86 protein-coding genes, 2 tRNA genes, 2 pseudogenes and 1 riboswitch are annotated in these 85,579 nt (G+C 71.9%); of the genes and pseudogenes, 51 read left to right on the plus strand and 39 right to left on the minus strand.

The window, feature by feature from the left end; genetic code table 11:
• The 3 genes from AAT21_RS08140 to AAT21_RS08150 all read left to right on the plus strand — a co-directional run.
• Positions 1-799 (plus strand): AIM24 family protein (locus tag AAT21_RS08140; RefSeq protein ID WP_046776057.1); only part of this gene is annotated, 799 nt, incomplete at its 5' end.
• Positions 800-819: 20 nt separating this feature from the next.
• Complete coding sequence (locus AAT21_RS08145) at positions 820-1,500, plus strand: AIM24 family protein (RefSeq protein ID WP_046776058.1); 681 nt, start codon at positions 820-822, stop codon at positions 1,498-1,500.
• A 17-nt stretch (positions 1,501-1,517) separates the two neighbouring features.
• Positions 1,518-2,273, plus strand: coding sequence for an AIM24 family protein (locus tag AAT21_RS08150; RefSeq protein ID WP_046776059.1), 756 nt, complete (start codon positions 1,518-1,520; stop codon positions 2,271-2,273).
• A gap of 94 nt (positions 2,274-2,367) precedes the next feature.
• On the opposite strand, the gene AAT21_RS08155 is transcribed toward AAT21_RS08150, so the two are convergent.
• Both AAT21_RS08155 and AAT21_RS08160 read right to left on the minus strand, forming a co-directional pair.
• Complete coding sequence (locus AAT21_RS08155; RefSeq protein WP_046776060.1) at positions 2,368-2,904, minus strand: NUDIX hydrolase; 537 nt, start codon at positions 2,902-2,904, stop codon at positions 2,368-2,370.
• Positions 2,901-4,328, minus strand: coding sequence for a zinc-dependent metalloprotease (locus AAT21_RS08160; RefSeq protein WP_046776061.1), 1,428 nt, complete (start codon positions 4,326-4,328; stop codon positions 2,901-2,903). Before AAT21_RS08160 ends, AAT21_RS08155 begins: the two co-directional genes overlap by 4 nt.
• 193 nt (positions 4,329-4,521) lie before the next feature.
• Between AAT21_RS08160 and AAT21_RS08165 the strand changes: the two genes are divergently transcribed.
• The 4 genes from AAT21_RS08165 to AAT21_RS08180 all read left to right on the plus strand — a co-directional run bounded on the left by AAT21_RS08165 (position 4,522) and on the right by AAT21_RS08180 (position 8,001).
• Positions 4,522-5,700, plus strand: a complete 1,179-nt coding sequence (locus tag AAT21_RS08165; RefSeq protein WP_079025510.1) for an SDR family oxidoreductase — start codon at positions 4,522-4,524, stop codon at positions 5,698-5,700.
• A gap of 101 nt (positions 5,701-5,801) precedes the next feature.
• Positions 5,802-6,263, plus strand: a complete 462-nt coding sequence (locus AAT21_RS08170) for a molybdenum cofactor biosynthesis protein MoaE (RefSeq protein ID WP_046776063.1) — start codon at positions 5,802-5,804, stop codon at positions 6,261-6,263.
• Between the two features lie 264 nt (positions 6,264-6,527).
• Positions 6,528-6,743 (plus strand): hypothetical protein, encoded by a 216-nt coding sequence (locus AAT21_RS08175; RefSeq protein ID WP_046776064.1) that lies wholly within the window; start codon positions 6,528-6,530, stop codon positions 6,741-6,743.
• Between the two features lie 166 nt (positions 6,744-6,909).
• On the plus strand, positions 6,910-8,001 hold the full coding sequence (locus AAT21_RS08180; RefSeq protein WP_046776065.1) for a YlbL family protein: 1,092 nt from the start codon (positions 6,910-6,912) through the stop codon (positions 7,999-8,001).
• A 34-nt stretch (positions 8,002-8,035) separates the two neighbouring features.
• Here the strand turns inward: AAT21_RS08180 and AAT21_RS08185 are convergent, their stop codons facing one another.
• Positions 8,036-8,605: a PPA1309 family protein gene (locus tag AAT21_RS08185; protein ID WP_200904354.1), complete on the minus strand. Its 570-nt coding sequence runs from the start codon at positions 8,603-8,605 to the stop codon at positions 8,036-8,038.
• Between the two features lie 131 nt (positions 8,606-8,736).
• Between AAT21_RS08185 and AAT21_RS08190 the strand changes: the two genes are divergently transcribed.
• From AAT21_RS08190 to AAT21_RS08210, 4 genes are all read left to right on the plus strand, one after another.
• Positions 8,737-11,628: a UPF0182 family membrane protein gene (locus AAT21_RS08190; RefSeq protein ID WP_046776067.1), complete on the plus strand. Its 2,892-nt coding sequence runs from the start codon at positions 8,737-8,739 to the stop codon at positions 11,626-11,628.
• A gap of 52 nt (positions 11,629-11,680) precedes the next feature.
• Positions 11,681-11,754: transfer RNA gene (locus AAT21_RS08195), tRNA-Met, on the plus strand.
• 261 nt (positions 11,755-12,015) lie between these two features.
• Positions 12,016-13,872, plus strand: coding sequence for a tetratricopeptide repeat protein (locus AAT21_RS08200; RefSeq protein WP_063838073.1), 1,857 nt, complete (start codon positions 12,016-12,018; stop codon positions 13,870-13,872).
• A gap of 191 nt (positions 13,873-14,063) precedes the next feature.
• Positions 14,064-14,137 (plus strand) — tRNA-Met (locus tag AAT21_RS08210).
• A gap of 120 nt (positions 14,138-14,257) precedes the next feature.
• On the opposite strand, the gene AAT21_RS08215 is transcribed toward AAT21_RS08210, so the two are convergent.
• Positions 14,258-14,674 carry a Fur family transcriptional regulator gene (locus AAT21_RS08215; RefSeq protein ID WP_030658790.1) on the minus strand — a complete coding sequence of 139 codons (417 nt, stop codon included), beginning with the start codon at positions 14,672-14,674 and terminating at the stop codon, positions 14,258-14,260.
• Positions 14,675-14,804: 130 nt separating this feature from the next.
• Between AAT21_RS08215 and AAT21_RS08220 the strand changes: the two genes are divergently transcribed.
• A complete protein-coding gene (locus AAT21_RS08220; RefSeq protein WP_046776069.1) occupies positions 14,805-16,274 on the plus strand; it encodes a catalase in 1,470 nt (489 codons plus the stop codon).
• Between the two features lie 69 nt (positions 16,275-16,343).
• On the opposite strand, the gene AAT21_RS08225 is transcribed toward AAT21_RS08220, so the two are convergent.
• Both AAT21_RS08225 and hisN read right to left on the minus strand, forming a co-directional pair.
• Positions 16,344-16,736 (minus strand): CBS domain-containing protein, encoded by a 393-nt coding sequence (locus AAT21_RS08225; RefSeq protein ID WP_046776070.1) that lies wholly within the window; start codon positions 16,734-16,736, stop codon positions 16,344-16,346.
• A gap of 171 nt (positions 16,737-16,907) precedes the next feature.
• Positions 16,908-17,711, minus strand: a complete 804-nt coding sequence (gene hisN, locus AAT21_RS08230) for a histidinol-phosphatase (RefSeq protein WP_046776071.1) — start codon at positions 17,709-17,711, stop codon at positions 16,908-16,910.
• A 142-nt stretch (positions 17,712-17,853) separates the two neighbouring features.
• Between hisN and AAT21_RS08235 the strand changes: the two genes are divergently transcribed.
• Positions 17,854-18,408, plus strand: a complete 555-nt coding sequence (locus tag AAT21_RS08235) for a TetR/AcrR family transcriptional regulator (protein ID WP_046776072.1) — start codon at positions 17,854-17,856, stop codon at positions 18,406-18,408.
• On the opposite strand, the gene AAT21_RS08240 is transcribed toward AAT21_RS08235, so the two are convergent.
• The 4 genes from AAT21_RS08240 to AAT21_RS08255 form a co-directional block, all read right to left on the minus strand.
• The gene (locus AAT21_RS08240; protein ID WP_030771509.1) at positions 18,362-18,685 is read right to left on the minus strand and encodes a DMT family transporter; all 324 of its coding nucleotides are present in this window, start codon (positions 18,683-18,685) and stop codon (positions 18,362-18,364) included. The genes AAT21_RS08235 and AAT21_RS08240 overlap by 47 nt on opposite strands.
• Positions 18,686-18,786: 101 nt before the next feature.
• The gene (rsgA, locus tag AAT21_RS08245; RefSeq protein WP_046776073.1) at positions 18,787-19,797 is read right to left on the minus strand and encodes a ribosome small subunit-dependent GTPase A; all 1,011 of its coding nucleotides are present in this window, start codon (positions 19,795-19,797) and stop codon (positions 18,787-18,789) included.
• Positions 19,798-19,805: 8 nt separating this feature from the next.
• On the minus strand, positions 19,806-21,164 hold the full coding sequence (gene aroA / locus AAT21_RS08250) for a 3-phosphoshikimate 1-carboxyvinyltransferase (protein ID WP_046776074.1): 1,359 nt from the start codon (positions 21,162-21,164) through the stop codon (positions 19,806-19,808).
• A 64-nt stretch (positions 21,165-21,228) separates the two neighbouring features.
• A complete protein-coding gene (locus AAT21_RS08255; RefSeq protein ID WP_046776075.1) occupies positions 21,229-21,942 on the minus strand; it encodes a M50 family metallopeptidase in 714 nt (237 codons plus the stop codon).
• A 53-nt stretch (positions 21,943-21,995) separates the two neighbouring features.
• Here AAT21_RS08255 and AAT21_RS08260 point away from each other — a divergent pair, with 53 nt between their 5' ends.
• The 8 genes from AAT21_RS08260 to def all read left to right on the plus strand — a co-directional run bounded on the left by AAT21_RS08260 (position 21,996) and on the right by def (position 29,708).
• Entirely contained in the window at positions 21,996-22,814 is an 819-nt protein-coding gene (locus AAT21_RS08260) for an SOS response-associated peptidase (protein ID WP_046776076.1), read from the plus strand.
• Positions 22,815-22,875: 61 nt separating this feature from the next.
• On the plus strand, positions 22,876-23,526 hold the full coding sequence (locus AAT21_RS08265) for an alpha/beta hydrolase family protein (protein WP_046776077.1): 651 nt from the start codon (positions 22,876-22,878) through the stop codon (positions 23,524-23,526).
• Positions 23,527-23,820: 294 nt separating this feature from the next.
• A complete protein-coding gene (locus AAT21_RS08270; RefSeq protein ID WP_046777160.1) occupies positions 23,821-24,465 on the plus strand; it encodes a sigma-70 family RNA polymerase sigma factor in 645 nt (214 codons plus the stop codon).
• Complete coding sequence (rsrA, locus tag AAT21_RS08275) at positions 24,462-24,767, plus strand: mycothiol system anti-sigma-R factor (protein WP_030963497.1); 306 nt, start codon at positions 24,462-24,464, stop codon at positions 24,765-24,767. The genes AAT21_RS08270 and rsrA overlap by 4 nt, the downstream gene beginning before the upstream one ends.
• A 198-nt stretch (positions 24,768-24,965) precedes the next feature.
• Complete coding sequence (locus AAT21_RS08280) at positions 24,966-26,597, plus strand: HD-GYP domain-containing protein (protein WP_079025513.1); 1,632 nt, start codon at positions 24,966-24,968, stop codon at positions 26,595-26,597.
• Entirely contained in the window at positions 26,594-27,853 is a 1,260-nt protein-coding gene (locus AAT21_RS08285; RefSeq protein WP_046776078.1) for an HD-GYP domain-containing protein, read from the plus strand. The genes AAT21_RS08280 and AAT21_RS08285 overlap by 4 nt, the downstream gene beginning before the upstream one ends.
• A 119-nt stretch (positions 27,854-27,972) precedes the next feature.
• Positions 27,973-28,980 carry a tetratricopeptide repeat protein gene (locus tag AAT21_RS08290; protein ID WP_046776079.1) on the plus strand — a complete coding sequence of 336 codons (1,008 nt, stop codon included), beginning with the start codon at positions 27,973-27,975 and terminating at the stop codon, positions 28,978-28,980.
• 83 nt (positions 28,981-29,063) lie between these two features.
• Positions 29,064-29,708, plus strand: a complete 645-nt coding sequence (gene def / locus AAT21_RS08295; protein WP_046776080.1) for a peptide deformylase — start codon at positions 29,064-29,066, stop codon at positions 29,706-29,708.
• 8 nt (positions 29,709-29,716) lie between these two features.
• Here the strand turns inward: def and AAT21_RS08300 are convergent, their stop codons facing one another.
• The gene (locus AAT21_RS08300; RefSeq protein WP_046776081.1) at positions 29,717-30,682 is read right to left on the minus strand and encodes a helix-turn-helix domain-containing protein; all 966 of its coding nucleotides are present in this window, start codon (positions 30,680-30,682) and stop codon (positions 29,717-29,719) included.
• 81 nt (positions 30,683-30,763) lie between these two features.
• Here AAT21_RS08300 and AAT21_RS08305 point away from each other — a divergent pair, with 81 nt between their 5' ends.
• Positions 30,764-30,991 carry a hypothetical protein gene (locus AAT21_RS08305; RefSeq protein WP_052757694.1) on the plus strand — a complete coding sequence of 76 codons (228 nt, stop codon included), beginning with the start codon at positions 30,764-30,766 and terminating at the stop codon, positions 30,989-30,991.
• 106 nt (positions 30,992-31,097) lie between these two features.
• Here AAT21_RS08305 and AAT21_RS08310 read toward each other — a convergent pair whose 3' ends face one another.
• From AAT21_RS08310 to AAT21_RS08320, 3 genes are all read right to left on the minus strand, one after another.
• Positions 31,098-32,114 carry a ribonucleotide-diphosphate reductase subunit beta gene (locus tag AAT21_RS08310; protein ID WP_046776083.1) on the minus strand — a complete coding sequence of 339 codons (1,017 nt, stop codon included), beginning with the start codon at positions 32,112-32,114 and terminating at the stop codon, positions 31,098-31,100.
• Positions 32,114-34,501, minus strand: a complete 2,388-nt coding sequence (locus AAT21_RS08315) for a ribonucleoside-diphosphate reductase subunit alpha (protein WP_046776084.1) — start codon at positions 34,499-34,501, stop codon at positions 32,114-32,116. Before AAT21_RS08315 ends, AAT21_RS08310 begins: the two co-directional genes overlap by 1 nt.
• A gap of 137 nt (positions 34,502-34,638) precedes the next feature.
• Positions 34,639-34,760, minus strand: a riboswitch (cobalamin riboswitch).
• Positions 34,761-34,811: 51 nt separating this feature from the next.
• On the minus strand, positions 34,812-35,309 hold the full coding sequence (locus AAT21_RS08320) for a GNAT family N-acetyltransferase (protein ID WP_046776085.1): 498 nt from the start codon (positions 35,307-35,309) through the stop codon (positions 34,812-34,814).
• A gap of 78 nt (positions 35,310-35,387) precedes the next feature.
• Here AAT21_RS08320 and AAT21_RS08325 point away from each other — a divergent pair, with 78 nt between their 5' ends.
• Positions 35,388-35,972, plus strand: a complete 585-nt coding sequence (locus AAT21_RS08325; protein WP_046776086.1) for a Uma2 family endonuclease — start codon at positions 35,388-35,390, stop codon at positions 35,970-35,972.
• A 53-nt stretch (positions 35,973-36,025) separates the two neighbouring features.
• Here AAT21_RS08325 and AAT21_RS08330 read toward each other — a convergent pair whose 3' ends face one another.
• The 3 genes from AAT21_RS08330 to AAT21_RS08340 all read right to left on the minus strand — a co-directional run bounded on the left by AAT21_RS08330 (position 36,026) and on the right by AAT21_RS08340 (position 39,349).
• Positions 36,026-36,223, minus strand: a complete 198-nt coding sequence (locus tag AAT21_RS08330; protein WP_030016682.1) for a CstA-like transporter-associated (seleno)protein — start codon at positions 36,221-36,223, stop codon at positions 36,026-36,028.
• Positions 36,220-38,445: a carbon starvation CstA family protein gene (locus AAT21_RS08335; protein WP_200904355.1), complete on the minus strand. Its 2,226-nt coding sequence runs from the start codon at positions 38,443-38,445 to the stop codon at positions 36,220-36,222. The genes AAT21_RS08330 and AAT21_RS08335 overlap by 4 nt, the downstream gene beginning before the upstream one ends.
• A gap of 139 nt (positions 38,446-38,584) precedes the next feature.
• Positions 38,585-39,349: a GntR family transcriptional regulator gene (locus AAT21_RS08340; RefSeq protein WP_046776087.1), complete on the minus strand. Its 765-nt coding sequence runs from the start codon at positions 39,347-39,349 to the stop codon at positions 38,585-38,587.
• 289 nt (positions 39,350-39,638) lie between these two features.
• On the opposite strand from AAT21_RS08340, the gene AAT21_RS08345 reads away from it, so the two are divergent.
• The 4 genes from AAT21_RS08345 to AAT21_RS08360 all read left to right on the plus strand — a co-directional run bounded on the left by AAT21_RS08345 (position 39,639) and on the right by AAT21_RS08360 (position 44,466).
• Positions 39,639-40,919 (plus strand): extracellular solute-binding protein, encoded by a 1,281-nt coding sequence (locus AAT21_RS08345; protein ID WP_046776088.1) that lies wholly within the window; start codon positions 39,639-39,641, stop codon positions 40,917-40,919.
• A 127-nt stretch (positions 40,920-41,046) separates the two neighbouring features.
• Positions 41,047-42,066, plus strand: a complete 1,020-nt coding sequence (locus AAT21_RS08350) for a carbohydrate ABC transporter permease (protein WP_046776089.1) — start codon at positions 41,047-41,049, stop codon at positions 42,064-42,066.
• Complete coding sequence (locus tag AAT21_RS08355) at positions 42,063-42,953, plus strand: carbohydrate ABC transporter permease (protein ID WP_079025514.1); 891 nt, start codon at positions 42,063-42,065, stop codon at positions 42,951-42,953. The genes AAT21_RS08350 and AAT21_RS08355 overlap by 4 nt, the downstream gene beginning before the upstream one ends.
• A 7-nt stretch (positions 42,954-42,960) precedes the next feature.
• On the plus strand, positions 42,961-44,466 hold the full coding sequence (locus AAT21_RS08360; protein ID WP_046776090.1) for a glycoside hydrolase family 3 protein: 1,506 nt from the start codon (positions 42,961-42,963) through the stop codon (positions 44,464-44,466).
• 117 nt (positions 44,467-44,583) lie between these two features.
• Here AAT21_RS08360 and nagB read toward each other — a convergent pair whose 3' ends face one another.
• Positions 44,584-45,369 (minus strand): glucosamine-6-phosphate deaminase, encoded by a 786-nt coding sequence (gene nagB, locus AAT21_RS08365; protein ID WP_046776091.1) that lies wholly within the window; start codon positions 45,367-45,369, stop codon positions 44,584-44,586.
• A gap of 204 nt (positions 45,370-45,573) precedes the next feature.
• A complete protein-coding gene (locus AAT21_RS08370) occupies positions 45,574-46,335 on the minus strand; it encodes an SDR family oxidoreductase (protein WP_046776092.1) in 762 nt (253 codons plus the stop codon).
• An 84-nt stretch (positions 46,336-46,419) separates the two neighbouring features.
• Here AAT21_RS08370 and AAT21_RS08375 point away from each other — a divergent pair, with 84 nt between their 5' ends.
• Together AAT21_RS08375 and AAT21_RS08380 are read left to right on the plus strand one after the other, a co-directional pair.
• Positions 46,420-47,010: a TetR/AcrR family transcriptional regulator gene (locus AAT21_RS08375; protein WP_046776093.1), complete on the plus strand. Its 591-nt coding sequence runs from the start codon at positions 46,420-46,422 to the stop codon at positions 47,008-47,010.
• A gap of 355 nt (positions 47,011-47,365) precedes the next feature.
• Positions 47,366-48,835, plus strand: a complete 1,470-nt coding sequence (locus AAT21_RS08380; RefSeq protein ID WP_046776094.1) for a sensor histidine kinase — start codon at positions 47,366-47,368, stop codon at positions 48,833-48,835.
• A gap of 171 nt (positions 48,836-49,006) precedes the next feature.
• On the opposite strand, the gene AAT21_RS08385 is transcribed toward AAT21_RS08380, so the two are convergent.
• Both AAT21_RS08385 and AAT21_RS08390 read right to left on the minus strand, forming a co-directional pair.
• Complete coding sequence (locus AAT21_RS08385; protein WP_003953983.1) at positions 49,007-49,264, minus strand: WhiB family transcriptional regulator; 258 nt, start codon at positions 49,262-49,264, stop codon at positions 49,007-49,009.
• Positions 49,265-49,588: 324 nt separating this feature from the next.
• The gene (locus AAT21_RS08390; RefSeq protein ID WP_046777164.1) at positions 49,589-50,554 is read right to left on the minus strand and encodes a diacylglycerol/lipid kinase family protein; all 966 of its coding nucleotides are present in this window, start codon (positions 50,552-50,554) and stop codon (positions 49,589-49,591) included.
• 84 nt (positions 50,555-50,638) lie between these two features.
• Here AAT21_RS08390 and AAT21_RS08395 point away from each other — a divergent pair, with 84 nt between their 5' ends.
• The gene (locus AAT21_RS08395; protein ID WP_046776095.1) at positions 50,639-51,085 is read left to right on the plus strand and encodes a hypothetical protein; all 447 of its coding nucleotides are present in this window, start codon (positions 50,639-50,641) and stop codon (positions 51,083-51,085) included.
• A 26-nt stretch (positions 51,086-51,111) separates the two neighbouring features.
• On the opposite strand, the gene AAT21_RS08400 is transcribed toward AAT21_RS08395, so the two are convergent.
• The 3 genes from AAT21_RS08400 to AAT21_RS08410 all read right to left on the minus strand — a co-directional run bounded on the left by AAT21_RS08400 (position 51,112) and on the right by AAT21_RS08410 (position 53,013).
• Positions 51,112-52,122, minus strand: coding sequence for an RNA polymerase sigma factor SigF (locus AAT21_RS08400; protein ID WP_079025678.1), 1,011 nt, complete (start codon positions 52,120-52,122; stop codon positions 51,112-51,114).
• Between the two features lie 11 nt (positions 52,123-52,133).
• Positions 52,134-52,547, minus strand: a complete 414-nt coding sequence (locus tag AAT21_RS08405; RefSeq protein ID WP_030963468.1) for an ATP-binding protein — start codon at positions 52,545-52,547, stop codon at positions 52,134-52,136.
• A gap of 205 nt (positions 52,548-52,752) precedes the next feature.
• Positions 52,753-53,013: a UBP-type zinc finger domain-containing protein gene (locus tag AAT21_RS08410; RefSeq protein ID WP_030963467.1), complete on the minus strand. Its 261-nt coding sequence runs from the start codon at positions 53,011-53,013 to the stop codon at positions 52,753-52,755.
• Positions 53,014-53,068: 55 nt separating this feature from the next.
• Between AAT21_RS08410 and AAT21_RS08415 the strand changes: the two genes are divergently transcribed.
• The gene (locus AAT21_RS08415) at positions 53,069-54,649 is read left to right on the plus strand and encodes a Na+/H+ antiporter (protein WP_046776097.1); all 1,581 of its coding nucleotides are present in this window, start codon (positions 53,069-53,071) and stop codon (positions 54,647-54,649) included.
• A gap of 70 nt (positions 54,650-54,719) precedes the next feature.
• Here the strand turns inward: AAT21_RS08415 and AAT21_RS08420 are convergent, their stop codons facing one another.
• The 3 genes from AAT21_RS08420 to AAT21_RS08430 all read right to left on the minus strand — a co-directional run bounded on the left by AAT21_RS08420 (position 54,720) and on the right by AAT21_RS08430 (position 56,227).
• The gene (locus tag AAT21_RS08420) at positions 54,720-55,646 is read right to left on the minus strand and encodes a 1-aminocyclopropane-1-carboxylate deaminase/D-cysteine desulfhydrase (RefSeq protein WP_235438721.1); all 927 of its coding nucleotides are present in this window, start codon (positions 55,644-55,646) and stop codon (positions 54,720-54,722) included.
• A 156-nt stretch (positions 55,647-55,802) separates the two neighbouring features.
• Complete coding sequence (locus AAT21_RS08425) at positions 55,803-56,030, minus strand: DUF7848 domain-containing protein (RefSeq protein ID WP_046776099.1); 228 nt, start codon at positions 56,028-56,030, stop codon at positions 55,803-55,805.
• Entirely contained in the window at positions 56,027-56,227 is a 201-nt protein-coding gene (locus tag AAT21_RS08430; protein WP_046776100.1) for a hypothetical protein, read from the minus strand. The genes AAT21_RS08425 and AAT21_RS08430 overlap by 4 nt, the downstream gene beginning before the upstream one ends.
• A 112-nt stretch (positions 56,228-56,339) precedes the next feature.
• On the opposite strand from AAT21_RS08430, the gene AAT21_RS08435 reads away from it, so the two are divergent.
• On the plus strand, positions 56,340-57,080 hold the full coding sequence (locus tag AAT21_RS08435; RefSeq protein WP_046776101.1) for a helix-turn-helix domain-containing protein: 741 nt from the start codon (positions 56,340-56,342) through the stop codon (positions 57,078-57,080).
• Positions 57,081-57,084: 4 nt separating this feature from the next.
• Positions 57,085-57,555, plus strand: coding sequence for an NUDIX domain-containing protein (locus AAT21_RS08440; protein WP_046776102.1), 471 nt, complete (start codon positions 57,085-57,087; stop codon positions 57,553-57,555).
• Here AAT21_RS08440 and AAT21_RS38310 read toward each other — a convergent pair.
• The 4 genes and pseudogenes from AAT21_RS38310 to AAT21_RS08455 all read right to left on the minus strand — a co-directional run.
• Positions 57,554-57,652, minus strand: a pseudogene (locus tag AAT21_RS38310) (IS5/IS1182 family transposase); the annotation flags it as partial. The gene AAT21_RS08440 and the pseudogene AAT21_RS38310 overlap by 2 nt on opposite strands.
• Positions 57,653-57,707: 55 nt before the next feature.
• A complete protein-coding gene (locus AAT21_RS08445; RefSeq protein WP_046776103.1) occupies positions 57,708-58,298 on the minus strand; it encodes an N-acetylmuramoyl-L-alanine amidase in 591 nt (196 codons plus the stop codon).
• Between the two features lie 128 nt (positions 58,299-58,426).
• Entirely contained in the window at positions 58,427-59,623 is a 1,197-nt protein-coding gene (locus AAT21_RS08450; protein WP_046776104.1) for a globin domain-containing protein, read from the minus strand.
• A 161-nt stretch (positions 59,624-59,784) separates the two neighbouring features.
• Positions 59,785-60,240, minus strand: a complete 456-nt coding sequence (locus tag AAT21_RS08455) for an RrF2 family transcriptional regulator (protein ID WP_046776105.1) — start codon at positions 60,238-60,240, stop codon at positions 59,785-59,787.
• Between the two features lie 235 nt (positions 60,241-60,475).
• On the opposite strand from AAT21_RS08455, the gene AAT21_RS08460 reads away from it, so the two are divergent.
• The 5 genes from AAT21_RS08460 (at position 60,476) to AAT21_RS08480 (ending at position 64,607) form a co-directional block, all read left to right on the plus strand.
• The gene (locus tag AAT21_RS08460; protein WP_046776106.1) at positions 60,476-61,897 is read left to right on the plus strand and encodes a family 2B encapsulin nanocompartment shell protein; all 1,422 of its coding nucleotides are present in this window, start codon (positions 60,476-60,478) and stop codon (positions 61,895-61,897) included.
• Positions 61,888-62,946, plus strand: coding sequence for a family 2 encapsulin nanocompartment cargo protein polyprenyl transferase (locus AAT21_RS08465; protein WP_079025679.1), 1,059 nt, complete (start codon positions 61,888-61,890; stop codon positions 62,944-62,946). Before AAT21_RS08460 ends, AAT21_RS08465 begins: the two co-directional genes overlap by 10 nt.
• A gap of 147 nt (positions 62,947-63,093) precedes the next feature.
• Positions 63,094-63,687, plus strand: coding sequence for a GNAT family N-acetyltransferase (locus AAT21_RS08470; RefSeq protein WP_046776107.1), 594 nt, complete (start codon positions 63,094-63,096; stop codon positions 63,685-63,687).
• Between the two features lie 97 nt (positions 63,688-63,784).
• The gene (locus tag AAT21_RS08475; RefSeq protein ID WP_046776108.1) at positions 63,785-64,369 is read left to right on the plus strand and encodes a dihydrofolate reductase family protein; all 585 of its coding nucleotides are present in this window, start codon (positions 63,785-63,787) and stop codon (positions 64,367-64,369) included.
• Positions 64,370-64,406: 37 nt separating this feature from the next.
• A complete protein-coding gene (locus AAT21_RS08480; RefSeq protein ID WP_046776109.1) occupies positions 64,407-64,607 on the plus strand; it encodes a hypothetical protein in 201 nt (66 codons plus the stop codon).
• A 1-nt stretch (position 64,608) separates the two neighbouring features.
• Here AAT21_RS08480 and snpA read toward each other — a convergent pair whose 3' ends face one another.
• Complete coding sequence (gene snpA, locus AAT21_RS08485; protein ID WP_046776110.1) at positions 64,609-65,277, minus strand: snapalysin; 669 nt, start codon at positions 65,275-65,277, stop codon at positions 64,609-64,611.
• Between the two features lie 211 nt (positions 65,278-65,488).
• On the opposite strand from snpA, the gene AAT21_RS08490 reads away from it, so the two are divergent.
• Both AAT21_RS08490 and AAT21_RS38705 read left to right on the plus strand, forming a co-directional pair.
• The coding region (locus AAT21_RS08490; RefSeq protein WP_235438722.1) for a LysR family transcriptional regulator at positions 65,489-66,149 on the plus strand (661 nt) is incomplete at its 3' end.
• 1 nt (position 66,150) lies between these two features.
• Positions 66,151-66,440: pseudogene (locus AAT21_RS38705) on the plus strand (LysR family transcriptional regulator); the annotation flags it as partial.
• A 7-nt stretch (positions 66,441-66,447) separates the two neighbouring features.
• Here AAT21_RS38705 and AAT21_RS08495 read toward each other — a convergent pair.
• Positions 66,448-67,254, minus strand: coding sequence for a hypothetical protein (locus tag AAT21_RS08495; RefSeq protein ID WP_200904391.1), 807 nt, complete (start codon positions 67,252-67,254; stop codon positions 66,448-66,450).
• Positions 67,255-67,409: 155 nt separating this feature from the next.
• On the opposite strand from AAT21_RS08495, the gene AAT21_RS08500 reads away from it, so the two are divergent.
• Together AAT21_RS08500 and AAT21_RS08505 are read left to right on the plus strand one after the other, a co-directional pair.
• Positions 67,410-68,351, plus strand: coding sequence for a DUF4097 family beta strand repeat-containing protein (locus tag AAT21_RS08500; protein ID WP_046776112.1), 942 nt, complete (start codon positions 67,410-67,412; stop codon positions 68,349-68,351).
• A gap of 1 nt (position 68,352) precedes the next feature.
• A complete protein-coding gene (locus AAT21_RS08505) occupies positions 68,353-69,234 on the plus strand; it encodes a PadR family transcriptional regulator (protein WP_046776113.1) in 882 nt (293 codons plus the stop codon).
• Positions 69,235-69,625: 391 nt separating this feature from the next.
• Here AAT21_RS08505 and AAT21_RS35245 read toward each other — a convergent pair whose 3' ends face one another.
• The 3 genes from AAT21_RS35245 to AAT21_RS08525 form a co-directional block, all read right to left on the minus strand.
• On the minus strand, positions 69,626-69,781 hold the full coding sequence (locus AAT21_RS35245) for a Clp protease N-terminal domain-containing protein (RefSeq protein ID WP_079025515.1): 156 nt from the start codon (positions 69,779-69,781) through the stop codon (positions 69,626-69,628).
• A complete protein-coding gene (locus tag AAT21_RS08515; protein ID WP_046776114.1) occupies positions 69,778-70,740 on the minus strand; it encodes a zinc-binding dehydrogenase in 963 nt (320 codons plus the stop codon). Before AAT21_RS08515 ends, AAT21_RS35245 begins: the two co-directional genes overlap by 4 nt.
• Positions 70,741-70,983: 243 nt before the next feature.
• On the minus strand, positions 70,984-72,186 hold the full coding sequence (locus tag AAT21_RS08525; protein ID WP_046776116.1) for an NAD(P)-dependent malic enzyme: 1,203 nt from the start codon (positions 72,184-72,186) through the stop codon (positions 70,984-70,986).
• A gap of 526 nt (positions 72,187-72,712) precedes the next feature.
• Here AAT21_RS08525 and AAT21_RS08530 point away from each other — a divergent pair.
• From AAT21_RS08530 to AAT21_RS08540, 3 genes are read left to right on the plus strand one after another with little or no spacing between them, the layout of a single operon-like run.
• Positions 72,713-73,675: an ABC transporter substrate-binding protein gene (locus AAT21_RS08530; protein ID WP_046776117.1), complete on the plus strand. Its 963-nt coding sequence runs from the start codon at positions 72,713-72,715 to the stop codon at positions 73,673-73,675.
• A 39-nt stretch (positions 73,676-73,714) separates the two neighbouring features.
• Positions 73,715-74,656 (plus strand): amino acid ABC transporter permease, encoded by a 942-nt coding sequence (locus tag AAT21_RS08535; protein WP_046776118.1) that lies wholly within the window; start codon positions 73,715-73,717, stop codon positions 74,654-74,656.
• Positions 74,656-75,417 (plus strand): amino acid ABC transporter ATP-binding protein, encoded by a 762-nt coding sequence (locus AAT21_RS08540; protein WP_030036769.1) that lies wholly within the window; start codon positions 74,656-74,658, stop codon positions 75,415-75,417. Before AAT21_RS08535 ends, AAT21_RS08540 begins: the two co-directional genes overlap by 1 nt.
• Positions 75,418-75,522: 105 nt before the next feature.
• On the opposite strand, the gene AAT21_RS08545 is transcribed toward AAT21_RS08540, so the two are convergent.
• Positions 75,523-76,314, minus strand: coding sequence for a class I SAM-dependent methyltransferase (locus tag AAT21_RS08545; RefSeq protein WP_046776119.1), 792 nt, complete (start codon positions 76,312-76,314; stop codon positions 75,523-75,525).
• Positions 76,315-76,394: 80 nt separating this feature from the next.
• Here AAT21_RS08545 and AAT21_RS08550 point away from each other — a divergent pair, with 80 nt between their 5' ends.
• Positions 76,395-77,024 carry a CGNR zinc finger domain-containing protein gene (locus AAT21_RS08550; RefSeq protein ID WP_046776120.1) on the plus strand — a complete coding sequence of 210 codons (630 nt, stop codon included), beginning with the start codon at positions 76,395-76,397 and terminating at the stop codon, positions 77,022-77,024.
• Here AAT21_RS08550 and sodX read toward each other — a convergent pair.
• Entirely contained in the window at positions 76,928-77,350 is a 423-nt protein-coding gene (gene sodX / locus AAT21_RS08555) for a nickel-type superoxide dismutase maturation protease (RefSeq protein ID WP_046776121.1), read from the minus strand. The genes AAT21_RS08550 and sodX overlap by 97 nt on opposite strands.
• Positions 77,351-77,521: 171 nt before the next feature.
• Here sodX and sodN point away from each other — a divergent pair, with 171 nt between their 5' ends.
• Positions 77,522-77,917 (plus strand): superoxide dismutase, Ni, encoded by a 396-nt coding sequence (sodN, locus tag AAT21_RS08560; RefSeq protein WP_030036761.1) that lies wholly within the window; start codon positions 77,522-77,524, stop codon positions 77,915-77,917.
• Between the two features lie 123 nt (positions 77,918-78,040).
• On the opposite strand, the gene AAT21_RS08565 is transcribed toward sodN, so the two are convergent.
• Complete coding sequence (locus tag AAT21_RS08565) at positions 78,041-78,226, minus strand: DUF6104 family protein (protein ID WP_010061466.1); 186 nt, start codon at positions 78,224-78,226, stop codon at positions 78,041-78,043.
• Between the two features lie 176 nt (positions 78,227-78,402).
• On the opposite strand from AAT21_RS08565, the gene AAT21_RS08570 reads away from it, so the two are divergent.
• The 4 genes from AAT21_RS08570 to fxsA all read left to right on the plus strand — a co-directional run bounded on the left by AAT21_RS08570 (position 78,403) and on the right by fxsA (position 85,357).
• Positions 78,403-80,571 carry a VMAP-C domain-containing protein gene (locus AAT21_RS08570; protein ID WP_046776122.1) on the plus strand — a complete coding sequence of 723 codons (2,169 nt, stop codon included), beginning with the start codon at positions 78,403-78,405 and terminating at the stop codon, positions 80,569-80,571.
• 41 nt (positions 80,572-80,612) lie between these two features.
• Complete coding sequence (locus AAT21_RS08575; protein WP_046776123.1) at positions 80,613-81,659, plus strand: AAA family ATPase; 1,047 nt, start codon at positions 80,613-80,615, stop codon at positions 81,657-81,659.
• 6 nt (positions 81,660-81,665) lie between these two features.
• Complete coding sequence (locus AAT21_RS08580; protein ID WP_052757695.1) at positions 81,666-85,064, plus strand: SAV_2336 N-terminal domain-related protein; 3,399 nt, start codon at positions 81,666-81,668, stop codon at positions 85,062-85,064.
• Between the two features lie 95 nt (positions 85,065-85,159).
• A complete protein-coding gene (gene fxsA, locus AAT21_RS08585) occupies positions 85,160-85,357 on the plus strand; it encodes an FxSxx-COOH cyclophane-containing RiPP peptide (protein ID WP_046776124.1) in 198 nt (65 codons plus the stop codon).
• Positions 85,358-85,579: the final 222 nt, after the last annotated feature.

Below are 85,579 nucleotides of genomic sequence, written 5' to 3' on the forward strand. Positions count from 1 at the left end.
CCCGGGCCAGGTCCCGCCGCCCGCCCCGGCCCCCGCCCCCTACGGCCAGCAGCCGGGCTACGGCCAGGTCCCGGGCCAGGTCCCGGGACAGGTCCCGGGACAGCAGCCCGGCTATGCCCCGCAGGCCGCCGCCCCTGCGGCCGGCCTCGCCGCGGCGCTCCAGCCGTACAAGGAGGCCCCGACCGGCTCCCGCTGGACCCCGCAGAACCAGCAGCTCATGCGCGTCGACCTGGCGATGGGCGGCCAGGCCGTCCTCGCCCGCCAGGGCAGCATGGTCCTGTACCAGGGCAAGGTCGACTTCAGCTACAAGGGCGCCGGTTTCGCCGGCCGCATCGTCGGCAACGCCACCGGCCAGGAGATGCAGCTGATGCGCTGCACCGGCCGCGGCCAGGTCTTCCTCGCCGAGAACGGTGCGCACCTGCACGCCATCGAGCTCCAGGGCGACGCCATCTGCGTCTCCGCGGAGAACGTCCTCGCCTTCGACGAGTCCCTCCAGCACGAGGTCCGCCGGATCGAGGGCCACGGCATTCCCGGCGGCGCCCTGTTCACCATGCAGTTCCAGGGCAGCGGCACGGTGATCGTCAAGACCCACGGCGTCCCGGTCGTGCTGCCCGTCACCCCGACCACCTTCGCGGACAGCAACGCCATCGTGGCGTGGTCGGCCGCCTCGCAGGTGATCATCTCCAGCCAGGTCCGGCTGCGGCGCAACGCCTACCCCGGCCACAGCGGGGAGACCGTGAACCTCCAGTTCCGCGGTGCTCCCGGCAACTTCATCGTCGTCCAGCCGTACGAGGTCTGAGGGAGCCCGACATGAACGCAATGAACCAGCAGCTCGCGGGCTTCGCCCCGACCCCCGTCACGGCCCGCATGGAGAACCACGGGCGGTCCATGCTCAAGGTCGCCATGCAGAGCGGCCAGGACCTCTTCGCCCGCACCGGCTCGATGGTCGCCTACGAGGGCTTCGTGCAGTACGAGCCCAACCCGCCGGCCGTCCGCCAGATGGCCTCGCAGTGGGCCACGGGCGAGGGCGCACCCCTGATGAAGTGCACCGGCGACGGCCTCCTCTACCTCGCCGACTACGGCGCCGACGTCGTCGTCATCAACCTCAACAACGACTCGCTCTCCGTCAACGGCACCAACCTGCTCGCCTTCGACGCGCACCTCCAGTGGGGCGTCGAGCGCGTCAAGGGCCTGGCGAAGTTCGCCGGCCAGGGCCTCTTCAACGTCGAGGTCTCGGGAACCGGCTGGGTCGCACTGACCTCGCGCGGCACCCCGATCGTGGTCGACTGCGGCCGCGGCGAGGACGAGACGTACGTCGACCCCGACGCGCTCGTCGCCTGGTCGCCGAACCTGAAGGTCAAGGGCAAGCGCAGCTTCAAGGCCTCGTCGATGCTCGGCCGCGGCAGTGGAGAGGCCTACCAGATGGCCTTCTCAGGCCAGGGCATCGTCGTCGTACAGCCCAGCGAGGACAGCACCGACCGGCTCCGGGTCCGGGGCTGAGGGGGAGCGGACACATCATGCAGAGCGCACTTTTCGCCCACGCCGAGGCGCAGTCCCAGGACCGCTACACCGTCCAGAACCCGCAGCTGCTGCGGGTCTCGCTGACGGGCTCCGACGACGTACTCGCCCGCAAGGGCGCGATGGTCGCCTACCAGGGGCTCATCGACTTCGACGGCGAGTACCAGAGCAGCAGCCAGCGCAGCGCCCGCCGCCGCACCGGCGAGGGCCTGGACCTCATGCGCTGCTCCGGACAGGGCACCGTCTACCTCGCCAACCTGGCCCAGTACGTCCACGTCGTGGACGTGGACCAGGAGGGCCTCACCGTCGACAGCAGCTACGTCCTGGCCCTGGACTCCACCCTGCACACCGAGGTCATCGCGGTGGACAGCCAGTACGGGATCTCCGGGTCCGGCAAGTACCAGCTCAACATCTCCGGCCGCGGCAAGGTCGCCCTGATGACCTCGGGGCAGCCGCTGATGATGCACGTCACGCCCGACAAGTACGTCAACGTCGACGCGGACGCCATCGTCGCCTGGTCCACCTCGCTGCGGGTGCAGATGCAGGCCCAGACGCACTCCAGCGGCGTCTGGCGGCGGCGTGGCAACACCGGCGAGGGCTGGGAGCTGAGCTTCCTCGGCACCGGCATCGCGCTGGTGCAGCCCAGCGAGGCGCTGCCGCCGCAGAACGCCCAGGTCGGACAGGGTGTCGCCGCGCAGTTCGGCATGGGCCAGCACGGCTCTCACGCCCAGAACCAGAACAACGCCTGGAACTGATCCGGGACGGCGAAGGGGCGGCCCCGTACGGGACCGCCCCTTCGTCATGCCCGGCTCGGCCGGCGGACCCGGCCCGCCGGCTCAGCCCGCCGGCTCAGCCCGTGGCGTCGAGCCGCGCCAGGGTCGCCTCCAGCAGCAGTACGACCGAGGTGTCGGCCACCGAGGCCACCTCCTCGTACGGGAACCAGCGCACGTCCAGGGACTCCTCGCTGACCTCCGCCACCGCGCCGGCCGGGGCCAGCGCCGCGTACTGCACGTCCAGGTGCCAGTTGCAGGGCGCCGGGATGGGATGCCGGTCCAGGCGCACCGGGCCGCCGGGCACCAGGGTCAGACCGTGCTCGATGCCGGACTCCTCGCGGGCCTCGCGCAGGGCCACCTCCGCCATCGTCGTGTCACCGGGCTCGCAGTGGCCGCCCATCTGCAGCCACATGCCCAGCTTCTTGTGCAGGGTCAGCAGCACCCGCTTCCCCACCGGGTCGATCACGAGCGCGCTGCCCGTGACGTGCCCCGCAGTGCAGGGCTTGTAGACCCCGTCCGGGTGGGAGGCCAGGTGCTCCAGGTAGAGGTCGCGCAGCTCGGCCTGGTCCTCGTAGTCCTTCAGGACCAGGACCGCGTCGTCGTGGAGGTTCACTTCTTCTCTTCGCCCTCGCCGTCGCCCTGCTGCTCACGCTTCTCGGCGGCCTCGCCGAGCATCTTGTCGATCTCGGAGAAGTCCAGCTGCTCGCGGTGCACGAAGCCGTCCGGGTCGTCCAGGTCGGACGCCGTCGGCAGCATGTCCGGGTGCTCCCACAGCCCGTCGCGGCCGTCCACGCCGCGCGCGTCGGTCAGCGACGCCCACAGGCGGGAGGCGTCGCGCAGCCGGCGCGGACGCAGCTCCAGACCGATCAGCGTCGCGAAGGTCTGCTCCGCCGGGCCGCCCGAGGCGCGCCGCCGGCGCATGGTCTCGCGCATCGCGTCCGCAGAAGTCAGCCGCGGCTTGGCGGCCTCGTGCACCACCGCGTCGACCCAGCCCTCGACCAGCGCGAGCGCCGTCTCCAGACGGGCCAGGGCGGCCTTCTGCTCGGGGGTGTCCTGCGGCTGGAACATGCCGCCCTGCAGGGCCTCCTGCAGCTGCTCCGGGTTGGACGGGTCCAGCTGCCCGACCACGTCCTCCAACTTCGAGGTGTCCACCTTGATGCCGCGGGCGTAGCCCTCGACGGCCCCGAACAGGTGCGAACGCAGCCACGGCACGTGCGCGAACAGGCGGGCGTGCGCCGCCTCACGCAGCGCCAGGTACAGCCGTACCTCGTCCGACGGCACGCCCAGGTCCTTGCCGAAGCCCTCGATGTTCAGCGGGAGCAGCGCGGCCTTGCCCGCCGGACCCAGGGGCAGCCCGATGTCGGATGATCCGACGACCTCGCCGGCCAGGACGCCGACGGCCTGCCCGATCTGCTGGCCGAACATGGCCCCGCCCATGGAGCGCATCATCCCGAGCAGCGGGCCCGCCATGGCCTGCATCTCCTCCGGCAGCACGCCGCCCATGGCCGCGCCGACGCGCTCGGCGACCGGGTCCACGAGCTCCTTCCACACCGGGAGGGTGGCCTCGACCCACTCGGCGCGGCTCCACGCCACGGCCGTGGTGGCACCCGACGGCAGCGAGGTCACGCCGTCCAGCCAGTGGTCGGCCAGGCGCACGGCCTCCTCGACGGCCGACTTCTCGGCGATGCCGACGCTCGTGTCCTTCACGCCGTCCGCCGTGCCCTGCGCGACGGTCTGGCGGGCGATGTCCTTGGCCATGTCCCAGTTCACGGGACCGCCCTCGTAGCTGAGCATCTGGCCGAGCTGCTGGAAAGCCGCGCCGAGGTCGTTCGGGTTCATCGAACCGAACATCGCGGCGAACGGATTGTCCGCGCCGCCGGGGCCGCCCGGGCCGCCGAGGCCGCCGGGCAGGCCCATACCGGGGAACCCGAACGGATTCGGGCCGCCCTGGCCGCCCTGGTTGCCCTTCTTCTTGCCTTCGTCGCCGTTGTCCGGCTCCTCTGGCGGAAGGCCGAATCCGAATGGGGTGTCGCTCACGGGTTTCCTCGGCTCGTAGGGCCGCCGGCGGGTACCGACGGGCAATGGTCCGACAACACCACCCAGCGTAGACACCGCGGCCCGCATCCGGGCTCGGTGCTCCGCCGACTCCTGGGCTGCGGCAGGATGGACATCACCTGGTGGGTACGCGTCACGGCGCGTCCCTACTGAAGACAACCGCTGGAGACGCCCGGTGAGTTCCCCAGATCCGCACGTTTCGGATAAGCGCAGCCGCGCGACGCAGGACGACGACCGCCCCGAGCAGGGTGACGGCGCCCCCGGCGTTCGCCAGCCGCGAAACCCGGACGGGCCCCGTCGGCCCAGCCCCGTGATCGCCGTGACCGGCGCCGCCTCGGGCGTCGGCGCGGCCCTCGTGAGCCGCCTCGCCGCCTCCGACGAGGTCAAGCAGGTCGTCGCCATCGACGAGCGGCGCGGGGACTGCGCGGCCGCACAGTGGCACGTGCTCGACGTACGCGACCCCGCGATCGCCGAGAAGCTGCGCGGCGCCGACGTCGTGGTCCACCTCGCCCTGGATCTCGACCTGGAGACGGACCCGGCGGCCCGTACGGCGTACAACGTGCGCGGGACCCAGACCGTCCTCACGGCGGCCGCCGCAGCCGGCGTGCACCGGGTCGTGCTCTGCACGTCCGCGATGGTCTACGGGGCCCTGCCCGACAACGACATCCCGCTGTCGGAGGACTCCGAGCTGCGCGCCACCGCCGAGGCGACCGGCGTCGGGGACCTGCTGGAGATCGAGCGCCTCGGCCGCCGGGCACCCCGCGCCCACCCCGGGCTCAACGTCACCGTGGTCCGCCCCGCGGTCCTGGTCGGCGGCACCGACACCGCCCTGACCCGCTACTTCGAGTCCCCGCGCCTGCTCGTGGTCGCGGGATCCCGCCCCACCTGGCAGTTCTGCCACGTGGAGGATCTGGTCAGCGCCCTGGAGTACGCGGCCCTGGAGAAGGTCGAGGGCGAGCTGGCCGTGGGCTGCGAGGGGTGGCTGGAGCAGGAGGAGGTCGAGGAGCTGAGCGGCATCCGCCGCATGGAGCTGCCCTCGGCGGTGGCGCTGGGCGCCGCCGCCCGACTGCACCGGATCGGCCTGACCCCGTCCCCGGCCGGCGACCTCGCGTACACGATGCACCCGTGGGTGGTCAGCGTCAGCGGCCTGCACGCGGCGGGCTGGCGGCCCCGCTGGACCAACGAGGAGGTCCTCGCCGAGCTGCTCCAGGAGGTCGCGGGCCGCCACACGGTCGCGGGCCGCCGGCTGGGCCGCAGGGACGCCGCCACGGCCGCCGGTGCGGCGGGCGCGACGGTGGCCCTGCTGGGCGCGGCCGCGGCGGTCCGGCTGGCCCGCAAGCGCCGCGGGATTTGATCCCGCGGCGCCTGATCCTGTAGGAGGCTCCCAAGGCGGGGGCCGCGGGCCGGGCGAATCAGCTATTTCGCCGGGTCGGCGGCTAGGGCACGATGGACGGTATGGCACCGCACTTCGACCACCCCGGCGAGCAGGCCGCCCAGGACCCGATCCGGCTGCTCGAGATCCGTGACACGCCGCTCTCGATCGACGAGGTCTTCCGGGCCGTCGGCGACGACGCCACGGGCGGTACGACGCTCTTCGTCGGCACGGTGCGCAACCACGACGGCGGGGCGGACGTCGAGTCGCTCGGCTACTCCTGCCACCCGACGGCGGAGGCCGAGATGCGCCGGGTCGCCGAGCGCGTCGTGGCGAAGTACCCGGTCCGCGCGCTGGCCGCCGTGCACCGCGTGGGCGACCTCGCCGTCGGTGACCTCGCCGTGGTCGTAGCGGTCTCCTGCCCGCACCGCGGGGAGGCCTTCGAGGCGTGCCGGATGCTGATCGACGACCTCAAGCACGAGGTCCCCATCTGGAAGCACCAGACCTTCGCCGACGGCTCGGAGGAGTGGGTCGGCGCCTGCTGACGCGCGCCTGCGAGGCGCCCCGGCGCCGAACAGCGCAAGGGGGACCATCGGGGAGGGGGCCTTCGCCGACGGCTCGGAGGAGTGGGCCGGCGCCTGCTGACGGCTGTGGTCCGACGGGCCGACCCCGGTGGCGGGGCGGTGCCGGCCGGCGGGTAGCCTCACACCCGTTCGGCCGCGCAACACGCCCTCGATTTGCGTAACCCCCCCATGGGCACGAGCGTTGAAGCCACCAACGAAACGTACTTCGGGGTAGGGAGGCACGCCATGGCATCTCTGGCGTGGTTGCTGATTCCGCTGTTCGCCGCGATCGGCGCGGCGATATGGGGCAGCTGGGCGGCACGTGACCGCACGCAGGGCGACATATCCGAGCTCGCGGGATACGCGCGGTTCCGTGAAGCCATGGGCAACGGCCAGGGTCATGGCAGTGCCGATCAGGTCAGGGCGAAGGCCGAGGCCACTTCCGCCTCCGACACCGTCTGAGGCGTCCGACGCCGCCCGACCCGGCGCGAGGCGTCCCGCCCCGCTCCTTCCCCACCGCGCTCCGCACCGCGCACCCCGTGAGAATCCGCTGAGAGTTTCGCGCACGGACCCCGTACGGAGCGGCCCCGAGGGCCGCGCGCCGGGGCCGTCCCGTACTGTCGGATCCATGCCACGCCGCACCGCGACGATGCTCGCCTCCACCCTGGTGCTGTTCGCGCTGCTCTGCGCGGGGGTGTTCATCAAGGTCCCGTACTCCGAGATGAGCCCCGGACCGACCGTGAACACGCTCGGGGACTCGCACGGCGAGCCCGTTCTCAACATCTCGGGGCGCAAGACGTACCCGACCAGCGGTCACCTGAACATGACGACGGTCCGCGTCACGGGCGCCGACTACGACATGAACCTGGTGGAGGCCGTCTACGGCTGGCTGGCCGGCGACAACATCGTCGTACCGCACGAGAACCTCTACCCGAACGGCAAGACCGACGCGGAGTCCACCCAGGAGAACGCCGAGGAGTTCAGCCAGTCGCAGCAGAGCGCCAAGGTCGCGGCCCTCAAGCAGCTCGGCATCCCGGTCACCGCCCGGGTGATCGTCGCCTCCGTGGTCAAGGACAGCCCCTCCGAGGGCCGGCTGCACGCCGGTGACGTGGTCAAGGCCGTCGACGGCGCCCCCGTCACCGCCCCCGAGGACGTGGCGAAGCTCGTCACCAAGCACAAGCCCGGTGAACCGGTCGAGTTCACCATCATTCCCGCCGCCGACGTCGCCGCGGCCGCCAAGGCGGGCCGCGAGCCCTCCGGCACCTCCAAGGTCACGATCACCGCGGGCAAGGCGGAAGGCGACGGCCGCGCCATCGTCGGCATCCGGGCCGGCAGCGACCACACCTTCCCGTTCACGATCGACATCAAGCTCGCCGACGTCGGCGGTCCGAGCGCCGGGCTGATGTTCGCCCTCGGCATCGTCGACAAGCTGACCCCCGAGGACCTGACCGGCGGGAAGTTCATCGCCGGCACCGGCACCATCGACGACGCCGGCAAGGTCGGTCCTATCGGAGGCATCCAGATGAAGACCATCGGGGCCCGCCAGGCCGGCGCGGAGTACTTCCTGACGCCCGCCGACAACTGCGCCTCCGCCGCCTCCAACGTGCCGGACGGGCTGACGCTGGTGAAGGTCTCCACCATCGAGGACGCCACGAAGTCGCTGGAGAAGATCCGCAAGGGGGACACGGCCGGGCTGCCGCTGTGCAGCGCCAAGCCCTGACCGGTCCGCCTCCCCGGGCCGCCGCCCGGTCGGCCTAGACGAAGGTCGCGGCCAGGGCCTCGGCGAGACCTGGGACCAGGCCCCCGCCGGTGAGGACCTCCGTCGAGGAGTCCTTCTCGCGCAGCCGTACGGCGGACTCGCGCGAGCCGTCGCGCAGCACCGCCACGGTGATGCGGACCTCCTGCCGCTCCGGGTGCCCCGCCACCCACTTCGCCAGCTGCTTGTCGGACAGCCCCTCCGGTACGGAAGCCTCCGCGGACGGCGGCAGCATCAGGCGCTCGACGGTCAGCGCGCACCCGACGACGGCGTCGGGCCAGGCGATGGTGCCCAGGAACTTGTCGAGCGGGGTGCCGGACGGGACCGTGTCCTGCTCGATCGGGGTGAGGGAGCTCTGGCCGGCGTCGTCCGTGTCGAGGCCGAGCTGGGAGGCCAGGCGCGGCTCCTGCTTCTTGAGCCGGGCGGTGTCGACCAGCGCGAACAGCCGCGCGGGCTTGTCCCAGCCGAGGCCGGCCGCGTACTCGTCGATCTCGAGACAGGCGCGGGTCAGCGGGCTGGCCGCCATGGGAGTGCCGGGGGAAGGCGAAACGTTGGACATGGGCAACATCCTGCCTCCTTTCCGTCCCATACCGGGAACTGACCGGAGCCTCAGTAAGTTGCATGAATGGGCTCTACGATCGGGGGTCCGTTCATTACCAGTACTCAGCGACTTTCGAGGTGCGCACCTTGGCTTTCCAGATGCCGGACCGCGGCGGAGGCCCTTCCGGGCCACGGATGAGAGTCGGACGCCCCTCCCGGCGTGCTCGCACTCTCCTCATGACCTTGGGCGTGCTCGCGGTCCTGGGAATGCTTTTCATCATGTTCGCGGGCTTCTGGACGGACTGGCTCTGGTTCCGCTCCGTGAAGTACTCCACCGTCTTCACCACCACGCTGTGGACCAAGATCGGCCTCTTCGCCGTCTTCGGTCTGCTGATGACGGGTGCGGTCGGGCTGAACATCTGGCTGGCGCACCGGCTGCGGCCGCCGCTCAGCGCGATGTCGATGGAGCAGCAGAGCCTCGACCGCTACCGGATGAGCATCGCCCCGTACAAGAAGTGGCTGCTCCTGGGCATCTCGGTGCTCGTCGGACTGATCGCCGGAGCCTCGGCGGCCGGTCAGTGGAAGACCTGGCTCATGCACGTGAACGGGGTGCCCTTCGGCACGAAGGACCCCCAGTTCCACATGGACGTGTCCTTCTATACCTTCGACCTGCCCTGGTACCGCTTCCTGCTCGGCTTCGGCTTCGCCGCCGTCGTCCTGTCGGTGATCGCCGCGACCGTCGTGCACTACCTGTACGGCGGACTGCGCGTGACCAGCCCGGGCGCGCGGGCCACCGCTGCCGCGACCGGGCACCTCTCGGTGCTGCTCGGCCTCTTCGTCACGCTCAAGGCGGTCGCCTACTGGCTCGACCGGTACGGGCTCGCCGTGAAGTCCAGTGACTTCAAGGCCTCCGACAACTGGACGGGCCTGCGGTACGTCGACGCGAACGCCTACCTGCCGGCCAAGACGATCCTCGTGGCCATCGCCGCGATCTGCGCCGTGCTGTTCTTCGCGACGCTGTGGCGCCGCACCTGGCAGCTGCCGGTGATCGGCTTCGGCCTGATGGTGCTCTCGGCGATCCTGATCGGCGGGCTCTACCCGGCGATCGTGCAGAAGTTCCAGGTCCAGCCGAACGAGCAGGCCAAGGAATCCCCGTACGTCCAGAAGAACATCAAGGCCACGCGCGACGCCTACGGGATCGCCGGGGCCGAGGTCAAGGACTACCCGGGCGTGCCGCAGACCGAGGACCGCACCAAGCTGCGGTCCGCCGCCGACACCACGGCCAGCCTGCGCCTCCTCGACCCGAACATCGTCTCGCCGGCCTTCCAGCAGCTGCAGCAGGTCAAGGGCTACTACGCCTTCCCGTCCACGCTGGCCGTCGACCGGTACAGCGGTCAGGACACGGTGATCGGGCTGCGCGAGCTGAACATCGGCGGCATCCCGAAGAACAACTGGATCAACGACCACTTCAAGTACACGCACGGCTACGGCGTGGTCGCCGCGAAGGGCACCACGGTCGGAAACCAGGGCGCTCCCGACTTCACCCAGTCCGACCTCCCCTCCAAGGGGATGTTCGGCACGGACTTCGAGCAGCGCATCTACTACGGCGAGCAGACGAAGCAGTACTCGATCGTCGGCGGTCCGCAGAAGGAGCTCGACTACTCCGACGACAAGGGTGAGAAGGAGACCAGCTACCAGGGCGACTCCGGCGTCAACCTCGCCAACCCGGTCAACCGGGCCGCCTACGCGCTGACCTTCAGCGAGCCGCAGATCCTCTACTCGGGTGCCATCGGCGAGGGCTCGCGGATCCTCTACAACCGCACGCCCAAGCAGCGCGTCGAGGCCGTCGCGCCGTGGCTGACGATCGACGGGGCCCCGTACCCGGCGGTCGTCGACGGCCGGATCAAGTGGATCGTCGACGCCTACACGACGACCAACGGCTACCCGTACGCCTCGCGCACCACGCTGGGCCAGAGCACCGCGGACTCCCTCACCAACAGCCAGCGCGCGGTGGTGGCCCAGGAGAACCAGGTCAACTACATCCGCAACTCGGTGAAGGCCACCGTCGACGCGTACGACGGCTCGGTCGACCTGTACCAGTGGGACACCCAGGACCCGGTCCTGAAGACCTGGATGAAGGCCTTCCCGGGCACGGTCAAGCCCAAGGGCGAGATCACCAAGCCGCTCATGGACCACCTCCGCTACCCGCAGGACCTCTTCAAGGTCCAGCGCGAGCTGCTGACCCGGTACCACGTCACGGACCCGCAGACCTTCCTCAGCGGCAGTGAGGCCTGGGCCGTCCCGGACGACCCGACGACCAAGGCCGGCACGGCGGTTCCGCCGTACTACCTGTCGATGAAGATGCCGGACCAGAAGGAGAAGGACCAGGTCTTCTCGCTCACGTCGACCTTCACGCCGAACGAGCGGCCCAACCTGAGCGCCTTCATGGCGGTCAACGCCGATCCGGGCACCACGGACTACGGCAAGATCCGCATCCTGAAGATGCCGACCAGCAAGCCGCCGGAGGGCCCCGGCCAGGTGCAGAGCAAGTTCCAGTCGGAGCCGAAGATCGCCGAATCCATCCGCCTGCTGCGCGGTGGCGACTCGGAGATCGAGTACGGCAACCTGCTCGCGGTGCCGCTCGACGGCGGGATGCTCTACGTCGAGCCGGTCTACGTCCGCAGCTCCGGCCTCAAGTACCCGCTGCTGCGCAAGGTACTGGTGACCTACGGAGGCCAGACGGCCTTCGAGGACACCCTGGAGAAGGCGCTGAACGTGGTCTTCGGAGCCGAGGCCCCGACCACGCCGGTGCCGCCGGCCCAGCCGCCGGGTGAGGGCACCGTCACGCCCCCGACCAACGTGGACCCGACGGTCAAGGCGGCCCTCGCCGACGCCCAGAAGGCGATCGAGGAGGCCGAGAAGGCCAGGCAGTCCGGTGACTGGACGGCCTTCGGCAAGGCCCAGGACGACATCAAGGCCGCGCTGAAGCGGGCGATCGAGGCGGAGGCGAAGGCAACGCCCCCGCCCTCGGCCCCTCCCTCGGGCGGCTGATGATCAAAGGGTGAGGGCTCCGTCCCGCGTCGTGATACTGTTGTTTCACCGACGCGGGGTGGAGCAGCTCGGTAGCTCGCTGGGCTCATAACCCAGAGGTCGCAGGTTCAAATCCTGTCCCCGCTACTNGGAGCAGCTCGGTAGCTCGCTGGGCTCATAACCCAGAGGTCGCAGGTTCAAATCCTGTCCCCGCTACTGAAGACGAAGGCCCGGATCCATGGGATCCGGGCCTTCGTCATGTCCGGACGGGACACGCGGTAGCTGGGGCGGGTGAGTTGGGGCAGGAGCGTGTTTGACTTACCTCACTGTGGGCATGTCGACAAAACGCTGTAGTGACCTCACTGACTGCGACATACCAGGTGTACGCGGGTAGCAGGTGATGCGACGATGGGATTTATGGGGGACAGGTCAACTCTGCTGGAGACAGGGCGGTTTGTGAGGGCGCAGGCCGAAGCGGGCGAAGAGGCCAACGAGTCGGTACCGGTGGCCGACACGCAGTCCGCGCTGACCGATGCAGATTTCGCGCAGGAGATGTTCACCGAGACCGACGCGGCGAGCGACGCCGAGCTGGAAGCCCGGCACCGGGTGGCCGCCGACAAGGGCGACCCCGGTGCCATGAGCGTGCTCGGTGCGCTGCTGCTGCGCCGCGGGGACCTGGACGGCGCCGAGCCGTACCTGCGCGGGGCCACCGGCGAGGGGGACCGCGCCGCCGCCAACAACCTGGGCGTGCTGCTGCTCCAGCGTGGCTATCCCGACGAGGCCGCCGGCTGGTGGCGGGTCGCCGCCGTGGCCGGATCCGCGCCCGCCGCGCACGCCCTGGGCCGTCACTTCCGCGAGCGCGGCGACGAGCCGGCCGCCGAGTACTGGCTGCGCCAGGCGGCCGAATCCGGCCATGCGCTGGGCGCGTACGGGCTGGCCGACCTGCTGGAGCACCGCGGGGACAAGGGTGTGGAGCGGTGGTTCCGCGCCGCCGCCGAACAGGGCCACCGCGAGGCCGCCTACCGGCTGGCGAGGCACCTGCGCAAGGGTGACCCCGCCGAGGCCGAGCAGTGGTACCGGCAGGCCGCCGCGCGCGGGCACCGGCGCGCGGCGCTGCACCTCGGCGCCCTGCTGGAGGCGCGCGGGGAACTCAAGGAGGCCGGGCGCTGGTACCTGACCTCGGCCAAGCAGGGCGAGGCGCGGGCCGCGTGCGCGCTCGGCTTCCTGCTGCGCGACGCCGGCGACGAGGACAGCGCGGCGGCCTGGTGGCACCGGGCCGCGCAGGACGGCGACGGCAACGCAGCGAACGCCCTGGGCGCGCTGCACGCGGCGCGCGGCGAGACCCAGACCGCGGAGCGCTGGTACCGCACCGCCATGGACGCGGGCGATCAAAACGGGGCGTACAACCTTGCTCTGCTGTGCGCGGCACAGGACCGGACCGCGCAGGCCGAGCAGTGGTACCGGCGCGCCGCCTACGCCGGACACCGTGAGGCGGCCAACGCGCTGGCCATCATGCTGCTCCAGGTCGGCGACGCGGCAGGCGCCGAGCCGTGGTTCTCGAAGGCCGCGGAGGCGGGCAGTGTCGACGCCGCGTTCAACCTCGGGATCCTCTTCGCCAGCCGGGACGAGGACCGCACGGCACTGAAGTGGTACGAGCGGGCCGCGTCGGCCGGCCACACCGACGCGGCGCTCCAGGTCGGGATCGCCCTGGTGCGCGACGGCGAGGAGCGGGCCGCCGAGCGGCACCTGCGGTGCGCGGCGGGCGGCGGCAGCGCGGAGGCGGCGTTCCGCCTGGCCGCGCTGCTGGAGTCGCTGGCCCCGCCGCCGGAGCCGCCGGCGCTGGGCGAGCCGGTCGGCGGTGCCCCGCGCACCGAGAGCGAGGAGTGGTACGAGCGGGCCGCCGAGCTGGGGCACCGCCGGGCCCAGGTGCGCGTCGGCATGCTGGCCGCGGCCCGCGGCGACATGGAGGCGGCCGCCCGCTGGTACCGGGAGGCGGCCGAGGCCGGGTCCCGCAACGGCGCGTTCAACCTGGGGCTGCTGCTGGCCCGCGAGGGGAGCGAGCCGGAGGCCGCCCTGTGGTGGACCCGCGCGGCGGTGGCCGGCCACGGCCGGGCCGCCCTGCGCCTCGGCCTGCTGGCGGCCCGCCACGGGGACCTCGCGGAGGGCCAGAAGTGGTGCGCGCGCGCCATGGAGCTGGGACCGGCGGAGGTCTCCGAGCGTGCGGCCCGGCTGCGCGAGGCGCTGGCGGAGGAACTCTCGGCGTGAACCGGGTGGAGGGCCGGGCGGGAGTCCCACCCGGACGCCCGCCCGGACCGCCGTCCGGCCCCGGGTTAACCGATTTGCATCTGCCGGGGGCCTTCACGTAACGTTGGGTTCACCGACGCGGGGTGGAGCAGCTCGGTAGCTCGCTGGGCTCATAACCCAGAGGTCGCAGGTTCAAATCCTGTCCCCNCCGACGCGGGGTGGAGCAGCTCGGTAGCTCGCTGGGCTCATAACCCAGAGGTCGCAGGTTCAAATCCTGTCCCCGCTACTGAAGGCTCAGGGCCCGGATCCCATGGATCCGGGCCCTGAGTCGTTTCCACGGGCGAAGTGCCGGGGGAAGCGTAAAGGCCCGGACCCCACAGGGGCCGGGCCTTTCGGTCGTCCGGGATCAGGCGCCCGCGCAGTTCGGGCAGACGCCGCGGTAGGTGACCTCGACCGCCGACACGACGAAGCCGAAGCGCTCGGAGTCGGGCAGGTCGGCCAGCGGGTTGCCGGCCGGGTGGACGTCGCGGATTGCGCCGCACCGGGCGCACACCAGGTGCTGGTGGGGCCGGTGGGCGTTCGGGTCGTACCGCTTGGCGCGCCGGTCCGTGGCGACTTCCAGGACCTCGCCGAGGGAGACGAGCTCGCCCAGCGTGTTGTAGACGGTCGCGCGCGAGATCTCGGGCAGCTTTGCCACGGCGCGCGCGTGCACCTCGTCGGCCGTCAGGTGCACGTGGTCACCGTCGAGCACCTCGGCCACGACGCGCCGCTGTGCCGTCATGCGCCAGCCGCGTCCGCGAAGTCGTTCCAGCAGGTCACTCATGGACACCAGCCTAACAGCGAGGGGATTCGGTGTAACTCCCGAACCGGTGCGGACTTGGATGCTTGCTTGACTTGGACAAAGTCCATTGTAGGATCGAGTACGGCCAACGCCAAGGACAGGACACGCAGCAATGACGCAGGAGGCGCACGTGACGCAGGGACCGCTCACCACGGAGGCCGGGGCGCCGGTGGCCGACAACCAGAACAGCGAGACGGCCGGTGTCGGCGGTCCCGTTCTGGTCCAGGACCAGCTCCTGCTGGAGAAGCTCGCCCACTTCAACCGCGAGCGCATCCCGGAGCGCGTGGTGCACGCCCGTGGCGCCGGCGCGTACGGCACCTTCACGCTGACCCGCGACGTCTCGCAGTGGACGCGCGCCACGTTCCTCTCCGAGGTCGGCAAGCAGACCGAGACCTTCCTGCGGTTCTCCACCGTCGCGGGCAACCTGGGCAGCGCCGACGCGGTGCGCGACCCCCGCGGCTGGGCGCTGAAGTTCTACACCGAGGAGGGCAACTACGACCTCGTCGGCAACAACACCCCGGTGTTCTTCATCAAGGACGCCATCAAGTTCCCCGACTTCATCCACACTCAGAAGCGCGACCCGTACACCGGCTCGCAGGAGGCGGACAACGTCTGGGACTTCTGGGGGCTGTCGCCCGAGTCCACCCACCAGGTGACCTGGCTGTTCGGCGACCGCGGCATCCCGGCGTCCTACCGCCACATGAACGGCTACGGCTCGCACACGTTCCAGTGGAACAACGAGGCCGGCGAGGTCTTCTGGGTCAAGTACCACTTCAAGACCGACCAGGGCATCAAGAACCTCACCCAGGCCGAGGCCAACGCCCTCGCCGGTGAGGACCCCGACAGCCACCAGCGCGACCTGCGTGAGGCCATCGAGCGCGGGGACTTCCCGACCTGGACCGTGCAGGTCCAGATCATGCCGGCGGCCGACGCGGCGACCTACCGCTTCAACCCGTTCGACCTCACCAAGGTGTGGCCGCACGCGGACTACCCGCCGATCGAGATCGGCAAGCTGGAGCTCAACCGCAACCCGGAGAACGTCTTCGCCGAGGTCGAGCAGTCCATCTTCTCCCCGGCGCACTTCGTCCCCGGCATCGGTCCGTCCCCGGACAAGATGCTCCAGGGCCGTCTCTTCGGCTACGGCGACGCCCACCGCTACCGCGTCGGCATCAATGCCGACCACCTGCCGGTCAACCGTCCGCACGCCACCGAGGCGCGCACCAACTCCCGTGACGGGTACCTCTACGACGGCCGCCACAAGGGTGCGAAGAACTACGAGCCGAACAGCTTCGGCGGCCCGCACGAGACCGGCCGTCCGCTGTGGCAGCCGGTCCCGGTCACCGGCGGCACGGGCAACCACGCCGCCCCCGTGCACAGCGAGGACGACGACTTCGTCCAGGCCGGCAACCTCTACCGCCTGTACTCCGAGGACGAGAAGACCCGTCTGATCGAGAACCTCTCCGGCTTCATCGCCAAGGTCTCCCGCGACGACATCGTCGAGCGCGCGATCGACAACTTCCGCCGGGCGGACGGCGACTTCGGCAAGCGGCTGGACGCCGCGGTCCAGGCCCTCCGCGGCTGACGGACACCGCCTGCCGTGGCGGGACGCCGGGCCGCAGTCCTCTTCGGAGGGCTGCGGCCCGGCGCCGTTTCACGCGGACACCGTGCGCCGCGCCGGAACCCAGCAGCGTATGACGTCGCGCACGGACACGATGCCCACCGGTCCGCCGTCCTCCAGGACGATCAGGTGCCGGAAACCGCCGTGGGCCATCGCCTCCGCGGCCTCCTGCAGGGTGGCGTCCGGGGTGCAGAAGACGACGTTGTTGGTGGTGTGCGCGGCCACCGACTCCCGGTCGGGGTCGTGGCCCGCGCCGATCGAGTTGAGGACGTCGCGCTCGGTCAGGATGCCGATTCCGCAGTGGTCGGGGTCGAGGACGACGGCCGCGCCGACGCGCCGGCCGGACATCAGGCAGGCCGCCTGCCGAAGGGTGTGTGCGGGTCCGAGGGTGAGGATCACGGTGCTCATTGCGTCACGGACGAGCATGAAGAGAGCCACCTCCTGGGGGTGAGCCCCCGCGCCGGGGTGGGTGCGACCGGTGGAACGTCTCAAGAGAAACGTTTCACAAGCGCACAAGCGTGGGGATTCTCAGATTCCCACGGACCGGGAGGGCCAGCAAGGAGGCGTGCAAAGGAGCGCGCCCGGCGCCCGGGCGCGTCAGGCGCGCGGGCGGAGCAGACCGAGCATCTCCTCGTGGAGCAGTCCGTTCGACGCCGCGGCGTTCCCGCCGTGCACGCCGTCGGCGCCGTCGAGGCTGGTGAAGCGGCCGCCCGCCTCCTGGACCACCACCGCGACGGCGGCCATGTCCCACAGGTTCAGCTCCGGCTCGGCACACAGGTCCAGGGAGCCCTCCGCGACCATCATGTACGGCCAGAAGTCGCCGTAGCCGCGGGTGCGCCAGCACGCCCGCGTCAGGTCCAGGAAGCCGGGCAGCCGCCCCTGCTCCTCCCAGCCGCTCAGCGAGGAGTACGCGAACGAGGCGTCGCCCAGCCCGCTCACCCGGGACACGCCGATCGGGGCGGTCTCGCCGAGCGCACCGCCCGAGTACGCGCCGGAGCCCTGCGCCGCCCACCAGCGGCGGCCCAGCGCGGGTGCGGACACCACGCCGACCACGGGGCGGAACACCCCGTCCTCGCCCTCCGCCATCAGGGAGATCAGGGTCGCCCAGACGGGGACCCCGCGCACATAGTTCTTCGTACCGTCGATCGGGTCCACGACCCAGCGGCGCGGGCCGCTGCCCTTGAGCCCGTACTCCTCGCCCAGGATGGCGTCGTCGGGCCGGGCCGCGGTGATGCCCGCCCGGACGACCTCCTCCGCGGCCTTGTCCGCCTCGCTCACCGGGGTCATGTCCGGCTTCGTCTCGACCTTCAGGTCCAGGGCGCGGAACCGCTCCATCGTGGCGACGTCCGCCGCGTCGGCGAGTTCGAGAGCGAGGCGCAGGTCATCGTCATATTCGGGCATGCCCGAACAGTAGCGAGACTCCGGGACCCCGGCCAACGACGTCCACAGCTCGGCCGGGAGGGCCCTCTTGACAGCGGGCGCGCCCTTGACAGGGTCTGTCGCCCCGTCAACTCTGGCCGGACAGCCGAGCGGGGAGGTGCGGATGCCGGCAGCGCGGGAGTCCTTGCTGGACGCGGCGGGGGCGGCGCTCGCGGCGCGCCCCTGGCCGGACGTGAGGATGGTCGACGTGGCCGCCGCGGCCGGGGTGTCGCGGCAGACCCTCTACAACGAGTTCGGCGGCAAGGCGGGGCTGGGGCGCGCCCTGGTGCGGCGCGAGGCCGACCGCTACCTGGACGGGGTGGACCGGGCCCTGTCCGCCCCGCTGCGGGCCCCCGAACGGCTCGCCGCGGTCGCCGAGTGGACCGTACGGGCGGCCCGCGCGCAGCCCCTCGTACGGGCCCTGCTCACCGGCAGCTGGGGGCCGGGCCTGCCCGCCGCGAGCCGGAGCGAACCGGGGCCCGGCGACCTCGCCCGGGCCGTGCGCGACCGGGCCGCCGCCGCGCTCACGCCGGGGGAGGGCCCGCAGCGGTGCGAGCTGGCGGTGCGGCTCGCCCTGTCCTACGTGATCGCCCCGGGGGAGGAGCCGGGCGCGGGGGAGCTGCTCGGGCTGCTCAGTGCGCCGAACCGGACAGCTGGAGTCCGACGACCCCCAGGATGACCAGCGTGATCGAGACGAGTTTGAGGGTGGAGACCACGTCACCGAGGAAGACCATGCCGTAGATCGCCGTGCCGGCCGCGCCGATGCCCGTCCAGACCGCGTACGCCGGACCCACGTCCAGCTTCTTGAGGGCCAGGGTCAGCAGGCCGAAGCTGCCGAGCGCGAAGCACGCGAAGGCGATCGTCGGCCAGAGCCGGGTGAATCCGTGGGAGAGCTTGAGGCAGACCGCGAAGCCGGTCTCCAGGAGTCCGGCGACGACGACCAGCAGCCACGCCATGGCGAATGCCTCCCCGCGTCATGTGACATCGCGTCACTTGGTGCGATTATGCACTTTTCCCGACAGGTCCCCTGACAAACACGGCACGGCCGCCGGGTCGGTCAGTCGCCCTCGCGCCGCTCCCGCGTCTCCAGCAGCCGCCGCAGCGAATACAGCCGCGCCGGATCCGCGTGGCCGTCCTGCACCCACTGGTCGAGCGCGCAGTCCTGCTCGTCGTGACTGCACGCGCGCGGACACTCCTCCGTACCGGGAACCAGGTCCGGGAAGGCAAGGATCACCCGGGACGGGTCCACGTGGTGCAGACCGAAGGAGCGCACACCGGGGGTGTCGATGACCCAGCCGTCGCCCGCGGGCAGCGGCAGCGCCAGCGCGGAGGTGGTCGTGTGCCGGCCACGGCCGGTGACCGCGTTCACGTGCCCGGTGGCGCGCTGGCGGCCCTCGGCGACCAGCGAGTTCACCAGAGTGGTCTTCCCGACGCCGGAGTGGCCGACGAACGCGGTGATCCGGCCGGTCAGCCGCTCGCGGACCCGCTCGGCCGCGTCACCGGCGGCCAGCTCCTCGCGGTTGGTGACCACGTAGTTCAGGCCGAACGTCGAGTAGATCTCCAGGATCTTGTCCGCGGAGGTCAGGTCGGACTTGGTGAGCACCAGCAGCGGCTCCAGCCCGGCGTCGTACGCCGCCACCAGACAGCGGTCGATCATCCGGGGCCGCGGCTCCGGATCGGCCAGGGCCGTGACGATCGCCAGCTGGTCGGCGTTGGCGACGACCACCCGCTCGTACGGGTCGTCGTCGTCCGCGGTGCGCCGCAGGACGGACTTGCGCTCCTCGATCCGCACGATGCGGGCCAGGGTGTCCTTCCTGCCGGACAGGTCACCGACGATCCAGACCAGGTCGCCCACGACCGCCGCCTTGCGGCCCAGCTCCCGGGACTTCATCGCGGTGATCGTGCGGCCGTCGACCAGGCAGGTCAGCCGGCCGCGGTCGACGGTCAGGACGAAGCCCTCGGAGGCGTCCTCGTGCTTGGGCCGGATGTTCGTCCGGGGCCGGTTGCCCTTGGGGTTCGGGCGCTGGCGGATGTCGTCCTCGTCGGTGTGCTTGCCGTACCTGCGCATGACGTGCCCTACGCTCCCGCACCCGCTTCGGGTCCCGCGTCCCCGGCCAGCATGTCCGTCCACATCTTCGGGAAGTCCGGCAGGGTCTTCGCGGTCGTGGCGACGTTCTCGATCTGCACGCCCTCCACGGCGAGGCCGATCACCGCGCCGGCGGTGGCCATCCGGTGGTCCTCGTACGTGTGGAACACCCCGCCGTGCATCCGGCGCGGCCGGATCCGCAGGCCGTCCTCGGTCTCGGTGACGTCACCGCCGAGCGCGTTGATCTCCTTGGTCAGCGCGGCCAGCCGGTCCGTCTCGTGCAGCCGCAGGTGGGCGACGCCCCGCAGCACCGACTCGGAGTCGGCCAGGGCCGCCACCGCCGCGATGCCCGGGGTGAGCTCGCCGACCTCGCTCAGGTCCACGTCGATGCCGTGGATCTTTCCGCTGCCGGTGAAGACCAGGCCCGCGTCGGTCAGTTCGCAGGAGCCGCCCATCTCCGTGAAGATCCGGCGCAGCGCGTCACCGGGCTGCGTGGTGCGGCGCGGCCAGTCGGGAACCGTGACCGTGCCGCCCGTGATCAGGGCCGCGGCCAGGAAGGGCTGCGCGTTGGACAGGTCCGGCTCCACGACCATGTCGCGGCCGAGCAGGGCGCCCGGGGCGACCCGCCACACGTCCTTCTCACCGCCGGCCTCGGGGGTGTCCACCTGGGCGCCCGCGGCGCGCAGCATCTCCACGGTCATCCGGATGTGCGGCATCGACGGCAGGTTGCCGCCCACGTGCCGGACCTCGACGCCCTGGTTGAACCGCGGGGCGGAGAGCAGCAGCGCGGAGACGAACTGGGAGGAGTTGCTGGCGTCGATCTCGACCGTGCCGCCCTCCAGCGCCCCGCCGCCCTGGACGGTCAGGGGCAGCGCGCCGCGGCCGTCGTCGTCGATGCGGGCGCCGAGCGTGCGCAGGGCGGTGATGACCTGGCCGAGCGGACGCTCGTAGGAGCGCGGGTCGCCGTCGAAGCGGATGTCGCCGTCGGCGAGGGTGGCGACGGGCGGCAGGAAACGCATGACCGTGCCCGCGTTGCCGACGTCCACCGTCGTCGGTCCGTGCAGGGCCGCCGGGATGATCCGCCAGGCCTCGCCGCTCGCGCCGGCGCCCGCGGAACTGGAGGAGACGGTCTCCTCGATGCCCACGCCCATCGCGCGCAGCGCGTCCGACATCAGCTGGGAGTCGCGCGAGCGCAGCGGGCGGCGCACCCAGCCCGGCTCGGAGGCGAGGGCGGCGAGCACGAGGGCACGGTTGGTGACCGATTTGGACCCCGGCACCGTGACGGTGGCGTGGACGGTCCCATCGGCGAGCGGAGCGGGCCAGAGGGCAGGGGCGGGGGTCTCGGTCATGGCCCCCACTTTAGTGGCTTCCTCCGGGGCCGGATCTTGATCGCCGTCCGGTCTCAGAGGGTGGTCACAGGCGGAGCAGCCAGCGGCCGCCGCCGACCAGCGAGCACAGCGCGACGACGTGGAAGAAGAGCAGCCACACCACGGGGTGCACGTGAGTGAGGCGCCCCAGCTGGTCGGCGTCGGAATCGGGCGCCCCTCCGCCCCGCCGCTTGGCGCCCAGCTCGAAGACCGGCCGGACCCCGCCGAGCAGCAGGAACCACACGACGAGGTAGGCGAATCCCGCCTGCACCTCGGCCGGGGTCAGCCACGACACCAGCAGGAAGGTTCCGCCGGTCAGCACCACCGTCAGCGCCCCGTACGCGTTCCGGATCATCACCAGCATCACCAGGAGCAGGGCCGTGGCCGCCCACAGGAGCAGCGTGATCCGGTGCGCGGACAGCAGGGCCGCCCCGCCCAGACCGAGCAGCGAGGGCGCGGTGTACCCGCCGGCCGCGGTCAGGATCATCCCCAGCCCCGTCGGCTTGCCCCGGCTGACGGTGACGCCGCTGGTGTCGGAGTGCAGGCGTATCCCGCTCAGCCGCCGGCCGGTGAGCAGCGCCAGCAGGCCGTGCCCGCCCTCGTGCGCGATGGTGATGGCGTTGCGCGAGAGCCGCCACAGCGGGCGGGGGCCCACCGCGGCCAGCGCGACCAGCCCGGTCGCGATCACCAGCCACTGGTCCGGTGCGTTCTGCATGCCCGTGAGCCGGTCCCACAGGCCGGCGGTCGTGCTGCTGTCCATGAGGTGGCGGACTCCTTGCGGTGAGGTGCGGTGGACATGGCAGTGTGGCAGCCATGTGCGGACGGTATGCAGCGAGTCGTGGACCGCAGGACCTCGTGGAGGCCTTCGGCATCGAGAAGTGGGAGCCGGAGGAGGCCCTGGCCCCCGACTTCAACGTGGCGCCGACGAAGGAGGTCCACGTCGTCCTCGACCGTCCTGTGAAGGACGCTTCGCACCCGCGTCCGGTTCGCCAGCTGCGCGTCCTGAAATGGGGACTCGTGCCCTCCTGGGCCAAGAACCCCGACGGCGCCGCCCGCATGATCAACGCCCGGTCGGAGACCCTGCACGAGAAGCCGTCCTTCCGCCGCGCGTTCGCGCAGCGCCGCTGCATCGTCCCCGCCGACGGGTACTACGAGTGGGTCACCGCCCACGACGAGCGGCAGCTGGAGGTGGAGGGGAAGAAGAAGCGGGCCCGCAAGCAGCCCTACTTCGTGCTCCCCTCCGACGGCTCGCTCTTCGCCATGGCCGGCATATACGAGTTCTGGCGCGACCGGACCCTGCCCGACGAGCACCCCCTCGCCTGGTGGGTGACCTGCTCGGTGATCACCACCGAGGCGGAGACCGGCCCGCTGGGGGTGGCCCCCGCCGAAGGGCCGCGCTCGCTGTCCGAGATCCACCCCCGGATGCCGCTGATGCTCACCCCCGACCGCTGGGACGCCTGGCTGGACCCAGCGAACACCGACACCGAGGGCGCCCTGCGGGAACTGCTCGCGCCGCCGCCCGGTGGACTGATGCGCGCCTACCCGGTGTCCACCGCCGTGAGCAACGTGCGCAACAACGGCCCGGAGCTGCTGACGGAGCTGGCCGCGCCGGAGGAGGGCACTCTTTTCTGAGGCGCGTCCCGACCGGCTTTCGCAGGCGTGTCCCGACCGGCCCGCACGGCACGATGGGGGCATGACCACGCGTACCGAGAGCGTCGACACCCCGGCGGGCGAGGCCCGCATCACCTGGCACACCGCCCCGAAGGGCCGGCTCGTACTCGCCGTGAGCCACGGTGCGGGCGGCGGCATCGAGGCCCGCGACCTCCAGGCGCTGGCCGCCGCCCTGCCCGCCCGCGGGATCACAGTGGCGCTCGTCGAACAGCCCTGGCGGGTCGCCGGGAAGAAGGTCGCCGCCGCACCCAGGGTGCTGGACGAGGGCTGGCGCGGGCTGTGGCCGGCGCTCACGGCACCCGGGCTGCCGGTGGTCGCGGGCGGACGCAGCGCGGGCGCCCGCGTGGCCTGCCGCACCGCCGGAGAACTGGGCGCCGCCGGGGTCCTGGCCCTGGCCTTCCCGCTGCACCCGCCGGGCCGGCCCGAGAAGTCCCGCGCCGCGGAACTCACCGGGGCCGGCCGGCCCGCCCTCGTGGTCCAGGGCGGCCGGGACCCCTTCGGCCGCCCCGAGGAGTTCCCGGAGCCGGCCGGGGAGCACCCGTACGAGCTGGTCGAGGTGGCCCACGGCGATCACGGCTTCGCGGTGCCGAAGAAGGCCGCCACCACCCAGGAGGAGGCTCTGCGGACGATCACCGAGGCGGTCGGGGAGTGGCTCGCACGGCTCCCCGGGTGACCCGGGCCACGCCGCCCGCCGCCGGCCCGGGAAAAGCCGGAAACCCGTGGTGTTCCCGGGAATGCGCCGCCCCGCCTCTCTGTTGTCCCACATGTCGGTACACACGGAACGTCGGAGGAGAGGGAGCGCATGACCCAGGTCATCAGCCAGAACCGTCCGCAGGCCGCTGACCTGGACTGGACGGTGCTGCCCGCCCCCAAGCGCAGCTCGCTCCGGGCGGCGGGGGGCCGGGAAGGTCGACTATTCTCCGATTCGAGCGGATCCGCTTTCGGAGCCGCCACGCAGTCGGAGGAGGTGGGTCCTGTCGCTGGGACCGACGAAGGCCACGCGGAGGAGACGACCCTGGAGCGCAACGCGCGCTTCGAACGGGACGCCCTCGGCTACCTCGACCAGATGTACTCGGCCGCGCTGCGCATGACGCGCAACCCGGCCGACGCCGAGGACCTGGTCCAGGAGACGTACGCGAAGGCATACGCGTCCTTCCACCAGTTCCGCGAAGGCACCAACCTGAAGGCGTGGCTGTACCGCATCCTCACCAACACCTTCATCAACTCCTACCGAAAGAAGCAGCGCGAGCCCCAGCGCAGCGCAGCGGAGGAGATCGAGGACTGGCAGCTGGCGCGCGCCGAGTCGCACATGTCGACCGGACTGCGCTCGGCCGAGTCGCAGGCGCTCGACCATCTGCCCGACTCGGACGTGAAGGAAGCCCTGCAGGCCATTCCGGAAGAGTTCCGCATCGCGGTCTATCTTGCCGACGTAGAGGGCTTTGCGTACAAGGAGATCGCGGACATCATGGGTACACCCATCGGAACGGTCATGTCGCGACTGCACCGTGGCCGCCGTCAGCTCCGCGGAATGCTGGAGGACTACGCCCGCGAGCGCGGGCTGGTTCCCGCGGGTGCTGGAGAGGCGAACGACCGGAAAGGCACGGGCTCATGAGTTGCGGAGAGCCGCACGAGACAGAGTGCTCTGAGGTCCTGGACCACCTGTACGAGTTCCTCGACCATGAGATGCCCGACAGCGACTGCACGAAGTTCGAGACCCACTTCGGCGAGTGCAATCCCTGTCTGGAGAAGTACGGCCTGGAACAGGCCGTGAAGAAGCTGGTCAAGCGCTGCTGCGGGTCGGACGACGTGCCGTCCGACCTGCGGTCGAAGGTGATGGGCCGGATCGAGCTGATCCGGTCGGGGCAGGCCGTCCCCGACCATGACGTCACCGCCGACAACCCCGCGTCCGGCTGACCGCTGCGAAATCGGTCGAACTGCTGAACACCCGCCCCCGGAAGATCAGTTCATTCACCCGAATGTGCTAATCCGGGGGCGTCCGCATGGCGCAATACGAAATTGTGGCCCACCCCGCTCGGGGCCCCACCTATTCTCCCCAATCGGTACCGGTCCGATCCGGTGCCCGGCTTGCACGGCCCAGGGGAGGAGAGTGCCATGTGGGGTCTTCCGCCGGCCGCCCGCGGATTCGTTCTCTGCGTCGTACTGGCGGCACTCGCCTGCACCGTCCCGGTCCTCACGGATTCCGTTACGCCCTGGCCGGCCGTGACCCTGCTCGCCGTGCTCTACCTCGGCTGCGAACTCGTCCGGCACTGCCCGCTGCCGGGCCGCCGGGCCCCCGAGGGCATCGGCTCCTTCTTCCCCGTGGTGCTCGCCGCCGTCTTCCTGCTGCCGCCCGCCGCCGCCGCGCTCGTGGCGCTGCCCGGAGGTCTCGCCGCCACCGTGGCCCAGCGGCCCGCCGGGGTGCGCCGGGTGTGGCACGGGGCCCAGCAGTCCCTGGGCGCATGGGCGGCGGGGCAGGTGTTCGGGCTGCTCGGCGGCCCGGCCGCCCTCGGCCGGGGGCCCGCCGCCGGGTCCGCGCCCCCCGGGTGGCCCGCCGACCTCCCCGGCGCGATGCTCCCCGCGACGGCGGCGGCCGCCGTCTTCTGCCTGGTGATCACCGCCCTCGACGGGGGCATCCTGGCCGCCGCCGAACGCAGGCCGGCCGCCACCACCTGGCACGGCCTGGTCCCCCTCACCCTCGCCGCGCACTGCGTCCACGGCCTCGCCGGACTGATGATGGCCGTCATGTGGCGCAGCCCGTACGGGGTCCCGGCCGCGCTGCTCGTCCTGCTCCCGATGTATGTCTCCTGCTGGGTCTTCGCCCAGTACCACCGTGAGCGCGCCGCCCATCAGGCCACCATCCGGGCCCTCGTCCAGGCCGTCGGCATCAAGGACCGCTACACGCGCGGCCACAGCGAACGGGTCGGCCAGGCCTCCACGATGATCGCCCGCGAGCTGGGGATGGCCGAGGAGCGGCTGGAAGTGGTCCGCTTCGCCGGCATCCTGCACGACGTCGGCAAGATCGGCGTCCCCACCCGGCTGCTGCGCAAGGACGGGCCGCTCACCCCGCAGGAGCGCCGGATCATCGAACTGCACCCCGAGTACGGGCACGAGATGGTGCGCGGCATCGGCTTCCTGGGGGAGGCCAGGTCCGCGATCCTGCACCACCACGAACGCGTCGACGGCACCGGCTATCCGTACGGGCTGACCGGCGAGCAGATCCCGGTACTGGCCCGGGTGGTGGCGGTGGCCGACGCCTTCGACGCCATGACCTCCACCCGCTCCTACAGCCGGGCCCGGCCGGTGCCCACCGCCCTCGCCGAGCTTGAGCGGTGCGCGGGGGCCCAGTTCGATCCGGCGATGGTACGGGCCCTGACGGACGCCGTCGGCCGGCACGGCTGGCATCCGGCGGTCACCTCGGACGACGACCTCCAGGTGATCGGCGACCCCGCTCCCGCCGGGGTACCCGGTCCCGGGGTGCGGGGGCCGGCGGCCCGGAACGGCCAGGGCCCGGCCGCGCCCGCTCCGGCCGCGCCCGCTCCGGCCGCGCCCGCGCCGGCCACCGGCCGGGACGGCGGGCTCCGCCCCCGGGGTGCGCGCACCGCCCGGCCGGCGGCGCGGACGGCGCTCGGCGCCCTGCCCGCGCAGGACGCCGCGCCTCCCGGCGCCGACGGCCCCGGCAGCCAGGCCCCGGCCGCCGGCGAACGGCCCGGCCGCGACGCGGACGGTGCCGGGGCGGGCGCATGAGGGCCGCGGGCGCGTGGGCGGTACGGGGGGCCGCGGCCGCGCTCGCCGCCGTCGGCCTCGCCCACACCCTGTGGAACGGCCTGACCGAGCCCGGCGTCGCCCTGGCCTTCGGCGCCCTGGTCACCGTCGGCGAGCTCGCCCGCAGGGACCGGCCGGGCGCTCCCGACCACCTGGGCGCGCCGCTCGGCTCGGCCGGCGCCCTCGCCTACGCCCTGCTCGGCCGGAACGCGGGCCTGCCGACCCACCACGGGGTGCTGGAGACCGTCGCCGTCGTCGCCGCGGCAGCCCTCGCCGGGATCGTCCCGCACGTCGCCCGTGGCTGCGGCCCCGCCCTCGACCACCTGTCCCGCCGGGTGCTCACCGTCGCCTTCGCCGCCGCCTGCTTCCAGCCGCTCCACCACTCCGGCCGGCTGGAGCAGCGGCTGGGTCAGGGGCCGTACCTCGTCGTCTTCCTGCTGCTCCTGCTGGTCCTGGTCGCCCTGTGCGACGCCGTGCTCGCCGCCGCCCTCGCGGGGGCGCGCACGGGCCGGCCGTACGGGCCGCTGCTGCGCGACGGGCTGCGCGCCCAGCTCGGCATCGGCCCGGCGATCTGTGCCACCGGCGTCGTCATGGCGCTCGGCGCGGCCGCCGCGGGGCTGTGGGCCGTCCCCGTCCTCAGCGTGCCGCTGCTGCTGACCCAGCTGTCCTTCCACCGGATCGCCGCGATCCGCACCACCTACCGCCAGACCGTCACCTCCCTGGCCCGGGCCACCGAGATCGCCGGCTACACCCCGCCCGGACACGCCCGCCGGGTGGCGGCCCTGAGCTGCGCCGTCGGCCGGGAGCTGGGCCTGTCGGAGCGGGAGCTCACGGTGCTGGAGTACGCCGCCCTGATGCACGACATCGGCCAGCTCTCCCTGGTCGACCCGGTCCCGGACGGGGCCACCGCCGAGCTGCCCGCGGCCGAGGCCCGCCGGATCGCCGGGCTGGGCGGGGAGGTGGCCCGGCAGACCGGGGTCCCCGCCGAGGTCGCCGTGATCGTGGAGCGGCAGGCGGACCCGTACCGGGAGCAGCCCGCGCCGGCCCGGATCGTGCGCGTGGTCAACGCGTACGACGACCTCGTCGGCGCGAACCGTCACCCGGGCGGCTCACTGGCCGCCCTGGAACAGCTCCGCCTGGGCACCGGGCACGATTATCAGCCGGAGGTCGTGGAATGCCTGGCGAGGGTTCTGGCCAGGGGCGGACGTGGCAGAGTGGTGCCCGTCCCACCGGGGTAACCCATGGGTAATGAGCGGCCGTCCGAGTGGGCATGGTTGGATGCCAGTAAGAGTGTCCGCAAGGCTGCACCGTAGTCCCCCAGCCACCGCTGGGAGGTGCCCCCAGGCAGGCGGGAATCGTGAGGATCTTCGGGAAGGTACGGCATCGGCCCTCCGCCTCGTGGCGGCAGGCCACCGACCGCGCGTTCACGCTGATCGGTGACGGGCGGTACGAGGACGCCGGGGCGCTGCTGACCAGAGCCGCGGACCTGGAGCCGTGGCTCTCCGAGTCCTGGTTCAACCTGGCCCTGCTGCACAAGTTCCGGCACGACTGGGAGCAGGCGAGGGCCGCCGGACTGCGCGCCGTGGCCCTGCTGGACCGGGAGACCGGGGCCCCCGACTGGTGGAACGTCGGGATCGCCGCCACCGCGCTCCAGGACTGGCCGCTGGCCCGGCGGGCCTGGCAGGCGTACGGGCTGAAGGTGCCCGGGGACCCGCACGGCGCGAACGGCAGCGGCGGCGGGAACGGCGAGCCGGTCGGCATGGAACTCGGCAGCGCCGCCGTGCGGCTCTCGCCCGAGGGTGAGGCCGAGGTGGTGTGGGGCCGCAGGCTGGACCCGGCGCGGCTGGAGGTCCTGTCGATCCCGCTGCCCTCGTCGGGGCGGCGCTGGGGCGAGGTCGTCCTCCACGACGGGGTCCCGCACGGCGAGCGGGTGACCGCCGCCGGACCCTCCTACCCGGTGTTCGACGAGATCGAGCTGTGGGCGCCGTCCCCGGTGCCGACCTGGGTGGTGCTGCTGGAGGCGGCCACCGAGGCGGACCGCGACGCGCTGGAACAGCTCGCCTCGGACGCGGGCTTCGCCGCCGAGGACTGGTCCTCGTCGGTGCGGCTGCTGTGCCGGACCTGCTCGGAGAGCGAGATGCCCAGCGACGAGGGCGACGGCGAGCACCTGGATCCGCACGACCACAGCGAGCCGGGACACCCCGGGCCGCTGGGGCACCGTACGGCGGGCTCCGGTTCCCTGTGGGTGCCCGAGCGCGAATGCGGCATCGCGGCACCGGCCGGACTGGTCCGCGGCCTCCTCGACAGCTGGGTCTCCGACAGCCCCGACAGCCGCGAGTGGCGGGATCTCGAAGAAGTCTGCTGAGCCGGGGCCGTAGGCTGTACGGGCACATCGGTGGCCATCGGCGACCACCGGTGAACGGGACTTACGGAAGGCGTACGGCGGACATGGCGCAGCAGGAGAACCAGGTTGTCGATGGTGGCGAGGTCGTGAACGACGGGTACGTCGTGGACACCGAGGACTGCGCGGCGCGCGAGCTGGCCCATCGGGAGCGCGGCACCGCCCGCCCGATCACGGTCGTCGGCAACCCGGTCCTGCACCGCGAGTGCAAGGACGTCACCGAGTTCGGCGACGAGCTGGCCCGGCTGATCGACGACATGTTCGCCAGCCAGAAGGCGGCCGAGGGCGTCGGCCTGGCCGCGAACCAGATCGGCGTGGACGCCAAGGTCTTCGTCTACGACTGCCCGGACGACGACGGCGTGCGCCACACCGGGGTCGTCGTCAACCCCAGGCTCGTCGAGCTCCCGGCGGGCTCGCGGGTGCTGGACGACTCCAACGAGGGCTGCCTGTCCGTCCCGACGGCGTACGCCTCGCTCGCCCGCCCGGACTACGCCGAGGTCGAGGGCCAGGACGCCCAGGGCAACCCGGTCAAGGTCCGCGGCACCGGCTACTTCGCCCGCTGCCTGCAGCACGAGACCGACCACCTGTACGGCTACCTGTACATCGACCGGCTCTCGAAGCGGGACCGCAAGGACGCCCTGCGCCAGATGGCGGAGGGCACCCCGCGCTACGAGACCGTCCCCAACGCCTGAGGCTCGGCCTAAGCGGCCTGCGGGCCCCGGAACGCGCGTCTGAAGGAGTTCGGCGTGGTGCCCAGGGTCCGCAGGAAGTGGTGGCGCAGGGCGGCCGCGTTGCCGAAGCCGGAGCGGCCGGCGATCGCGTCGACCGTCTCGTCGGTGGACTCCAGCAACTCCTGCGCCAGCAGGACCCGCTGGCGCAGGACCCACTTGTACGGGGTGGTGCCGGTCTCCTGCAGGAAGCGGCGGGCGAAGGTGCGCGGCGACATGTGCGCCCGCTCCGCGAGCTGCTCGACGGTGATCTCCTGCGCCAGGTGGCGGCCCATCCACCCGATCACCTCGCCCACCGTGTCGCAGGACGTGCGCGGCAGCGGCCGCTGGATGTACTGCGCCTGCCCGCCGTCCCGGTGCGGTGGTACGACCATCCGCCGCGCTATCGCGTTGGCCACCTCGGCGCCGTGCTCCTGGCGGACCACGTGGAGGCAGGCGTCGATCCCGGAGGCGGTGCCGGCCGAGGTGATCACCGGGCCCTCGTCGACGTAGAGCACGTCCGGGTCGACCAGCGCCCGCGGGAAACGCCGGGCCAGGGCCGGGGCGTGCATCCAGTGCGTGGTGCAGCGCCGGCCGTCCAGCAGCCCCGCCGCGCCCAGCACGAAGGCCCCGCTGCACACGCTGAGCACCCGCGCGCCGCGCTCCACACCGCGGCGCAGCGCGGCCAGGAGCGGCTCCGGGTAGCTGCGCCCGGAGGCGTTTCGGAAGGCGGGCACGCAGATCAGGTCCGCGCTCTCCAGCCGCTCCAGCCCGTGGGCGGGGGCGAAGGCGAAACCCGTTCCGGCCATGGTCAGCGGGCCGTCCTCCGCCGCGCACACGGCGTAGTCGTACACCGGCAGTCCATGGTCGCTGCGGTCGATCCCGAAGACTTCGCAGAAGATTCCGAACTCGAAGGGGGCCACTTCGTCGAGGAGGGCCACGGCCACGTTGGTCAGCATGCACCCAGTGTGGCAGTAATTCGTTCTTTCATGGCAGTCCTGCCAGTGGCCGGGTGGGGTGAACGGGGCGACAGTGGATACATGAACACGTTCCTGAGCTACCTCGCCGTCCTCGCCGTCGCCACCCTGCTGCTCGCCCCCAGCCTGTACGGGGCTCTGCGGGATCGGCGGATCGACCGAGAGCTGCGGGCCGTCGAGACGCGCCTCGTGTGGCTGCCGCGGCAGAAGGCGGGCGGCATGCCGCCCACCCCGCGGCCCCGGCACGGCCTCCGGTCCGCCGCCTGGCGCCGGGGCCGTCTCGCCCACTGAGCCCCACGGCGCACGCACCGCCCCGGAACGCGAAGAGCCGGGACGCGATCGGCTCGCGTCCCGGCTCTCGGTGCGTCAGAGGGGCTTCCGAGGGGGTCAGAGGAGGCTAGAAGTCCTCGTCCAGGTCGACCGTGCCCTCGACCGCGACCTGGTAGGCCGACGGGCGGCGCTCGAAGAAGTTCGTCAGCTCCTGGACACCCTGGAGCTCCATGAAGGAGAACGGGTTCTGCGAGCCGTACACCGGCGGGAAGCCGAGTCGGACCAGGCGCTGGTCCGCGACGCACTCCAGGTACTCGCGCATCGACTCGGTGTTCATGCCCGGCAGGCCGTCGCCGCACAGGTCCCGGCCGAACTGCAGCTCCGCCTCCACGGCCTCCTTCAGCATGTCGGTGACCTGCTGCTGGAGCGCGTCGTCGAAGAGCTCGGGCTCCTCCTTGCGGACCGTGTCCACGACCTCGAACGCGAAGTTCATGTGCATGGTCTCGTCACGGAACACCCAGTTGGTGCCGGTGGCCAGGCCGTGCAGCAGACCGCGCGAGCGGAACCAGTACACGTACGCGAAGGCACCGTAGAAGAACAGGCCCTCGATGCACGCGGCGAAGCAGATCAGGTTCAGCAGGAAGCGGCGGCGGTCGGCCTGCGTCTCCAGCCGCTCGATCTTCTCGACCGAGTCCATCCACTTGAAGCAGAACTGCGCCTTCTCACGGATGGAGGGGATCTCCTCCACCGCGTCGAACGCCGCCGCGCGGTCGTCCGGGTCGGGCAGGTAGGTGTCGAGCAGCGTCAGATAGAACTGGACGTGCACGGCCTCCTCGAACAGCTGGCGCGACAGGTACAGGCGCGCCTCCGGGGAGTTGATGTGCTTGTACAGCGTCAGCACCAGGTTGTTCGAGACGATCGAGTCGCCCGTCGCGAAGAACGCGACCAGCCGGCCGATCATGTGCTGCTCGGCGGGCGTCAGCTTCGCGAGGTCGGCGACGTCCGAGTGGAGGTCGACCTCCTCCACCGTCCACGTGTTCTTGATCGCGTCCCGGTAGCGCTCGTAGAAGTCCGGGTAGCGCATCGGACGGAGCGTGAGCTCGAAGCCCGGGTCCAGGAGGTTCTTCTTGTCGGTGGAGCTCATTACTGGCACGCCTCGCAGGACTCGGGGTTCTCAAGGGAGCAGGCCAGCGCCTCTGCGTCGACGGCCTGCGGGAGGGCCACCGGAGCGGCGGTGGTGGCCTGGGCGGCGCGGGCGATCTTCGTCGCCGGGCGCGAGCGCAGGTAGTACGTGGTCTTCAGGCCCTGCTTCCAGGCATACGCGTACATCGAGCTGAGCTTGCCGATGGTGGGCGTCTCCAGGAACAGGTTCAGCGACTGAGACTGGTCCAGGAACGGCGTACGGGCCGCCGCCATGTCGATCAGGCCGCGCTGCGGGATCTCCCACGCCGTGCGGTACAGCGCGCGCACCTCGGCCGGGATCCAGCCGAAGCCCTGCACCGAGCCCGAGGAGTCGCGCAGCGCCTCACGGGTCTGGGCGTCCCACACGCCGAGCTGCTTCAGCTCCTCCACCAGGTAGCCGTTCACCTGGAGGAACTCACCCGACAGCGTCTCGCGCTTGAACAGGTTGGAGACCTGCGGCTCGATGCACTCGTACACGCCGGCGATCGAGGCGATCGTGGCCGTCGGGGCGATGGCGAGGAGCAGGGAGTTGCGCATGCCGGTCTCGGCGACGCGGGCGCGCAGCGCGTCCCAGCGCTCCGGCCAGTTCAGCTCGGTGTCGTAGTGGTCCGGGTGCAGGACGCCGCGCGCGGTGCGCGTCTGCTCCCAGGCCGGCAGCGGGCCGCTGCGCTCGGCGAGGTCGCAGGAGGCCTCGTACGCGGCCAGCATGATGCGCTCGGAGAGCTTGGTGGACAGGGCCTTCGCCTCGGGGGAGTCGAAGGGCAGCTTCAGCTTGAAGAAGACGTCCTGGAGGCCCATCGCGCCCAGGCCCACCGGGCGCCAGCGGGCGTTGGAGCGGCCGGCCTGCTCGGTCGGGTAGAAGTTGATGTCCACCACGCGGTCGAGGAAGGTCACGGCCGTGCGGACGGTCTCGTCCAGGCGCTCCCAGTCGATCTCGCCCGTCTCCGTGAGCACGAAGGCGCCCAGGTTGACCGAGCCGAGGTTGCAGACGGCCGTCTCGCCGTCGTTCGTGACCTCGATGATCTCGGTGCACAGGTTCGAGGAGTGGACGACGGTGCCCGGCTCGGCGGTCTGGTTGGCCGTGCGGTTGGAGGCGTCCTTGAAGGTCATCCAGCCCTGGCCGGTCTGCGCGAGGGTGCGCATCATCCGGCCGTACAGGTCGCGGGCGGGCATGGTCTTGCGGGCCAGGCCGTCGGCCTCGGCCTTGCGGTAGGCGGCGTCGAACGCGTCGCCCCACAGGTCGACCAGCTCGGGGACGTCGGCCGGGGAGAACAGCGACCACTCGGCGTCGGCGTTCACGCGGCGCATGAACTCGTCCGGCACCCAGTGGGCGAGGTTCAGGTTGTGGGTGCGGCGCTGGTCCTCACCGGTGTTGTCGCGGAGCTCCAGGAACTCCTCGATGTCCGCGTGCCAGGTCTCCAGGTAGACGGCGGCGGCGCCCTTGCGGCGGCCGCCCTGGTTCACGGCGGCGACGGAGGCGTCGAGGGTCTTCAGGAACGGCACGATGCCGTTGGAGTGGCCGTTGGTGCCGCGGATCAGCGAACCGCGGGCGCGGATGCGGGAGTACGACAGGCCGATGCCACCGGCGTGCTTCGACAGGCGCGCGACCTGGTGGTAGCGGTCGTAGATCGAGTCGAGCTCGTCCAGCGGGGAGTCCAGCAGGTAGCAGGAGGACATCTGCGGGTGCCGGGTGCCGGAGTTGAAGAGGGTGGGGGAGGAGGGCAGGTAGTCGAGGCGGCTCATCAGCCGGTACAGCGAGGCGACTTCCTCGACGGCCTGGACGCTCTCGTCCGCGGCGAGACCGCAGGCCACGCGCAGCATGAAGTACTGCGGGGTCTCGATGACCTGACGGGTGATGGGATGGCGCAGCAGGTAGCGGCTGTGCAGGGTCCGCAGGCCGAAGAAGCCGAAGCGGTCGTCGGCGCCCTCGGCGAGGGTGTGCTCGACCAGCGCGTCCAGGCGGCTCGCGTGCGTGCGCACGAACTCGGCGGTGCGGTCGGCGATGAGGCCCTCGCGGTGGCCGACCGCGACGGAGGCGGAGAAGGAGGTGGCGCCCTGGCTCGCGGCCTCGTCGCGCACGGCCAGCGTCAGCAGGCGGGCGGCGAGCTTGGAGTAGGCCGGGTCCTCGGAGATGAGGCCCGCGGCGGACTCGGTGGCCAGCCCCCGCAGTTCGGCGTCGTCGGCGGCGGAGCTGCGGCCGCGGAGCGCGGCGGCGGCGACGCGGCCGGGGTCGGTGTCGGGGAGGTCCGCCGTCAGTTCGGTGAGGGTACGCAGCAGCGTGGCCCCCGGGCCCTCGGTGTTGTCGCCAGAAACGGACTCGGCGCGCGGTGCGGAAGGCGCGATGGTCACGGCGGGAGCTCTCCCTCGCTCGGCCCGGTCATCGGCGGGCGGGCGCGGGCGCATGCGGGCGTGGCAGGAACGGGCACACCGCATGGCGTCCACCGGCCCAACCGCGAGGCCCGGACGTGTCGGCACCCGGTTCGGTCGATCCGGGCGCGCTGACGGCAGGTCATCGGACTTGGCGTCCGGATGCCGGACACTTCATACCGTTGCGGGACAGTTCCGGATTCCCACCGGATTCCCCTGCGGCGACAGCAGGCATGAGCATACATGTGGGGGCGCCCTTGTGCGGCACCCCCAACATGTAGTGTCGGCATGGCTACAGCTTGAGTCGGTACGTGAGGAGTTTCAGGCCCTCGATGGGCGCCCAGTCCCGCTCCGGGGTGCGCTCGAAGCCCAGCCGTACGTAGATCCGGTGGGCCCCGGCCATGCTGCGCTGGGTGGAGAGCACGAGGCCCGTGACGCCCTCGATCGCCCGCGCCCGCTCGATGCACGCCCGCACCAGGGCCTCGCCGACGCCCCGGCCGCGGGCCGCGTGGGCCACCGCGAGCATCCGGAACTCGGCCTCGTCGGGGCCGGCGATGTCGGCGAGCGGGCTGCCGGGTGCGGCGAAGGTCACGCCGCCGAGCACCCGCCCGCCGCGCTCGGCGACGAGCACCTCGGCCAGGGCGGCCCGGCCGGCCACGTCACGCAGCACGTTCAGGTAGGCGTCGTCCTCGTTGAAGTCCAGGTGCCCGTCGGCGAGGTAGGCCCGCGCCGTGATCTCGCCCAGCGTCTCGTGGTCGGCGGGCACCGCCGTTCTGATCACCATGTCCATGCGGTCGAGTGTGCAGGACGCCTCCCGGCGGGCGGCGCTATCGTCGGAGGCAGCACCGTCGAGGAAGGTGAGCGAGGCATGACCGTGATGACCGACAGGCCCCACATGCTGACCGAGGACTTCGAGGCTGTCGCACGCATAGCCGCTCGTGAGCGAGAAGGCACGCGACTTGAGTTCATCGACGGAGTCATCAGGAGCAAGGCCATGCCGGACGGCGACCACCAGATGATCATCCAGTGGTTGACGCGGATCTTCCTGCAGCACCGGCCGGAGCTCTGGCTCCACGGGGGGCAGGGGATCAAGGCGCAGGCTTATCGCGAGGGCAGGGCCATCCCGGACGCGGTGCTGGCCCCTTCCAAGGCGTTCGCGGGACAGGGCGACTGGGTCGACCCCGCTCCGATCCTCATGGCCGTCGAGGTGACTTCGTGGGACTCCGACACCGTCCGGCGGGATCACGTCGAGAAGCCCCGTGCCTACGCGGAGACCGGCATCCCCTTGTACCTGCTGATCGACCGGGCCAAGTGCGAGGTCTCCGTCTACAGCCAGCCCAACGGCCAGCGGTACGAGAGCATCCACATCGTGCCCTATGGAACGGACATTGCGCTGCCCGACCCCGTCGGCATCACCCTTCAGACCGAGGTCTTCAAGGACTGGGTGCGCTGAGCAGCGCCGAAGGGGCCCCGCCGCAGGACGCGGCGGGGCCCCTCCGGCGTGTGTCAGCAGCAGCGGAAGCCCTCACGGGGGTCCGCCTCGCGGGCGTCCGTGCGGGCGCGTTCGAAGGCGCGGCGGGTGAGGACCTCCGCGTCCGGGTCGTGGGAGCGGGCGTGGGCCACGTACCGGTCGTAGGCGGCCTCCCCCGAGAACTCCCGTACGTAGAACCGGGCCCTGGCCAGCACGCTGCGTACGGTGCTCACCCCACCGGCTCCTTGACCTGCCCGCCGCCGGAGTCGCGGTCCGCCCCTGCGGCGGCGAGCTGGGCCCGCTCCTCGGCGGTCGCGATCAGGCCGGCCGGGGCGACGATCTTCGACTCGGTCCACGGGGTCTCGGAGAGCTTCGCCGAGCCCGGGTCGCGGACGGCCTTGAGGCAGGTCCGGGCCGCGTCCGCGAGGACCACGATGATCAGGACGGCGAACAGGGCGCACAGCACGCCGTCGACCGTGGCGTTGGTGACGATCGTGTGCATGTCGTCCATGTTCTTCGCGGGGGCCAGCACCTTGTCGGCGTCGATGCCCGCCTGGTACTTGTCGCGCTGGGCGAAGAAGCCGACCTTCACGTCCTCGGAGAAGACCTTCTGGTAGCTGGCGGTGAGGGTCACCGTGGCGTCCCAGGCCAGCGGGACGCCCGTCACCCACGCCCACTTCAGCCGCCCGGACTTCACCAGCAGCGTGGTGCAGACCGCCAGCGCGACCGCGGCGAGCAGCTGGTTGGCGATGCCGAAGAGCGGGAAGAGCTGGTTGATCCCGCCCAGCGGGTCCTTGATGCCGACCCACAGGAAGTAGCCCCACGCGCCGACCACGATCGCGCTCGCGAACCACACGCCGGGCTTCCAGCTGACGTCCTTGAAGGACTTGTGGACGTTGCCGAGGGTGTCCTGGAGCATGAACCGGCCCACGCGGGTGCCCGCGTCGAGCGTCGTCAGGATGAAGAGGGCCTCGAACATGATCGCGAAGTGGTACCAGAAGGCCTTCATCCCGGCGCCGCCGATGACGGAGGAGAAGATCTCCGACATTCCGAGTGCGAAGGTCGGCGCGCCGCCGGTACGGGACAGCAGGCTGGCTTCCTCGACGTCCTTGGCGGCCTGGGTGAGGGCCTCGGGCGAGATGGCGAAGCCGAAGTTCGTCACCGCCTGCGAGGCGGACTCGACCGTGGTGCCGATGATCCCGGGAGGGGAGTTGACCGCGAAGAAGAGGCCCGGCTCGATGATGCAGGCCGCGATGATCGCCATGACGGCGACGAACGACTCGGTCAGCATGGCGCCGTAGCCGATCATGCGGACCTGGGTCTCCTTCTGGATCATCTTCGGGGTGGTGCCCGAGGAGACCAGGGCGTGGAAGCCCGACAGCGCGCCGCACGCGATGGTGATGAAGACGAACGGGAACATCGACCCGGCGAAGACCGGGCCGTCCCCGCGGGCCGCGAAGTCGGTGATCGACGGCATCTTCAGCGTCGGCATCGCGATGACCACGCCGATCGCGAGGAGGGCGATCGTGCCGATCTTCATGAAGGTGGACAGGTAGTCGCGGGGCGCGAGCAGCATCCACACCGGCAGGACCGACGCCAGGAAGCCGTACACCACCATCCAGATGACGAGCGTCTCCTTCTCCAGGGTGAAGGTCCCGGCGAAGGAGGACTCGGCGACCCAGCCGCCCGCGACGATGGCGAGCAGCAGCAGGGCGACGCCGATGAGGGAGACCTCGGTGACCCGGCCCGGCCGCAGGACGCGCAGGTAGAAGCCCATGAAGACGGCGATCGGGATGGTCATGCCGATGGAGAAGACGCCCCACGGGGAGTGGGCGAGGGCGTTGACGATGACCAGCGCCAGCACCGCCAGCAGGATGATCATGATGGCGAACACGGCGACCAGGGCGGCGGCTCCGCCGACGGGGCCGATCTCGTCCCGCGCCATCTGGCCGAGCGAGCGGCCGTCGCGGCGGGTGGAGAAGAACAGCGTCACCATGTCCTGGACGGCGCCCGCGAAGATCACGCCCGCGACGATCCAGATGGTCCCGGGCAGGTAGCCCATCTGCGCGGCGAGCACGGGGCCGACGAGCGGGCCCGCGCCGGCGACGGCGGCGAAGTGGTGGCCGAAGAGCACCCGGCGGTCGGTGGGATGGAAGTCGACACCGTTGTCGAGGCGTTCGGCGGGGGTGGCCCGCGTGGCGTCGACCTTCAGTACGCGGTGCGCGATGAAGCGCGCGTAGAAGCGGTAGCCGATGGCGTACGAGCCCAGGGCCGCGGCGAGCAGCCAGGCCGCGGAGATCTCCTCGCCGCGCGAGAGCGCCAGCACGCCCCAGCCGAGGGCGCCCACGAGGCCGACGAGCACCCATACGGCGATGGACTTGGGGGAGGGCGGGCCCGATGAGGTTCCCGGACCCGCCGTGTCCCGTTGTGTCCCTGTTGCTTCCGGTTCAGGCATGATCTCTCGTCCCCTCGTCGATCATCTGCGTAAGCAGGCGGAATCTACGGGGAATTGCCTGGTGAACGTAAGACCCCGTCCGCATTCCGGTCGCGGAATTCCGGTACGCGGGGCGGGGTACGGGTCTGTGGAGTGTGTGTCAGACGGCGGGGCGCTTGAGCCTGGCGACGAACTTGTAGCGGTCGCCGCGGTACACCGAACGCACCCACTCCACCGGTTCGCCGTCGGCGTCCAGGGAGTGCCGGGAGAGCATGAGCATCGGCAGCCCGACGTCCGTGCCGAGCAGGCCGGCCTCGCGCGGGGTGGCCAGCGAGGTCTCGATCGTCTCCTCGGCCTCGGCCAGGTGGACGTCGTACACCTCGGCGAGGGCGGTGTAGAGGGAGGTGTACTTGGCGAGCGAACGGCGCAGCGCGGGGAACCTCTTGGCGGAGAGATGGGTGGTCTCGATGGCCATGGGCTCGCCGCTGGCCAGCCGCAGCCGCTCGATGCGCAGCACCCGCCCACCGGTGTTGATCTTCAGCAGTCCGGCGAGGGTGTCGTCGGCGGTCACGTAGCCGATGTCGAGGAGCTGCGAGGTCGGCTCCAGGCCCTGGGCCCGCATGTCCTCCGTGTACGAGGTCAGTTGCAGGGCCTGGGAGACCTTGGGCTTGGCGACGAAGGTGCCTTTGCCCTGGATCCGCTCCAGTCGCCCCTCCACGACCAGTTCCTGGAGGGCCTGGCGGACCGTGGTGCGCGAGGTGTCGAATTCGGCCGCGAGCGTGCGTTCCGGCGGTACCGGGGTGCCGGGCGGCAGTGTCTCGGTCATGTCGAGCAAGTGCCGCTTGAGTCGGTAGTACTTGGGTACACGCGCCGTCCGGGTGGCCGCCCCGTCGTCCGGCTCCGTGAGTGCCCCTTCGGTGGCCATCGCCGCCCGCCTTCCCGACTCCAGTTTCGCTGCCGTCACCGGCTCCTCCGATATGTGCGGTCACATGGTGACACGAGTGGGGGGACAGGCCTTCTCTCCCCCCAGGTGTCGGTCCGATAACGGACCGGGCACCCGCTCATTAGACCCTTGACACCCCTAAAGGTCTAGGCCAAGCTCCAGCTACTGGTCTACACCAATATGGATCAGATCCCAGCCCCACGGCAGTACTTCGCGTATGTCACCGCGGCGGGCAAGGGAAGTGCAGGCAGGCATCCCTGAGGAGGGTGGCGTGAAGCGCAAGCTCATCGCGGCGGTCGGTGTCGCGGGCATGATGGTCGGTGTCGCGGCGTGTGGCAACGGGGACGACGACAAGGCCAAGGCCGACGCGGGTCCCAAGGAGATCACCGTCTGGGTCATGGACGGCTCCGCGCCGAAGGCCTGGATCGACGAGGTCAACAAGGAGTTCTCGGCCAAGCACCCCGGTGTGACGGTCAAGGTCGAGGAGCAGAAGTGGACCGGCATCCAGGAGAAGGTCACCACGGCCCTCTCCGAGAACAACCCTCCGGACGTCCTTGAGCTCGGCAACACCCAGACCGCCGGCTACGCGGTCACCGGCGGCCTCGCCGACCTGACCAAGGACAGGGCCGCCCTCGGCGCCGACGCCTGGCAGAAGAGCATGCTCGCCTCGGCCGAGGTCGACGGCAAGCTCTACTCCGCCCCCTGGTACGCCGCCAACCGCGTCGTCGTCTACGACAAGAAGGCCTTCGCCAAGGCCGGCGTCACCCCGCCCACCACCCGCGACGAGTGGATCGCCGGCCTGGAGAAGCTGAAGGCGGCCGACCCGGCCACCCAGCCCATCTACCTCCCCGGCCAGAGCTGGTACGTCCTCGCCGGTCTCATCTGGGACGAGGGCGGCGACCTCGCCGTCAAGGACGGCTCCAAGTGGAAGGGCGGTCTCGGCACCCCGCAGGCCGGCGCCGCGATGGAGTTCTACAAGAAGCTCCAGTCCTACTCCACCGCCCCCAAGGACAAGGACGAGGCCAACCCGCAGCAGTCCACCGACATCGTCCCCAAGGGCGGCGTCGCCTCCTGGATCGGTCTCGGCTGGGAGGCCGGCGGTGCCGAGAAGGCCCTGAAGGAGGCGGGCAAGGAAGCCGACTTCGGCTACTTCCCGATCCCGGGCAAGACGGCCGACAAGACCAGCACCGTCTTCCTCGGCGGCTCGAACCTCGCCGTGGCCGAGCGCTCCAAGAACAAGGAGCTCGCCAAGGAGTGGCTGGCCCTCGCCGCCGGCAAGGACCAGATGACCAAGTACGCGGCCGAGACCAAAGGCGCGCTGCTCCCGAACCAGGCCGCCGCCAACTTCACCCCCGCCGCGGGCTCCTTCGCCGAGGCCATGGGCAAGGCCGGCGTCAACGGCAAGATCACCCCGGTCACCGCGGGCTGGGCGAACGTCGAGACCGAGCCGAACCCCATCAAGGAGTTCATGACCAAGGTCCTGAAGGGTGAGGACGCGGCCAAGGCCGGCGCCGAGGCGGACGCGGAGATCGCGAAGCGCATCAACAAGTAGTCCCGCCCCGCAGTACCCGCACGACCCAGCAGTGTGATCGCACCGGGGAGTGCGGCAGGTGCCCGGACACCCGCCGCGCCCCCGGTCGCGCATTTGACTCCACAGTCAACCGCGAGGAAGCCAAGCCATGACCGTGCACTCCCAGGGAGCGGTGACCAGCGCTCCACAGGACGCACCACCGAAGTCCGCCGGACTGCCCGAGACGCCGGCCCCAGCAACCGGCACCGGCCCCACGCCGCCTCGCGGGGGCGGGAAGCCGCTCCCCACGGGGTGGCTGCCCTACCTGCTGGTCGCGCCCGCGGTGCTCGCCCTCGCGACGCTCCTGCTGTACCCGCTGATCAAGAACGTGATCCTGTCCCTCCAGGACATCAACAAGGTCGAGTTCATCCAGCGGAAGTACCCCTTCGCGGGACTCGCCAACTACACCGAACTCCTCGGCGACTCGACCTTCTGGACCGTCGTCGTCCGCAGCTTCGCCTTCACCCTGGCCAACGTCGCGCTGATCATGGCCCTGGGAAGCCTCATCGGCATCCTGCTGAACAAGCTCGGCAAGAAGATGCGCCTGGTCCTCTCGATGGCGCTGGTGATGGCCTGGGCCATGCCGATCGTCGCCTCGGTGCAGGTCTTCCACTGGCTGTTCGACGAGCAGTTCGGCGTCATGAACTGGGTCATGCGCACCGCCGGCTTCTCCGGCTACGAACAGCACAACTGGATGGAGACCGGCCTCTCCACCATGGTGATCATCACGATCCTGGTGGTCTGGGGCTCCATCCCCTTCGTCGCCCTCAACATGTACGCCGGACTCACCACGGTCGGCGCCGAGCTGTACGAGGCCGCCCGCATGGACGGCGCCAACGGCTGGCAGACCTTCTGGAAGATCGTCTTCCCGAACCTGAAGCCCTTCTTCCTCATCACCACCTTCCTTGAGGTGATCTGGGTGTTCAAGGCCTTCACCCAGGTCTACGCGATGAACAAGGGCGGCCCGGACCGCGCCTCCGAGATCCTCCCGGTCTTCGCCTACGTCGAGGGCCAGAGCCAGGCCCACTACGGCCTCGCCGCCGCGATCTCCGTCCTGACGATCGTGATCCTCGTCGTCGTCATGTCCTTCTACTTCCGCCTGATCCTGAAGCAGGAGGAGGAGCAGTGAGCACCACCACCGCCCCGGAGCCCGCGGCTCCCCAGAGGCCCGCACAACAGCTCCGCACCCGCCGCCCGCTGCGCCCCGGAGCCGTGGCCAAGAACCTCGGCGCCCTCCTGCTGGCCCTCGTCTTCGTCTTCCCCGTGTACTGGATGTTCTCGTCGGCCCTCAAGCCGGCCGACCAGATGCTCACGAAGGACCCCGTCTTCGTCTTCACGCCGACGATGGACAACTTCGGCAAGGCCACCGGGGTCGAGAACTTCTGGACGTACGTCACCAACAGCGTCCTGGTCACCGTCGGCGCCGTCCTGCTGGCCCTGCTCGTCGCCCTCGCCGCGAGCTTCGCCATCGCCCGTATGAGGTTCAGGGGCCGCAAGGGCCTGGTCCTCACCGTGATGATGGCCCAGATGGCCCCCTGGGAGGTCATGGTCATCGCGATGTACATGATCGCCCGCGACGCCGAGATGCTGAACAGCCTCCCGCTGCTCACCGCGATCTACTTCGTGATGATCCTGCCCTTCACCATCTGGACCCTGCGCGGCTTCATCGCCGCCGTCCCGGTGACCCTGGAGGAGGCCGCCCAGATCGACGGCTGCACCCGCGGCCAGGCCTTCCGCAAGGTGATCTTCCCGCTGCTGGCCCCCGGCCTGATGTCCACCTCGCTCTTCGGCTTCATCACCGCCTGGAACGAGTTCGCCATGGTCCTGATCCTCAACAAGGACAAGACCGCGCAGACCCTGCCGCTGTGGCTGACCGAGTTCATGTCCGCCTTCGGCAACGACTGGGGCGCCACCATGGCCGCGTCCTCGCTCTTCGCGCTCCCGGTCCTTCTGATCTTCATCTTCCTCCAGCGCAAGGCCGTCGGCGGCATGACCTCCGGCGCAGTGAAGGGATGACGCCGTCATGACTGTCCTTGCGCACCGCGCCACCGCCTCCGACGAGGTGACCCGCGACGCACTCGCCGTCCTCCAGCCCGGCTTCGAGGGCACCACCGCCCCCGCCTGGCTGCTCCGCCGGATCGGCGAAGGCCTCGCCTCGGTGGGCCTGTTCGGCCGCAACATCGCCTCGCCCGGGCAACTCACCGCGCTGACCGCGCAGCTGCGAGCCGAGCGGGACGACGTCCTCGTCGCCATCGACGAGGAGGGCGGCGACGTCACCCGCCTGGAGGTCCGGGGCGGCTCGTCCTTCCCCGGCAACCTGGCCCTCGGCTCCGTCGACGACACCGGCCTGACCCGGGACGTCGCCCACGAACTGGGCCGCCGCCTCGCCGAATGCGGCGTCAACCTCAACTGGGCCCCCTCCGCCGACGTCAACTCCAACCCGGACAACCCGGTCATCGGTGTACGGTCCTTCGGCGCCGACACCCACCTCGCCGCCCGGCACACCGCCGCCTACGTCGAGGGCCTCCAGGCCGCCGGCGTCGCCGCCTGCACCAAGCACTTCCCGGGCCACGGCGACACCAACGTCGACTCCCACCACGCCCTGCCGCGCATCGACGTGGACCTCGACACCCTCGCCGCACGGGAACTCGTACCGTTCAGGGCCGCCATCGAGGCCGGGACCAAGGCCGTGATGAGCGCGCACATCCTGGTGCCCGCCCTCGACCCGACCCGCCCGGCCACACTCAGCCCGCAGATCCTGACCGGCCTGCTGCGCAAGGAACTCGGCTACGAGGGCCTCATCGTCACCGACGGCATGGAGATGCACGCCATCGCCGGGACGTACGGGATCGAGCGCGGCTCGGTCCTCGCCATCGCGGCGGGCGCCGACGCCATCTGCGTCGGCGGCGGGCTCGCCGACGAGGCCACCGTCCTGCGCCTGCGCGACGCGCTGGTCGCGGCCGTCCGCGAGGGCACGCTCCCGCAGGAGCGCCTCGCCGACGCCGCCGCCCGGGTCCGGGCGCTCGCCGCCTGGACCCGGGCGGCCCGGCCCGGCGCGCGGCCGGAGGGGAGCCGCGCGTCCGGCATCGGCCTGACCGCCGCCCGCAGGGCCCTGGTCGTCACCGGCTCGGCGGCTCCATCGGCCGGCCGCCCGTACGTTGCGACCCTGACCCCGGTCGCGAACATCGCGGTCGGTGACGAGACCCCGTGGGGCCCGGCCGCCGAACTGGCCGAGCTGCTGCCGGGCACCGCCTCGGGCCTCTACCCGCAGGGCGCCACGGCCGGGGAGGTCCTGGCGGCGGCGGGGGAGCGCACCGTCGTCGCGGTGGTCCGCGACGCGCACCGCCACCCGTGGATGACCGAGGTGCTGGACGCTCTGGTCGAAGCCCGGCCGGACACGGTCGTGGTCGAGATGGGGCTGCCCCGCGCCGAGCCGCGCGGGGCCCTGCACATCGCGACGCACGGCGCCGCGCGGGTCTGCGGACGCGCCGCCGCCGAGGTCGTCGCGAAAGCCGTCACAGGGGTGTGACGCCGCGGCGCCGGAGCCGGGCACCCGTCACAGGGGTGGTGCCCGGCTCCGCCGCCCACGGCGAAGGGCCGGGCTCCAGCGAGCCCGGCCCTTCGTCCGTTCCGGGTGCTACGGCTGCTACAGCCCCTGCCAGGCCGGCTTGTTGGCGTAGGCGTGGCGGAAGTAGTCGGCCAGCTTGAGCTTCGAGGCCGCGGCCTCGTCCACGACGACGGTGGCGTGCCGGTGCAGCTGCAGCGCGGACGCCGGCACCAGGGCGGACAGCGGCCCCTCGACGGTCTGCGCGACGGCCTCGGCCTTGCCCTCGCCGGTGGCCAGCAGCACCAGGTGGCGGGCGTCGAGGATGGTGCCGATGCCCTGGGTGATGACGTGGTGCGGCACCTGCTCCAGGTCGTCGTCGAAGAAGCGCGCGTTGTCCACGCGGGTCTGCTCCGTCAGCGTCTTGATGCGGGTGCGAGAGGCCAGGGACGAGCAGGGCTCGTTGAAGCCGATGTGCCCGTCCGTGCCGATGCCCAGCAGCTGGAGGTCGACACCGCCGGCCTCGGCCAGGGCCCGGTCGTAGGCCTCGCACGCGGCGACGAGGTCCTCGGCCGCACCGTCGGGGCCCATGAAGGAGGCCTCGGTCAGGCCGAGCGGCTCGACGACCTCGCGCAGGACGACGGCCCGGTAGGACTCCGGGTGCCCGGCCGGCAGGCCCACGTACTCGTCGAGCTGGCATATCCGGGCCCGGGAGACGTCGGCCTCACCCGCCCCGACCTTGCGCGTGAGGGCCTCGTAGACGGGCAGCGGGGTAGAGCCGGTCGCCACGCCGAGCAGGGCGTCGGGCTTGCGGCGCACCAGGGCGGCCATGGCCTCCGCGATGAGCTCGCCGCCTGCCTTGGCGTCCGGGACGATGACAACTTCCACGCGGGGCCTGCCGATCTGGAGTGGGTGATGTGGTATAGACCAATCTAGCAGAGCGGGCCGGGTCCGGCGGGGGTCCCGCCACTTTCCATGCTGATCCCGACCCGGGCGTGCGGCCTCCCGGGGACCGGTCCGCCACCGGAGGGCCCGTCCGGGGCCGCGCCCCTGGACGGGCCCTCCCGGACCCGCCCGGGGCCGCGTCGCGTTCTAGACCAGTGCCAGCTGCAGACCGCCCGTGGCGTCCAGGTGCTGGCCCGTGACCCAGCGGGAGTCCGCCGAGGCCAGGAAGGCCACCACGTCCGCCACCTCCTCCGCCGTGCCCACCCGGTGGAAGACCGAGCGGGCGGCCAGGTGGGCCCGGGTCGCGGGATCGGCGAGCAGGGCCGCGTTCAGGTCCGTCTCGGTGATCCCCGGCCCCACCGAGTTCACGGTGATCCCCCGCGGAGCCAGCTCCGCGGCCAGCGAGCGCGTCATGGCGTTCACCGCGCCCTTCGCCATGACCGTCGCCAGGATCGCCGGCAGCGCGAGGTCCGGGGTGCCGGTCACGTTCACGATCCGGCCGCCGTCCCGCAGCCGCGCCAGTCCGTGCTGGATCACGAAGAACGGCGCCTTCGCGTTCAGTGCGTGCGCCCGGTCGTACGCCTCCTCGTCGGTGTCCCCGATCCCCGCGAAGGCCGCCGCCCCCGCGTTGTTGACGAGGATGTCCACGGCCTCGGTGTGCGCGGGGTGGGCCTCGTACGCCGCCCAGAGGGCCTGCGCGTCCCCCGGGACCCCGAGCTCGGCCCCGATGGCGAAGGCCCGTCCGCCGGCCGCCCCGATCGCGGCCACGGTCTCCTCTGCCGCCTCCGCGTTGCGCCCGTAGTGCACCGCGACCAGTGCCCCGTCGCGCGCCAGCCGCTGCGCCACGGCCCGGCCGATGCCCCGGCTGCCGCCCGTGACCAGTGCCGTCTTCCCCTCGAGCACGCCCATGACGCGCCCCCCTTCGAAATCGATAGCGGTCGCTACAGAAAGGGACCGTATCAGATTCCCTAGCGGCCGCTATAGAATCTTCGGATGGTGACCGGACAGCGCGGCAGGCCCCGCTCCTTCGACCGCGACGCCGCCCTCGACAAGGCGATGACGGCCTTCTGGGAGCGCGGCTACGAGGCGACCTCGATCTCCGACCTGACCGCCTCGATCGGCATCGGCGCACCCAGCCTCTACGCGGCCTTCGGCGACAAGCGCAAGCTCTTCGACGAGGTCGTCGTGGTGTACGGCAGCCGGTACGGGGAGTTCGCCGGCGTGGCGCTGGCCGAGGAGCCCACCGCCCGCGCCGCCGTCGAGCGCATCCTGCGCGAGGCGGCCGAGATCTACACCGACCCGGCCCACCCGCCGGGCTGCATGGTGATCAGCGCCGCGATCAACACCACCTCGGAGGAGGTGGCCCAGGCCCTGCGCGAGCGCCGCAACGCCAATCTGGAGCTCTTCGAGCGCAGGATCCGCGCCGATGTCGCGACCGGCGCGCTGCCCGCGGACACGGACGCGCGGGCGCTGGCCCGGTACACCGGGGCCGTGCTTCAGGGGATGTCCCAGCAGTCGCGCGACGGGGCGACCCGGGAGGAGCTGGAGGCGGTGGCGGAGCGGGCCCTGCTGGCCTGGCCGTAGAGCCCCGCGGATTCCTCTGGGCCACGGTGCAGGACGGGACCCTCAACCCGTCCGGCACCGTAGCCCGGAGTACTTACGGCCGTCAGGTGTGCGGTTCCCGGCGGCCGGTGAGAGGTGCCTGCGCGGTCAGGGCAGAGCGCGCGACTACCTCGCTTCCGTCCTCCTGTGCGGGGAGGGCGGAGACTGTAAGCCAATTCTGGACTAGACCAATCTGTTCTGTCCATCCAATGACGGTAGCTGGAAACCCGTCACTTCCTCCAACAGTACGCGGCCCGTGCCCCTCCTGGATACTCCTGAGTACCCGCGTGGGGAAAGTCATCGTGCGTACCCGGGGTACGCTCGCAACGTGCCCTCCATGAACGACCTCGTACGCCAGCACACCGCTCTCGGAGAAACCGACCTGGAGTGGCTCCACCTGTTGGTCTCGGAGTGGCAGCTGCTCTCCGACCTGTCCTTCGCCGACCTCGTCCTGTGGGTGCCCACCCTCGACGGCACGCGGTACGTCTCGGTCGCCCAGATGCGCCCGAACACCGGCCCCACCTCCTACCAGGACGACATGGTCGGACACCTGGTGCCCCGCGGCCGCCGTCCCCTGCTCGACGCCGCGCTCGACGAGGGCCGCATCGTGCGCGAGGGCGACCCGGAGTGGCGTGAGGAGGTGCCGGTCCGCGTCGAGTCGATCCCCGTCCGCCGCGAGGGACGGGTACTGGGAGTGATCGCCCGCAACACCAACCTGCTCACTGTGCGTACACCGAGCCGGCTGGAGCTGACCTACCTCCAGTCCGCCTCCGACCTCGCACAGATGATCGCGGCGGGCGCCTTCCCCTTCCCCGGCCAGCAGGTCGACATGGACGCCTCGCCGCGCGTCGGCGACGGCCTGATCCGCCTCGACGCCGAGGGCGTCGTCACCTACGCCTCCCCGAACGCCCTCTCCGCCTACCACCGCCTCGGCCTCGCCTCCGACCTGGTCGGCCAGGACCTCGGCGCCACCACCGCCGAACTCGCCCCCTCCCGCGGCCCGGTGGACGAGGCACTGGTCAAACTCGCCAGCGGCTGGGCCCCCCGCGAGACCGAGGTCGAGGGGAACGGCGGCGTCATCCAGCTGCGCGCCATCCCCCTCAAACCCAAGGGCACCCGGATCGGCTCCCTGGTCCTCTGCCGCGACGTCACCGAACTGCGCCGTCGCGAACGTGAACTCATCACCAAGGACGCCACCATCCGGGAGATCCACCACCGGGTGAAGAACAACCTCCAGACCGTGGCCGCGCTCCTGCGGCTCCAGGCCCGCCGTATGGATTCGCCCCAGGGCCGAGAGGCGCTCAACGAGGCCGTGCGCCGCGTCGGTTCGATCGCGATCGTGCACGAGACGCTCTCTCAGAACCTCGACGAGCGGGTCGAGTTCGACGAGATCGCCGACCGCGTGATCGCGATGGTCTCGGAGATCTCACCGGGCCGGGTCGACTGCCGGCGCACCGGCCGCTTCGGGATCCTGGACGCGGAGGTCGCCACCCCGCTGTCGATGGTGCTGACCGAGATCCTGCAGAACGCCCTGGAGCACGCCTTCACCCCGGGGGAGCGGGGCACCGTGGAAGTGGCCGCGCTGCGCAGCGGGACCGGCCGCAAGGACGGGCGCCTGCTGATCACCGTTCTCGACGACGGCAACGGCCTGCCCGAGGGGTTCGACCCCCAGCGGGCCGGCAACCTCGGGCTGCAGATCGTACGGACCCTCGTGGAGGGGGAACTGGGCGGCACCTTCGACATGGTCCGGGCCGAGCCGCGCGGCACCAAGGTCGTCCTCGACCTGCCGTCCAGCCCGCAGAAGTAGCAGCCGTGACGCTGACTCAGCGTGAGCGGCGGCTTCCGGGCCCCGCGCACGCAGCGTAGTCGCACAGCAGCACTGAGCCCCGGACCGAATGCTTCGGTCCGGGGCTCAAGAGCACGTTGCTGAGCGCTTCTTCGGTACTGCGCGCTGCGCGTCGAGGCTCGAAAGTCGTTGTCAGGCGCTGGCGTTGCGCGCCCGGTTGCGAGCGGCGCGGCGCTTCATGGCGCGGCGCTCGTCCTCGCTGAGACCGCCCCAGACGCCGGAGTCCTGACCGGACTCGAGCGCCCACTGCAGGCACTGCTCCATGACGGGGCAACGGCGGCAGACGGCCTTGGCTTCCTCGATCTGCAGCAGCGCAGGACCGGTGTTGCCGATGGGGAAGAAGAGTTCCGGGTCTTCCTCGCGGCAAACGGCGTTGTGACGCCAGTCCATGGCTGCTCCATCTCCTTGTATTGCGGGCACTTTGCTTGTGAATGTGAACGCTTTCACGAATCCCCCCGTGAGGGAAGGGCGACCGCCCGGTTTCACGCGGGTGATCAGTCTGAGATTCGTGGAGGGGTTCTGGCGGTCTGTGTGGGTGCCGGGTCCTGCGGGCTGTCCCGATCGCCATGAAGAGATTCGCAAACCTCGGACGGGGATACAACCCCTTCCGGAAAGTTTTTTTTGATTCGTCGGTGTCTACTAGGTCACAGCCCTACATCGTGAGGGTGGACCGGCGTGTAAACGTTCGAGTGAAAGGCCTATGGGCCCTTCTACTCACACAATCACACGCAGTGCACGGCGTACGCCTGTGAACCGAACGCTGGTGCGCAGCCCGAGGTGATCACCGTCCATCTGGAACGGGAGGGGAACCTTCGAATGCAAGGTGAAGTCGGTCAGATCGTGCAGAGACACCGCATGCTTGCCGTGCGGACCCCGCTCAGGAGTGGAGGTCAGGAGCTGTGTCGCGTAGCGGGCGACGGCCGGAGTTGACAAACGGTTGAGTGCCAATACGTCAAGCGCAGTATCGAACGATGCCTCCGGAGAGGCGTAAAGCGGACGATTCCCCAGATACGTCCACGGTGAGGTGTTGCACACTATGGACAGCACCAGACCCGTCACCGGATCCGCTCCGGGCCGCTCCAGCGTGACCGTGCCGTGCCGCCGGTTGGGCTCCTCCCAGAACTGGCGCATCAGCTGTCGTACATACAGGGCGTGCGTCGAACGCTTGCCGCGCTCCCGCTGCTGCTCGACCCGCCCCACGACGCCCGCGTCGAAACCGAAGCCCGCGCAGAAGGTGAACCAGCGCGCCGGAACCGACTCGTCCTCCGTCCCCGGGGTCCCCGCCGCCAGTCCTAGGCCGACCGTCCGCTCGCGCTCTTCGCGCAGCGCGTCCAGCAGCGCGCCCGTCGCCTCGACCGCGTCGTTCGGCAGCCCCAGGGCACGGGCGAACACATTGGTGGAGCCGCCGGGAACCACTGCCAGCCGGGGCAGCCGGTCCGGATCGGGTCCGTTGTGCAGGAGCCCGTTCACCACCTCGTTGACCGTGCCGTCGCCACCCAGGGCGACCACCAGGTCCAGCCCCTCGTGCGCGGCCCTGCGCCCCAGGTCCCGGGCGTGCCCGCGGTACTCGGTGCTGACCGCCTCCAGCTTCATCTCGCTGGCCAGGGCATGGATCAGGACATCGCGCGTGCGCGCACTGGTGGTCGTCGCTGCTGGGTTGGCCACGAGAAGTGCACGCATGAGCGCCAGACTACCCACCCCTTCGTGCGCCGGCCCTACTGCCCGCCCCCTCCGGCCCGCGGAGGGCGCCGCTACCCTGCTCGGGTGAGTAAGAAGCAGCCCGCGAAGGCCCCCGCCCCCACCGTCGAAGCGCCCACCGCGCTGCCCCGCCGGCTGACCGCCGCGGCCGCGCTCACCGCCCTGGAAGGCCTGGCGCTCGCCGGCCTCGGCGTGTACATGCTGTTCGTCGGCATCGCCGGCGACCCCGACTCCCCGCAGCAGGCCGAGACGGGCGGCATCACCCTGCTCGCGCTCGCCGCGCTGCCGCTGATCGCCGCCCGCGGACTGCGCCTGGGCCGCCGCTGGAGCCGCGGCCCGGCACTGATCACCCAGCTGATGGCGCTGCCGGTGGCCTGGACGCTCTACACCACCGGCGGTGCCATGATCGCCGCCGCCGTGGCTCTTGCCGTGGCCGCGGTGGCCGTCGTCGCGCTGCTCGTGAACCCGACGGCGACCGAGGCCCTCGGTATCGGAGAGCCGTCCTCCTCCTGAGCCCGGCGGAGTGAGCCGGGCCCGGCTCACTCCTCGACGAGGAGCTTCTCGCGGAGCTGGGCCAGGGTGCGGGCCAGCAGGCGGGAGACGTGCATCTGGGAGATGCCCACCTCCTGCGCGATCTGCGACTGCGTCATGTTGCCGAAGAAGCGAAGGAGCAGGATCCGCTTCTCTCGGGGCGGCAGTCCCTCCAGCAGAGGCTTGAGGGACTCGCGGTACTCGACGCCCTCCAGAGCCTCGTCCTCCGCGCCCAGGGTGTCCGCGACCGCCGGCGACTCGTCGTCGGTGTCCGGGACGTCCAGGGAGAGCGTGCTGTAGGCATTGGCCGATTCCAGCCCCTCCAGCACCTCCTCCTCGGAGATACCGAGCCGCTCGGCCAGCTCGTGCACCGTCGGGGAACGCCCGTGCTGCTGGGACAGCTCGGCCGTGGCCGTCGTCAGCGAGAGCCGCAGCTCCTGCAGACGCCGGGGCACCCGCACCGCCCAGCCCTTGTCGCGGAAGTGGCGCTTGATCTCGCCGACCACCGTGGGCGTGGCGTACGTGGAGAACTCGACCCCGCGGTCCGGATCGAACCGGTCCACCGACTTGATCAGGCCGATTGTCGCGACCTGGGTCAGGTCGTCCAGCGGCTCACCGCGGTTGCGGAAGCGCCGCGCCAGGTGCTCGACCAGGGGCAGGTGCATCCGTACCAGCCGGTTGCGCAGCTCCGCCTTCTCCGCCGAGCCGTCGGGCAGCGCCCGCAGCTCGACGAACAGCGCCCGCGCGCTGCTGCGGTCGCGCGGATCGGGCAGGGGCACCGGGGCCGGAGGCACCGGGAACCCCGCCGCCGGGGCCGGCGCAGCGGCCTCCGGCGGCTGTGCCGGCTGTGATTGGTCGTGCTGGTTCTCGCTCATAGGGCCCGCCCGTCGCTCCGCCGAGTCCAAAAAGCCGTCTTCCGCATCCGCGTCAGCCGGGTGCGGCCGGGCGTGCAGCTGCTCCGGGATGCCGCCGTCGACCTCGTGCCGTACTCGGGGCCGATCCCCGCCCCGCACCGGGATCTCCCCGCCGCTCACGCCGGGCCTGGCCCCGCGCCGCGTTGTTTGTAGAGACTGATGCTCACCGTCTGGTTCTCCTCGACCGTGGCCTCGACCTTGCCGGCCAGTGCCGACAGGACCGTCCACGCGAACGTGTCACGCTCCGGCGCGCGTCCGTCCGTGGTCGGTGCCGAGACGGTCACCTCCAGCGAATCGTCGATCAGCCGGAAGACGCAGCTGAGGACGGAGCCCGGCACGGCCTGCTGGAGCAGGATCGCGCAGGCCTCGTCCACCGCGATGCGGAGGTCCTCGATCTCGTCGAGGGTGAAGTCCAAACGTGCCGCGAGGCCGGCCGTGGCCGTCCGCAGCACCGACAGGTAGGCACCCGCAGCGGGCAGCCGGACTTCCACGAAGTCCTGAGTCCCGGGCTCGCCTGCGATCTGGGACACCCTCACCTCCAAGGTGGTACGAGCTCTTTTCGCCGGTGACGCTACCGCGATCCGGGCGATTGTGTCGCGGCACCCCTCGTGACGCCCGCTCTGAGCACCCTGCCCTGCGGCCAGTGACTGATGGTAAGCCCTTGGGTACACACAGTGGCTAGGGGTCTGCGGGGGTCAAATCGGGGGAACCGGCGGAGGGTTGAACTACCCCGCCTCAGACGATCGAACCGTCGACGAAACACCAGCGCCAGGTCTCGCCCGGCTCGAAGCTCCGCATGACCGGATGACCGGTCTCGCCGTGGTGCGCCGTCGCGTGCCGGAAGGGCGAGGAATCGCAGCACGCCACGTGCCCGCAGCCCAGGCACATCCGCAGTTGCACCGGGTGGCTGCCGACGGCCAGACATTCGGCGCAGGTCTGTGCAGACGGGACCGGCTCGGGGCGCGGCAGTTCAGCAACGTGGGTGCACTCGCTCATGATGGCCAGCGTACGGCCAGGGTACGGGCGCGCGACGACGGAGGACGGATCTTCGATGGACGTATTGCAGCTGGTGGCCCTGGTCGCGGGCAGCGCGGCCGTGGCGGGACTCGCCCGCCGCACGCCGGTCCCGGCGCCGCTCCTGCTGGTCGCCGCCGGCCTGGCGGCCTCGTACGTCCCGGGCGTGCCCGCGTACACCCTCGACCCGCACATCGTGCTGCCACTGCTGCTCCCGCCGCTGCTGTACACGGCCGCCGTGGACAGTTCCTACCTGGACCTGCGGGCCAACATCAGGCCGATCGCGATGCTGTCGGTCGGCTACGTGCTCTTCGCGACGGTCGTCGTCGGGTACGCGGCGTACCTGCTGGTGCCCGGGCTGTCCCTGCCGGTGGCGCTGGTGCTGGGCGCGGTGATCGCGCCGCCCGACGCGGTGGCCGCCACCGCGATCGCCCGCAAGCTGCGGCTGCCCAACCGGTTGACGACCATCCTGCAGGGCGAGTCCCTGGTCAACGACGCCACCGCCATCACCGCGTACAAGGTGGCGCTGGCGGCGGCGGTCGGGGTGAGCGCCGGCTGGGCGGGCGGGATCGCGGAGTTCCTGCTGGCCTCGGTGGGCGGCGTCGGCGTCGGCCTGCTGCTGATGGTGCCGATCCACCAGCTGCGCAAACGGATGAAGGAACCGCTGCTCCAGAACACCCTCTCGCTGCTGATCCCCTTCGTGGCGTACGCGGCGGCCGAGCGGGTGCACGCCTCCGGTGTGCTGGCCGTCGTCGTGGTCGCCCTCTACCTCGGGCACCGCAACTGGCAGGTCGACTTCGCCACCCGGCTCCAGGAGGAGGCGGTGTGGAAGATGGTCGCCTTCATCCTGGAGTCGGTCGTCTTCGCGCTGATCGGCCTCCAGCTGGCGGTGGTTCTCACCGGTCTGGGGGAGTACCAGGGCGTGGACGCGGCCTGGTACGCGGTCGCGCTGTTCGTCGTGGTGGTGGTGGCCCGCTTCGTATGGGTGTTCCCGGCTACCTTCGTGCCGCGCTGGATGTCGCCCCGGATCCGGACGCGGGAGCCGGAGACCGACTGGAAGTCCCCGGTGATCGTGGGCTGGGCGGGGATGCGGGGCGTGGTGTCGCTGGCCATCGCCTTCTCCGTGCCGGTCTCGGTGCCGCACCGCAACCTGATCCTCTTCCTGACCTTCACGACGGTCATCGGGACGCTGGTGGTGCAGGGGCTGACGTTGCCGCCGCTGATCAGGGCGCTGAAGCTGCCGCCGAAGGACGTGCAGGCCGAGACGCTGGCCGAGGCGCAGGCACAGAGCGAGGCCTCGCGGGCGGCGGAGGAGCGGCTGGCGGAGCTGCTGGAGGAACCGGAGAACTCCACGCTGCCACCGCCGCTGGCGGACCGGCTGCGGACGGTGCTGGAACGGCGGCGCAACGCGGTGTGGGAACGGCTGGGCGAGGTCAATCCGCTGACGGGGGAGTCCGCGGACGACATCTACCGGCGGCTCGCGGGCGAGATGATCGAGTCGGAGCGGGAGGTGTTCGTGGCGCTGCGGGACGACCGGCGGATCGACGACGAGATGCTGCGGGTGCTGCTGCGCAGGCTGGACCTGGAGGAGGCGGCGGCGTTCCGCGAGTCGACGTGACCCCTGCGGGGGGCTTGGCGGGGGTGCTCGGCGGGGCCGGTGCCAAGGTGCCCGGCGGGCGGCGGGTCGGCTACGGGCGGCCGGTGATGATCGCGGTGACGGTCGTGCCGGGTGGGAAGGTGCCGGCCTCGGTGAGGGCGGTCAGGGCCCAGAGGAGTTTGGCCACGTAGATCCGCTCCACCGGCAGGCCGTGGCGGGAGGCGAAGCCGGCGGCGAAGGACTCCAGGGCTTCGGGTACGCGGGCGTAGCCGCCGTGGTGGAAGTCCTCGGCCAGGGACCAGTCGCCGACCGGGCCGCCGTACGCCTCGGTCTGGAGGGAACGTATCTCCCCGGACAGGAAGCCGCCGGCCAGGACGGGGACTCCCAGCGCCCGCTGCCCGGGTGCGAGGCCCGCGGCCAGGCCCGCCAGGGTGCCGCCGGTGCCGCAGGCCACCGCGGCCACGTCGGTCACGCCGCGGAGCTCGCGGCCCAGCTCCGCGCAGCCCGCGAGGGCGAGGGCGTTGCTGCCGCCCTCCGGGACGACGTACGCCCCGCTCGCGCCGGCCTCGTCGAGCAGCTCGGCCAGGGCCTGCGGGTCGGCCTTGGCGCGGTAGCGCGAGCGGGTGACGAAGTGCAGGCGCATGCCGTCCGCCGCGCACCGGGCGAGGGAGTCGTTCAGGGGCCGGCCGGCCAGCTCGTCACCGCGGACGATGCCGACCGTCGCGATGCCCAGCAGCCGCCCGGCGGCCGCGGTGGCCCGCAGGTGGTTCGAGTACGCCCCACCGAAGGTGACGAGCTGCTCGTGCCCCGCCTCCAGCGCGGCCCGCAGGTTCGGCGCGAGCTTGCGCCACTTGTTGCCGGGAGGGTACAGGTCCACTGGTCCAAACAGATCCGTGTCCCACGGAATGGTGGTGTGGATCAGGTCGTCCCGCTTCAGCAGCAGGCGGACTCCGTGCCGCTCGAACCGCTCGTCATGGATCTCCTGCAACGGGGACGGCGGGCGGGGCTGCAAGAGCACGTCAAGGTTCGGGGGGCGATTCACCCGTCCATTGTGAGGCGCTCCCGTCCTCGCCGTCGCACGTCAGAGCCCCGCTCACACGATTCGGGTCGTGTGAGCGGGGCCGAAGCCGGCGCGCTGGACTGCCTTGCTCGCCGTCGCCCAGCGGGCCGGGGTCTACGTGTCCCGGCTGACGCGTGCGTGATCGGTGAACACACGCCGGAACAGGTCGTGCCCGGTCCGACCGGCGTGCCGGAGCGCCCAGTCCTGCGGCCCTTCCTGTTCGTCGTGCGCGCCCGACTCGGCTCCGCAGCCTTCGGCGACGCAGAACGCCTCGTAGGTCACCCCGCCTTCCGGGGCGTGCCGGATGGTGTGGGGGACGTAGCGCAGCACGGCGCGGGTCATCGGCTCACCTTCGTGTGGGGGTGCTGACGGATCTCGACGTTGCAGTCCACGACCCCCGACAGATCCCGCAGCCGGTAGCACTCCGCGCGCTGCACGACCAGGGCCGCACACACGTCGCACGTCAGGTCCGCCGGAGCGGGATCGGGCACCGGAAACGGATCACGCTGTTCGACCTGCTGCCACAGTCCCCGCACCATTCCGGATCCCTTCGTACCTCGTTGGTACCGGGATCGTCGCTGTGGTGATCAGGACGGGGGAACCTCGTATGTTTCCCACTTCGGGACGTCCCACGCCCTGTAGAACGTCCCTATGCAGAACGAGCGGTTAAGGGCCCTGATGGCATCCGGCGGCTGGACTCATGCATCGCTGGCGAGCGCCACGGGTGTCGATCCGAAGAGCGTCGAACGCTGGGTCAACCTCGGGCGTACCCCACGGCGGGCAACGGCGCTGTTGGCTGCCGAGACACTGGGCGAGGACGTCCACGCACTATGGCCGGCGCTGAGACAGGCCCGTGCCGCGCGGGCCGTCAGTCCCGAACTGGTGGCGCTGTACGACCAGCGTGCTGACCTTCCCGTCTCCGTATTCGTGGACCTGCTGACGACAGCTCGCGAGCGGATCGACGTGCTGGTCTACGCAGCGGTGTTCCTGCACGAGGCGTATCCCCGCATGAACGAACTCCTGCGGGAACGCGCGGCGGACGGCTGCACGGTCCGGATCGCCATCGGTGACGCGGACAGCGGGAACGTCCGGCAGCGTGGACAGGAAGAGAGATTCGGGCACGGCATCGAATCCCGCTGCCGTCTCGCCCTCATGCACTACCGACCCTTGGCTGACGTTCCCGGCATCGAGCTTCGAACGCACGGTACGACCCTCTACAACAGCCTGTACCGGGCGGACGATGAACTCCTGGTCAATGCCCACGTCTGGGGAGTGAACGCGTACGGTGCGCCTGTGTGGCACCTTCGCCGCCACGAAGCCGGGGGCATGTTCGACACCTACGCGGAGAGCTTCGACGCGGTGTGGGAGACGGCCCGTCCCGTGGAGGAGTGACCCGATGGCCCGGACCGAGTACTACGACGATCCCCACGCGCCCGCGCCGAACAGCATGGTCGTGGCGGCCTCCGCCGTGGTCACGGACGATCAGGGGCGCATCCTGCTGCAACGGCGCCGCGACAACGACCTGTGGGCCCTCCCCGGCGGCGGGATGGACCTCACGGACTCCCTCCCCGGAACGGCCGTCCGGGAGGTGAAGGAGGAGACCGGGCTCGACGTGGAGATCACGGGACTGGTCGGCACGTACACGGACCCCAAGCACATCATCGAGTACAGCGACGGCGAGGTCCGGCGTCAGTTCAACGCCTGCTTCACGGCCCGCATTGTCGGGGGCACGCTGGCGATCTCGGACGAGAGCACGGAACTCCGCTTCGTGGAGCCGGCCGAGTTGGGGGCCTTGCCCATGCACCACACCCAACGCCTGCGAGTACAACACTTCTTGGAGAGTCGCCCCGCCCCATACCTCGGGTGATGCTGCACGTGCGCTCAAGCAGGCCTTGGTGGAGGTCGGCTCGGCGCTCGTAGCGGATGCGTAGGCACTGGAACCGGTGCAGCCAGGCGAAGGTGCGCCGCCTCCCTCTCGGGTGGCGAAGTGGCGGCGGGCCGCCACTTCGCCGGGGGCGGCTACTTCAGGCGTTCGGCGATGCGGTCGCGGAGGGAGTCCATCGTGAAGCCGCGGGGGTCGACCTTGCCCGGCTGCCATTCGCGGTGGCCGATGACCGAGCGGGCCGTCCAGCGGTGGACCCGGCACAGGGCCGCCGACACGCGGGCTATGGCGTCCATCTGGGCCGGGGGCCACGGGTCCTCGCCGTCGCCGAGGTTCACGCATTCGAAGCCGTAGAAGTGGCGGTTGCCGTCGGTGGTCGCCTCGTTGTCCGGGGGGAGCCGCCGTTCGGCGATCACCGCCGCCAGGACGTCGGGGTCGCCGAGGCCGGCGTGGTTGGCGCGGCCGTAGCCGACCAGGTGGACGCGGCCGTCCTTGGTGATCACGCCGTGGCACAGCGGCCCCGGGAGGGCGCTGTGGCCGTTGCGGCAGAGCCCGACGGAGTACGCGGTGCCGCGTGTGACGGTGTGGTGGATCATCACCCCGTGCACGGGGCCCCAGGGCCCCTTGTGGTTGCGGTTGTGGGTGCGCCAGGCGCCGACCTCGACGACGGTCAGGCCTTCGTTCCTCAGTGCGTTGATGAACCGGTCCGCGGACATGGGTGCGGCCATGGCCGCCTCCCTTCGTGCGGTGCGCGACGGACACCCAATGTGTCCGAATCGTCACGCTCCGGTTTAGTGGAGGCGGCCCTTCCGCGGCTAGTGTTTTCGTACGGCTAGCGAGCGGATCCGGACACCGCTCACGCGGAAGCGAGCCACAGGTCGGGGCCGAAGACCTCGTAGTGGATGTCGGCGGCCGGGACGCCCTTGGCGATCAGCTGCTCGCGCACGGACCGCATGAAGGGGAGCGGTCCGCAGAGGTAGGCCCGGGTGCCGGGGGCGACGGTCACGTCGGACAGGTCCATCAGGCCGGTGGCGTCCCCCGGCTCCGCCGACTCCTCGTACCAGAACGTGGCCGTGGCGTCGGCCAGCTTGTGGGTCAGCGCCCGGTGGTCCGTCCGCAGCGGGTGGTCCGCGGGGGAGCGGTCGGCGTGCAGGACCGTCACCGGGGAGGCGTGCCCGGTCTCGGCCAGGTGCTCCAGCATCGACAGCATCGGGGTGCAGCCGATGCCGGCCGAGGCGAGCAGCAGCGGGGCGTCGGAGTCCTCCAGGACCAGATCGCCGTACGGGGCCGAGACGCGCAGGGTGTGGCCCGTGCGGACATGGGCGTGCAGGTGGTTGGAGACCTCGCCGTCGGGGCCCGTGGCGGCCGGGCCGTGCACCCGCTTGACGGTGATCGTGCGGACCGTCGAGCCGGGCGCGGAGGACAGGCTGTACTGGCGGATCTGCCGGGCCCCGTCGGGGAGTTCGACCTGGACCGAGACGTACTGGCCGGGCAGGTGCGCGGGCGCCGGGGCGCCGTCCGCGGGGGTGAGGCGGAAGGTGGTGCAGTCGGCCGTCTCCTCCGAGCGGCCGGTGACGGTCCACTCGCGCCACACGTCGCCCGCGGCGATCCGGTGCCCGGCGTAGAGGCGCTCCTCGATGGTGACGAGCGCGTTCGCCATCAGCCAGTAGACCTCGTCCCAGGCCTGGGCGACCTCGGGCGTGACGGCCTCGCCGAGGACCTCGGCTATCGCCGCGAAGAGGTGCAGGTGGACGACGGCGTACTGCTCGCGGGTGACACCGAGGCTGGCGTGCTTGTGCGCGATGCGGCTCAGCATCACGTCGGGGCGGGTGTCCGGGTGCTCGACGAGGTGGGTCGCGAAGGTGGCGATGGAGCCGGCGAGCGCCTGCTTCTGGAGGCCGGCGTTCTGGTTGCCCCGGTTGAAGAGGTCGCGGAGCAGCTCCGGGTGGGCGGTGAAGAGCTTGGTGTAGAAGAGCTCCGTTATGTCGCCGATGGCCGCTCCGACGGCGGGCAGGGTGGCTCGGACGGTCGCGGTCGACTTCTCGGACAGCATGGGGGAACTCCTCTGGTGGAACCGGTCCATTAATTTGCATCTTAGATGCTTATTTTTGCTCGCAGAGGTCCGCCTTGGTGCGGACCTCTGTTCGAACTCCCGTCGCAGGTGAGGCTATGGGGTTCGGTGGGTGGCGGTAACCGGCCATTCGGTCCTGAGGGTCAGGGACCTTCGGCCCCCGTCGGCGCCCTGCTCGAAATGCCCAGGAGCAGCGGGCCGGTCGGGGCCGCCACCAGGTCGTTCACCGTCAGCGGGTCCAGCGCGGCGAAGAACGCCTCCTGGGCGCGGCGCAGCGCGCCGCGCAGCAGGCAGGCGCTCCGCAGTGGGCAGGGGGTGGTGCCCTCACAGTCCACGACGTCGCCCGCGCCCTCCAGTTCGCGCACCACCGCGCCCACCGAGGCCGCCCGCCCGGCGGGAGTCAGGGTGAGCCCTCCGCCGCGGCCGCGGCGCGCCTCGACCAGACCGAGATGCTGCAGCCTGGCGACGACTTTGGCCGTGTGGGTGTAGGGGACCTCCATGGTCGCCGCCACGTCGCGCGTGGTGGGGAGGTCCTCCTCCTCGACAGCCAGGCGCATCAGGGTGCGCAGCGCCAGGTCGGTGAATCGGGTCAGCCGCATGGTGCCACCGTAGAAAACTCGCATCCAAGATACAAATTAAGACCCGGGTGCGATCATCACTTGGCCGAAACCGATAGGGCGTACGGAGCTCCCGCGCCCCGCGGGCGAGGAGTTCGGTCCGAGAGAGTGCCCCGCCTCCGACGGAGTAGTCCCACCCTTTTGTGTAATGGTCCCACCACGTTGCGTGCTGAAAGGCTGCTGCCGCAGACCCATGGAGTGATCGAAAGGGAAAGACATGTCGGTCCAGGCAGGTTCCGAGTCCGAGGCCCAGACACCGCAGGCCCAGGCGCCGCAGCGCAGTCTGGGGACGGCGGCCGCACGGAACTTGGCAACCACGACCAAGTCCGCGCCGCAGATGCAGGAGATCACTTCGCGGTGGCTGCTGAAGATGCTGCCGTGGGTGTCGGTCCAGGGCGGCGCCTACCGGGTGAACCGGCGACTGAGCCACTCGGTCGGCAACGGCATCGTGGAGTTCGTCAAGACCGGGACCCGGGTCCAGGTGATCCCCGCCGAGCTCGGCGAACTCCCGCTGCTGCGCGACTACGACGACCTCGACGTCCTCGGTGAACTCGCCCAGCGGTGCCGCCAGATCGACTTCGAGGCCGGCCAGGAGCTGACCTCCTTCGGCAGCCCCTCCGACGAGGTCTTCCTGCTCGCGCACGGCCGCGTCGACCAGATCGGCCCGGGCCCCTACGGCGACGACGCCGTCCTGCGGACCGTCGCCGACGGCGCGTACTTCGGCGAGGACGCGCTCGTCGATGAAGAATCGATTTGGGAGTACACCGCCCGCGCCGCCACCCCCGGCACCGCCCTCGCCCTGTCCCGGCAGGACTTCCAGCTGCTGGCCGACCGGGTTCCCGCGCTGCGCGAGCACCTGGACCGCGTACGCTCCGCGCCCGCCCGGCGCACCAACGCGTACGGCGAGGCGGAGATCGACCTCTCGGCCGGCCACCGGGGCGAGGCCGTCCTCCCCGGCGCCTTCGTGGACTACGAGGCCCGCCCGCGCGAGTACGAGCTCTCCATCGCCCAGACGGTCCTGCGGGTGCACTCGCGCGTCGCCGACCTCTACAACCAGCCGATGAACCAGACCGAGCAGCAGCTGCGGCTCACGGTCGAGGCGCTGCGCGAGCGCCAGGAGCACGAGATGCTCAACAACCCCGACTTCGGGCTGCTCCACAACGCCGACTACGACCAGCGCATCCAGCCGCACGACGGCGGCCCCACCCCCGACGACATGGACCAGCTGCTCAGCATGCGGCGCGGCTCCAAGCTGTTCCTCGCGCACCCCCAGGCGATCGCCGCCTTCGGCCGCGAGTGCAACAAGCGCGGGATCTACCCGGGGACGGTGGACGTCGACGGCACCCGGGTGACGACCTGGCGCGGGGTGCCGATCTTCCCGAGCAACAAGATCCCGATCAGCGACGCCCGCACCACCTCCATCCTGTGCATGCGCACCGGCGAGGACGAGCAGGGCGTGATCGGCCTGCACCAGCCGGGCATCCCGGACGAGATCGAACCGAGCATGTCGGTCCGCTTCATGGGAATCAGCGAGCAGGCGATCATCTCCTACCTGGTCACCGCGTACTTCTCCGCCGCGGTGCTGGTGCCGGACGCGCTCGGCGTGCTGGAGAACGTCGAGATCGGCCGCTGGCGCTGATCGAGGTGAACGCCATCGCGACCGGTGAGGGCCAGGAGGCCGCGGCCCTGCTGGAACGGACGAGAGAAACGGTCGACCCGGAACTGCGCCGCGCCGTGGAGAGCCTGCCCGGCGGGATGCGGCGCGTGGCGATGTACCACTTCGGCTGGGTGGACGCGGACGGCATCCCGGCCGAGGGCAGCCCCGGCAAGGCCATCCGGCCGGCCCTGGTGCTGGCCGCGGCCCAGGCCCTGCAGGGTCCGGGCGGCGGTCCGGCCGACCGGGCCGTACGGGCCGCGGTCGCGGTGGAGCTGGCACACAACTTCACGCTGCTGCACGACGACGTCATCGACGAGGACGTCCGCCGCCGCGGCCGCGCCACCGCCTGGACGGTGTTCGGGACACCGGACGCGATCATCACGGGCGACGCCATGATGGCGCTCGCCCAGCGGCTGCTCGCGGACGATCCGCACCCCGCCGCCGCGGCGGCCTCGTCCCGGCTCTCGGCCTGCCTCATCGAGCTGTGCGCGGGCCAGCAGGCCGACTGCGCCTTCGAGCGGCGCCCGGACGTCACGCTCGACGAGTGCCTGACCATGGCGACGGCCAAGACCGGGGCCCTGCTGGGGTGCGCGTGCGCACTGGGCGCGCTGTACGCGGGGGCCGGACCGGACGAGGTGGGCGCCATGGACGCCTTCGGCCGGGAGGCGGGCCTGGCCTTCCAGCTGATCGACGACCTGATCGGCATCTGGGGGGACCCAGGGCACACCGGCAAGCCCGCCGGGGCCGACCTGATCGCCCGCAAGAAGTCCCTGCCGGTCGTGGCCGCCCTCACCTCGGGTACGGCGGCGGGCCGGGAACTGGCCGAGCTGTACGCCGGTCCCATGACCGGGGACGACGTGCTCCGAGCGGCCGACGCGGTGGAGCGGGCCGGCGGGCGCGACTGGGCGCAGGCCCAGGCCGCGGACCGGATGGGCCGGGCGGTCCAGCAGCTGTCCCGGGCCGTTGCGGACCTCGGGGCGGCGGGCGGGCTGCTGGCACTGGCGGAGTTCGTGACGCGCCGCACGAGGTGAGCGGGCGTCCGGCGTGACCGGGCGTCCGGCGTGACCGGGGGGCGGCCCGTTCCGGCACCGCAGGGTGCCGGAACGGGCCTTACCGCACGGGTGCGCCAACTCTAGGATCGCTGACGGTTGTTGACCGTTGAGCGAAGGGTGTGACCAGTGGCGCTGGAGATACGTCAGGCGGATCAGTCGGACCGGGACGCGGTGGCGCGGCTGCTCGACGAGGCCTTCCGCACCGACCCGGTGAGCAGCTGGGTCTTCCCGGACCCCGAGCACCGGGCCGCCGTGCACGGACGGTTCCTGGGCGTCTTCGTGGACGTCGCGCTGGCCGAGGGCAGGATCGACTACGCGGTGGACGGCTCGGCGGCCGCCCTGTGGCTGCGGATTCCGGCGGGCGAGCCGGAGGGCGAGGACGGGATCCCGGCGAAGATGCGGGCGGTGGCCGACCCGGACAACGAGCGGTGCGAGCTGGTGGGCCGGCTGACGGGCGCGGTGCACCCCACCGCGGAGGAACACGAGTACCTGCTGATGATCGCCGTCGCCCCGGGCCGGCAGGGGGAGGGGCTGGGCACCGAGCTGATGCGGCCGGTGCTGGAGCGCTGCGACCGCGAAGGCGTACCGGCGTACCTGGAGGCGAGCAGCGAGCGCAGCAGGGGCCTGTACGAGCGGCTCGGCTGGGAGTTCACCGGCCAGGCGGTGCGGCTGCCGGAAGGGCCGCTGATGTGGCCGATGTGGCGCAAGCCCAGGGGCTGAGGGCGCCGAGGGGCGGGAGCTTGCGTAACCACTTCGTCTGAAGTACTTTACTCGCCGTGCCCCGGTGCGGCGGCGCTGTCCGACGGAAGAGAATCGCTTGCGCAAGCTCACGTACTTCATCGCCACCACCGTCGACGGGTTCATCGGTGCCCCGGACGGCGACGGCGACTTCTTCTACAGCCACCTCGACGCCGAATTCGTCGAGCACCTCAAGGCCGAGTACCCGGAGACCATCGCGGCCCAGGGGCGCGCGCAGCTCGGGATCGCCGACGCCCCGCCGAAGCGTTTCGACGCGGTCCTCATGGGCCGGGCCACCTACGAGCCGGGCCTCAAGGCGGGCATGACCAGCCCGTACGGCCACCTGCCCGAGCAGTACGTCGTCTCGCGCTCCCTCGCCACCCCGCCCGACCCGCAGGTGCGGCTGATCAGCGGCGACCTGCCCGCCCGCGTCCGTGAGCTCAAGGCCCGCGACGGGCTCGGCATCTGGCTGTGCGGCGGCGCGGACCTGGCCACCCAGCTGATCGACGAGATCGACGAGTTCGTCGTCAAGACCTACCCGGTCTTCGCCGGCACCGGGATGCCGATGTCGCGGGCCGGCTTCGGTGTGCGACCCCTGGAGCTCACCGGGGTCACCACCCTCGGCGGCGGCCAGATCGTCAGCACCTACCTCCGCCGGCGCTGACCCGACGGACACGCGGAAACCGGCCTACCGTGGAGGTATGGCCGGTGAACAGCAGCACGCGCACGAGCGGGTGGCCCCACAGGCCGGGCACGAACAGCAGACGTGCCCGGCCTGCGGGCTCCACGTCGACACGGTGGTCAGGCGGCGCAAGTCCCTCGGGGTCTTCATCCCCGTGTGGACCCGGGGTCCCTGCCGGAACCCCGACTGCACGGACTACGTGGAGCGCGGGGAGCGGTGACTCAGCCCGTGGGGGCGAGTTCCTTCGCGCCCAGGCCGGAGGCGAAGCCGTTGGCCCAGAGCTGGTTCACGCGCGCCCGCTCGGTGGAGTTCGGGGTGGCGTTCGTACACGAGGTGCCCGGGCCGCCGCCCGACATCAGCTCGCTGCACGGGCCCGAGTAGTGGTCCGGCAGACCCAGCACGTGGCCGGTCTCGTGCGAGGTCACCCGGGTGGAGTTGTACTGCTGGTTCTGCCGGTAGTCGAGGAAGATGTAGCCCCGTCCGTGCCCGTCCGTGCTCGCGTACGAGCCGCGTGAGTCATTGCCCTCGCGGTAGGAGAAGTTCCCGCCGGAGGACACCTCCTGCAGCTTGACGTTGGTCACCGAGCTGTTCCAGATCTGCGTGGAGCGGGCTATCTGAGTACGGAAGCTGGGCGCGTTGCGGGTGTTGTACGTGACGGTGACGGCCAGGGCGCCGGGGTTCGCGGCACGCTGCTCGGCGACCGAGCGCTGCACGGCCTCGAAGAAGGCCCGGTTGGCGGCCTGGTTCTCCGGCGAACGCTCGTACGCCGCGTAGCTCGCGGCATTGCCGGCGGGGGCGGGCGCGGCGGCGGCGGTGGGGACGGCGCCGAGGGTGGCGGCGAGACCGATGCCGACGGCGGTCGCCAGCAAGGCCTTACGGGAGTGGCGCATGTGGGGGAGCTCCTACTCGTCCGGTGCGGTGGGGGGTGGGTCGTTCGGTACCGGAGTCTGCGGGAGCGCAGCGGGTCGGCGGATGATGTCACTGGCCGATAGCACCGGCCTATCGCGGAGATTTCGACAGCCCAACTAGCGTGAGAATGGCGGGATTCGGGGGGCTATCGGTGACTGGTGCGGTCCCACGGGCCCGGCCTACCCTCGGGGCATGGAGCTTGAGGTCAGGCACCTGCGCGCGCTGTGCGCCATCGCCGACACCGGCAGCCTGCACAAGGCCGCCCGGCAACTCGGCGTGAGCCAGCCCTCGTTGACGACGCAGTTACGCCGCATCGAACGGGCCCTGGACGGCGAGCTGTTCCTGCGCGAGCGCACCGGCTGCCGGCCCACTCCTTTCGGCCGCACCGTCCTCGGCCGGGCCCGGCCCCTCCTCGCCGACATGGCCGCGCTGGTGGCGGAGGCCCGCGCGCAGGCCCACGGCCCCCGGCTGCGCATCGGCTCGACGGCCAGCCGGGCGCTGCCCGGGTGGCTGCGGCGCCTCCACCGGCGGCTGCCCGACACCGAGACCTCCCTGTTGGTGGACGTCTCCGCGAACGCGCTGCTCAGGATGGTGGCGGCGGGACAGCTGGACGTGGCGTTCGTGCACGAGGTGGAGGGCAGCCCGCTGCGGGTGCCCGAAGGGCTCCAGACGCACGTGCTGATGGAACGCGAGCCGCAGTTCGTCTCCATGCCCAGGGACCACCCCGCCGCACGGCAGGAGATCGTCTCCTTAGGGGACCTGGCCGCCGACCGCTGGGCGGTGGACCCCTCGGTCGACGGTGAATGGGACGGCCTGCGGCGGGTCTTCGCCGGGGCCGGGCTCGACCCGCCGGNGCCCCCCCCCGCCGGTCCTGCACACCGACTACCACACGGCGACCTCGCTGATCATCTCCGGCGAGGCGGTCGCGCCCTGCCAGCCGACCTCGGGGCCGCGCGAGGACATGGCGATCCGGCCGCTGTGCGGGGACCCCCTGGCCGTACGGCTGCTGCTGGCGACCCGCCCGGGCGCGCACGCCGAGGTCTACGAGGACCTCCGCGCGGCCTACCGCGAGGCCGCCCTGCGCACGCCCCCGTACCGGGCATGGCTGCACCACCACGCCAGCCCCCTGCTGGAGGCGGCCTGAAGGCTCCCTAATCCCGCGCGCGGGCCCGGTCGTAGGCCAGTGAGAGCGCTCCCTGGGCCAGCAGGAGGGCGCCCGCCGCGGCCCACGCGGGGCTGCGCCGCCGGGCCGCCCACACCAGGAGCGGAGCCCCCGCCGCGATCTGGGCCGCGCCCAGCAGCCGGGCCTTCGGGCCCCGGACCCACGGGCCCAGCGGGCCCGCGTCCACCGCGTCGCACTCGGCACGCACGGCGTCGCGCCAGCCCGACCACTGCACCGTCTCGACGTCCGGCGCCACCCGGGCCGCGCTCCGCAGCCGGTCGGCCGGTTCACCCGGCGTCAGGCCGGGCGGCAGGGCCAGACCGGCGCGCGTCAGCAGCGCGGTCAGCCCGCGCAGCCGGTCCGCACCGTCCACGCCCGGCGCGGCGTCGGGGCGGGTGAGCCGCTCCAGCTCCTCCAGGTCGAGTACGGGATCCAGCCCGAGCCTGGCGGCCAGGGTCCGCATCGCATCGGGCTCGCCCGCCGCCCGTCCGGACGCGTCCCACTCCTGGGCGACGGTCCGCCGGAAGCCGCCGGCCAGCGCGAACCCGGCGCGGCCGCCCTCCCACCACAGGCCGAGCACCGGCCAGTTGGTGCCGGTGGCGAGTGCTGTTCCCCAGCCGGTGAACACCTCGGCCGCACTGCCGCCCTCCAGCCACGGCTTGTCCTCGGGGACGAGCACGGTCCACGCGCCGGCCGGGGCGAGCAGCAGGCGTACGCGCAGCAGGTGCGCGGGGGAGCGCGCCGCGACGGGTTGGGTACGGCAGAGCAGCAGTCCGCCGGTCGGGGTCCTGGAAATTGACATGCTCACACGCTAAGGCAAATCACCCCCAAATGGCGGATTGCGACACCCTGCTTGACTTCACCCGACCGCGATATATCGTGTTCCCCATAAGACGCGATATGTTGCGTGCGTCGAGCTCCGTCCGTGAACGCACGAGGAGGATCAGCACCATGTCAGAGCAGTCGTCCCAGCCGTCGCGGTCGACGTGGCACTTCGCCGAGCCGCAGAAGCTCACCTTCGAGGAGCCGGTCACCGAGCTCCGCGTGCGCGTCGTCAGCGGCACCGTCAACGTGGTCGCAGCCGAGGAGGGCCCGGCCCGCCTGGAGGTGACCGAGGTCGACGGCCCGCCCCTGTACGTCGTACAGGAGGACGGCGTCCTCACCGTCTCCTACGAGGACCTGCCCTGGAACGGCTCCCAGGGCCTCAAGGAGTGGTTCGAGGACAAGCCGTGGAAGGCCTGGTCCGGTTCCTCCTCCGGCCGCAAGGCGTGGGAGCGCCGCGCGGCCGTCACCCTCACCGTGCCCGCCGCCACCCGGGTCCACGTGGCCACGGTCGACGCCACCGCCTTCGTCTCCGGCATCTCGGCAGCCACCGACGTCAAGGGCGTCTCCGGCGACGCCACGCTGGTCGGGCTCTCCGGCCGGGTCAAGGCGCACACCGTCTCCGGCAGCGTCGAGGCCCAGTCCGTCACCGGCGACTTCGGCTTCCACTCGGTCTCCGGCGGCCTGACCGTCGTCGACGGCGCGGGCGTGAACGTCCGCGCCGACTCGGTCAGCGGCGACATGCTGATCGACCTGGACCCCGGCCCGGCCGCCGAGCGGCCCGTGGACATCGCCCTGAACTCCGTCTCCGGCCAGGTCGCGATCCGCCTCCCGCACCCCGCCGACGCCCGCGTCGAGGCCAACACCGCCACCGGCGGCGTCTCCAACGCCTTCGAGGACCTGCGGGTCTCCGGCCGGCTCGGCGCCAAGCGGATCACCGGCACGCTCGGCTCGGGCGCCGGCACCCTGCGGGCCACCACGGTCTCCGGCGCCATCGCGCTGCTGCGCCGCCCGCAGGCGGACGCCGACGCCCCCGCCGCCCCGCTCCCGCTCGACAAGAAGGTGCTCTGACATGCCGCCCGTCTTCGCCCACGGCCGCCTCCGCCTCTACCTCCTCAAGCTGCTGGACGAGGCCCCGCGCCACGGGTACGAGGTGATCCGCCTGCTGGAGGAGCGTTTCCAGGGCCTGTACGCCCCCTCCGCCGGCACGGTCTACCCGCGCCTGTCCAAGCTGGAGGCGGAGGGCCTGGTCACGCACGCGACCGAAGGCGGGCGCAAGGTGTACTCCATCACCGAGGCGGGCCGCGCCGAACTCGCCGACCGCAGCGGCGAACTGGCCGACCTGGAGCTGGAGATCCGCGACTCGGTCACCGAACTGGCCGCCGAGATCCGCAGCGACGTCCGGGGCGCGGCGGGTGACCTGCGGCGCGAGATGCGGGCGGCCGCCACCGCGTCGGCGGCCCAGGTGGGCGAGGAGGACTCCTGGAAGGCGGCCAAGGAGGAGCTGCGCAAGGCCAGGCAGGAATGGAAGGAGCAGGCCCGCCGGGCGAAGGACGAGAGCCGTCGTGCCCGCGAGGAGGCGCAGGCGGCCCGCCGCCAGGCCAAGGAGGCGCAGGACCGGGCCCGCGAGGAGGTTCAGCGGATCGCGGGCCAGCTCCAGGAGCAGTTCGCCAGGTCCGGCGGTGTCCTGGGCAGCCTGGCCGGCGCCTGGCTGGGCGGAACGGCTGCGGCCCCGGCCGACGCCGCTGCCGATGCCGCTCCTGGCTGGGCCGCGGACCTGGCGCCGACCGGTGACCCGGCCCGCGACCTGGACCGGCTGCTGGACCGCTTCCGCGACGAGGTACGGGACGCGGCGCGGGACCGCGGGGTGTCCGCGGCCCAGGTGGCCGAGGCCCGCGACCACCTCGCGGCGGCCGGCGCCCGGCTGGCAGCCACGTTCACCCCCAGGCCGTAGCCCACCGCCCGAGCCCTGCCCCGCGCCTCGAACGCCGGCGAGGCCGGATGGTGCGGGGCGAGGCCGGATGGTGCGGCGGGGCTGAACGGCGCCCAGTCGGGCGGAATGCCGGCCGACGGGGTTGGCCGGTGGGCCGAAAAGAGGCGGGCGGCGGCCGGTCCGGGTTGGCCGGGTGTGGGGCGGGGTGTCCCCGCAGGGCGCCGAACGGGTGCCGCCCGACTTTCCACTCCGCCCGCCAGGTTCGGCGCCCGAGGAGATACCCAGGCACGCGCCCGGCCCCGCCCGCGCTCTCACCCGCCGCCCGGCGACACCCTTCCCAGCCTGCGCGGGGTCCGGCGGCACCTCGCCCGGCGACACCCCGCCCCCCGCCACCCGCCGCGGGAGCGGTCCGTCAGCCGCGGGTCTCCGCCGTCGCGTAGGTGATGCCGTGGTCCGTCAGGACCTCGGCGACCGTGCCGGGGCGGGAGAGCAGGGCCAGCAGCAGGTGCAGGGTGCCGATGTGCTTGTCCTTGCGGCCCAGTGCGGCAGGCCGCCGGCAGGCCGTCACGGCTTCAGGACGATCTTGCCGAAGAGGTCGCCCGCCGCGAGCTTCTCGAACCCCTCGCGCGCCCGGTCCAGCGGCAGCACCTCGTCGATGACGGGCCGCAGCCCCGTCGTCGCGCAGAAGGCGAGGAGGTCCTCCAGCTCGTCCTTCGAGCCCATGGTCGAACCGACGACCTTCAGCTCCAGGAAGAAGATCCGGGTCAGCTCGGCGTGCGCCGGCCGGTCACCGCTCGTGGCGCCGGAGATCACCAGGGTGCCGCCGGGGCGCAGCGATTTCACCGAGTGGGACCAGGTGGCCGCACCCACGGTCTCGATCACCGCGTCCACCCGCTGCGGCAGCCGCGCACCCGGCTCGAACGCCTCCACCGCGCCGAGCTCCACGGCCCGCTTGCGCTTGGCCTCGTCCCGGCTGGTGGCGTAGACCCGCAGGCCGGCCGCCTTGCCGAGGGCGATCGCGGCGGTCGCGACACCGCCGCCGGCGCCCTGGACCAGGACGGAGTCCCCGGGGCGGACCCCGGCGTTGGTGAAGAGCATCCGGTACGCGGTCAGCCAGGCCGTCGGAAGGCAGGCGGCCTCCTCGAAGGACAGCTCGGCGGGCTTGCGCAGCACGTTCCAGGCGGGGACGGTCACCTGCTCGGCGAAGGTGCCCTGGTAGCGCTCGGTCAGGATCGAGCGGGGCTCGTCCGGGCCGACCCCGTGGCCGCTCTGGCCGATCACGGAGTGCAGGACGACCTCGTTGCCGTCCTGGTCGATCCCGGCCGCGTCGCAGCCGAGGATCATGGGGAGGCTCTCCTCCCCGATGCCGACCCCGCGCAGCGACCACAGGTCGTGGTGGTTGAGGGAGGCGGCCTTGACGTTCACGGTCACCCAGCCGGGCCGGGCCTGCGGGGCGGGGCGGTCGCCCAGCACAAGGCCGTTCAGCGGCTGGTCACGGTCGATTCGGGCGGCGTAGGCAGCGAACATGCCGCGACGCTACCGCTGGGTAGGGGCCTGGTTCCAGACCTCCCGCGACCGCACGGGTGAGGCCTTCGTCGCACCCGGCCCGGCCCTGGGGGCGACGGACGACGACGGACGGACCCCGTCCGAGCGCCGCGCCCACGCCGTCAGGGCCCGCGGGGCGGCGCCGCGCGAGCGGTCCGCGTACACGCGAAGAGGCCCGGCCGGAGGGATCCGGTCGGGCCTCTTCGCGTACCGCTCGGGTGCCGGTCAGGCCAGGCGGGCCACGCCGTCCGCCTTCGCGGCGGCGGCGACGGCCGCGGCGACGGCCTCCGCGACGCGCGCGTCGAACGGCGACGGGATCACGTAGTCGGCGGCGAGCTCGTCACCCACGACACCGGCGATGGCGTCGGCGGCGGCGATCTTCATGCCCTCGGTGATCCGGGTGGCGCGCACCTTGAAGGCGCCCGCGAAGATGCCCGGGAACGCGAGCACGTTGTTGATCTGGTTCGGGAAGTCCGAACGGCCCGTGGCCACGACCGCCGCGTACTTGTGCGCGACGTCCGGGTGGACCTCCGGGTTCGGGTTGGCCATGGCGAAGACGAACGCGTCCTTCGCCATCGTGGCCACCGCCTCCTCGGCGACGGATCCGCCGGAGACGCCGATGAACACGTCCGCGCCGGCCAGGGCCTGCTCCAGCGAGCCGGTCTGGCCCGTCTTGTTGGTCAGGCCCGCGATCTCCGCCTTGACGTCCGTCAGGTCGGAGCGGTCCGCGGAGACGACGCCCTTGCGGTCCGTGACGCAGACGTCGCCGATGCCCGCGTCCACCAGGATCTTGGCGATGGCGATGCCCGCCGCGCCCGCGCCCGCGATCACGGCGCGCAGGTCGCCGAGGGTGCGGCCGGTGAGCTTGGCGGCGTTGCGCAGCGCGGCCAGCGTGACGATGGCCGTGCCGTGCTGGTCGTCGTGGAAGATCGGGATGTCCAGCGCCTCCTGGAGGCGCCGCTCGATCTCGAAGCAGCGGGGGGCGGAGATGTCCTCCAGGTTGACCCCGCCGAAGGACGGCGCCAGACGGATGACCGTCTCGACGATCTCGTCCGTGTCCTTGGTGGCGAGCGCGATCGGGACCGCGTCCACACCACCGAACTGCTTGAAGAGGATGGCCTTGCCCTCCATCACGGGGAGGGAGGCTTCCGGGCCGATGTCACCGAGACCGAGCACGGCCGTACCGTCGGTGACGACGGCGACCACGTTGGACTTCCAGGTGTACTCGTTGACCAGCTCCGGCTCCTCGGCGATGGCGGTGCACACCTTCGCCACGCCCGGGGTGTACGCCAGGGACAGGTCGTCCTTGTCGTTGACCGGAACCGTGGCCTGGATGGCCATCTTGCCGCCCCGGTGCAGTGCGAACACCGCGTCGGGGTTGTTGTCCGTCGCACTGTCGCTGCGAGGGTTGACGATCTCCGCTGCCACTTCGTGTGACCCCTTAATTCCTTATGTTCGTTGAGGGTGGCCACTCCTGGTTAAGGGGTGGGCGGGCACCGCGTCCGTACTCCGCATCGACGGTTGGCCCGTCTCCGCGAAGGGGAGGTTCGTACGCGCGGGCGCGCCGCACGCGCGCCCTGAGCCCCGGATGAGGGGTGTAAGGATCTGTTCTACCCGAAGAACACTCGCTCAGACGAGTCGATTCCAGCTCAACCGTAGGTCAACTGCCCGCCTTTTGGCGAAAAGTCCAAACCTTGCCGTCCGATGGGCGAGACGCCCCGGAGAAACTGCGCCCAAAAGGCCTGGTCACAGCAGTATCTGCGGCATCGAACCCCCTTGCCCGCAGTCCTGTTGGCCTACCCGGGTCGCCCGTTATGCGATTTTGACCTGACGGGCAGCCTGAATGTCTCAGTCCGAATGGCAAGATGCCGTAATCACACAAGGTCGCGACACTCGATGGTGCGTGTCCGACCGTTTTTCGATGCTTTTCCACCCCTGCCGGAGGAACGAAGCCATGACCGCTAGCACCACCCGTCGTACGACCGCCGCCCGGTCCCGGATCGCCGCGGTCGGCGCGATCGCGGTCGCCGGCGCCCTGATCCTCACCGGCTGTGGCGACCAGACCGACAAGGCGTCCTCCACTCCGTCGGGTGCGGCGAACAACAGCAGCGCGCCGCTCTTCTCGAAGCTCCCGAAGAAGATCCAGGACGCCGGTGTCATCAAGGTCGGCACCGACGCGACCTACGCCCCGATGGAGTTCACCGAGGGTGGCAAGATCGTCGGCGTCGACCCCGACATCGCGGCGGCCCTGAGCAAGCAGCTCGGCGTCCAGTTCAAGTTCGAGTCGGGCACCTTCGACACGCTGATCGGCAGCATGCAGACCGGCCGCAGCGACCTGGTCATGTCCTCCCTCACCGACACCAAGGCCCGCCAGGAGGGCCTGGACGACAAGGGCGCCAAGACCGGTGCGGGCGTCGACTTCGTCGACTACTTCTCCGCCTCGACCGGCATCCTGGTCAAGAAGGGCAACCCGCAGGGCATCAAGACCCTCGACGACCTGTGCGGCAAGACGGTCGCCGTCCAGCGCGGCACCACCTACGAGGAGTCCGCCAAGACCCAGGCCGAGAAGTGCAAGACGGACGGCAAGGGCGAGCTCAAGGTCGAGTCCTTCCCGACCGACGCCGAGGCCCAGACCCGCGTGAAGGCCGGCGGCGCCGCCGCTGACCTGAACGACTCCCCGGTCGCCGCGTACATCGCGCAGACCGCCGGCGGCGGCAACGACTTCGAGGCCATCGCCAACCCGACCGACGCCGGCCTCTTCGGCATCGCGGTGGACAAGAAGAACACCGAGCTGCGCGACGCGCTCAAGGAAGCCCTGGACGCGATCATCAAGGACGGCACCTACAAGGCCGCCCTGGACAAGTGGAACGCCGGCTCCGGCGCCGTCACCGAGGCCAAGATCAACGCCGGTTCCTGACCTCCGCGTACCACCGCAGCACACTGAAGGGCAGTCACTGTGACTGACAAGCTCGACAAGGGCCCGGGCCCGGCGGACACCCCGCCGGCCGGGGCCCTCCCCCCCGAGGCGATCCGTGCCATCCCGGTCCGCCACTACGGCCGCTGGATCAGTGCCGTGGTCGTCATCGGCCTGGTCGTGGCGCTCATCATCGCCTTCTCCCAGGGCAACGTCCGCTGGGCGACCGTGCCGGAGAAGCTGTTCGACCCCTCGATCCTGCGAGGCGTCGTCAACACGATCTGGATCAGCGTCACCGCGATGGCCCTGGGTCTGGCGCTCGGCGTCCTCTTCGCCGTCATGCGCCTGTCCAAGAACCCGGTGACCAGCACCATCGCCTGGTTCTACATCTGGCTCTTCCGCGGCACCCCGGTGTACGTGCAGCTCCTCATCTGGTTCAACCTCGCCCTGATCTTCCCGATCCTGAACCTCGGGTTCTACAAGGACGAGATGACCCAGGTCATGACGCCGTTCCTGGCCGCCCTGCTGGGCCTCGGCCTCAACGAGGGCGCGTACATGGCGGAGATCGTCCGCGCCGGCATCCAGTCCGTCGACGAGGGCCAGACCGAGGCCTCGCACGCGCTGGGCATGACCCGGACGCAGACCATGCGCCGTGTCGTCCTGCCGCAGGCCATGCGGGTGATCGTGCCTCCGACGGGCAACGAGTTCATCAACATGCTCAAGACGTCGTCGCTCGTCGTCGCCGTGCAGTACTTCGACCTGCTGCGCGCCGCGCAGGACATCGCCTCCACCTCGTTCGCGGTCATGGAGATGTTCTTCGTTGCCTCGATCTGGTACCTCGCGCTGACCAGCGTGTTCAGCGTCGGCCAGTACTACCTGGAGCGCCGCTACGCCCGTGGCGCGCTCCGCACCCTGCCGCCCACGCCGCTGCAGAAGATCAAGGCGAAGCTGTCCAGCTTCTCGAACAGCAAGGCGGTGGCCTGATGACTGCCATGGTGAAGGCCGAAGGCGTCCACAAGTCCTACGGCGCGGCGCACATCCTCAAGGGCATCGACCTGGAGGTCGCCCCGCGTGAGGTGTTCTGCCTGGTCGGCCCGTCCGGCTCCGGCAAGTCGACCTTCCTGCGGTGCATCAACCACCTGGAGCAGATCAACGCCGGACGGCTCTACGTCGACGGGGACCTCGTCGGCTACCGCCAGAAGGGCGACAAGCTCTACGAGCTGAAGGACAGCGAGGTCGCGGCGCAGCGCCGGGACATCGGCATGGTCTTCCAGCGCTTCAACCTGTTCCCGCACATGACGGCCATTGAGAACGTCATGGAAGCGCCGGTCATGGTGAAGGGCGAGTCCAAGGCGGTGGCGCGCGAGCGTGCCATCCGCCTCCTGGACCGGGTGGGCCTCGGCGAGAAGGGCGGGAACTACCCCTCCCAGCTCTCCGGCGGTCAGCAGCAGCGCGTGGCGATCGCCCGCGCACTCGCCATGGAGCCGAAGCTGATGCTCTTCGACGAGCCCACCTCGGCCCTCGACCCTGAGCTGGTCGGTGACGTCCTGGACGTCATGCGGGACCTCGCCGAGTCGGGCATGACCATGATCGTCGTCACCCACGAGATGGGCTTCGCCCGCGAGGTCGGTGACAACCTCGTCTTCATGGACGGCGGCGTCGTGGTCGAGTCGGGTCACCCCCGCGACGTGCTCGGCAACCCCCAGCACGACCGGACGAAGGCCTTCCTTTCCAAGGTGCTGTAGCGGCGGCGCAGGGCGCCGCACGCGGACACGACCGAGGGGCGGTACGGGAATCCGTACCGCCCCTCGGTCGTGCCGCGCCCTGGGTCCGCCCCCGTTCCGGATTCCCTACTTCAGACCTAGGACCAGGGCGTCCGAGGGCGAGCGCCAGACCGTACGGGCCTCCGCGAAGCCCGCGGCGCGCAGCGTCTCGGCGTGCCAGGCCGCGGAGGGGGTGTCGCCGTCGGCGTGCTCCCCGTAGATCTCGAAGCGGCGGGCGGTGGGCTCGGCCAGCGCCGGGTCGGCGGCGGCCAGGGCCCACCACTCGCGCCAGTCGACCGCCCCGGCGGCCCTGGCCCGGTCCATGCCGGCGTGCCGGTGGGCGCGCTCGGCGGCGTTGATGCGCGGCGTGGCCGGGTCGGGCATGTGGTCGGCGTTCAGGAACGCCCCGCCGGGCACCAGCAGCGGGGTGAGCTGCCCGTACAGCACGGCCAGCTCCTCGCTGTGCAGCCAGTGCAGGGCGGTGGCGGTCAGGATGACGTCGTAGGTGGCGTGGGGGAGGGCCGCGTGCCAGGCGGGGTCCTTGAGGTCGGCGGTCACGAAGGAGACGCGCGCGTCCCCGGAGAAGTGGCCCCGGGCGATGGTCAGCAGCGCGGGGTCGAGATCGACGCCCGTGCTGGTGGCTCCCGGGAACCGCTTGAGGACGCGGTCCGTAATACTTCCCGTACCGCATGCGAGATCCAGCACCCGGGGGGTGGGTCCCACCAGTGCCTCGACCATGTCCAGCATCACCCGGAACCGCTCCTCGCGGTCGGGCATGTACCACTCCTGCTGGCGGTCCCAGCTGTCCTGCCAGGCCTGCCAGTCGGTGCCGGGCCGTCCCGTGCCGGTCGTGTCCGCCGTGTCCGTCGCATCAGCCATCCCGAACCCCTCCCTACGTAATACTCTCGAAGACGTCTCAGCTGTTACGAGACATTAATCCGCAGCCGTAAGGACTACAAGTGGAACTGGCCCATTACTCGGACTTCGCCGTGCGCCTGGTCAACACCGAGGAGCCGGCCCGCAACAAGGACGCGCTCACTTCGGTGGACGCCGTCCGCGCCCTGTTCGGCGACAGCCAGCAGATGGCACGCCGCGTCACGGACACCGACGTCACCCGCTTCCGCAACGTCCGCGGCCGGCTGCGGGCCGTCTTCGAGGCCGCCGACGGCGGCGACGAAGTCCTCGCCGTCGACCTGCTGAACTCGCTGCTCATGGAGTTCCCCGTCAGCCCGCAGGTCTCCGGCCACCAGACCCTCGACGAGACCGGACGCCCCGACTGGCACATCCACCTCGCCGACCACCCCTCGAACGCCTCCGCCGGCTACGCCGCCATCGCCTCCTTCGGCCTGGCCTTCCACCTCACCGAGCACGGCCCCGACCGCCTCGGCCTGTGCCAGGCCACGCCCTGCCGCAACGCCTACCTCGACACCTCCACCAACCGCTCCCGGCGCTACTGCTCCGACCGCTGCGCCACCCGCGCGAACGTCGCCGCCTACCGCGCCCGCAAGCGGCTGGAGGCCGAGGAGTCGGCGCGCAGCACGCGCAGCGACGAGGCCGCCCAGGACAACCGGGCCCTCAGCGAGCACTGACCCTCCTCGCGCGGCCTGAAACGCAGCACCGCCGTCGCCAGCACCAGCTCGGCGGGCACCGGCCCATAGACGGTGCTGTCGCCGGTCTCGTTGAACGGGTTGTCGCCCAGCACCCACCACGAGCCGCCGGGGCGCCGCTCGACCGCGCGTTTGACCACGAGCAGGTCCTGCTGGAACGGGTGGCGCAGCACCACGACGGCACCCGGCCGGACGGCGGCCCCGTAACGGACCACGAGCCGGTCGCCGTCCAGCAGCGTGGGCACCATCGACGGGCCCGTCACCTCCACCACCTCGAACCGCTTGCGCGGGCGGGCGCTCTCCACCATGCGTGTCCTCCTCGTCACTCCCGCATGCTGCCGCACGGCCCCGTACATTCGCTCACCGGTCCGGCCGTGACCCTGGACTTTTGTCCTAAGCCCATGGGGGCGCCCGCGAAATCCGGTTCTCCAGCGAGTAATGTCCCCCTTGAGAAGACGATCACGAGGAGGACAAACTCCATGCTTTCCCGCCTCTTCGCCCCCAAGGCGAAGGTCTCCGCCCACTGCGACCTGCCGTGCGGCGTGTACGACCCTGCCCAGGCCCGCATCGAGGCCGAGTCCGTCAAGGCCGTGCAGGAGAAGTACCAGGCCAACGACGACGCCGACTTCCGCGCGCGCGCCATCACCATCAAGGAGCAGCGCGCCGAGCTCGCCAAGCACCACGTCTCGGTGCTGTGGAGCGACTACTTCAAGCCGCCGCACTTCGAGAAGTACCCGCAGCTGCACACCCTGGTCAACGACACCCTGAAGGCCCTCTCGGCCGCCAAGGCGTCGAACGACCCGGCGACCGGCCAGAAGGCCCTCGACCTCATCGCCGAGATCGACCGCATCTTCTGGGAGACCAAGGCCGCCTGAGCCTTCGCACCCCGCGCAGAGGGGCCCGTCCGCAGCAGCGGACGGGCCCCTCTCGCGTCTTCCGTCGGCGACCTCACGGCCGGCACCCGGCGGACGTCACCGATCCGGCCGGACCACTCGTCACTACTCGTCCTCGTCGTCCTCGTCGTCCAGCCGGGCCAGCCAGGTGGCCAGGCGCTCCACCGGGACCTCGAAGTCCGGGTTCAGGTCGACGAAGGTGCGCAGCTGCTCGGCGAGCCACTCGAAGGTGACCTCCTCCTCGCCGCGCCGCTTCTCCAGCTCCTCGATGCCGCGATCGGTGAAGTACAAGTCGGGCTCCGTGCCGTGATGGGGAAGTGGATGGGGATGTCGATAGGCACGTCGATATGGATGTCGACGTGCAGGGAACGTTTCCCGCCAGGATAATCCGCGGCGGCCGCGAGACCTCCCGTCGCCGGCCCCGCCGACGCTAGCCTGGACGTCCGACGAGCGGGCGGGGGGCGTGGATGACCGACGGGCGCACGACCGGGACGGCGCGCGCCTTCGAGCTCCTCGAACCCCTCGTCCAAGCGGCGACGGTACGCGTCCACGCCCCGCCCGGCGGGTATGACAACCCCGGCAGCCATCGGACCGGTCCCACCTGGGGGAGCGGTTTCTTCATCGCCCCCGGCTGGGTCCTGACGTGCGCGCACGTGGTCGGCGAAGGGGGTGCCGCCGTGCGTCTGACAGGCCGCGAGGTCGGCATCACCTTCCACTCCGGCAGACCCCGCCCCGGCGGCCCCGGCGCGCCCGGCGCCGTCACCGGCACCGTCACCGGGCGCGTGGAGTGCGTACTGCCCGAGCGCCTGGAGGAGCGCCGGCCCGGCCGGCACGCCCTGTGGGACCTGCCCGACCTGGCCCTGATCAGGGTCCTGGCCCCCGTGTCGCACACCTGCGTCTGGCTCACCGACCGCTCCCGGCCCCGCTTCGACGAGGTCGCCTACTTCGGCTGCACCGAGGACCTCGGCACCCCCGAGATCACCGGCCGCACCACCCGGCTGCGCGGCACCGCCGGGAACGGCGCTGCCATCCGCCTCGCCGACGACGACGAGATCGACCCCGGCATGTCCGGCGGGCCCGTCGTGGACCTGGCCCGCGGGGAGGTCGTCGGCGTCGTCAAGGCCCGCCGGCACACCGGAGGCGGCGGACTCGCCGTCTCCGTCGTGCAGCTGCGCACCCTCCCGATGCCCGCCCGCGGCCAGACCGGGCTCTACCGGCGGATCATGCAGGCCCACGACCTGTACCACTACGACCAGCACCTCAGCGACCTCGACAACCGCCGCACCTGGACCGACCTGCACGGCGAACTCCCGCCGCAGGAGCACGACCCGTACGGTGGCCGCGGCCGGCTCACCCCCGGGGAGCGCACCACCCTGTGCGGACTCCTCGCCGAACTGCCCCCGCCCAGCTCCTCCGAGGCCGTACGGGCCCTGGTCGAGGCCGTCCGCGGCGAGGAACCGGACCCGCAGCCCCCGGCCCCGCTGAGCTGGCGCGACGGGCTCGGGCTCCTGCACGACCCGCCGGGCGGGACGGGCGAGGCCGCGGCCATGCTCCGCTACGCGACCGACGTCAGCGTGGCCGAGTACCGCGAACCCCCGACACCCGGCGCCGACGAGGAACTGTGGGACTGGGTACGGGCCACCGCCGAACGGCTGTGGCGGCCGCTGCGCCGCGAACTGGGCGAGCGCCACGAGCGCGGCCTCGCCGAGCGGGAGCGCCGCCGCCGGGCCTCGGCCGGACGCACGGCGGGCGGCCCGGCCCGGCGCGCCGGGGGCCTGCCGCCCGGCGCCTCGGTCCTGCTGGAGGTGTGGGCGCACGGCTGGGAACACCTCTACGACTGGCGGGTCTCCGTCCTGGCGGGCCCGGCCCACCCCGGCCGGCTGACCCCCGTCGACTCGGGCGTACGGGCCACCGTGGCGGCGCTGCCCGAGCGGCTGCGGGCCCCGCTCGCCGAAGCCTTCCGGCGGTGCGACACCCACCTCGCGGCGGCCCTGCTCGAAGTGGCCGTGGCCCCCGAGCTGTTCGGGCTGGCGGTGGAGGACTGGGTGGTGGCCGGCGGCGTACCGCTCGGCGTGCAGCGGCCGGTGGTGCTGCGCCACCCCGGCGGCCCGGACTGCCACGTTTCCGGCGACCACCCCGGCGGTCCGGACACCCACGCCCCGGACACCCACCCTGCGGACCACGAGAGCAGCCGGGCCGCCGCGCGGTGGGCCCGGGTACAGGCGGGACCGCTCCAGGACGAACGGGCCGACTGCGCGGGCGGCCGGCCGCGCGCTCCCTCCGCCGCATGGCTGTCGGGCCTGCCCGACAACACCGTCCCCGTGCACTGCCGGGCCGCCGACCAGGAGCCCACGCTCGGATCGCTGCACGCCGTACGGGACGCCGGCTACGGGGTGGCCGTGACCCGCAGGCCGCCACCGGACCCCGGGGTGTCGTGCGCGCCGTTCCACCGCGGGCTGCGGGAGGAACTGGCCGACGCCGGCCGGGCGGAGGTACTGCCGGTACGGCTGCAGACGTTGCGGGGGCGGGCGTACGGGGCGGACCCCGACGCCTACTGGGCGGCCGGAGCGGGGCTGGTGTGGGAGGACCCGGCGCGGCCGCTGCCGGACGTCGAGCCGCTCCACGGCGACCTGTGACGGAGCCCGGCCCGCCGGATTCGAGGGAGGGAACACGCAGCATGAACGACGACTGGCTCATCTACCGCGGGGTCGGCGAACCCCACGACGGGATCGACGCCCTGCCCGACCCGCCGCCCTGGCGGAACTTCGACGGCGGGCCCGTCGTGGAGCCGGGCCCGGCCGCCGCGGCTGCCGAGGGCAACGTGGCCCGGCGGCTCGGCGCCCACCGGCAGGCCGCCGAACTGCACCGGCCGGAGCCGGAGGAGCTGGAGGCCGTCAACGCTGCCCTGTACCTGAGGCGGCCGCTGCTCGTGACCGGATTCCCCGGAACGGGGAAGTCCACCCTCGCGCACTCCGTCGCCCACGAGCTGAAGCTGGGGCGCGTCCTGCGCTGGCCGGTCGTGTCCCGGACCGTCCTCCAGGACGGGCTCTACCGCTACGACGCCCTCGCCCGCCTCCAGGACGTGCAGCTCGCGGCGGGCGGCGCGGCCGGCGGGACGGCGGCAGGCGGGGCGGCGCCGGGAACGCCCGCCGCGGTCCCCGGCATCGGCAAATACATCAGGCTGGGCCCCCTCGGCACCGCCCTGCTGCCCACCGCACGGCCCCGCGTGCTGCTCATAGACGAACTCGACAAGAGCGACATCGACCTCCCCAACGACCTCCTGAACGTCCTGGAGGAAGGCGAGTTCGCCCTCCCGGAGCTGGAGCGGGTCGCCGACACCGAGCCCGACGTCGAGGTGCTCACCGACGACGGGACCAAGGCGACCGTGCACGGCGGCCGGGTCCGCTGCCGGGCATTTCCCTTCATCATCCTGACCAGCAACGGAGAACGGGACTTCCCCGCAGCCCTGCTGAGACGCTGCATCCAGCTCAAACTCGGACAGCCCGGCGAGCGGCGGCTCGCCACCATGGTCCGCGCCCACCTCGGCGAGGAGGCCGCCCGCCTCGGCGGCGACCTCATCCGCGAGTTCCTGAGCCGCTCCCAGTCCGAACTGGTCGCCGCCGACCAGCTCCTCAACGCCGTCTACCTCACCCACTACGCCTCCCCGGCGACCCGGGAGGACCTCGCGGACCTGCTCATCCAGCGCCTCGACCGCCCGAGGTGACGCACCGTGCCCGAACCCGCCGCGCACGATCCCGCCATGCCCTCCTGCGCCGCGCCCTCCTGCGCCGGCCCGCCGCCCGCCGCGCCCGGTGTCCGTGAACTGGCCGCGCTGCTGCGGGCCGCCGGACTCGACCCGTCCGCCGAGGAACTCGCCGACGCCCTGTGGCTCGCCGGCCACATCCGCGGCCCCGGCCCCGCCCTGCCCGGTGCCCACCGGCCCGGCCCGGCGGCGGACCCCGAGGACCTGGCCGCGGAACCCGCCGAACCCGTACGGGCCGAGACGGACACCGAGGACCCGGTGCGGCTCTACGCACCCGGGGCGCACCACACCGGTGAGGCCGAGAGCGGGATACCGCCGGTGTCGCCCGAGGAGTACGGAGTCCCCGTACGCGTGCCCGGAGCCGCCGCCCTGCCCCGCATCCTCGACGTCCAGCGCGCCCTGCGCGCCCTCCAGCGGCACCGCCCGCCGGCCCCGCCCACCCGGCTGGTGCTCGACGAGAGCGCCACCGCCGACGCCAGCGCCCGCACCCTCGGCCTGCTCATCCCGGTGCTCCGCCCGGACCGCCGGCGCGAGGCGACCCTGCGGCTCGTGATGGACGCCTCCCCCTCGATGGCCGTCTGGCAGGACATGTTCGAGGAACTGCGCTCCGTCTGCGAGCGGCTGGGCGCCTTCCGGGACGTCCAGGTGCACTACCTGCACCGCCGCCCCGACGGCTCGGCGGCGCTCGGACGCGGCCCCGTCCCGGGCCCGGGGCTGCGCTCCGGGGACCAGCTGCGCGACCCCACCGGCCGCGCCCTGACCATGGTCGTCTCCGACTGCGCCGGGCCGCTCTGGCGCGAGGGGGCGGCGCAGCGGCTGCTGCACCGCTGGGCCGAGTGCACCCCGTGCATGGTGGTCCAGCCACTGCCGCAGCGGCTCTGGGGCCGCAGCTGGCTGCCGACCGAGCGGGGCACCCTCGCCCGGCTGGAGGGCGCCGGGCAGAAGCTGCGGTTCCGGCCGGACCGGCCGCCGCCGCCCGGGCGGTCCACGGGCGGACTCGCCGTGCCGGTGCTGCCGCCGAGCCCGACCGCCCTCGGGGCGTGGGCCCGGCTTGTCGCCGGTCTCGGCACCGGGCCGGTCGCCGCCGAGGTGGGCCGCGTACGGGCCGACCATCCCGCCGCGCCCGTCCCGCCGCCGCCCGCCGTCCGCCCGCCGCGCGAACTCGTGGCACGCTTCAGGTCCTCGGCCGCGCCCCGCGCCGTACAACTCGCCGTTTACCTGTCGGCGGCCCCGCTGACACTGCCCGTGATGCGGCTCGTGCAGCGCACGATGCTGCCCGACTCCGAACCGTCCGACCTGGCGGAGGTCCTGCTCAGCGGGCTGCTCCGACGCAGCGGACCGGGCCCCGGGCACTGGTACGCGTTCGTGCCCGGCGTGCAGGACGTCCTGCTCGGGCCGCTGGGACGGGACGAGGCCGCGCTGGTGCTCAAACACTGCTCGGAGTACGTACGGGCGCACTTCGGAGCGGGCGTACGCAACTTCCCCGCACTCGCGGTCGCACAGCTGACCGGCGTGGCGGCGACGGCGGCGGCCACCGAACCCGACGACGGGGAACGGCCCCCAGAGGGCCGGCTCCCGCAGGCCTTCGCACAGGTTTCGGCCAAAGTCGTACGGCGCTACCTGCCCGGGATGCCGCAGGACGGGCAGCCGGTACGCGCACCAGCGGCGGCCCCCCTGCTCGCCCGGGCCGGGGCGGTGCGCGCCGCCCGCGACCGGCTCGCGGACGCGGACGCCGCCGGCGACGCGGGCGCACGGGCCCTGCACGAGGCCGTGGCGGTCCTGCGGCGGGCCGTGACGGCCCCGGCCGGACCCGCGGACCCGCCGGAGGAGGCCGAGACGGAACTGGCGGGTGCCCTGCTGCGGCTGTGGGCGGCCGAACGCGACCCGGAGCTCCTCGCCGAGGCGGAGCGTGCCGTGACCGGGCTGCGGACCGCCACGGCGCGGGCGGTCCGCGGGCGGGTGCTGTACGAGCGGGCGCTCGCGGCCGGCCCGGACCCCGACCTGCTCGTGGCGGCGGACCGCGAGTTCGCGGCGGCGGCCGCGGCCGCCGCCACGGCCGAAGCGGAACTGCGGCGGGACTGCGCGGTACGGCGGGCCGAGACCCTGATCCGGCTCAGCGCGCTGCGTGAGGACCCGGGCGCGCTGCGCGAGGCCCGCGCGGCCCTCGAACCCCTGGCGGGCCCCGTGCCCGGCCCGGACCCCGTACCGGACGGGGAGCCCGGTGACCCGGACCCCGAGGCGTCCCCCGAGCCGGACGCGCCGCCCTCCGCCGAGGCGCACACCCCAGCGCCCCCCGAGGCGTCCCCGCGCCCGCACCCGGAGCTGCACCTGGCGCTCGGCCGGGTCCTGCTGGCCCTGCTGCCCCGCACCCCCGACCCGGCCGAGCGGGCCGCCCTGGCCGAACAGGCCGCGGCCCGCCTCGCGGTGGTCCTGGCCGGCCCGCCGGCCGGGGCGGGGGCCGGGAGTGCCCGGGTGCGCGTGGAGCTGGCCGACGCGCTGCGGCACCTGCCCCCGCGGCTGGAGGAAGCCGCCGGACAGCTGGCCACCGCCCTGGAGGAGACGGGCGGGGACCCGGAGCTGCGGGTGGCCGCCCTGCTGTGCCTGGCCCGGGTGCACCGCGAGCGGTACGCGCGTGACGCCGACCCGGCGGCGCTGGAGGAGGCGGCCGAGGCGTACGGCCGGGCCCGGCGGCTCGTGCCCCGCGACGGGGAGGCCTTCGGCGAACTCCTGCCCGAGTGGGGCGACGTACTCCTGGAGCGGGCCCGCGGCGCGGGCGGCCGCCGCTTCACCGGGGCGGCCGTACGCGTCCTGCGCGAGAGCCGGGCGGCGGTCCCGCAGTCCGACCCGGGAGCCGCGCACCGGCTGCTGCGGCTGGCCACCGGGCTGCGGCTGCGGCACGCGTACGAGAGGGACGCGGTGGACCTGCGGGAGGCCGAGTACCTGCTGGAACTGGCCGTCCGCAACAGCCGCGGCCCGCTGGAACGGGCTCGCGCCTGGCGGGACCACGGCGACGTGCAGCAGGAGATCCACGGCCACACGCGGGCCGCGGACCGCCTCGACCGGGCGGTCGAGTCCTACCGGCTGGCGTGGCGGGCCGCGCTGGAGGCGGACCGCGAGGGCCGTGACGACCATGAGGGCCGCGACGGCGACCACCGGGGCCTGCCCGGCCGCGAGGACACCGCGCTGCGGCTGGCCGCGCGCGTGCAGGAGGCCCGCGGGGAGGTGCTGGAGCGGCTCGCGCGACCCCGGGCCGCCCTGGAGGAGTACCGCTCGGCCCTGCAGCTCTGGAAGCGGATCGGCACCGACCCCGACGGCCGCTCCGAGGGGCTGCGCGCGCGGGTACGGGCCCTGGAGGCGGGGCCGTGACGGGCGGGCCGCTGTTTCCGCCGACCGGCCGGAGGGAAAGGGCAGTGGACCGTCCGGAAGCGGAGCGTGAGACGCGACAGGGGGAGCGGCGGCACATGGTGACGAAACGTCAGGACGTGGCGCCGGCCACCGCCCCGGGATGCCCGGGGCGACTGCCGGACCTCTCCGGGCTCGACCTGGCCGCCCTGCGCGGGATCGACCATCCCGTACTGGCCGAGGTGATCGAGGGCCTGGTGGAACGCGTGACCCACCCGGCGGAAGTCCTCAACGCGTTCGACTCCAGCGCGACCTGACCGCTGCGCTCGGCTTCGCCGGGGTTTCTGGGGCTCCGCGGCTCGGCTCCCGCCGGGGCTCCTGGGGCTCCGCCCCAGACCCCGCGCCTCAATCGCCGGCGAGGCTGGATTTGCCGGCCGGGAGTGCAGGGTTCGGCTCCCGCCGGGGTGGCCATCGTTCCGGCTGGGCGGTGGTGCAAGGGTGTGGGGCGGTGCCCCGCCGGAGTGTCTCCTCGGCTCGGC

Source organism: Streptomyces yangpuensis (assembly GCF_001005295.1).
GTDB classification, from domain to species: Bacteria; Actinomycetota; Actinomycetes; order Streptomycetales; family Streptomycetaceae; genus Streptomyces; species Streptomyces yangpuensis.

Bases quoted from the DNA above. Each gene is read 5' to 3' on its own strand.
- AAT21_RS08145 (WP_046776058.1), top strand. From the start codon at position 820: ATGAACCAGCAGCTCGCGGGCTTCGCCCCGACCCCCGTCACGGCCCGC.
- AAT21_RS08200 (WP_063838073.1), top strand. From the start codon at position 12,016: ATGGGATTTATGGGGGACAGGTCAACTCTGCTGGAGACAGGGCGGTTT.
- AAT21_RS08410 (WP_030963467.1), bottom strand. From the start codon at position 53,013: ATGAGCGAGTGCACCCACGTTGCTGAACTGCCGCGCCCCGAGCCGGTC.
- fxsA (WP_046776124.1), top strand. From the start codon at position 85,160: ATGGTGACGAAACGTCAGGACGTGGCGCCGGCCACCGCCCCGGGATGC.
- AAT21_RS08440 (WP_046776102.1), top strand. From the start codon at position 57,085: ATGGCCCGGACCGAGTACTACGACGATCCCCACGCGCCCGCGCCGAAC.
- AAT21_RS08310 (WP_046776083.1), bottom strand. From the start codon at position 32,114: ATGAGCTCCACCGACAAGAAGAACCTCCTGGACCCGGGCTTCGAGCTC.
- AAT21_RS08190 (WP_046776067.1), top strand. From the start codon at position 8,737: ATGCCGGACCGCGGCGGAGGCCCTTCCGGGCCACGGATGAGAGTCGGA.
- AAT21_RS08500 (WP_046776112.1), top strand. From the start codon at position 67,410: ATGTCAGAGCAGTCGTCCCAGCCGTCGCGGTCGACGTGGCACTTCGCC.
- AAT21_RS08340 (WP_046776087.1), bottom strand. From the start codon at position 39,349: ATGGCCACCGAAGGGGCACTCACGGAGCCGGACGACGGGGCGGCCACC.
- AAT21_RS08285 (WP_046776078.1), top strand. From the start codon at position 26,594: ATGAGGGCCGCGGGCGCGTGGGCGGTACGGGGGGCCGCGGCCGCGCTC.
- AAT21_RS08235 (WP_046776072.1), top strand. From the start codon at position 17,854: ATGCCGGCAGCGCGGGAGTCCTTGCTGGACGCGGCGGGGGCGGCGCTC.
- AAT21_RS08430 (WP_046776100.1), bottom strand. From the start codon at position 56,227: ATGGTGCGGGGACTGTGGCAGCAGGTCGAACAGCGTGATCCGTTTCCG.
- AAT21_RS08335 (WP_200904355.1), bottom strand. From the start codon at position 38,445: ATGCCTGAACCGGAAGCAACAGGGACACAACGGGACACGGCGGGTCCG.
- AAT21_RS08350 (WP_046776089.1), top strand. From the start codon at position 41,047: ATGACCGTGCACTCCCAGGGAGCGGTGACCAGCGCTCCACAGGACGCA.
- AAT21_RS08170 (WP_046776063.1), top strand. From the start codon at position 5,802: ATGGCACCGCACTTCGACCACCCCGGCGAGCAGGCCGCCCAGGACCCG.
- sodN (WP_030036761.1), top strand. From the start codon at position 77,522: ATGCTTTCCCGCCTCTTCGCCCCCAAGGCGAAGGTCTCCGCCCACTGC.
- def (WP_046776080.1), top strand. From the start codon at position 29,064: ATGGCGCAGCAGGAGAACCAGGTTGTCGATGGTGGCGAGGTCGTGAAC.
- snpA (WP_046776110.1), bottom strand. From the start codon at position 65,277: ATGCGCCACTCCCGTAAGGCCTTGCTGGCGACCGCCGTCGGCATCGGT.
- AAT21_RS08305 (WP_052757694.1), top strand. From the start codon at position 30,764: ATGAACACGTTCCTGAGCTACCTCGCCGTCCTCGCCGTCGCCACCCTG.
- AAT21_RS08445 (WP_046776103.1), bottom strand. From the start codon at position 58,298: ATGGCCGCACCCATGTCCGCGGACCGGTTCATCAACGCACTGAGGAAC.
- rsrA (WP_030963497.1), top strand. From the start codon at position 24,462: ATGAGTTGCGGAGAGCCGCACGAGACAGAGTGCTCTGAGGTCCTGGAC.
- AAT21_RS08370 (WP_046776092.1), bottom strand. From the start codon at position 46,335: ATGGGCGTGCTCGAGGGGAAGACGGCACTGGTCACGGGCGGCAGCCGG.
- AAT21_RS08325 (WP_046776086.1), top strand. From the start codon at position 35,388: ATGACCGTGATGACCGACAGGCCCCACATGCTGACCGAGGACTTCGAG.
- AAT21_RS08360 (WP_046776090.1), top strand. From the start codon at position 42,961: ATGACTGTCCTTGCGCACCGCGCCACCGCCTCCGACGAGGTGACCCGC.
- AAT21_RS08435 (WP_046776101.1), top strand. From the start codon at position 56,340: ATGCAGAACGAGCGGTTAAGGGCCCTGATGGCATCCGGCGGCTGGACT.
- AAT21_RS08480 (WP_046776109.1), top strand. From the start codon at position 64,407: ATGGCCGGTGAACAGCAGCACGCGCACGAGCGGGTGGCCCCACAGGCC.
- rsgA (WP_046776073.1), bottom strand. From the start codon at position 19,797: ATGCGCAGGTACGGCAAGCACACCGACGAGGACGACATCCGCCAGCGC.
- AAT21_RS08150 (WP_046776059.1), top strand. From the start codon at position 1,518: ATGCAGAGCGCACTTTTCGCCCACGCCGAGGCGCAGTCCCAGGACCGC.
- AAT21_RS08300 (WP_046776081.1), bottom strand. From the start codon at position 30,682: ATGCTGACCAACGTGGCCGTGGCCCTCCTCGACGAAGTGGCCCCCTTC.
- AAT21_RS08540 (WP_030036769.1), top strand. From the start codon at position 74,656: ATGACTGCCATGGTGAAGGCCGAAGGCGTCCACAAGTCCTACGGCGCG.
- AAT21_RS08180 (WP_046776065.1), top strand. From the start codon at position 6,910: ATGCCACGCCGCACCGCGACGATGCTCGCCTCCACCCTGGTGCTGTTC.
- AAT21_RS08450 (WP_046776104.1), bottom strand. From the start codon at position 59,623: ATGCTGTCCGAGAAGTCGACCGCGACCGTCCGAGCCACCCTGCCCGCC.
- AAT21_RS08375 (WP_046776093.1), top strand. From the start codon at position 46,420: ATGGTGACCGGACAGCGCGGCAGGCCCCGCTCCTTCGACCGCGACGCC.
- AAT21_RS08460 (WP_046776106.1), top strand. From the start codon at position 60,476: ATGTCGGTCCAGGCAGGTTCCGAGTCCGAGGCCCAGACACCGCAGGCC.
- AAT21_RS08455 (WP_046776105.1), bottom strand. From the start codon at position 60,240: ATGCGGCTGACCCGATTCACCGACCTGGCGCTGCGCACCCTGATGCGC.
- hisN (WP_046776071.1), bottom strand. From the start codon at position 17,711: ATGCCCGAATATGACGATGACCTGCGCCTCGCTCTCGAACTCGCCGAC.
- AAT21_RS08570 (WP_046776122.1), top strand. From the start codon at position 78,403: ATGACCGACGGGCGCACGACCGGGACGGCGCGCGCCTTCGAGCTCCTC.
- AAT21_RS08575 (WP_046776123.1), top strand. From the start codon at position 80,613: ATGAACGACGACTGGCTCATCTACCGCGGGGTCGGCGAACCCCACGAC.
- AAT21_RS08265 (WP_046776077.1), top strand. From the start codon at position 22,876: ATGACCACGCGTACCGAGAGCGTCGACACCCCGGCGGGCGAGGCCCGC.
- AAT21_RS08260 (WP_046776076.1), top strand. From the start codon at position 21,996: ATGTGCGGACGGTATGCAGCGAGTCGTGGACCGCAGGACCTCGTGGAG.
- AAT21_RS08185 (WP_200904354.1), bottom strand. From the start codon at position 8,605: ATGTTGCCCATGTCCAACGTTTCGCCTTCCCCCGGCACTCCCATGGCG.
- AAT21_RS08505 (WP_046776113.1), top strand. From the start codon at position 68,353: ATGCCGCCCGTCTTCGCCCACGGCCGCCTCCGCCTCTACCTCCTCAAG.
- AAT21_RS08515 (WP_046776114.1), bottom strand. From the start codon at position 70,740: ATGTTCGCTGCCTACGCCGCCCGAATCGACCGTGACCAGCCGCTGAAC.
- AAT21_RS08255 (WP_046776075.1), bottom strand. From the start codon at position 21,942: ATGGACAGCAGCACGACCGCCGGCCTGTGGGACCGGCTCACGGGCATG.
- AAT21_RS08530 (WP_046776117.1), top strand. From the start codon at position 72,713: ATGACCGCTAGCACCACCCGTCGTACGACCGCCGCCCGGTCCCGGATC.
- AAT21_RS08215 (WP_030658790.1), bottom strand. From the start codon at position 14,674: ATGAGTGACCTGCTGGAACGACTTCGCGGACGCGGCTGGCGCATGACG.
- AAT21_RS08425 (WP_046776099.1), bottom strand. From the start codon at position 56,030: ATGACCCGCGCCGTGCTGCGCTACGTCCCCCACACCATCCGGCACGCC.
- AAT21_RS08320 (WP_046776085.1), bottom strand. From the start codon at position 35,309: ATGGACATGGTGATCAGAACGGCGGTGCCCGCCGACCACGAGACGCTG.
- AAT21_RS08175 (WP_046776064.1), top strand. From the start codon at position 6,528: ATGGCATCTCTGGCGTGGTTGCTGATTCCGCTGTTCGCCGCGATCGGC.
- AAT21_RS08280 (WP_079025513.1), top strand. From the start codon at position 24,966: ATGTGGGGTCTTCCGCCGGCCGCCCGCGGATTCGTTCTCTGCGTCGTA.
- AAT21_RS08390 (WP_046777164.1), bottom strand. From the start codon at position 50,554: ATGCGTGCACTTCTCGTGGCCAACCCAGCAGCGACGACCACCAGTGCG.
- aroA (WP_046776074.1), bottom strand. From the start codon at position 21,164: ATGACCGAGACCCCCGCCCCTGCCCTCTGGCCCGCTCCGCTCGCCGAT.
- AAT21_RS08545 (WP_046776119.1), bottom strand. From the start codon at position 76,314: ATGGCTGATGCGACGGACACGGCGGACACGACCGGCACGGGACGGCCC.
- AAT21_RS08415 (WP_046776097.1), top strand. From the start codon at position 53,069: ATGGACGTATTGCAGCTGGTGGCCCTGGTCGCGGGCAGCGCGGCCGTG.
- sodX (WP_046776121.1), bottom strand. From the start codon at position 77,350: ATGGTGGAGAGCGCCCGCCCGCGCAAGCGGTTCGAGGTGGTGGAGGTG.
- AAT21_RS08220 (WP_046776069.1), top strand. From the start codon at position 14,805: ATGACGCAGGAGGCGCACGTGACGCAGGGACCGCTCACCACGGAGGCC.
- AAT21_RS08385 (WP_003953983.1), bottom strand. From the start codon at position 49,264: ATGGACTGGCGTCACAACGCCGTTTGCCGCGAGGAAGACCCGGAACTC.
- AAT21_RS08240 (WP_030771509.1), bottom strand. From the start codon at position 18,685: ATGGCGTGGCTGCTGGTCGTCGTCGCCGGACTCCTGGAGACCGGCTTC.
- AAT21_RS08225 (WP_046776070.1), bottom strand. From the start codon at position 16,736: ATGCTCGTCCGTGACGCAATGAGCACCGTGATCCTCACCCTCGGACCC.
- AAT21_RS08380 (WP_046776094.1), top strand. From the start codon at position 47,366: ATGAACGACCTCGTACGCCAGCACACCGCTCTCGGAGAAACCGACCTG.